Origin of the sequence: Kitasatospora sp. NPDC058162, assembly GCF_042884005.1 — a bacterium.
Classification (GTDB): domain Bacteria; phylum Actinomycetota; class Actinomycetes; order Streptomycetales; family Streptomycetaceae; genus Kitasatospora.
The window spans coordinates 343,267-456,705 of record NZ_JBHVUS010000004.1 but is presented as its reverse complement, the minus strand read 5'-3'; the positions used below and the strand labels follow the sequence as shown (position 1 = coordinate 456,705).

Annotated in this window: 95 protein-coding genes, 6 tRNA genes, 2 pseudogenes and 1 riboswitch (1 of these 104 only partly in view); of the genes and pseudogenes, 51 read left to right on the top strand and 52 right to left on the bottom strand. The window is 73.2% G+C overall.

Going from position 1 to position 113,439, the window contains the following annotated elements; translation table 11 throughout:
• Positions 1-304: 304 nt before the first annotated feature.
• Positions 305-1,846 (bottom strand): MFS transporter, encoded by a 1,542-nt coding sequence (locus tag ACFVXG_RS11190; RefSeq protein ID WP_387926398.1) that lies wholly within the window; start codon positions 1,844-1,846, stop codon positions 305-307.
• Positions 1,847-2,123: 277 nt separating this feature from the next.
• Here ACFVXG_RS11190 and ACFVXG_RS11185 point away from each other — a divergent pair, with 277 nt between their 5' ends.
• Positions 2,124-2,900, top strand: coding sequence for a TetR/AcrR family transcriptional regulator (locus tag ACFVXG_RS11185; protein WP_387926396.1), 777 nt, complete (start codon positions 2,124-2,126; stop codon positions 2,898-2,900).
• Between the two features lie 42 nt (positions 2,901-2,942).
• Here ACFVXG_RS11185 and ACFVXG_RS11180 read toward each other — a convergent pair whose 3' ends face one another.
• Together ACFVXG_RS11180 and ACFVXG_RS11175 are read right to left on the bottom strand one after the other, a co-directional pair.
• Positions 2,943-3,734 carry an isocitrate lyase/phosphoenolpyruvate mutase family protein gene (locus ACFVXG_RS11180; protein WP_387926395.1) on the bottom strand — a complete coding sequence of 264 codons (792 nt, stop codon included), beginning with the start codon at positions 3,732-3,734 and terminating at the stop codon, positions 2,943-2,945.
• Positions 3,731-5,101: a hypothetical protein gene (locus ACFVXG_RS11175; protein WP_387926394.1), complete on the bottom strand. Its 1,371-nt coding sequence runs from the start codon at positions 5,099-5,101 to the stop codon at positions 3,731-3,733. Before ACFVXG_RS11175 ends, ACFVXG_RS11180 begins: the two co-directional genes overlap by 4 nt.
• A 64-nt stretch (positions 5,102-5,165) precedes the next feature.
• On the opposite strand from ACFVXG_RS11175, the gene ACFVXG_RS11170 reads away from it, so the two are divergent.
• On the top strand, positions 5,166-5,948 hold the full coding sequence (locus ACFVXG_RS11170) for an ArsR/SmtB family transcription factor (protein ID WP_387926393.1): 783 nt from the start codon (positions 5,166-5,168) through the stop codon (positions 5,946-5,948).
• Positions 5,949-5,984: 36 nt separating this feature from the next.
• On the opposite strand, the gene ACFVXG_RS11165 is transcribed toward ACFVXG_RS11170, so the two are convergent.
• From ACFVXG_RS11165 to ACFVXG_RS11150, 4 genes are all read right to left on the bottom strand, one after another.
• A complete protein-coding gene (locus ACFVXG_RS11165; RefSeq protein ID WP_387926391.1) occupies positions 5,985-6,473 on the bottom strand; it encodes a DinB family protein in 489 nt (162 codons plus the stop codon).
• Positions 6,473-7,270, bottom strand: a complete 798-nt coding sequence (locus ACFVXG_RS11160) for a VOC family protein (RefSeq protein ID WP_387926389.1) — start codon at positions 7,268-7,270, stop codon at positions 6,473-6,475. The genes ACFVXG_RS11165 and ACFVXG_RS11160 overlap by 1 nt, the downstream gene beginning before the upstream one ends.
• Before the next feature lie 145 nt (positions 7,271-7,415).
• On the bottom strand, positions 7,416-9,830 hold the full coding sequence (locus ACFVXG_RS11155; RefSeq protein WP_387926387.1) for a germacradienol/geosmin synthase: 2,415 nt from the start codon (positions 9,828-9,830) through the stop codon (positions 7,416-7,418).
• Positions 9,831-10,003: 173 nt separating this feature from the next.
• Positions 10,004-10,351 (bottom strand): DoxX family protein, encoded by a 348-nt coding sequence (locus ACFVXG_RS11150; protein ID WP_387926386.1) that lies wholly within the window; start codon positions 10,349-10,351, stop codon positions 10,004-10,006.
• A 283-nt stretch (positions 10,352-10,634) separates the two neighbouring features.
• On the opposite strand from ACFVXG_RS11150, the gene ACFVXG_RS11145 reads away from it, so the two are divergent.
• On the top strand, positions 10,635-11,288 hold the full coding sequence (locus ACFVXG_RS11145) for an HhH-GPD-type base excision DNA repair protein (RefSeq protein WP_387926384.1): 654 nt from the start codon (positions 10,635-10,637) through the stop codon (positions 11,286-11,288).
• Between the two features lie 19 nt (positions 11,289-11,307).
• On the opposite strand, the gene ACFVXG_RS11140 is transcribed toward ACFVXG_RS11145, so the two are convergent.
• Both ACFVXG_RS11140 and ACFVXG_RS11135 read right to left on the bottom strand, forming a co-directional pair.
• Positions 11,308-11,529 (bottom strand): KTSC domain-containing protein, encoded by a 222-nt coding sequence (locus tag ACFVXG_RS11140; RefSeq protein WP_387926383.1) that lies wholly within the window; start codon positions 11,527-11,529, stop codon positions 11,308-11,310.
• A gap of 78 nt (positions 11,530-11,607) precedes the next feature.
• Positions 11,608-13,170, bottom strand: coding sequence for an MFS transporter (locus ACFVXG_RS11135; protein WP_387926509.1), 1,563 nt, complete (start codon positions 13,168-13,170; stop codon positions 11,608-11,610).
• Positions 13,171-13,264: 94 nt separating this feature from the next.
• On the opposite strand from ACFVXG_RS11135, the gene ACFVXG_RS11130 reads away from it, so the two are divergent.
• Entirely contained in the window at positions 13,265-14,230 is a 966-nt protein-coding gene (locus tag ACFVXG_RS11130) for a helix-turn-helix transcriptional regulator (RefSeq protein WP_387926382.1), read from the top strand.
• Positions 14,231-14,325: 95 nt separating this feature from the next.
• Here ACFVXG_RS11130 and ACFVXG_RS11125 read toward each other — a convergent pair whose 3' ends face one another.
• Positions 14,326-14,844: a YbhB/YbcL family Raf kinase inhibitor-like protein gene (locus ACFVXG_RS11125; protein WP_387926380.1), complete on the bottom strand. Its 519-nt coding sequence runs from the start codon at positions 14,842-14,844 to the stop codon at positions 14,326-14,328.
• A 92-nt stretch (positions 14,845-14,936) separates the two neighbouring features.
• Between ACFVXG_RS11125 and ACFVXG_RS11120 the strand changes: the two genes are divergently transcribed.
• Together ACFVXG_RS11120 and ACFVXG_RS11115 are read left to right on the top strand one after the other, a co-directional pair.
• On the top strand, positions 14,937-15,686 hold the full coding sequence (locus ACFVXG_RS11120; protein WP_387926378.1) for a rhomboid family intramembrane serine protease: 750 nt from the start codon (positions 14,937-14,939) through the stop codon (positions 15,684-15,686).
• Positions 15,687-15,772: 86 nt separating this feature from the next.
• Positions 15,773-16,939: a hypothetical protein gene (locus ACFVXG_RS11115; RefSeq protein ID WP_387926376.1), complete on the top strand. Its 1,167-nt coding sequence runs from the start codon at positions 15,773-15,775 to the stop codon at positions 16,937-16,939.
• A gap of 2 nt (positions 16,940-16,941) precedes the next feature.
• Here the strand turns inward: ACFVXG_RS11115 and ACFVXG_RS11110 are convergent, their stop codons facing one another.
• Positions 16,942-18,504, bottom strand: a complete 1,563-nt coding sequence (locus tag ACFVXG_RS11110) for a helicase HerA-like domain-containing protein (RefSeq protein ID WP_387926374.1) — start codon at positions 18,502-18,504, stop codon at positions 16,942-16,944.
• 181 nt (positions 18,505-18,685) lie between these two features.
• Between ACFVXG_RS11110 and ACFVXG_RS11105 the strand changes: the two genes are divergently transcribed.
• Entirely contained in the window at positions 18,686-18,982 is a 297-nt protein-coding gene (locus ACFVXG_RS11105) for a type II toxin-antitoxin system VapB family antitoxin (protein ID WP_030273186.1), read from the top strand.
• Positions 18,983-19,231: 249 nt separating this feature from the next.
• Positions 19,232-19,912: a LytR C-terminal domain-containing protein gene (locus ACFVXG_RS11100; RefSeq protein WP_387926508.1), complete on the top strand. Its 681-nt coding sequence runs from the start codon at positions 19,232-19,234 to the stop codon at positions 19,910-19,912.
• 72 nt (positions 19,913-19,984) lie between these two features.
• On the opposite strand, the gene upp is transcribed toward ACFVXG_RS11100, so the two are convergent.
• Positions 19,985-20,620: a uracil phosphoribosyltransferase gene (upp, locus tag ACFVXG_RS11095; protein ID WP_350506235.1), complete on the bottom strand. Its 636-nt coding sequence runs from the start codon at positions 20,618-20,620 to the stop codon at positions 19,985-19,987.
• 162 nt (positions 20,621-20,782) lie between these two features.
• Here upp and ACFVXG_RS11090 point away from each other — a divergent pair, with 162 nt between their 5' ends.
• The 8 genes from ACFVXG_RS11090 (at position 20,783) to ACFVXG_RS11055 (ending at position 25,836) form a co-directional block, all read left to right on the top strand.
• Positions 20,783-21,019 (top strand): hypothetical protein, encoded by a 237-nt coding sequence (locus tag ACFVXG_RS11090; RefSeq protein WP_350506234.1) that lies wholly within the window; start codon positions 20,783-20,785, stop codon positions 21,017-21,019.
• Between the two features lie 340 nt (positions 21,020-21,359).
• Positions 21,360-21,917, top strand: coding sequence for a tRNA adenosine deaminase-associated protein (locus tag ACFVXG_RS11085; RefSeq protein ID WP_350506233.1), 558 nt, complete (start codon positions 21,360-21,362; stop codon positions 21,915-21,917).
• Between the two features lie 50 nt (positions 21,918-21,967).
• The gene (gene tadA / locus ACFVXG_RS11080; RefSeq protein WP_387926372.1) at positions 21,968-22,495 is read left to right on the top strand and encodes a tRNA adenosine(34) deaminase TadA; all 528 of its coding nucleotides are present in this window, start codon (positions 21,968-21,970) and stop codon (positions 22,493-22,495) included.
• Between the two features lie 68 nt (positions 22,496-22,563).
• A tRNA-Ser gene (locus tag ACFVXG_RS11075) sits at positions 22,564-22,653 on the top strand.
• Between the two features lie 485 nt (positions 22,654-23,138).
• Positions 23,139-23,303 carry a hypothetical protein gene (locus ACFVXG_RS11070; RefSeq protein ID WP_188304848.1) on the top strand — a complete coding sequence of 55 codons (165 nt, stop codon included), beginning with the start codon at positions 23,139-23,141 and terminating at the stop codon, positions 23,301-23,303.
• Positions 23,304-23,315: 12 nt separating this feature from the next.
• On the top strand, positions 23,316-23,609 hold the full coding sequence (locus ACFVXG_RS11065; protein WP_387926370.1) for a Dabb family protein: 294 nt from the start codon (positions 23,316-23,318) through the stop codon (positions 23,607-23,609).
• Positions 23,610-23,942: 333 nt separating this feature from the next.
• Positions 23,943-24,725: an RNA polymerase sigma factor SigF gene (locus ACFVXG_RS11060; RefSeq protein ID WP_387926506.1), complete on the top strand. Its 783-nt coding sequence runs from the start codon at positions 23,943-23,945 to the stop codon at positions 24,723-24,725.
• Positions 24,726-24,870: 145 nt separating this feature from the next.
• The gene (locus tag ACFVXG_RS11055; RefSeq protein ID WP_387926368.1) at positions 24,871-25,836 is read left to right on the top strand and encodes an RNA polymerase sigma factor SigF; all 966 of its coding nucleotides are present in this window, start codon (positions 24,871-24,873) and stop codon (positions 25,834-25,836) included.
• Positions 25,837-25,851: 15 nt separating this feature from the next.
• On the opposite strand, the gene ACFVXG_RS11050 is transcribed toward ACFVXG_RS11055, so the two are convergent.
• Entirely contained in the window at positions 25,852-26,739 is an 888-nt protein-coding gene (locus ACFVXG_RS11050) for a tyrosine-protein phosphatase (protein ID WP_387926366.1), read from the bottom strand.
• A 415-nt stretch (positions 26,740-27,154) separates the two neighbouring features.
• Between ACFVXG_RS11050 and ACFVXG_RS11045 the strand changes: the two genes are divergently transcribed.
• From ACFVXG_RS11045 to ACFVXG_RS11010, 8 genes and pseudogenes are all read left to right on the top strand, one after another.
• Positions 27,155-29,527: a hypothetical protein gene (locus ACFVXG_RS11045; protein ID WP_387926364.1), complete on the top strand. Its 2,373-nt coding sequence runs from the start codon at positions 27,155-27,157 to the stop codon at positions 29,525-29,527.
• A 114-nt stretch (positions 29,528-29,641) separates the two neighbouring features.
• Positions 29,642-31,156, top strand: a complete 1,515-nt coding sequence (pelF, locus tag ACFVXG_RS11040; RefSeq protein WP_387926362.1) for a GT4 family glycosyltransferase PelF — start codon at positions 29,642-29,644, stop codon at positions 31,154-31,156.
• Positions 31,157-31,276: 120 nt separating this feature from the next.
• The gene (locus tag ACFVXG_RS11035) at positions 31,277-32,830 is read left to right on the top strand and encodes a hypothetical protein (protein WP_387926360.1); all 1,554 of its coding nucleotides are present in this window, start codon (positions 31,277-31,279) and stop codon (positions 32,828-32,830) included.
• An 81-nt stretch (positions 32,831-32,911) separates the two neighbouring features.
• Complete coding sequence (locus ACFVXG_RS11030) at positions 32,912-33,904, top strand: SDR family NAD(P)-dependent oxidoreductase (RefSeq protein ID WP_387926358.1); 993 nt, start codon at positions 32,912-32,914, stop codon at positions 33,902-33,904.
• A gap of 73 nt (positions 33,905-33,977) precedes the next feature.
• A pseudogene (locus tag ACFVXG_RS11025) lies at positions 33,978-34,679 on the top strand (NDP-sugar synthase); the annotation flags it as partial.
• A gap of 125 nt (positions 34,680-34,804) precedes the next feature.
• Positions 34,805-35,722, top strand: coding sequence for an NAD-dependent epimerase/dehydratase family protein (locus ACFVXG_RS11020; RefSeq protein WP_387926356.1), 918 nt, complete (start codon positions 34,805-34,807; stop codon positions 35,720-35,722).
• A complete protein-coding gene (locus ACFVXG_RS11015; protein WP_350506223.1) occupies positions 35,719-36,414 on the top strand; it encodes a spherulation-specific family 4 protein in 696 nt (231 codons plus the stop codon). Before ACFVXG_RS11020 ends, ACFVXG_RS11015 begins: the two co-directional genes overlap by 4 nt.
• A 22-nt stretch (positions 36,415-36,436) precedes the next feature.
• Entirely contained in the window at positions 36,437-37,435 is a 999-nt protein-coding gene (locus ACFVXG_RS11010) for an endo alpha-1,4 polygalactosaminidase (protein ID WP_387926354.1), read from the top strand.
• 54 nt (positions 37,436-37,489) lie between these two features.
• Here ACFVXG_RS11010 and ACFVXG_RS11005 read toward each other — a convergent pair whose 3' ends face one another.
• The gene (locus tag ACFVXG_RS11005) at positions 37,490-37,690 is read right to left on the bottom strand and encodes a hypothetical protein (RefSeq protein ID WP_350506221.1); all 201 of its coding nucleotides are present in this window, start codon (positions 37,688-37,690) and stop codon (positions 37,490-37,492) included.
• A gap of 153 nt (positions 37,691-37,843) precedes the next feature.
• Here ACFVXG_RS11005 and ACFVXG_RS11000 point away from each other — a divergent pair, with 153 nt between their 5' ends.
• The 4 genes from ACFVXG_RS11000 to ACFVXG_RS10985 all read left to right on the top strand — a co-directional run bounded on the left by ACFVXG_RS11000 (position 37,844) and on the right by ACFVXG_RS10985 (position 42,644).
• Positions 37,844-38,797 carry an aldo/keto reductase gene (locus ACFVXG_RS11000; protein WP_387926353.1) on the top strand — a complete coding sequence of 318 codons (954 nt, stop codon included), beginning with the start codon at positions 37,844-37,846 and terminating at the stop codon, positions 38,795-38,797.
• 175 nt (positions 38,798-38,972) lie between these two features.
• Positions 38,973-39,374 (top strand): type VII secretion target, encoded by a 402-nt coding sequence (locus ACFVXG_RS10995; protein ID WP_387926351.1) that lies wholly within the window; start codon positions 38,973-38,975, stop codon positions 39,372-39,374.
• A 13-nt stretch (positions 39,375-39,387) separates the two neighbouring features.
• Positions 39,388-41,598 (top strand): hypothetical protein, encoded by a 2,211-nt coding sequence (locus ACFVXG_RS10990; RefSeq protein ID WP_387926349.1) that lies wholly within the window; start codon positions 39,388-39,390, stop codon positions 41,596-41,598.
• Positions 41,599-41,663: 65 nt separating this feature from the next.
• Positions 41,664-42,644 (top strand): hypothetical protein, encoded by a 981-nt coding sequence (locus ACFVXG_RS10985; RefSeq protein ID WP_387926347.1) that lies wholly within the window; start codon positions 41,664-41,666, stop codon positions 42,642-42,644.
• Positions 42,645-42,713: 69 nt separating this feature from the next.
• Here the strand turns inward: ACFVXG_RS10985 and ACFVXG_RS10980 are convergent, their stop codons facing one another.
• From ACFVXG_RS10980 to ACFVXG_RS10970, 3 genes are all read right to left on the bottom strand, one after another.
• Positions 42,714-43,733: a C40 family peptidase gene (locus tag ACFVXG_RS10980; RefSeq protein ID WP_387926345.1), complete on the bottom strand. Its 1,020-nt coding sequence runs from the start codon at positions 43,731-43,733 to the stop codon at positions 42,714-42,716.
• Complete coding sequence (locus tag ACFVXG_RS10975) at positions 43,730-45,010, bottom strand: SPFH domain-containing protein (RefSeq protein ID WP_387926344.1); 1,281 nt, start codon at positions 45,008-45,010, stop codon at positions 43,730-43,732. Before ACFVXG_RS10975 ends, ACFVXG_RS10980 begins: the two co-directional genes overlap by 4 nt.
• Positions 45,011-45,205: 195 nt before the next feature.
• On the bottom strand, positions 45,206-48,175 hold the full coding sequence (locus ACFVXG_RS10970; RefSeq protein WP_387926342.1) for an Ig-like domain-containing protein: 2,970 nt from the start codon (positions 48,173-48,175) through the stop codon (positions 45,206-45,208).
• 346 nt (positions 48,176-48,521) lie between these two features.
• On the opposite strand from ACFVXG_RS10970, the gene ACFVXG_RS10965 reads away from it, so the two are divergent.
• Both ACFVXG_RS10965 and ACFVXG_RS10960 read left to right on the top strand, forming a co-directional pair.
• The gene (locus ACFVXG_RS10965; protein ID WP_387926504.1) at positions 48,522-48,932 is read left to right on the top strand and encodes a globin family protein; all 411 of its coding nucleotides are present in this window, start codon (positions 48,522-48,524) and stop codon (positions 48,930-48,932) included.
• A 177-nt stretch (positions 48,933-49,109) separates the two neighbouring features.
• A complete protein-coding gene (locus ACFVXG_RS10960) occupies positions 49,110-50,312 on the top strand; it encodes a globin domain-containing protein (RefSeq protein WP_387926341.1) in 1,203 nt (400 codons plus the stop codon).
• A gap of 101 nt (positions 50,313-50,413) precedes the next feature.
• Here the strand turns inward: ACFVXG_RS10960 and ACFVXG_RS10955 are convergent.
• The 3 genes from ACFVXG_RS10955 to ACFVXG_RS10945 all read right to left on the bottom strand — a co-directional run bounded on the left by ACFVXG_RS10955 (position 50,414) and on the right by ACFVXG_RS10945 (position 50,886).
• Positions 50,414-50,489: transfer RNA gene (locus tag ACFVXG_RS10955), tRNA-Arg, on the bottom strand.
• 31 nt (positions 50,490-50,520) lie between these two features.
• Positions 50,521-50,596: transfer RNA gene (locus tag ACFVXG_RS10950), tRNA-Arg, on the bottom strand.
• 196 nt (positions 50,597-50,792) lie between these two features.
• Positions 50,793-50,886, bottom strand: a tRNA-Ser gene (locus ACFVXG_RS10945).
• 178 nt (positions 50,887-51,064) lie between these two features.
• Here ACFVXG_RS10945 and ACFVXG_RS10940 point away from each other — a divergent pair.
• A complete protein-coding gene (locus ACFVXG_RS10940; protein WP_387926339.1) occupies positions 51,065-54,511 on the top strand; it encodes a PAS domain-containing protein in 3,447 nt (1,148 codons plus the stop codon).
• A 74-nt stretch (positions 54,512-54,585) separates the two neighbouring features.
• On the opposite strand, the gene ACFVXG_RS10935 is transcribed toward ACFVXG_RS10940, so the two are convergent.
• On the bottom strand, positions 54,586-56,247 hold the full coding sequence (locus ACFVXG_RS10935; protein ID WP_387926337.1) for a long-chain fatty acid--CoA ligase: 1,662 nt from the start codon (positions 56,245-56,247) through the stop codon (positions 54,586-54,588).
• A 183-nt stretch (positions 56,248-56,430) separates the two neighbouring features.
• Positions 56,431-57,303, bottom strand: a complete 873-nt coding sequence (locus ACFVXG_RS10930; protein ID WP_387926336.1) for a DUF1906 domain-containing protein — start codon at positions 57,301-57,303, stop codon at positions 56,431-56,433.
• A gap of 163 nt (positions 57,304-57,466) precedes the next feature.
• Here ACFVXG_RS10930 and ACFVXG_RS10925 point away from each other — a divergent pair, with 163 nt between their 5' ends.
• Positions 57,467-58,531 (top strand): DMT family transporter, encoded by a 1,065-nt coding sequence (locus ACFVXG_RS10925; protein WP_387926335.1) that lies wholly within the window; start codon positions 57,467-57,469, stop codon positions 58,529-58,531.
• A gap of 36 nt (positions 58,532-58,567) precedes the next feature.
• Here ACFVXG_RS10925 and ACFVXG_RS10920 read toward each other — a convergent pair whose 3' ends face one another.
• From ACFVXG_RS10920 to ACFVXG_RS10890, 7 genes are all read right to left on the bottom strand, one after another.
• Positions 58,568-59,338, bottom strand: coding sequence for a pyridoxal 5'-phosphate synthase (locus ACFVXG_RS10920; protein WP_387926333.1), 771 nt, complete (start codon positions 59,336-59,338; stop codon positions 58,568-58,570).
• Between the two features lie 441 nt (positions 59,339-59,779).
• On the bottom strand, positions 59,780-60,109 hold the full coding sequence (locus tag ACFVXG_RS10915; RefSeq protein WP_387926331.1) for a hypothetical protein: 330 nt from the start codon (positions 60,107-60,109) through the stop codon (positions 59,780-59,782).
• A 474-nt stretch (positions 60,110-60,583) separates the two neighbouring features.
• Positions 60,584-61,948, bottom strand: coding sequence for an FAD-binding oxidoreductase (locus tag ACFVXG_RS10910; protein WP_387926329.1), 1,365 nt, complete (start codon positions 61,946-61,948; stop codon positions 60,584-60,586).
• Between the two features lie 117 nt (positions 61,949-62,065).
• Positions 62,066-63,295, bottom strand: coding sequence for an MFS transporter (locus ACFVXG_RS10905; RefSeq protein WP_387926327.1), 1,230 nt, complete (start codon positions 63,293-63,295; stop codon positions 62,066-62,068).
• Positions 63,296-63,340: 45 nt separating this feature from the next.
• Positions 63,341-64,168, bottom strand: a complete 828-nt coding sequence (locus tag ACFVXG_RS10900) for a MerR family transcriptional regulator (RefSeq protein ID WP_387926326.1) — start codon at positions 64,166-64,168, stop codon at positions 63,341-63,343.
• 130 nt (positions 64,169-64,298) lie between these two features.
• Positions 64,299-64,386 (bottom strand) — tRNA-Ser (locus tag ACFVXG_RS10895).
• Positions 64,387-64,449: 63 nt separating this feature from the next.
• A complete protein-coding gene (locus tag ACFVXG_RS10890; protein WP_387926324.1) occupies positions 64,450-66,447 on the bottom strand; it encodes a S1C family serine protease in 1,998 nt (665 codons plus the stop codon).
• 208 nt (positions 66,448-66,655) lie between these two features.
• Positions 66,656-66,804, top strand: a riboswitch (TPP riboswitch).
• Between ACFVXG_RS10890 and ACFVXG_RS10885 the strand changes: the two genes are divergently transcribed.
• The 4 genes from ACFVXG_RS10885 (at position 66,797) to ACFVXG_RS10870 (ending at position 71,073) form a co-directional block, all read left to right on the top strand.
• Positions 66,797-68,215, top strand: a complete 1,419-nt coding sequence (locus tag ACFVXG_RS10885) for a purine-cytosine permease family protein (protein ID WP_387926322.1) — start codon at positions 66,797-66,799, stop codon at positions 68,213-68,215. Its footprint overlaps the riboswitch before it by 8 nt.
• 79 nt (positions 68,216-68,294) lie before the next feature.
• Positions 68,295-69,119: a glycerophosphodiester phosphodiesterase family protein gene (locus tag ACFVXG_RS10880; protein ID WP_387926320.1), complete on the top strand. Its 825-nt coding sequence runs from the start codon at positions 68,295-68,297 to the stop codon at positions 69,117-69,119.
• 241 nt (positions 69,120-69,360) lie between these two features.
• Positions 69,361-69,963, top strand: a complete 603-nt coding sequence (locus ACFVXG_RS10875; protein WP_387926318.1) for an ATP-binding protein — start codon at positions 69,361-69,363, stop codon at positions 69,961-69,963.
• Positions 69,964-70,089: 126 nt separating this feature from the next.
• A complete protein-coding gene (locus tag ACFVXG_RS10870) occupies positions 70,090-71,073 on the top strand; it encodes a DUF5926 family protein (protein WP_387926316.1) in 984 nt (327 codons plus the stop codon).
• Between the two features lie 217 nt (positions 71,074-71,290).
• Here the strand turns inward: ACFVXG_RS10870 and ACFVXG_RS10865 are convergent, their stop codons facing one another.
• Positions 71,291-71,971: a bifunctional DNA primase/polymerase gene (locus ACFVXG_RS10865; protein ID WP_387926315.1), complete on the bottom strand. Its 681-nt coding sequence runs from the start codon at positions 71,969-71,971 to the stop codon at positions 71,291-71,293.
• 622 nt (positions 71,972-72,593) lie between these two features.
• On the opposite strand from ACFVXG_RS10865, the gene ACFVXG_RS10860 reads away from it, so the two are divergent.
• From ACFVXG_RS10860 to ACFVXG_RS10850, 3 genes are all read left to right on the top strand, one after another.
• A complete protein-coding gene (locus ACFVXG_RS10860; protein ID WP_387926314.1) occupies positions 72,594-74,057 on the top strand; it encodes a PP2C family protein-serine/threonine phosphatase in 1,464 nt (487 codons plus the stop codon).
• A 125-nt stretch (positions 74,058-74,182) separates the two neighbouring features.
• Entirely contained in the window at positions 74,183-75,682 is a 1,500-nt protein-coding gene (locus tag ACFVXG_RS10855) for an aminopeptidase P family protein (protein WP_387926311.1), read from the top strand.
• 136 nt (positions 75,683-75,818) lie between these two features.
• Positions 75,819-76,910, top strand: coding sequence for a helix-turn-helix domain-containing protein (locus ACFVXG_RS10850; RefSeq protein ID WP_387926310.1), 1,092 nt, complete (start codon positions 75,819-75,821; stop codon positions 76,908-76,910).
• 56 nt (positions 76,911-76,966) lie between these two features.
• Here the strand turns inward: ACFVXG_RS10850 and ACFVXG_RS10845 are convergent, their stop codons facing one another.
• The 7 genes from ACFVXG_RS10845 to ACFVXG_RS10815 form a co-directional block, all read right to left on the bottom strand.
• Positions 76,967-77,743, bottom strand: a complete 777-nt coding sequence (locus ACFVXG_RS10845; RefSeq protein WP_387926308.1) for a MerR family transcriptional regulator — start codon at positions 77,741-77,743, stop codon at positions 76,967-76,969.
• Between the two features lie 82 nt (positions 77,744-77,825).
• Positions 77,826-78,965: a hypothetical protein gene (locus tag ACFVXG_RS10840; RefSeq protein ID WP_387926306.1), complete on the bottom strand. Its 1,140-nt coding sequence runs from the start codon at positions 78,963-78,965 to the stop codon at positions 77,826-77,828.
• Between the two features lie 304 nt (positions 78,966-79,269).
• Positions 79,270-80,400 carry an LPXTG cell wall anchor domain-containing protein gene (locus ACFVXG_RS10835; RefSeq protein ID WP_387926305.1) on the bottom strand — a complete coding sequence of 377 codons (1,131 nt, stop codon included), beginning with the start codon at positions 80,398-80,400 and terminating at the stop codon, positions 79,270-79,272.
• Between the two features lie 360 nt (positions 80,401-80,760).
• The gene (locus ACFVXG_RS10830) at positions 80,761-81,339 is read right to left on the bottom strand and encodes a flavodoxin family protein (protein WP_387926303.1); all 579 of its coding nucleotides are present in this window, start codon (positions 81,337-81,339) and stop codon (positions 80,761-80,763) included.
• Between the two features lie 112 nt (positions 81,340-81,451).
• Entirely contained in the window at positions 81,452-82,336 is an 885-nt protein-coding gene (locus ACFVXG_RS10825) for an NAD(P)-dependent oxidoreductase (RefSeq protein ID WP_387926301.1), read from the bottom strand.
• 143 nt (positions 82,337-82,479) lie between these two features.
• Complete coding sequence (locus ACFVXG_RS10820; protein WP_387926300.1) at positions 82,480-82,902, bottom strand: hypothetical protein; 423 nt, start codon at positions 82,900-82,902, stop codon at positions 82,480-82,482.
• 274 nt (positions 82,903-83,176) lie between these two features.
• On the bottom strand, positions 83,177-83,737 hold the full coding sequence (locus tag ACFVXG_RS10815; protein ID WP_387926298.1) for a heme-binding protein: 561 nt from the start codon (positions 83,735-83,737) through the stop codon (positions 83,177-83,179).
• A gap of 355 nt (positions 83,738-84,092) precedes the next feature.
• On the opposite strand from ACFVXG_RS10815, the gene ACFVXG_RS10810 reads away from it, so the two are divergent.
• Both ACFVXG_RS10810 and ACFVXG_RS10805 read left to right on the top strand, forming a co-directional pair.
• Positions 84,093-85,349: a sensor histidine kinase gene (locus ACFVXG_RS10810; protein WP_387926296.1), complete on the top strand. Its 1,257-nt coding sequence runs from the start codon at positions 84,093-84,095 to the stop codon at positions 85,347-85,349.
• Positions 85,346-86,083, top strand: coding sequence for a response regulator (locus ACFVXG_RS10805; protein ID WP_387926295.1), 738 nt, complete (start codon positions 85,346-85,348; stop codon positions 86,081-86,083). Before ACFVXG_RS10810 ends, ACFVXG_RS10805 begins: the two co-directional genes overlap by 4 nt.
• A gap of 467 nt (positions 86,084-86,550) precedes the next feature.
• Here ACFVXG_RS10805 and ACFVXG_RS10800 read toward each other — a convergent pair whose 3' ends face one another.
• Positions 86,551-87,132 carry a hypothetical protein gene (locus tag ACFVXG_RS10800; RefSeq protein WP_387926293.1) on the bottom strand — a complete coding sequence of 194 codons (582 nt, stop codon included), beginning with the start codon at positions 87,130-87,132 and terminating at the stop codon, positions 86,551-86,553.
• A gap of 222 nt (positions 87,133-87,354) precedes the next feature.
• Positions 87,355-87,428, bottom strand: a tRNA-Gly gene (locus tag ACFVXG_RS10795).
• Between the two features lie 278 nt (positions 87,429-87,706).
• On the opposite strand from ACFVXG_RS10795, the gene ACFVXG_RS10790 reads away from it, so the two are divergent.
• Positions 87,707-87,928, top strand: a complete 222-nt coding sequence (locus ACFVXG_RS10790) for a hypothetical protein (protein ID WP_188304334.1) — start codon at positions 87,707-87,709, stop codon at positions 87,926-87,928.
• 71 nt (positions 87,929-87,999) lie between these two features.
• Positions 88,000-88,575, top strand: coding sequence for a dCTP deaminase (gene dcd / locus ACFVXG_RS10785; RefSeq protein ID WP_350506624.1), 576 nt, complete (start codon positions 88,000-88,002; stop codon positions 88,573-88,575).
• A gap of 126 nt (positions 88,576-88,701) precedes the next feature.
• Here dcd and ACFVXG_RS10780 read toward each other — a convergent pair whose 3' ends face one another.
• The 4 genes and pseudogenes from ACFVXG_RS10780 to ACFVXG_RS10765 all read right to left on the bottom strand — a co-directional run bounded on the left by ACFVXG_RS10780 (position 88,702) and on the right by ACFVXG_RS10765 (position 94,593).
• On the bottom strand, positions 88,702-89,592 hold the full coding sequence (locus ACFVXG_RS10780) for a metal-dependent hydrolase (protein WP_387926291.1): 891 nt from the start codon (positions 89,590-89,592) through the stop codon (positions 88,702-88,704).
• Positions 89,593-89,724: 132 nt separating this feature from the next.
• Positions 89,725-90,624 (bottom strand): YIP1 family protein, encoded by a 900-nt coding sequence (locus ACFVXG_RS10775; RefSeq protein ID WP_387926289.1) that lies wholly within the window; start codon positions 90,622-90,624, stop codon positions 89,725-89,727.
• A 349-nt stretch (positions 90,625-90,973) separates the two neighbouring features.
• Positions 90,974-92,038, bottom strand: a pseudogene (locus ACFVXG_RS10770) (sugar phosphate nucleotidyltransferase); the annotation flags it as partial.
• 332 nt (positions 92,039-92,370) lie between these two features.
• A complete protein-coding gene (locus ACFVXG_RS10765; RefSeq protein WP_387926287.1) occupies positions 92,371-94,593 on the bottom strand; it encodes a (Fe-S)-binding protein in 2,223 nt (740 codons plus the stop codon).
• Between the two features lie 353 nt (positions 94,594-94,946).
• Between ACFVXG_RS10765 and dnaK the strand changes: the two genes are divergently transcribed.
• The 5 genes from dnaK to ACFVXG_RS10740 all read left to right on the top strand — a co-directional run bounded on the left by dnaK (position 94,947) and on the right by ACFVXG_RS10740 (position 100,533).
• The gene (dnaK, locus tag ACFVXG_RS10760) at positions 94,947-96,794 is read left to right on the top strand and encodes a molecular chaperone DnaK (RefSeq protein ID WP_350506620.1); all 1,848 of its coding nucleotides are present in this window, start codon (positions 94,947-94,949) and stop codon (positions 96,792-96,794) included.
• Positions 96,791-97,411: a nucleotide exchange factor GrpE gene (grpE, locus tag ACFVXG_RS10755; RefSeq protein ID WP_350506619.1), complete on the top strand. Its 621-nt coding sequence runs from the start codon at positions 96,791-96,793 to the stop codon at positions 97,409-97,411. The genes dnaK and grpE overlap by 4 nt, the downstream gene beginning before the upstream one ends.
• Before the next feature lie 235 nt (positions 97,412-97,646).
• Positions 97,647-98,804, top strand: a complete 1,158-nt coding sequence (dnaJ, locus tag ACFVXG_RS10750) for a molecular chaperone DnaJ (protein WP_387926284.1) — start codon at positions 97,647-97,649, stop codon at positions 98,802-98,804.
• A gap of 40 nt (positions 98,805-98,844) precedes the next feature.
• Positions 98,845-99,357, top strand: coding sequence for a heat shock protein transcriptional repressor HspR (locus ACFVXG_RS10745; protein ID WP_387926502.1), 513 nt, complete (start codon positions 98,845-98,847; stop codon positions 99,355-99,357).
• A 186-nt stretch (positions 99,358-99,543) separates the two neighbouring features.
• Positions 99,544-100,533, top strand: a complete 990-nt coding sequence (locus ACFVXG_RS10740) for a hypothetical protein (protein WP_387926282.1) — start codon at positions 99,544-99,546, stop codon at positions 100,531-100,533.
• 78 nt (positions 100,534-100,611) lie between these two features.
• Here ACFVXG_RS10740 and ACFVXG_RS10735 read toward each other — a convergent pair whose 3' ends face one another.
• Positions 100,612-100,770 carry a hypothetical protein gene (locus ACFVXG_RS10735; RefSeq protein ID WP_387926280.1) on the bottom strand — a complete coding sequence of 53 codons (159 nt, stop codon included), beginning with the start codon at positions 100,768-100,770 and terminating at the stop codon, positions 100,612-100,614.
• 335 nt (positions 100,771-101,105) lie between these two features.
• Between ACFVXG_RS10735 and ACFVXG_RS10730 the strand changes: the two genes are divergently transcribed.
• On the top strand, positions 101,106-101,723 hold the full coding sequence (locus tag ACFVXG_RS10730) for a hypothetical protein (RefSeq protein ID WP_387926278.1): 618 nt from the start codon (positions 101,106-101,108) through the stop codon (positions 101,721-101,723).
• Between the two features lie 7 nt (positions 101,724-101,730).
• Here ACFVXG_RS10730 and ACFVXG_RS10725 read toward each other — a convergent pair whose 3' ends face one another.
• The 8 genes from ACFVXG_RS10725 to ACFVXG_RS10690 form a co-directional block, all read right to left on the bottom strand.
• Positions 101,731-102,702, bottom strand: a complete 972-nt coding sequence (locus ACFVXG_RS10725) for a LuxR family transcriptional regulator (RefSeq protein ID WP_387926276.1) — start codon at positions 102,700-102,702, stop codon at positions 101,731-101,733.
• Positions 102,695-103,657 (bottom strand): LuxR C-terminal-related transcriptional regulator, encoded by a 963-nt coding sequence (locus ACFVXG_RS10720; RefSeq protein WP_387926274.1) that lies wholly within the window; start codon positions 103,655-103,657, stop codon positions 102,695-102,697. Before ACFVXG_RS10720 ends, ACFVXG_RS10725 begins: the two co-directional genes overlap by 8 nt.
• A 16-nt stretch (positions 103,658-103,673) precedes the next feature.
• Positions 103,674-104,612 (bottom strand): LuxR C-terminal-related transcriptional regulator, encoded by a 939-nt coding sequence (locus ACFVXG_RS10715; protein ID WP_387926272.1) that lies wholly within the window; start codon positions 104,610-104,612, stop codon positions 103,674-103,676.
• Positions 104,605-105,570 (bottom strand): LuxR C-terminal-related transcriptional regulator, encoded by a 966-nt coding sequence (locus ACFVXG_RS10710; protein WP_387926270.1) that lies wholly within the window; start codon positions 105,568-105,570, stop codon positions 104,605-104,607. Before ACFVXG_RS10710 ends, ACFVXG_RS10715 begins: the two co-directional genes overlap by 8 nt.
• Positions 105,567-106,541 (bottom strand): LuxR C-terminal-related transcriptional regulator, encoded by a 975-nt coding sequence (locus tag ACFVXG_RS10705; RefSeq protein ID WP_387926268.1) that lies wholly within the window; start codon positions 106,539-106,541, stop codon positions 105,567-105,569. Before ACFVXG_RS10705 ends, ACFVXG_RS10710 begins: the two co-directional genes overlap by 4 nt.
• Positions 106,534-107,496: a LuxR C-terminal-related transcriptional regulator gene (locus ACFVXG_RS10700; RefSeq protein ID WP_387926266.1), complete on the bottom strand. Its 963-nt coding sequence runs from the start codon at positions 107,494-107,496 to the stop codon at positions 106,534-106,536. Before ACFVXG_RS10700 ends, ACFVXG_RS10705 begins: the two co-directional genes overlap by 8 nt.
• A complete protein-coding gene (locus tag ACFVXG_RS10695) occupies positions 107,486-108,481 on the bottom strand; it encodes a LuxR family transcriptional regulator (protein ID WP_387926264.1) in 996 nt (331 codons plus the stop codon). Before ACFVXG_RS10695 ends, ACFVXG_RS10700 begins: the two co-directional genes overlap by 11 nt.
• Before the next feature lie 679 nt (positions 108,482-109,160).
• Positions 109,161-110,351, bottom strand: a complete 1,191-nt coding sequence (locus ACFVXG_RS10690) for a TDT family transporter (RefSeq protein ID WP_387926262.1) — start codon at positions 110,349-110,351, stop codon at positions 109,161-109,163.
• Positions 110,352-110,421: 70 nt separating this feature from the next.
• Between ACFVXG_RS10690 and ACFVXG_RS10685 the strand changes: the two genes are divergently transcribed.
• Entirely contained in the window at positions 110,422-111,354 is a 933-nt protein-coding gene (locus ACFVXG_RS10685) for a LysR family transcriptional regulator (protein WP_387926260.1), read from the top strand.
• 122 nt (positions 111,355-111,476) lie between these two features.
• A protein-coding gene (gene clpB, locus ACFVXG_RS10680; protein WP_387926258.1) for an ATP-dependent chaperone ClpB crosses the window boundary here: on the top strand, positions 111,477-113,439 show its 5' portion. The gene runs 659 nt beyond the window's last position; the window shows 1,963 of its 2,622 coding nt (coding positions 1-1,963); it begins with the start codon at positions 111,477-111,479; the stop codon falls past the right edge of the window.

Below are 113,439 nucleotides of genomic sequence, written 5' to 3'. Positions count from 1 at the left end.
GGGATCGGGTTGCCCGGGGCGGCGGCGACGGGCCACCCGAGCGGGGTCATTGCACCCTAGGGCGTGTCTGACAATTCCCGCCGGGCGCGCGACGCCGGGGCACGCACCTCGCCGCGTTGTCGTCAGTCGCCGATGCTCCGCATGGACTCCCTCCTCCGCCTTGCGATGCACGCACCCCAACGCCGCGCGCTGATCCGACGCGAATTGTCAGACACGCCCTAGCCCGCTCGCCGCTGCGCCCAGACGGCAACCGCCCGAGGCCCCGACCGGCGGACCGGTCGGGGCCTTCGGGGAGGGTGTGCGGTCAGGCCGCCACCCCGGCGGAGGCCGCCGGGGCCTCGACGCCCGGCTCCTGGGGTTCGACCCCGCCCGGCGCCTCCGCGCCCGCCGCCGGCTTGCCCCGCATCAGCACCAGGGTGAGCGCCGCCGCCACCAGGACCGCGATCCCGCCGACCGTGAAGGTGGTGGAGGTGGCGGTGTTGAAGGCCTCCCGGGCGGCCCGGGCCAGGGCGCCGTCGCCGCTGCCGGCGGAGAGGGCGAGCGCGTCGGTGACGGCGTGCCGGGCGGAGGCGGGGGCGTCGGCGGGCATGGCGCCGGTGTAGGTGCTGGAGAGCACGGTGCCGAGGATGGCCACGCCGAGGGCGGCGCCGGACTGCTGGATGGTGTCGTTGAGCGCGGAGCCGACCCCGGCGTGCTCCCCGGGGATGGCCCCCATCAGCGCGTTGGCGGCGGCCGGCATGCCGAGGCCGGAGCCGATGCCGAGGACCAGCATGGCGAGGGCGACCTTGGCGAAGCCGTCGCCGACCGAGAGGGTGGCCAGCAGGCCGAAGCCGCCAGCGATGATCACCATGCCGATCGAGGTCAGCACCCGGGCGGAGAGCTTCTTGCCGAGCGCCGCGCCGATCACGTTGAAGGCGAGCGAGGCGACGGCCAGCGGGATGAAGGCCAGGCCGGTGTCGGTGGGCGAGAACTCCAGCACGAACTGCAGGTACTGGGTGAGCACCAGCATCAGGCCGCCGGTGGCGAAGGTGAGCAGGACGAGGGAGAAGCTGGCGCCGGTGAAGACCCGGTTGCGGAACAGCTTGAGCGGGACCATCGGCGAGTCGGTGCGGACCTGGCGGACGCCGAAGCCGACCAGTGCGGCGATCGCGACGGCCAGCGAGCCGAGGGTGTTGACGTGGGCGAAGCCGTCCCGCGGCAGGACGATGATCGACCAGACCAGGGCGGTCATGCCGACCATCGAGAGCACCATGCCGGGCAGGTCGGGCTTGCGCCAGGGGCCCTTGGACTCGGGCATCAGCACGACCGCCGCGACGATGGCCACGGCCGCGACCGGCACGTTGAGCAGGAACACCGCGCCCCACCAGAAGTGCGCGATCAGCGCGCCGCCCAGCACCGGGCCGCCGACCAGGCCGATCATGGCCACCGCGCTCCAGGCGGCGATCGCCTTGGGCCGCTCCTCGTCGTCGAAGACGGTGATCAGGATGGAGAGCGTGCTGGGCATGACGAGGGCACCGCCGACGCCCATCAGCACACGGCCGGCGATCAGTTCACCGGGGCTGTGGGCGACTGCGGCGACCAGTGAGGCGGCGCCGAACAGCACCAGCCCGATGATCATCACTTTTCGTCGTCCGAACCGGTCGGACAGGCTGCCCGAGGTCAGCAGCAGGCCGGCGAAGACCAGGATGTACGAATCGATGATCCACTGGATGTCCTGCGCCCCGGCCTTGAGGTCCTCCGCGATCGGCGGGATGGACACCGTGAGCACCATGTTGTCGATCACCAGCACCAGGCTGCTGAGGCACAGCACGACCAGGATGAGCCAGCGACGCGGGTGACGATCCACCGCGATTCCCCCTTCGGTTCGGCACGTCGGCCGCAGCCCCGCGCACGTCCTCGCGTCGGCGGCAGCCGCGCGGAAGTCCCCGTGGCGCACACCGTCCGCCGTCCCCGACCGAACGGTGTGCGCTACGTCGAACACTGTACGGAGACCGAACACTGTGCGCAAGGCCGTACGGCGTGCGCCCGCCGAACGGTGTACGTGAGGCCGTACGGTGTTCGGCGCCGGGGCCTATGCTGGACGGACCGCACCCGACCAGGGGGCACGTGGAATGGAGAAGCCGATGACGGCCAAGTCGGAGGACAGCGCACCGGAGCACCGGAGCGAAGCGCAGCCCGGCATCACCTCGCCGTGGAACCGCCCGCAGAAGCGGCGGACCCAACCGGCCCTCAGCCGCGAGCAGATCGTCGCCGAGGCCTTCGCGCTGCTGGACTCCGACGGCATCGAGGCGCTGAGCATGCGCAAGCTCGGCGCCCGGCTCAACGCCGGTGCGACCTCCCTCTACACCCACGTCGCCAACAAGGAGGAGCTGCTCGCCCTGGTCGTCGACCAGGTCTTCGGCGAACTCCCGGTGCCCCGGGTCACCGGCGCCGAAGACCCGGAGGTCTGGCGCGCGACCGTCATCGAGAGCTGCGAGGCCATGCGCGCGACCATCACGCGCCACCCGTGGATGGTCTCGGTGATCGGCGACGTCGGGATGATCTACCTCGGCCCCAACTGGATGCGGCTCTCCGAGGCCCTGCTCGCCGTGGCGGAGACGGCCGGCTTCGGGTTGGCCGAGGCCAACGACATGATGAGCGTGGCCATGGGCTACACCATCGGCACCGCCTGCGTGGAGGCCGCCTGGCTGAGCGCCCTGACCAGGAGCGGCCAGAGCGAGCAGGAGTTCACGGCACAGATGATGCCCGCCGTCATCGACGCCACCAAGGACCATCCGCGACTGCACCGGCTGTACACCACCCACGTGCCGGACGAGGTCGACGAGGGCCGGGACAGCACCTTCCACCGCGGGCTCACCACGATCCTGGACGGCATCGAGGCGCGGCGGTCCAAGGCCTGAGCCCGGACCGCCACGCCCCGTCCGGGCTCAGGCCTTGGACCGTCAACTCCCGCTCAGCGCCTGGACCTCGGCGTAGCCGGGCAGCGGACCGACCGGCCCGCCCGAGGCCACGGCGGCGGCCGTCGACACCGCCGCCGCCAGCGCCGCCCGGTACAGCAGCCCGCCCGTGCTGACCCGGGCCACCCCGAGCGCGGCCAGCTCGGCGAGGCTCGGACCGGTCGGCGTCCAGAGGATGTTGAGCGGGACGGACAGCCGCCCGACCAGCTCGGCGATCGCCGCCGGCTCGCTCAGCCCGGGCACGAACACGCCGTCCGCGCCCGCCCGCCGGTAGGCGTCCAGCCGCCGTACGGTCTCCGGCTCCGGGCCGTCGTGGCCGCACCAGTAGGTGTCGGCACGGGCGTTCACGAACAGCTCCGGCACGGCGGCCTTCACCGCCGCGACCTTCGCCGCGTGGAGCTCGACCGGTGCCAGGGTGCCGTCCGGCCGGCCGTCCTCCAGGTTGATGCCGACCGCCCCGACCCCGGCCAACTCCACGGCCAGCTCGGCCACTTCGGCCGGATCGTCACTGAATCCGGACTCCACATCGACGCTCAGCAGGTAGCTGTCGCGACCCAGCCGGTGGGCCAGCCGGACGGTCTCCGCGCGGGTCGCGGCGGCACCGTCGGGCAGCCCGGCGGCAGCCGCCACGCCCAGGCTGGTGGTGCCGATCGCGGGGTGGCCGGCGGCGGCGAGGGCGGCCGCGGAGGCGTGGTCCCAGGCGTTCGGGAGCAGCAGCGGGCGGCCGGGGCGGTGGTGCAGGGCGGCGAACGCGGTCAGCGGGGCGGGGGTGGTCATCGGGTCTGCTCCTCGGTCGTGGTCGGGTGGTTGGTCGTGGTGGGGCCCTCGGTCGTGGTGTGGTTCTCGGTCGCGGTAGGGCTCTTGGCCGCGGTCGGCCCCACCGAGTCGGCGTAGTACGCGGCGGCCCCGGCGAGGTGGCAGACGATCTGCCGGAAGCTCCAGCCCGTCCCCGGCGAGTCGTCCAACTGCCGCTCCGACAGCGCGGCGACCCGCTGGGCCCAGATCCCGCCGAGCCGGGTGAGCCGGCTGCGCGCCTCGTCCAGGTCGGCGGCGGTGAACGGCGCCAGGTCGGCCGGGGTGGTGACGTTGGAGGCGTGCCAGTGGTCGGCGGCGGCCGGTTCGCCCGCCAGCCGGGCCTCCACCTCGGCCAGGTGGTCGAGCAGGTGGTCGGCGACCCGGCGCACCACCTTGTGCGGGGTGTAGGTCCGGCCGTCGGCGTTGACCACCGGCCGGCCGTCCCAGGCCGTCCAGGTGTCCGCCAGCGCGAGCACGTGCCCGACCGACGCCGGGATCAGGGCGGCCAGTTCGGCCCGGCCGAGGTGCTCCTCGGCGGGCGGCACCGAGGTGTCCGACGGGTCGGAGGAGCCGTACAGGATGCCCTCGGCGATCACCAGGGCGTGCGAACGCCCCGGGCAGAGCCGGGGCTCGGCGCCGAAGGCCAACGGCTCCCGCCCGGGCTCGCGGGCCGCGTCGAGGTCGAGCCGTACGTGCGCCCCGGCGGGCACGGCGACCCCGCCGACCACGGTCGCCCGGGCCGCGAACCGGCGCATGGTCCGGACCGGCGGATCCTCCCGCAGCACGGCGGCCAGGTCCGGCGCCCCGGCGCCGCGTCGGGCGTGCTCGACCAGGGTCGCGGTGGCCTCGCAGGCCTGCACCAGCAGGCCGATCCGGTTCGCCGCCGTCTCCGGGTCCGCGTCCCCCATCGCGGGCAGCAGCCGGGCCACCGCCGCGTCCGCCTCCGGGTCGTCCGGCGCGGGGTCGAAGTAGGCCCGGGCCACCGCCTTCACGTCCCGCGCGACGGCCTCCGGCCCGGCCAGGCCCAGCGCCGTCGCCAGCACCCGCACCACCCGCAGCCGTAGGTCCGGTTCGTAGCCGCCCGCGGCCAGGACCCGCAGCTCGCCCGGGTCCAGCCGTTCCAGGTCGGCCAGCACCAGCGCCCGGCGCCGGGCGTGCGGCCCGCCCGCGCTGAACCGGGCGACGGTGGCCCGCAGCCAGGCCGCGGTGCCGTACGGGCCGGGCGTCGCGGGCGGCGGGACCAGCGCGGGGTCGGCCAGGGCCGCGGTCACGTCCTCGTAGCGGGCGAAGACCACTTCGTGGGGCGTCGGTTCCTGAGACATCGGCTCGTGGGGCGTCGGATCGTCCATGCCGTCATCGTGGCCCCGAGTCGTTTCGGCCCCGGCCGAACCGTGCCGGGACGACCATGGAGGCATGCCCGATCACGAACGCCTCCCGGTGGACCACCGGGGCTCCCCGCTCGCCGCCCTCGCCGCGCTGCTCGCCGACCCCACCCGCGCCGCCTTCTGCTCCGCCCTGCTGGACGGCCGCGCCTGGACGGCGGGCGAGCTGGCCCGGGCGGCCGGAGTCGCGCCGTCCACGGCCAGCGAGCACCTGTCCCGGCTGATCGCGGGCGGGCTGCTGAGCGAGGACCGCCAGGGGCGGCACCGGTACGTCCGGCTGGCCTCACCCGCCGTCGCGACCCTGATCGAGGACCTCACCGTCTTCGCCGAAACCGGCCCGGAGGCCGCCGGGGCCACCGCCGGAGGGTCCTCCGCCGAACCCGCCCGCCGCCCCGGCCCGGCCCCCCGTACCCTCCGCGAGGCCACCCGGCAGAGCGCCGAGGCCCGCGCCCGCACCTGCTACGACCACCTGGCCGGCCGCCTCGGCGTGGCCGTCGCCGAGGCCCTGCTCGACCGCGGCCTGGTCAGCGACCGCGCCGGCCTCGCCGTCACCGAGCGCGGCCACGCCTGGCTGGCCGAGCAGCGGATCGAACTGCCGCCGCGGTCCGGCCGCCCGGGCGGGCGCCCGGTGGTGCGCAGCTGCCTGGACTGGACGGAGCGCCGCAGCCACCTCGGCGGCGCGCTGGGCGCGGCGCTCTGCCGCACCGCGCTGGACCGTGCGTGGGTCGAGCGGATCGGCTCCGGCCGGGCCCTGCGGGTCACCCCGGACGGCGGCCGGGCACTGCGCGAGCTGCTCGGCGTCGAGGTGTCCTGAGGGCCGAGGCCCGCCCCGCGCCGTCCCCGCCCTGTCTCACCCCATCGACTTCGCCCCGTCCAGCGCCTCCCGGATGATGTCCGCGTGCCCGGCGTGCTGCGAGGTCTCCGCGATCAGGTGCAGCAGCACCCGCCGGGCCGACCAGCTCGCCCCCGGCTCGAACCAGGGCGCCGGCGGCAGGGGGTGGCCGAGGTCGAGGTCGGGCACGCCCCGGACCAGCTCGTCCGTACCGCGCGCGACCGCCTCGTACGCGGCGAGCAGCCCGGCCAGGGTCTCGCCCTCCGCCATCCGGAACTGCTCCGCCCAGTCCCCGTCGTCGCCGCCGCGCATCGCCGCCGCGCCGCCGGTGATGAACCGCGCCCAGCGCGCCTCGACGGCCGTGACGTGCTTGATCAGGCCGCCCAGGCAGAGCTCGCTGGCGGTGGTGCGCCGGGCCGCCTGCTCGTCGGTGAGGTCCCGGACGGTGCGGCGCAGCAGGCCGCGGTGCTTGTCCAGGGTCTCGACGAGGTCCTCGCGCTCGCCCATCAGACGTCCACCGTCGGCGGCTGGTCACCCACCGTACGGCCCAGGTCGATCAGCCCGAAGGCCGCGCCCTGCTGGTCGCCGACCGCCGCGAACCGCCCGAACGGGCTGTCCATCGGGCCGAAGTACACCTTGCCGCCGCGGGCCGTCAGCCGCCCGATCGCGGCGTCGGTGTCGTCCACGGCGAAGTAGACGCTCACGTACGAGGGCGCCTCGGGCGGCAGGAAGTCGCCCTCCGCGCCCATCCGGCCCAGCACCGGCCGGCCGCCGACCAGGAACATCCGGTAGTCGAACTGCTCGGAGTCCATCTTCCGCACGCCGTACGGGAAGACCGCCGGGAAGAAGGCGTCGGCCTTCCCGGGCTCGCGCGTGACGAGTTCGGCCCAGGCGTACGCGCCGGGCGCGTCCTGCTTCTCGAAGCCCTCGTGGGTACCGCCCTGCCAGACGCCGAACACCACCCCGCCCGGGTCCTTGGCGATCACCATGGTGCCGAAGTCGCCGACCTGCATCGGCCCCATCACCACCTCGCCGCCGTTGGTCCGGATCCGCTCGGCGGTGGCGGCGGCGTCCGGCGAGGCCAGGTACAGGCACCAGGCGGACTGGACCTGCTCGCCGGGCATCGGCGGCACGATGGCGGCCACCGCCTTGCCGTCCGAGTACGCCTGGGTGTAGTTGCCGTACTCCGACGAGCTCTCGCCGAAGGTCCAGCCGAGGACGTCCCCGTAGAAGGCCTTGGCGCCCTCCAGGTCGGTGAACATCGCGTCGGCCCAGCAGGGTGTGCCCTCAGGTAGCGCAGCCATCTCTCAGCCCTCGTGTGCGACGGTGCGGGCGCGCGTCGGAAGGCGCGCGCGGCCCCCGACTCGCCAGCCTAGCCACGACGCGGCGCACCCGCGCGGGCTGGCCCGCGCGGGTGCGCCTGCGTCCAGAGGCGTCCGGAGGCGCCCGTCAGCTCGCCGGGGCCGCCGCGCCGAGCGGCGGACGCAGCGAGCTGGTGCCCAGGCCGGTCGGGCCGAGCGGCACCACCCCCGCCGCCGGGGCGGGCACCGGCGCGGGCCCCGCCGCCGGCACCACCCCGGCCGCCCGGGCCCGCACCGCGCCCGCGAGGTCCCGCTCGGCGCCGAAGTGCCGCTCCAGGTCCTCGGTCCGGTACCGGCGGCACTCCCGGTGCCAGTTCAGTACCCCGGCCAGCCAGTTCTCCAGCTCCCGCACGTACCCGTCGAGCAGCTCCCTGGCCTCCGCCGACAGCCCGAAGTCCTCGTACAGCACCGGGAGTTCCTTCTGCGCGACGTGCTGGAACTGGGCCAGCCGCGAGTGCATCAGGTCGTCGACGATCCGGACCGCCGACGGGTAGTCGCAGTCGAAGAAGTTCTGCACCACCAGGACGATGTTGTGCAGCTCGCCCTCGTACTCGATCTCCTTCTGGTACGAGAACAGGTCGTTGATCATGCAGCCGTAGTCCATCGCGGAGTTCTCCAGCGCCCGCATCGAGCCGTGCCGGTAGACCTCCTCCGGTACGGTCCGCCCGTGGCCGAGGCGGGCGAGCAGCGTGGTGAGTTCGGAGCCGAAGGTGGAGCGGCGCATCTCCAGGTAGTCCACCGGGTCCGGGACGCGGTTCTGGATCTGGTTGGCGAGCTCCCAGATCCAGCTCGCCGTCATCACCTCGATCGCCTCCCGCAGCCGACCCCGGTTCTCCACGGTCATCGGGCCGGCGGTGCGCTCCCAGATGTCGGCGAGGGAGCGCTCCAGCGCGTTGGCGGGTTCGGGCGCGGGGGTGCCGTCCACCGGCATGAACAGCGGCAGCCGCGCGGTGGCGGCCTTGGCGCCGGCCAGGTCGCGGGTGCGGCCGAAGAGCCTCGGGTAGTAGTCGTCGGCCCAGGTGCCCCAGGCCAACCAGGCCGAGGCGATGTCGAGTTGGTCGGCGGTGGCGTCCGGGTGGAGGCCGGCCGCGCAGAGCGCGAGGTCGTAGTCGCGCATCGACTCGGCGTCCCAGATGCCGGATCCGGGCACGTCGGGGTGGCCGGCCAGCAGCCCGACCCGCTCGGCCCACTCGACCACCCGCTCCCGCGCGCCGTCCAGGTGGGGGCTCAGCGTGAGGTCGAACGGCAGCCGGAACTCGGGCAGTTGGGACGGTCCGACGGCCCCGTACGGCACGTGCCCGTGCGACCGCGCCCGCCGCACGGCCGGCGCCGCCGTCGGCCCGGTGCCCGCCGGCGACCCGCCGGCCGCCGCCCCCTTGCGCAGGATGTCCAGCGCCGAGGTCCCGATCCCACCGATCGCGTACCGGTCCCACCAGTTGCCGGCCCCGGGAAGCCCCGGCAGCCCGCCCCCGCTGCCCGGCGGCACCTCACCGGCCGAACCGGCCGCCGCCCCACCGCCGTTCATGTACCGACTGGAGCGCATGTGCCACTCGTGCCCGCCGGACTGCCAGTCCTGCAGCCCCTTGACGTACGCCGTCACCCGGGCCTGGCCCACCGGGTCGAGCCCGGTCTCCGAGAACAGCACCGGCAGTTCGGTGAACACGGTGTTCTCGAACTGCTGCAGCCGCGAGGTGAGCAGGTCGTTCACGGCCTCGGCGGCGTCCTGGGTCGAGCACTCCAGGAAACGCTCCAACACCAGGATGCCGTTGCTCAGTTCGCCCTCGTCCTCGACCTCGCGCTGGTACGAGAAGATGTCGTTGCGCAGGTGCACGGCGTCCGAGAAGGCGTCCATCAGCACCCGCAGCGCCCGCGAACCCGACACCTCCTTCGGCACCTCGGCGCCCGCCGCGTACTCCACCAGCTGCGCGGACCAGGGCGCGCCGCCGACCTTGCGGCGCATCTCGATGTACTCGACCGGGTTGGCGATCCGGCCGGCGTCGATGTTGGCCAGCTCCCACAGCGACTCGTTCAGCAGGTTGCGGGTGCTCTCGGCGAACCGGATCCGCCAGTCCTCCCCCATCACCGGCACGGTCCGCCGCCACAGGTCGGCCAGCCCGGCCTCGACCGGGTTCTCCGGCTCGGGCGTCGGCGTGGCCGGGTCCGCGGGCATGAACAGCGGCAGCCGGTCGAGGTGCGCCTTGCCCGCCTCGCGGTCGTTGGTGCGCTTGTACATGTCGAGGAAGTGGTCGTCGAAGAAGAAGACCCACACGTACCAGTCGGTGACCAGCGACAGCGCCTCGGCGGAGGCGTCGGGGTGGGTGTAGGCGCAGAGCAGCCCGTAGTCATGGGCGTCCAGGTCGGCCTGGTCCCAGACCCCCGACCCCTCCAACATGCCCATCTCCCGGGCCCAGACCGAGGAATGGGCCCGTGCCTCCGCCAGATGGGGATTGAGCCGCGCCGGGTGCGGCACGTAGAAGGACGGCAGTTCGAACGGCTGGGTCACGGCGGGCTGGCCTCTCTTGACACGTCGTTGGGGATCAAGAATGACCCGCCGTCACATCGCCGCACCGCCACAACCGAAACAGTCATACGAGATGCCACTCCCCTGGCACAATGCCCGCCCACGCCCCGGGGGCGGGCCACCGGTCGGTGGTCCGCCCCCGGGGTGTGGGCCGGTCAGCCTGCGAGGCCCAGGACGAGGGAGGCGGCGACCGGGGCCATGTAGATCAGCGGGAAGGGGATGTGGGCGTAGGCGCGGGCGCGGGCGACGGTGATCACGGCGCCGAGGAAGTAGAGGATGACGCCGACGGCGGCCGCGTAGCCGATGGCCGGGACGGCGAGGCCGACCAGCAGGCCGAGGGCGCCGGCGGCCTTGGCGACGCCGAGCCAGGTCCACCAGGCGCGCGGGACGCCGTACTCGGCGAGGGGCCCCACGACGTACTCGGCCTTGGCGAAGACCGAGTACGCGGAGAAGCCGACCATGAGGGCGCCGAGGACGGTGACGACGATGTGGGCGACGGACATTGGAGTGCTCCCCATTCGGTGGCTGGTCGGTCCGATGCGATCGGATCCGGTCGGACACAGCACTGACCCGGCCCGTGCGACGGATGTGACCGCCACGGACAAAAATTTCTCCGCCGCCCCTCCGAGCGGCCCCCAACAACCGCTCCGCCAACGAACAAAGCAGAACTGGCAAGGGATGGAACACCAAGACTTCCCCAGCTACGGGCGTGTTGACGGCGTCCGCCCACGCCGCGTCATCCAGACTGGGCGCCGACCGACGTCAACTCCGAGGAGGCCCAACCTCATGAACGTCACCGTGCGGCTCGCGCAGCAGCCCGAGGCCGACGAACTGCTCGGACGCAGCGCGCTCGCGGCGCTCGTCGGCATGCTGCTGGACCAACAGGTGCCGATGGAATGGGCGTTCACCGGCCCGCTGACCATCGCCCGACGGCTCGGCGGGAACGACCTCGACGCCCACGAGATCGCCACCTACAGCCCGGAGGAGTTCGTCGCCCTGCTGTCCGCGAAACCGGCCGTCCACCGCTACCCGGCCGCGATGGCCAAACGGGTCCAGCAGCTGTGCCAGTTCCTCGTCGCGCAGTACGACGGCGACGCCGCCGCGCTGTGGAAGGACGCCCGCACCGGCAAGGAACTGCTCAGCCGCCTCAACGCGCTCCCCGGCTTCGGCAAGCAGAAGTCGCAGATCTTCCTGGCCCTGCTCGGCAAGCAGTACGGGGTGCGGCCCGAGGGCTGGCGCGAGGCGGCCGGCGCGTACGGCGAGGAGGGCGCCCACCGCTCGGTCGCCGACATCACCGGGCCCGAATCCCTCACCCTGGTGCGGGAGTTCAAGCAGGAGGTGAAGCGCGCCGCGAAGGAGGCCAAGGCCGCCGCCAAGCCCCGCACCACCACCCGGTCCACCGCCGCGGCCGCCACCGCGGGTGCCGGCGGGGCCCGTTGAGCCCAGCCGGGGGCGGCGGCTATCGGCGGTCCGGCACCGCCCGGTAGGCGTACCGCCCGCGCACCGACCGCACGAAGTACCGCCCGTGGCTCTCCGCCGCGAGCAGCTCCCGGTGCACCCGGGCCGGCACGTCCGCGTACCGGTAGACCCGCCCGCCGGTGAACTCCAGCTCCAGCACCCGCGCCCGCGGGTCGTACCCGACCGAGCGCAGCACCGAGGAGTCCACCGCCGTACGGTCCATGACCCTCCCAGTGTGCGGTGAGGGCCCCGGTCGCGCAGTGCGACCGGGGCCCTCAGCCGGGTTCCGGGAGCGGACCCGTCACACCAGGGCGGACTTCCGGTCCTCCGGAGCCCCGTCCGCCGCGTCCGCCGCGTCCCCCGCAGCCGCCGCGACCGCACCGTCCAGCACCGGGCCGTCGAGCAGCGGGCCGTCAGCGACCGCACCGGCCCCGCCCGCCGCCGCCCGCTTCCGCGGCAGCGCGAACATCAGCAGGAACACCGCCACCAGCACCCCCGTGACCCACCACATCGCGTGCACGAACGCCCCGCCGAAGGCCGTCCCCAGCGCGTCGGGCGCGACCACGTCGTCCATCGCCCCGAAGAAGGCGACCGACACCAGCCCGAGCCCGAGCGCGTTGCCGACCTGCTGCACGGTGTTGATCAGCCCGGAGGCCGATCCGGCGTGCCGGCGCGGCACCTCGGACAGCACCGCGTCGGTGATCGGCGCGACGATCAGCCCCATCCCGAGGCCCATCACGACCAGCGGCAGCGCCATCTGCCAGGGCGCGATGGCCGTCCCGTACCGGTTCGCCTCCCAGATGTAGGTGAGCACGCCCGCCGCCATCACCAGCGCGCCCGCCTGGAGCACCTTGCGCCCGAAGCGCGGCACCAGCTTCTGCACCGACAGCCCGGCCGCCGTGGAGACGGCGATCGAGAAGGGGATGCCGGTGGTACCGGCCTTGAGCGGGCTCCAGCCGAGCCCGACCTGCATGTAGAGGGTCCAGACCAGGAAGAAGATGCCCAGCGCGACGCCGAAGGCCAGCTGCACGCAGATCCCGGCCGCGAAGCTCTTCACCCGGAACAGCGAGAGCTCGACCAGCGGCGAGCCGTCCCGCCGGGTCTTGGCCTTCTCGTACACCACGAACAGCACGAACACCGGCAGACTGCCGGCCATCGACAGGTACCCCCAGAGCGGCCAGCCGGCCTCCCGGCCGTGGGTCAGCGGGTAGATCAGCATCAGCAGGCCGAGGCTGGCCAGCGCGACGCCGACCAGGTCGAGCTTGAGCGCGTGCTCGGCCTTGGACTCGTCGATGAACCGGCGACCGAGCAGCAGCCCGGCGATGCCGACGGGCAGGTTGATCAGGAAGATCGGCCGCCATTCGAGGCCGAGCAGGTTCCACTCGGTGAGCAGCGCACCGATCATCGGACCGGACACCGCGCCCAGGCCGACCACCGCGCCGAACATCCCGAACACCTTGCCGCGCTCCTCCGCCGGGAAGGTCGCGTGGATGATCGACAGCACCTGCGGCACCATGAGGGCCGCCGTCCCGCCCTGGAGGATCCGCATCCCGACCAGCATCTCCGGGCCGGTGGCCAGGCCGCACAGCGCGGAGGCCAGCGTGAAGCCGGTGATCCCGATCAGGAACAGCCGCTTGCGGCCGTGGATGTCGCCGAGCCGTCCGCCGGTGATCAGCCCGATGGCGAAGGCCAGCGCGTAGCCGCCGGTGACCCACTGGATCTCGCTGAACGAGGCGCCGGTGTCCTGCTGGATGCTGGGGATGGCGATGTTGACGATGGTGACGTCCACCAGGTCCATGAAGGAGGCGACCATCACGATCGCCAGCGCGATCCACCTCCGCCGGTCGGCTCCTGCCGTACTCATTCCGCTCTCCTCGCTCGTCCGCTGCTGCACGTCCGGAACGGTAGCGGCCATGTAGGTCAGGAGCTGTCCCAGTTGGTCGGGCATGCTGGACGGCATGACCGACACCCCGGCCCGGCTGCTCAACCTGCTGTCCCTGCTGCAGACCCCGCGCGAGTGGCCCGGCAGCGAACTCGCCGAGCGGCTCGGCGTCAGCCCCCGCACCATCCGCCGCGACATCGACCGGCTGCGCGAGCTCGGCTACCCGGTGCAGGCCAGCATGGGCGCGGTCGGCGGCTACCGACTGGTCGCGGGCACCGCGATGCCGCCGCTGCTGCTGGACGACGAGGAGGCGGTGGCCATCGCGGTCGGCCTGCGGGCGGCCGCCGGACACGCCGTGGTCGGCATCGAGGAGGCCTCGGTACGGGCCCTCGGCAAGCTGCTCCAGGTGCTGCCGGCCCGGCTGCGGCACCGGGTGGGCACCCTCAACACCGCCACCGTGCCGCTGCTCACCGGGGACGGCCCGACCGTCGACCCGGAGGTGCTGACCCTGCTGGCCGGCGCCGTCACCAACCACGAGCGGCTGCGCTTCGGCTACCGGGCCCGCGACGGCGCCGAGACCCGGCGCAACGTCGAACCCGAGCGGCTGGTCTCGACCGGCCGCCGCTGGTACCTGATCGGCTACGACCTGGACCGGGAGGACTGGCGGCTCTTCCGGGTCGACCGGATCGCCGAACCGTTCGCCACCGGCGCCCGCTTCACCCCGCGCCCGCTGCCCGCCGAGGACGCCGCCGTGTTCGTGGCGAACCGGCTGCGCCGCTCGCCGACCCGCTCCATGGTGGCCACCGTCCGCCGCCCCGCCGCCGAGGTGGACGGCTGGATGCCCTGGACGGGCGACTACGAGATCGAGCCGATCGACGACCACAGCTGCCGGCTGCGCGCCCGCGCCGACTCGCTCAAGTGGATGGCGGCCGGACTGCTCATGCTGGACTGCGACTTCGAAGTGCACGAGCCCCCGGAGCTGCGCGAACACCTGCGCACCCTCGCCGAACGGGCCGCCCGGGCAGCAGCCCAGGGCGGCTAGGGCCGGGCGGCTAGACCACGGTCCGGCGGTCGGCCCGGCATCCCGCCTCGGGCAACCGCCGGACCGCGACCGGACGACCGGTCGTCAACAGCCCGTCAGACCCCGAACTCGCCGGTCAGCAGCGCCCGGCCCAGGGTGTGGAAGGTGAGGTTGAAGCCGACCTGGGCCGGCGGGGTGTCGGCGGTGACGTCCAGCTTCTCCACGTCCAGCGCGTGCACCGCGAACACGTACCGGTGCGGGGCACCGGGCGGCGGGGCCGCGCCGTCGTACTTGTTGCCGGGGAAGTCGTTGCGCCCGTGGAAGGAGTCCGCGCCCGGCAGGTCCTCGTCCGAGGCGCCGGCGCCGCGCGGCAGTCCGGCGGTGTCGGCGGGCAGGTTGAGCGCGAGCCAGTGCCACCAGCCGGAGCCGGTCGGCGCGTCCGGGTCGTAGCAGGTGACGGCGATGCTCCGGGTGCCCTCCGGCAGGCCCGACCAGGCCAGCTGCGGCGAGAGGTTGCCGCCGGCGTAGATGAACTCCTCGGCCAGCGTGCCGCCTTCGGCGAAGTCCTGGCTGCTCAACGGGAAGGACGGCACCTGCGGCAGGAACTCGTACGGCAGTGGCGGACGAACACTCATGGGTGCACCTCTCACGGGTTCTCACGGTCGGGACGACACCGGTCACTGTAGTGGGGTGCACGTTCGATCCGGCGGCCCCTACAGTCGGTGCCATGGCCTCGGAACACCCCAGCAGCACGGCAAGCGACCTCGACCCCGTCCGCATGATCGCGGACGCCCGTCGGGCGCTGTTCACCATGGTCGGCGTACTCGCCGCGATCTGGCTGATCCAGCTGGTGAACTGGATGGACGACTACGACCTCGGTCGGAACTTCGGCGTGCGCCCGCAGGAGCTGGACCGCTTGCCGAACATCGTCACCGCGCCGTTCCTGCACTGGAACTGGGCCCATCTGGAGGCCAACTCGGGCCCGCTGTTCGTCTTCGGCTTCCTGGCGGCCTACCGGGGGGTGAAGAAGTTCCTCGGCCTCACCCTGCTGGTCACGCTGACCAGCGAGTTGACGGCTTGGGTCTTCGACCCCCCGAACACGATCGGCGCCGGCGCCAGCGGCGTGGTGTTCGGCTACTTCGGCTACGTGGTCCTGCGCGGGATCATCGACCGGAACCTGGTCGACACCCTGATCGGCGTCGTCCTCGGCGCCTCGTTCGCCTACATGGTCACCGGCGCCGTCCCCGGCGTCGCCCCGCACGGCATCAGCTGGGCCGCCCACCTGGGCGGACTGGTCGGCGGGCTGGCCGGCGCCTGGATCTTCCGCAACCGCTCCCCGCGCCCGGCCACCGTGCCGAAGGCCCGCACCGCCTCGGCCCCCAAGCCGACCACCAAGCCGACCCCCAAGCCGACCGCCACCGACCCGAACAGCCCCAACGCCGCCCTGCTCAAGGAGCTCGACGACCTGGGCCTCTAGCCCGACCGGCCCCGCCAGGTATAGACCATTGCCACCCCTGCGGCTAGCGTGAACGGCGCACCTGCCCCCAGCTCCGGAGCCGCACCGTGGAGTCGTCCGTCCTCGCCTTCGCCACCGACCTGCTCGACGAGGGCGCCGACCCCTTCTTCGGCAACCTCACCGAGCGGGCCGGCGTCGGCGGCGTCACCCTGGCCTCCGTCTACCACCAGGCCCGCGACGTCTTCCCGCACAACCCCGGCCGGGTGATCCGCTACCTGGAGCCGGGCGCCGCCTACTTCCGCCCCGACCCGGCCCGCTGGCGGGGCCGCCGGCTGGCGCCCGTGCCGTCCACCGCGATCGGCGACCGCGACCCCTTCGCCGAGGCCGCCGCCGAGACCGGCCGCCGCGGCCTGAAACTGCACGCCTGGACGGTCTTCTGCCACAACGACCGGCTCGGCTTCGCCCACCCCGACTGCGCCCCGGCGAACGCCTTCGGCGACCGCCACCTCACCGAGCTCTGCCCGGCCCACCCGGAGGTCCGCGAGTACGCGCTGACCCTGGTCGAGGAGCTCGCCCGCTACGGCGTGGACGCGATCCGCGCCGAGTCCCTGCACTTCCACGGCCTGCGCCACGGCTACCACCACGAGCGCTACTTCGAGGAGCTGGGCCCGACCGCCGAGGCCCTGCTCGGCGTCTGCTTCTGCCCGCACTGCCGCGCCGCCGCCACCCGCGCGGGCGTCCCGGCCGAGCAGGTCGCCGAGGCCGTGCGGACCGAACTGCGGCGCCGGCTGGCCGACCGGCACGCCGCCGCCGAGCCGGCCGATCTGAGCTCCCTGGCCGACGGCGCCTTCGCCGCCTACCTGGACGCCTCCGCCGCCACCGTCACCGCGCTCGCCGCCGACCTCACCGAGCAGGCCCGCCGGCACGGCCTGCGGCTGAGCTTCCTGGACGGCGCCGGCCCCGGCAAGGGCTGGCTGTCCGGCATCGACCTGCCCGCCCTCGCCGGGGCCACCGACCAGATCGAGACCCTCGGCTACGCCGCGACCGCGCGCGAAGTCCGGGACAAGGTCGCCGCGTTCGCCCTGCACGGCGTCCGCCCGGAGCGGATGGCGGTGATCCTGCGCCCGATGGACTCGGACTGCGACGGCCCGGAGAACCTCGCCGCCAAGCTCGCCGTGCTGCGCGAACTCGGCGTCCCCGAGGTCGAGTTCTACCACTACGGCCTGATGCGGCTGTCCTCGCTGGACCGGATCGGCGCGGCGCTCGGGGCCTGAACTCACCGCCGCCGCTTGGACGTCCCGAACAGGCTGCGCGAGATCTCCTGCCCGAGCTGCTTCCCGGCCGAGCGGGCGAAGGACTTCACGGTCGGGTTGTTGAGCAGCGAGCCCAGCAGCCCGCCCGCCCCCTGGGGTTCGGCCCGCCTACGCGCGGGCTCAGTCGGCTCGGAAGGCGCCGGCGGCTCGACCGGCTCCGCCTCCGGCCGGGGCGCCCGGGCCGCCAGCTTCTCGTACGCGGACTCCCGGTCGATCGCGTCCCGGTAGCGCGCCGTCAACGGCGAGGCGTCCACGGCCGCCTGCAGCGCCCCCGGTTCGATCGGCCCCATCAGCGACTGCGGCGCCCGCAGCCTGGTCGCCGCGACCGGCGTCGGCGCGCCCTTCTCGGAGAGCACGGTGATCACGGCCTCGCCGGTGCCCAGCGAGGTGAGCACCGCGGCGAGGTCGTAGGAGGAGCGGGGGAAGGTGGAGACGGTGGCCTTGAGCGCCTTGGCGTCGTCCGGGGTGAAGGCGCGCAGCGCGTGCTGCACCCGGTTGCCCAGCTGGGCGAGCACGTCGGCGGGGACGTCGCGCGGTGTCTGGGTCACGAAGAAGATGCCCACGCCCTTGGAGCGGATCAGCCGCACGGTCTGGGTGATCGCCTCCAGGAAGGCCTTGGAGGCGCCCCGGAACAGCAGGTGCGCCTCGTCGAAGAAGAACACCAGCTTGGGCCGGTCGAGGTCGCCGACCTCGGGCAGCTCCTGGTAGAGGTCGGCGAGCAGCCACATCAGGAAGGTGGAGAACAGCCGCGGCCGGTCCTGGACGGCGGGCAGTTCCAGCACCGAGACGACGCCCGCTCCGTCCGCGGTGGTGCGCAGCAGTTCGGCGGTGTCGAACTCGGGCTCGCCGAAGAACGCCGCGGCGCCCTCGTTCTCCAGCACGGTGAGCGCCCGCAGGATCACACCCGCGGTGGCCGCGGAGAGGCCGCCGATGGTGCGCAGCTCCTCCTTGCCCTCGGGGGAGGTGAGGTGGCCGATGACGGCGGTGAGGTCCTTGAGGTCGTAGAGCTCCAGGCCCTTGCGGTCGGCGTAGTGGAACACCAGGCTGAGCGAGGCCTCCTGGGTCTCGTTCAGGTCCAGCACCTTGGCCAGCAGCAGCGGCCCGAAGCTGGTGACGGTGGCCCGGATCGGGATGCCGGCGCCCTGGCCGCCGAGCGAGTAGAAGTCGACCGGGCAGCCCCGGGGCGTCCACTGCTGCCCGACCTCGGCGGCGCGGGTGGCGGTGCGCTCGCCGGGCGTGCCGGGCGCGGCGATGCCGGAGACGTCCCCCTTGATGTCGGCGAGGAACACCGGCACGCCCTGGGCGGAGAGCTGTTCGGCGATCAGCTGGAGGGTCTTGGTCTTCCCGGTGCCGGTGGCCCCGGCGACCAGCCCGTGCCGGTTGAGCACCGCGAGCGGGACGCGCACCTGGGCGTCGGGGTAGGCGGTGCCGTCCAGCAGCACCGCGCCGAGGTCGAGCGCGGGCCCGGTGAAGGCGTACCCGTCGGCGATCTCCCGGACGGCGGTCGGGGTGGGGGCGGAGTCCATCGGTGCACGCTCCTGGACGGGATCGGCGGTCGGAAGCCGGTCCTGAACCCGGCCGGAACCGGGCGATGTTCACGACATTTCCCATCAAACAGCCGCAATCGCCCTCGCGCAGCTCGCACCGGTGCGCGTGGCGGCGCCGCGGCTGCTGCGCCGCGCGCCGTCCGAACGGTAGGCTTTCCGTGTGATCTTCAAGCGCATCGGCAATGGGCGGCCGTACCCGGATCACGGCCGGACGAGCACCCGACAGTGGGCTGACGTCGCCCCACGCCCGGTGCGGCTCGACCAGCTGGTGACCACCAAGGGCCAGCTCGACCTGGAAACCCTGCTGGCCGAGGACTCCACCTTCTACGGGGACCTCTTCGCCCACGTGGTGAAGTGGCACGGCGACCTCTACCTGGAGGACGGGCTGCACCGGGCCGTACGGGCCGCGCTGCAGCAGCGCCAGGTGCTGCACGCCCGTGTCCTGGAAATGGACTGACGGCCGCACGGCGACGACTCCGGACCGCCCCCTCGCCACCGGCGGAGGGCGGTCCGCGCGTACCCGGGTACCTCCTTTCGGGTACCGGGGTACTCCAGATGATGATCGTTTAGTACCTTCGCAGCCGTCCGGCACTACGCTGCTGACTACGGCCGCGACCAGGGGATCCGCCCGCTCCCGGGGATCCCCGACCCGGCCCACCCGTCATCCCGACCCCGCCCCGGCACGAGGGGGAGACAAACCGTGAGCATGTTGACTCCCCAAGGCCTCAAGGGGAAGCAGTACCGCGTCACCGGCAATGCCTACCCGCGGCTGGGCCGGCCCCCGAAGAAGAGTCGCAAGGTGATCGCCGCGCTCGCGGCCCTGCTCGCCCTGGCCCTGATCGGCCTCGGCGGCGTGCAGTTGTACGACATCTTCCGCGGCAAGGACAAGAACGCCTCCGCCCAGGCCTGCGCCGCCCCGTCCGGGAAGCCGCTGGCCGCCCCGACGGCGGGCGCCACCCCGGGCGCCCCGGCGGCCTCCGGTGTGCCCGGCGCACCGGTCGACCCGCACGCCGTCCCCGCGCCCTCCGCCGTCACGGTGAACGTCTACAACGCCACCACCAAGGCGGGCCTGGCCGGACGGACCGCGGACGAGCTCAAGAAGCGCGGCTTCACCATCGGCAAGGTCGGCAACGCCCCCGCCGAGCTGGACAAGAAGGTGCCCGGCACCGCCCAGGTGATCGCCGGCCCGACCGGCGCCGCCGCCGGCACCCTGGTGGGCTCGCAGATCGCCGGGGCCGCCGTGACCGCCGACGCCCGCACCGACACCAGCGTGGACTTCGTGATCGGCGACAGCTACAACGCCCTGCTGGACGAGACCCAGGCGGCCGCGGCCCTCGCCCTGGCCATCAAGCCCTCCCCCACCCCGAGTGCCACCGGCAGCTGCTGACCCCGCGCGAGAAACCAGGAGAGCCCCCGGCAGACGCAGCGCCGGGGGCTCTCGGACGTTCGGAAGGGGTGCTCAGCCGGCCGTGCCGTACAGCCGGTCGCCCGCGTCGCCCAGGCCGGGGACGATGTAGCCGTTCTCGTTCAGCCGCTCGTCCAGCGCCGCGGTGACCACGGTGACCGGCAGGTCGGCCAGCTCGCGGCGCATCACCTCGACGCCCTCCGGCGCGGCCAGCAGCACCACGGCGGTGACGTCGGTGGCGCCGCGCTCGATCAGCATCTTGATCGCGGCGACCAGGGTGCCGCCGGTGGCCAGCATCGGGTCGAGCACGTAGACCTGGCGGCCGGAGAGGTCGTCCGGCATCCGGGTGGCGTACGTGGAGGCCTCCAGGGTCTCCTCGTTGCGCACCATGCCGAGGAAGCCGACCTCGGCGGTCGGCAGCAGGCGGGTCATCCCGTCCAGCATGCCGAGGCCGGCCCGCAGGATCGGCACGACCAGCGGACGCGGGTAGCTGAGCCGGGTGCCGAGGGTGACCGCCACGGGCGTGGTGATCTCCACCTCGTCGGTGCGGACGTCCCGGGTGGCCTCGTAGGCGAGGAGGGTCACCAGCTCGTCGGTCAGGCGACGGAAGGTCGGCGAGTCGGTGCGCTCGTCGCGCAGGGTGGAGAGCTTGTGGGCGACCAGGGGGTGGTCGACGACGTGGAGACGCATGTACCGAGGTTAGCCCGGTCCTGGACGCCTGTACGACACGCCGTGCCAGGGCGCCGACCGGCGGCGGTCACCATTCGGTGACACGCCGTGACACGTCGCGAATGTCCGGATGGAACCGGCTCCTGTGGTATCAACCCGGCAGTTCTGGGAATGTCACGTCTCATGACGAGCAACCCGAAGGCCGGGGACGGCTCGGCCGACGAGCCCGTCGACGGGGCGGCCCTTCGCGCCGGCCCGCCCCAGGACCCCCCGGAGACCGAGTCGGAGCGCCGCAAGCGGCGGGCCGTCTTCCTGCGCGAGCTCGCCGAGGCCCGAGAGCTGAGGGAGCGGGTCCAGCCCCGGCGGACCAAGGAACGGCGGATGCGCGAGGCGATGCGGATGCGGACCTTCCGGATCTGAGCCCGCCCCGCCCCCGACCCGTCCCCTTCCCGTCCCCTTCCCGCCCGCCACCCCCGCGAGCCGACCCCGCCCCGGCCCTTTCGCGGCCCCGCCCCGACCCCGTCGCGACCCGGACGGGCGTTCGGACCGAATTTCGACCGGCCTCGGACGGCCCCGGCCCGGCTCCGCCGTACGCCGCCCGGCCCTTCCGACACGACCTGCAAAGACGCGCTGCCGAACACCCCCCGCAAGGGCGGGCTTTCTGTCACGATTCCGATGGGACGGTCCGAACAAGCGGACCGCCTCTGGCGCGGGGGCGGCCAGATTTCCGCGTCGCCCGAGCGCGCCGAAGCCGAGACCGATGATCTTGGGAGTGTCCCTGGTGGCGTACTTCGCTGCAGTGCTTGCTCGCTCCGAGGACGGGTGGGATGTGAGCGAGACCGAGCTCGACGACGTCGAAACCCTGGCCGATCTGGCCGAACTGGCCCGCGACTCCGCACAGGACGACGACAGCGTCCTGATCTTCATCGAACAGGAGGACTCCTGGTTCGCCATCGTCCGGGTGGACGGTGAGGACGACCCGCGGATCTTCGTGTCGGACGGCGCCGCCGCCGCCCGCAGCTCCTACGGCTCCGTCCTCACCGACGAACTGGTCGACCAGGCCGGCGAGAGCGAGTTCGGCGACCTGGACCACCTGCTGGACGAGGAGGCGGAGGCCGAGGAGCAGGACGACGAGGACGCGGACGCCCACGGCGGCGTCCCGGTCGGCCCGCTGGGCGACGCCCACCTGCTCACCGAGTTCGGCCTGGCCGCCGACGAGCTGCTCGGCCTCAGCGGCGAGGGCGCGGTGCCGGGCGACGCCCTGGAGGAGATCGCCGAGGCCCTCGGCTGCGGCGAGGTCCTGGAGGCGGTCCGGTAGCGGCACCGGTCGCACCGGTGTCCACCACCGGATGCCCGACACTGGATGCCATGCAGCCCGCATCCACCCCGCTGACCGTCCCGTACGTCCCCCCACTGCCCGCCCCCGTCCGCCCCGACCCGGTCCGCGACCGCTGGGCGGCGCCGATGCGCCTCGCCATCGCCGAGGCCGCCCTGGCGCCGGCCACCGGGGACGTCCCGGTCGGGGCGCTCGTCCTGGGCCCGGACGGCGAGGTGATCGGGCGCGGCCACAACGAGCGCGAGGCGGTCGGCGACCCGACCGCACACGCCGAGGTGGTCGCGATCCGGCAGGCCGCGGAACGGATCGGAGAGTGGCGGCTCAGCGGCTGCACCCTGGTGGTGACCCTGGAGCCCTGCACCATGTGCGCCGGCGCCATCGTGCTGTCCCGGATCGACCGGGTGGTCTACGGCGCCCTCGACGAGAAGGCCGGCGCCGCCGGTTCGCTCTTCGACGTGATGCGCGACCGCCGGCTCAACCACCGGCCCGAGGTGATCTGGGGCGTGCTCGCCGAGGAGTGCGGCGCACAGCTGCGCGCCTTCTTCGACACCCACCGCTGAGCCGCCCGGCGACGGCCCTCCCGATACGGATTTCGTGACCGCGCCACCCGTCCGGTAGAGTTCCCCTCGGTAGCGTGTCCGAGCGGCCAAAGGAGCACGCCTCGAAAGCGTGTGTGGGGGCAACTCCACCGTGGGTTCGAATCCCACCGCTACCGCCATGAACGAAGGGCACCTACGCGATCGCGTAGGTGCCCTTCGTCGTTCGCGCGCACCGCCGGAGGCGGCGGGTCCGCCCCCTGACGCCGGAACGGCTCCCCCGGACGCGGAAAAGGCTCCGCACTCCGGGCCGATGACCACCATTGCCCGGCTCGTACGGAGCCTTGGAGGGGGAGCGGCTCGGGGGACTGACCGCTCCCCCGGCGGAGTCCCACAACCGGCGCCGCGAGGGGGGAAGCCGCGACCACCGGTCCCACAGCGGGGGCTCCGGATCCACGTGCCGGGGATTCCTGCCAGATCCTCGGCACGTCTTCCATCCTGCCGCCCGGGTCCGGACGGGGCACCCGGAGAAAGGCCCCACTCGCGGGGACCTTCGTCCCGCCGGGCGAACGCGTCGCACACTTGATAGGCCGTCCGGTGGATAAGCTGCCCTGAGGGCCGCTCGGGGACCGGATGACGGCGGCCCACCGCAGGGAGGAAGGTCACGATGGCGCAGGCGAAGAAGATCGGCATGGCCCTCCTGCTCATCTTCGTGCTCTACTCGATCATCACCTCACCGGCCCGGTCCGCCGAACTCGTCCAGCTGGGCTTCGAGGGCATCTCGAACGCGGCCAAGGCGGTCGGCACCTTCATGACCGGTCTGATCAAGTAAGGAGCGGCAATCGTGATCCGCCACCTGGTCCTGTTCAAGCTCAACGAGGACGTCGCCAAGGACGAGCAGCGCGTGCTCGCCGCCGCCAAGGCGTTCGACGAGCTGGGCTCGCTGATCCCCGAGCTGCGCGAGTGGGAGTGCGGCTGGAACACCACCGAGCGCGACATCGCGTACGACTACGCGATCAACAGCCTGGTCGAGGACCGCACCGCCCTCCAGGCGTACCTGACCCACCCCGCGCACCAGGCCGCGGCCGGCCAGTGGCGCGAGTTCGCGACCTGGGTGATCGCCGACATCGAGGTCTGACCCCCGCCGCCGTCCCCCGGACGGCCCGCGCCCGCCCCGTCCGGTCCCCGGACGGGGCGTCTTGCTCTGCCCGGGAACAATCCTTGCGGCGCCTCGCCGACCGGGCCCCCACCGCCTGAGCACCGCACCAACACACCTCCACCGGGTGCTTGCCCGACCTGCGCCCAGCTTGTGATGCTATGACCGGTTTTGCCGGACATGGCGAGGTGATCAACCAGCCGCGACACCCGATCCGCAGGGCCCGCCATTGTCGAACTTGGGAGGGGTGACGTGTCCGTGGACGAGGTGTTGGCTGCGATCATCAGCCCGGCCGGCGAACTCCGCCCGGACGGGCTGCGCGGCCCCGGCGGCCGCCCCGTCGTTGACGTCCGGACGCTCACCCGGGTGCTGTTCGAGCGGCTCAGCGAGCTGCCCCCGGGCGCCCCCGAACGGGAGCGGGTCCGGGCCGCCCTGATCGAGGTGAACATCCCCCTGGTCCGCTACGCGGCCACCCGCTTCCGCAGCCGCAGCGAGCCGATGGAGGACGTCGTCCAGGTCGGCACCATCGGCCTGATCAACGCGATCGACCGCTTCGACCCGACCCGGGGCGTCCAGTTCCCCACCTACGCGCTGCCGACGATCCTGGGCGAGATCAAGCGCTACTTCCGGGACAACGTCCGCACCATGCACGTCCCGCGCCGGCTCCAGGAGCTGTGGGTCCAGGTCAGCGGCGCCATGGAGGAGCTGACGGTGCTGCACGGGCGCGCTCCCAAGGTGCCCGAGATCGCGGCCAGCCTGCGGATCCCCGAGGAGGACGTCCGGGCCTGCCTGGACGCCGGGCGGGCCTACAACGCCGCCTCCCTGGAGGCCGCCCAGGAGCACGAGGGCGGCCTCGCCCTGCTGGACCGGCTCGGCTACGAGGACGCCGCGCTGGCCGAGGTCGAGCACCGCGACATGGTCCGCCACCTGCTGGTCCAACTCCCCGAACGGGAGCGGCGGATCGTGATGCTGCGGTTCTTCGCCAACCTCACCCAGTCGCAGATCAGCACCGAGCTGGGGATGTCCCAGATGCACGTCTCCCGGCTGCTGTCGCGGATCCTGACGAGGCTTCGGACCGGAAACTCCTGGGAAGAGTGAGATTGCAGCGCGTTACTCCGACGTGACATCTTGCGACGTTCGGGTTTGCCGTGGCCCGTGTTCCGGTATGCAGGGGGTTGGGCCCCCGCCGGGAACCTCCGTGCGACGGCCCCCGTTCAACTGTCAGTCACAAGGGGGTGGGTGCATGTCCGGAGAGCTGGGCACTGCGGAGATCCACGCTGGTCAGGCCGAGGGTACGACGGTCGCCGAGGACCGGATCCCGCTCCAGCGGGCCACGTCCCTCGAAAGGCCGGCCGCCGGAGCACCGGGCCCAGGAGCACCGGTCGCCGGATCGCCGGTCGCCGGATCGCCGGGCCCCGGGACGCTCGCCGCGGCACCGCCCGGCTCCGGGCTGGACACCCGGACGCTCTCCCGCTCGCTCTTCCTGCGGCTGGCCGCGCTGGAGCCCGGCAGCGAGGAGCACACGTACGTCCGCGACACCCTGATCGAGCTCAACCTGCCGCTGGTCCGGTACGCCTCCGCGCGCTTCCGCAGCCGCAACGAGCCGATGGAGGACATCGTCCAGGTCGGCACCATCGGCCTGATCAAGGCGATCGACCGCTTCGACCCGGAGCGCGGGGTGGAGTTCCCCACCTTCGCGATGCCCACCGTGGTCGGCGAGATCAAGCGCTTCTTCCGGGACACCAGTTGGTCGGTCCGGGTGCCGCGCCGGCTCCAGGAGCTCCGGCTGGCGCTCACCAAGGCCGGGGACGAACTGTCCCAGCGGCTGGACCGCTCCCCCACCGTCGCCGAACTGGCCGCCTGCCTCGGGGTCAGCGAGGAGGACGTGGTCGAGGGCCTCGCGGTGGGCAACGCCTACACCGCCAGCTCGCTGGACTCCAGCCCCGGTGAGGAGGACAGCGAGGGGCCGCTGGCCGAGCGGCTCGGCTACGAGGACCTCGCGCTGGAGGGCGTGGAGTACCGCGAGTCGCTCAAGCCGCTGCTGGCCAAGCTGCCGCCGCGCGAGCGCCGGATCATCATGCTGCGGTTCTTCGGCAACCTCACCCAGTCGCAGATCGGCGAGGAGATCGGGATCTCCCAGATGCACGTCTCCCGGCTGCTCACCCGGACACTGACCCAGCTCCGCGCGGGGCTGATCAGCGAGGGCTGACCTCCGCCGGCCCGGTCAACTGCCGTCGCCGTCCAGCAGGTTGGCGCGCAGTCCGGCCAGCACGCGCTCGTCCAGCCCGAGCCCCTCCCGCCAGAACGCGTCGAAGTCGGCCCAGCCGGCCTCGACCTCCGCGAAGGCCGCGTCCAGGTAGTCGCGGTCGGCCCGGAAGACCGGCAGGAGGAGCTCGGGCTCGCGCATCAGGCCGCGGCGGGCGAAGTCCGCCAGCACCGAGTCGACCACGGGCGCGGAGCGTTCGTTGGTGAGCAGGTAGTCGGCGAGCACGGTCCCGCGGTCCACACCCAGCGCGGTCAGCACGAGCGCCGCCGCCCAGCCGGTGCGGTCCTTGCCCGCCGAACAGTGGAACAGCAGCGGCACGCCGTCCGGGGCGGCCAGCAGCCGCAGCAGGGCGGCGAAGGTCTCGCGGGCCTGCGGGTCGGTGACGAACCAGCGGTAGAGGCCGGTCATCAGCGCGGCCGCCCGGCCGTCGCCGAGCAGGGCGCGCTGCTTGCGCGGGCTGCGGTCGGCGAAGGCGCTGCGCAGTGTCCCGTGGATGTCGAAGTCCGTTGCCAGCAGGGGGAGATGGTGCGCGGTCACGCCGTCCGGGAGGCGGTCGGCACCGGCCTCGCGGATCTCGTCGGCGCTGCGCAGGTCGACCACCGCGCGCAGGCCGAGCGCGCCCAGCGGGTCGAGGTCCTCGGCGGTGACGTGGTTCAGGCCATCGCTGCGCAGGGCCACACCACCACGCACCGCCCGTCCGCAGACCGTCCGGTACCCGCCCAGATCGCGGGCGTTGACCGCGCCGCGCAGGCCGAGACTGCGGCCGACCAGGACGGTTCCTTCCGACTCCGCGAGGGCATTCCGTGCGTCCCCGATTCGCTCGGATGCGATCTGACGATCGGCCACCGCGGCCTCCATTGCATATTCGGACTGTCACATGGCACAGCGGTGCCCGATATTGCATGAACCTGCCCGTTCCAGCGGCAGGATGTGCGAGAGTGTCATGCGCAACGACGACAGTGTAGGTGCCCCACAGAGCCGTGTGAGCCGCACAGTCGGTAACCAGCTGTAGCAGTCGGCTTCCGGTTTTTCATTTTCAATTCATTATTTGCGCGGGCGGTCCGGTTGCGGTCAGAATCAGCGCCTCCATGGCTTCGCCATGAACGTTGGTAACAGGTTCGCTGCACTCTTGCCCAATTGGTCCCTCGCACTACCGACCCTCGACCAGGATGGGCGCCGGGCAGCCTGCTGCCCGCGAACAGCTACACGGGCAGGCGAGCGACGAAGCAGCGCGGCGCCTGACCCAAGGGGAGGATCAGACATGGGTCGAGCGACCCGAAGAGTTGCCGCTTGCGCAGCGGCAGTTCTGCTGGCCAGCGGCCTGCAGACCACCCTGGCCCACGGCGCCACCACGCCGTCGCCCAGGATCGACCTCACCGTCCTGGTCATCGACGACGGCGGCCCGTCGGTCGCGGCGATCACCGCCGAGCTCAAGAGCCAGGGCACGCCGTACAAGGTCGTCACCCTCAATGACACCAGCCGCCCCGTCATCAACGCCGCTTTCCTGAGCGACACGGTGAACGGGGTGCCCCGGGGCAAGTACCAGGGCATCGTGCTGCCGAACGAAAACCCCTTCCCGAACAGCGCCGCCGAGATGGCGGCGATCGCCACCTACGAAGCGGCTTTCAACGTCCGGCAGATCGACGCGTACACCTGGGCCAGCCCGGCCGTGGGCCTGAACTACGCGGAGAATCCGGGATTCGTCGGGACCCTCGACGGATTCCAGGCCGCCACCACCGCGGCCGGAACTTCGGGCCCGTTCGGGTACCTCCGGGGCAGCGTCCCGTTCGAGGACAACGACCCGAAGGTCAGCGAGAGCTACGGCTACCTGGCGACCCCGCTCGCCAACCTGCCGTCCGGCGCCTCCTTCGTCCCGCTGGTCGACGCGGCGATACCCAACACGACCAGCCGCGGTTCGCTGGTCGGTGAGTACACCCACGACGGCCGCAAGGAACTGGTCGTCACCTTCGTCTACAACCAGTACCAGCAGCAGTACCGGCTGCTGGCCCGCGGCATGGTCGACTGGATCACCCAGGGCGTCCACCTCGGCTACGACCGCAACTACTTCGCCACCCACGTCGACGACGTGTTCCTGGCCGACGACCGCTGGGACACCACGCTCAAGTGCACCCCCGGCGACGTCACCTGCCCGCCCGGCACCCCGGGCAGCACCAACCCGATCCGGATGACCCCGGACGACGCCAACTACCTCAAGCAGTGGCAGACCGCCAACAACTTCACGCTGGACATGGTGTTCAACGGCGGCGGCAGCGAGGACTGGAAGGCCGACCACCAGACCACGGTGGACCCGACCGCCAACCAGATGATCGCCGACCAGGCCAACTACCGCTGGGTCAACCACACCTACACCCACCCGTACCTGGGCTGCGTGCAGAACGTCACCGTGGTCCCGTGGAAGTGCACCACGGACGCGTCGGGCAACACCGTCTGGACCGACCAGAACACCATCTCCACCCAGATCAAGCAGAACTTCGACTGGGCCGCCGCCAACGGCCTCAAGCCCGACCCGCAGGTGCTCGTCACCGGTGAGCACTCCGGTCTGCTCACCGCCCCGCAGGAGACCAGCGACAACCCGAACCTGGCGCCGGCGCTGGCCGCCAACGGCATCAGGTTCACCGGCAGCGACGCCTCCCGCGAGCCCGCCCAGCGGGCCGTCGGTCCGTCCACGCTGACCGTGCCGCGGTACCCGATGAACGTCTTCTACAACGCCGGTTCGGCGAAGGAGGAGGCCGACGAGTACAACTGGATCTACACCAGCAAGGCCAACGGCGGCAGCGGCGTCTGCGAGAACAACCCCAACTCCACCTGCCTGCCCCAGCCGCTGGACACCACCACCGGCTACCAGTCGTACATCGTGCCGCTGGAGGCCCGGATCGACCTCGGCCACGTGCTGAGCAACGACCCGCGCCCGCACTTCGTGCACCAGTCGAACCTCTCCGAGGACCGCATCCTGTACCCGGTGCTGGAGAAGATCCTCGGCACCTACCGCTCGCTGCACGCCGACAACACCCCGATCGTGAACCTCGGCGAGCGCGAGATCGGCCAGGAGTTCCAGAAGCGCGCGGCCTGGAACAAGGCGGTCGCCGCCGGCCAGGTCACCGCCTACAAGATCGGCAACACCGTCACGGTCAGCGCGCCCGCCGGTGTTCAGGTCCAGGCCACCATGCCGACCGGAACTGCTCAGAAGATGGCCATCGGTACGGCCGCCTTCGGTTCGGCCTACGCCGGTACGCTCTCGGGCTGGGTGTCCCCGGGCGCCCTGCAGAGCAGCGTCACCCTGCAGCTCCCGTCCGGCAGCGCGCCGGCCGCCCCGGCCGCCGTCACGCCGAACGTCGCGGCCAAGTCCGTCCCGGCGCCGGCGCCGGCGGACAAGAAGGTCGTGCCGCAGGGCGTCGCCACGCCCGTCCCGGCGGGCCCGAGCGACGTCACCCGCAAGCCCGCCCAGTCGCTCGTCCCCGGCAGCGGCACCCCGGTGCCCGGCAAGGACGTCGTCCCGGGCGCCAGCACCCAGGGCAACGGCGCCCCGGCCGGCAACGGCCAGAACGGTTCCGGCAAGGCCCCTGGGGGGACGGCCTCGCACGGCACCACCACCGGACGCTCCGGCAACCGGTAACCCTTTGCACCCCGTGGCGGGGTCGGGCCGATCGCCCGGCCCGGCCCCGCCACGGCTCCCGCTCCGGCCACCCAGGCCGGACAAACGACGCAAGAACAGGAGGGGGGACAGGAGATGCGCGTCACCCTGCTCACCGAGGGGACGTACCCGCACCAGCACGGCGGCGTGAGCGTCTGGTGCGACCAGCTCGTCCAGGGCATGCCGGACGTCGACTTCGACGTCATCGCCGTCACCGGAACCGGCCAGGAACCGCTGGCCTGGGAGCTGCCCGCCAACGTACGGTCCGTCACCACCGCACCCCTGTGGGGCCCGGCCTCGGAGGCCCGGGCGCCGCGCGGCAAGGAGATGCGCCGCTTCCTCAACGCGTACGAGCGCTTCCTGCACTCCATCCTCGACCCGGTCTACACCACCCACTTCGGCACCGAGCTGTACGGCTTCGCCGACCTCGCCCGGCGCGGGCTGCTCAGCCCGGCGCTGCGCAGCGAGCGCGCCCTGCGCACCCTCCAGCACGTCTGGACCCGTGACTACCTGCCCACCGCGGTCTCCCGGCCCACCCTGCACGACGCGCTGAACGCCACCGACCTCCTGGAGCACGCGCTGCGGCCGCTCTCGGTCGAGCCGCCCACCGACGGCGTCGCCCACGCGGCCAGCGGCGGGCTCGCCACCCTGCCCGGGCTGATCGCCGCCCAGCAGTACGGCGTACCGTTTCTGCTCACCGAGCACGGCATCTACCTGCGCGAGCGCTACCTCGGCTACCGCACCGGCCCGTACCGCTGGCCGGTCAAGGCCCTGCTGCTCGGCTTCTACCGGATGCTCGCCGAGGAGAGCTACCGGCAGGCCGCACTGGTCACCCCCGGCAACCGGTACAACCGGCGCTGGGAGGAGCGCGGCGGCACCCCCTCCACCCACATCCGCACCGTCTACAACGGCGTGGACCCGGCCGCCTTCCCGCCCGCCGGGCCCGAGCCCGAGACGCCGACCCTCAGCTGGGCCGGCCGGGTCGACCCGATCAAGGACCTGGAGACGCTGATCCGGGCCTTCGCCATCGTCCACCAGGAGATCCCCGAGGCGCGGCTGCGGCTCTTCGGGGGCACCCCCAAGGGCGGCGAGGCCTACCGGGACGGCTGCATAGCCCTGGCCGCCGAGCTCGGCATCGCCGACTCGGTGGCCTTCGAGGGCCGCGTCGCCGACATCACCGACGCGTACGCGGCCGGCAACGTGGTGATGCTCTCCAGCATCAGCGAGGGCTTCCCGTTCACCCTGATCGAAGCCATGTCCTGCGGCCGGGCGACCGTCTCCACCGACGTCGGCGGCGTGCGCGAGGCGGTCGGCGACACCGGACTGGTCGTCCCGCCGCGCGAACCCGAACCGATGGCGGCCGCCGCGATCGAGCTGCTGCGCGACCCCGCGCGGCGCGCCCGGCTCGGCGAGGGCGCCCGGCTGCGGGTCATCGAGCAGTTCACGCTCCGCCAGAACATCGACGGCTTCCGGGGCATCTACACCGAGCTCCTGGGCACCTCCCGCTGGATGCCCGGCGGGATGGTCGCCGTCACCGACGGCGTCCCCAGCCCGGACTGGGACCAGCAACTGGCCGCCGCCCGGCCCGAGCCCAGCGAGGTCGGCGCGTGAACCACCCGACCATCAGCACGCGTACGGCCGGGGAGGTGGGCGCATGAGCGAGCGAAGCGAGCGAATCATCAGCAGGTGCGCGTGCCGCGAAGCGGCCGCCGAGCGCAGCGAGGTGGGCGCATGAGCGGTCCCATCCGGCTCCTCCCCGACGAGGGCGGCGCCGACCGGACGATGCAGCTGCGCTCCCTGCCGCTGAAGCGCCGCCGCCCCGCCCCGCCCGCCGAACCCGACCCCGCCCAGCAGCTCGGCCTCTCCGAGGACCCGCTGGACGAACTGGCCGAGCGCCTGCGCGACGTCTGCGCCGACGCCGTCCACCCGTACGAGATCGCGGCCTTCCTGGAGTCCGACGGCCTCTCCGACGAGCAGGCCGCGCTGCTGTACGGCCGCCCCGACGCGTTCACCGTCGCCGAGGAGCTGTTCGAGAAGGTCGAGCGCCGCTACCCCGGCCCGAGCTCCGAGTTCGCCAACCCCTGGCGGGCCGACCCCTGGCGCTGCGTGGTGCGCGGCCTGGTGTTCGCCCTGCCCGGGCTCGGCTACCTGCTCGGCGCCAACCTGTTCGCGACCACCCGGATGCGCTTCGGGCTGCCCTCGGGCATGCTCGCGCTGTCCATCGCCACGCTGGTCAGCTGGGGCTTCAACCAGGCGCTGGCGCACCGCTCGTACCGCTGGCTGAGCCGGCTGCGCCGCCGGGAGGCCGCGGTCTGCCTGGCCGTCGGCGCACCGGTCGGCGCGCTGCTCGCCGCCGCCTCCGCGTACGTGGTCGGCGGGCCGCTCGGCGCCCTGTGGTTCGCCGCGGGCCAGTCCTGCTACCTGGCGGCCGCCACCGCGCTGCTGGTACTCGGGCGGGAGAAGTTCCTGCTGCTGGCGCTCGCCCCGGCCTCGGTCGGCGCGGGCGTGGTGCTGGCCGTCGACGTGCCGGAGCTGGTCCGTACCGTGGTGCTGCTCGCCTCGGTGGCGCTGGCGGTCGGCCTGGCCGTCCGGGAGCTGCTGGTCGCGGCCCGCGGCGGCGAACGGGACGGCGTGGAGCTGAGGCTGCCCGTCCGCCAGGAGGTCCCGCACCTGCTGTTCGGGCTGGCCTGCGGCGCGCTGACGCTGATCGCCGGCCTCGGCGAGACCATCCACCAGGCCGTGCAGGCCTCCGGCCACGCGGTGCACGCCGCCGCCCGGGGCGCGCACGCCGTGCACGAGATGAAGACCACCCCGACCGGCCCGGCCATGATCGCGCTGACGCTCAGCCTCGGCCTCGCCGAGTGGCTGCTGTTCCGCTACCGGGCGATGGCCGTGGCCGCGCTGCGCACCAGCCACACCACCGGGCAGTTCACCCGCCGCACCGGCGGGATCCTGCTCGGCTGCCTGTTCATCTACCTCACCACCGTGGCCGCGCTGGACGCCGCCGCGACCGTGCTGTGGCCGGGCGCCCCGTCGCTCGGCGTGCCGCAGCTCGGCGCGATGCTGCTCCTGGGCGGCTCGCTCTGGCTGGCGCTGCTGCTGAACGCCTTCGGGTTCAGCTGGAGCACCGCCCTCATCTGTCTGGCCGCCGCGGTCGCCGAGAGCGTCGGGCTGCTGACCGGTGCGGACCCGATCGTCCTGCAGTTGATCGGCTGCGGGGCGGCCGCCCTCGTCCTCACCGCAACCGCCGGGCCCGCGCTCGGCCGCACCACCCAACACCGCTGAGAATCCGCCTCTCCAGAGGCACCACCGGCCTGGCGCGCTCAGACGTCCGGCCGCTCCCGAAAACGAGAAAGCGAAGAACGCATGAGCAGCGTCGCGGTTACCGGAGCCGAGGGCTTCATCGGCTCCCACCTCGTCGAGACCCTGGTCGCCGACGGGCACCACGTCCGCGCGATGGTCCAGTACAACTCCTTCTCCTCCTTCGGCTGGCTGGAGACCCTGGCGCCGGAGGTGCTGGACTCGGTCGAGATCATCCTCGGCGACGTCCGGGACCCGGGCTCGGTCAACGGCCTGGTCAAGGGCACCGAGGCGGTCTACCACCTGGCCGCCCTGATCGCGATCCCGTACTCCTACCGCGCCCCCCACTCGTACGTGGACACCAACGTCACGGGCACCCTGAACGTCCTGGAGGCCGTGCGCCACCTGGAGATCCCGCGCCTGGTGCACACCTCCACCAGCGAGACCTACGGCACCGCGCAGACCGTGCCGATCACCGAGGACCACCCGATCAACACCCAGTCCCCGTACGCCGCCTCCAAGGCCGGCGGGGACCGGCTGGCCGACAGCTACCACGCCAGCTTCGAGACCCCGGTCGTCACCCTGCGCCCGTTCAACACCTTCGGCCCGCGCCAGTCGATGCGCGCCGTCATCCCGACCGTGATCGCCCAGGTCGCGGCCGGCCAGACCGAGATCACCCTCGGCGACCTGCGCCCGACCCGCGACTTCACGTTCGTCAAGGACACCGCCAACGCCTTCCGCACGGTGGGCACCGCGGCCGCCGAGACCGTGGTCGGCCGGACCTTCAACGCCGGCACCGGCGGCGAGATCTCGGTCGGCGACCTGGTCACCCTGGTCGGCAAGCTGATGGGCGTGGACCTGGTGGTGAAGGAGGACGAGCAGCGCATCCGTCCGACCAACTCCGAGGTCATGCGCCTGGTCGCGGACGCCACCCGGCTGCGCACGGCCACCGGCTGGGCGCCGCAGTTCACGCTGGAGCAGGGCCTGGAGCAGACCATCGAGTTCTTCCGCGACCCGGCCAACCTGGCCCGCTACAAGACCGACATCTACAACGTCTGACCGCCGTAACGACCATGCTCGTCCTGGTTACCAAGGTTCGTGGCCTGCACAATCTTTCCGTGGGGGAAACACCATGCACGCAGTGATCCTGGCCGGCGGTAAGGGCGTTCGACTCCGCCCCTACACCACCGCGCTTCCCAAGCCGCTCGTCCCGATCGGCGACCAGCACGCGATCCTGGAGATCGTGATGCGCCAGCTCGCCGCCTCGGGCTTCAAGACCGTCACCCTCGCCATCGGCCACCTCGGCCACATCATCCGCGCCTACGTCGGCAACGGCTCGCAGTGGGGCCTGCGGGTCGGCTACGCCGTCGAGGACAGCCCGCTCGGCACCATGGGCCCGCTGCTCACCATGCAGGACCGCCTGCCCGAGCACTTCCTGGTGATGAACGGCGACATCCTCACCGACCTGGACTTCGCCGGGGTGCTCAAGCACCACGAGACGTCCGGCGCCCCGCTGACCATCGCCACCTACGCCCGTCAGGTGAAGATCGACTTCGGTGTGCTGACCGCCGAGTCCGGCACCATCACCGGCTTCCAGGAGAAGCCCAGCATCGACTACCGGGTCTCGATGGGCGTGTACGGCGTCTCCCGCGCGGCGCTCGCCAAGTACACCCCCGGCCTGCCGCTGGGCTTCGACGAGCTGGTGCTCGACCTGCTGGCCGCCGACACCCCGCCGGCCGCGTACGACTTCGGCGGCTACTGGCTGGACATCGGCCGCCCGGACGACTACGACCGGGCGAACGCCGAGTTCTCCACGATCCGCCCGGTCCTGATGCCCTTCGAGTCGGCCGGCACCGTGCCGGGCGTCGCCGAGCTGCCGCTCCCGGCCGCCCGCACCGCCCCGGACGAAGCGGCCGAGGAGCCCGTCACCGCGGGCGTCGAGACCGACGGACGGGCCGCGTGAGAATCCTGCTGCTCGGCGGCGACGGCTTCCTGGGCCGTCACGCCACCGCCGTCCTGCGGTCACTGCCCGGGGCCACCGTGCTGACCGCGGGCCGGCGGCCCGCCCACGACCTCCGGCTGGACCTGGGCACCGCCCAGGCCGGCCCGCTCGGCGAGGAACTGGCCGCGCTGGCCCCCGACGTGGTGGTCAACTTCGCCGGCGCGGTGGCCGGCAGCGCGGTCAAGCTCGCCGAGGTGAACGCCCGCGGACCGGCGGTGCTCTGCGAGGCGCTCGCCCTGGGCGCCCCGAAGACCCGCCTGGTGCACATCGGTTCGGCCGGCGAGTACGGCGTCTGCGCGGAGGGCGAGTCGCTCTCCGAGCAGGCCGACGCCCGTCCGGTCGGCGTGTACGGCGCGACCAAGCTGGCCGGCTCCCTCGCGGTGGCCGGCTCGCCGCTGGACGCGGTGGTGCTGCGGGTGTTCAACCCGGTCGGACCGGGCGCCCCGGCGGGCTCGCTGCCCGGCCGGCTGGCGGCCGAACTGCGCCGGGCGGCGCCCGAGGGCGCCGACGCCGTGGTCACGGTCGGGGACCTCTCCGCCTACCGGGACTTCGTGGACGCCCGGGACATCGCCGGGGCGGTCGGCCTGGCCGTCACCGCCGAGGGCCCGCTCCCCCGGGTGCTCAACCTCGCCTCCGGCCGGGCCCAGCGGGTCCGGGCGATCGCCGACGGCCTGGTCGCGGCGTCCGGCTTCACCGGCCGGATCGACGAGAGCGGGGCGGGCTCCGAGCGCTCGGCCGCGGTCTCCTGGCAGCAGGCCGACGTGTCGGCCGCCGCCCGGGAGCTCGGCTGGCAGCCGGAGACCGACCTCTCCGACACCCTGCGCGACCTGTGGCTCAGCACCGCCGAGCCCGCGCCGACCCCGGTGGTCGCATGACCGCCGGGACCACCCCCGACGGCCGCCTGCTGGTGCCGCTGTACGTCCACCCCGCGGTGGACCCGGCGGCCTGGCGGGCGGTCGCCGCCGCCGGCCCCGCCCGGATCGCCGCCGTGGTGCTCAACCTCGCGGACGGTCCCGGCGAGGTCCCGGACAACGTCTTCGCCGAGGCCGCCGACGAACTCCGCGCGGCCGGCCTGCCGTTGCTCGGCTACGCCGACACCGACTACGGCCGTCGGCCCCACGCGGCCGTGGTCGCCGACATCCTGACGTACCGTCAGCGGCATGCCGTCACCGGCGTCTACCTCGACCAGGTCACCACCCACCCGGGCGCGCTGGCGCACTACCGGCGCCTCGCGACGGCGGCCCGGGCGGCCGGCTGCGGCACCGTGGTGTTCGGCCACGGCGAGCACCCGGACCCGGCCTACGCCGAGGTCGGCCTGGCCGACCTGCTGGTCACCTTCGAGGGCGACTGGGACGCGTACCGGGCCATGACCCTGCCCCTGTGGACCGCCCGCCACGCGGCGTCCCGCTTCTGCCACCTGGTCTACGACGTCCCCGCCGAGGCCGCCGAGGACGCCTCCGCACTGATCGCCGCCCGGCGAGCCGGCGTCGGCTGCGCCGTACCGGGCGCCGGGGAGAACCCCTGGCGCACCCTGCCCCACGGCCTGACCGCCGCTGAACTGACCTGACCCGATCCGGAGTTCGACTACCGTGAACCGCCGCACCCGGCTGCTGCCGGCCGCCATAGCCTTCGCCACCGTCACCGCCCTGCTGGTCAGCTCCTGCAGCAGTTCGAGCTCGGACGACGACCACGACTCGGCCGACGGCACCCAGAGCGACTCGCCCACGGCCACCGCGCCGAGCACCCCCGGCACCGCCACGCCCAGCACCCCCGGCACGCCCAGCGCCCCCGGCACCACCTCGGCCCCGGGCACCCCGGGCGCCACCACCGCCCCGGGCACCCCGCCGGGCACCACCCCGCCCGGCACCACCCCGCCGCAGGCCGGCGCCCGCTGGCAGCCCACCCCCGGCCTGACCTGGCAGTGGCAGCTCGGCGGCGGCCCCGTGGACCAGTCGGTGGACGTGCCGGTCTACGACATCGACGGCTTCGAGAACGACGCCTCAGTGGTCGCTGCTCTGCACGCCAAGGGCCGCAAGGTGATCTGCTACATCAACGCCGGCTCCTGGGAGGACTTCCGCCCCGATTCCGCCACCTTCGCCAAGACCCTGCAGGGCTCGGACACCGGCTGGAAGGGCGAGAAGTGGTTCGACATCCGCAAACTCGACCAGCTGAAGCCGCTGATGGCCGCCCGCTTCGACATGTGCAGGAGCAAGGGCTTCGACGCCATCGAGCCGGACACCATCGAGGCCTACAACCAGAACAGCGGCTTCCCGCTGACCCCGGCCGACCAGCTCGCCTACAACCGGATGCTGGCCCAGCTCGCGCACGAACGCGGCCTGGCCATCGGCCTCAAGAACGACCTGGACCAGATCCCCGCGCTGCTGCCGGACTTCGACTTCGCGGTCAACGAGGAGTGCTCGCAGTTCGACGAGTGCGACCGGGTCTCGCCCTTCATCAAGGCGGGCAAGGCGGTCTTCCACGTCGAGTACAAGCTCGACACGGACCAGTTCTGCGCCAAGACCAAGGCCCTGGGCTTCAGTTCGATGCAGAAGAAGCTCGACCTCAACGCCTGGCGCAAGCCCTGCTGAAGCCGGTGCTTCCCGTCGCGCGGGTGACCCTCACCGGGGCCACCCGCGCGAGGGTCACTTGACCGCCAGCCAGACGACGGCGCCCAGGACGACCAGGGCGACGACGGCGACCAGCGCGATCACGCCGGTGCGACTGCCGCTTTTGCTGCTGCCGTAGGTGGAGACGGAGCCCGGTGCCTGGGGCGCCGGGGTCTCGTCGACGAACGCCCGGAACATCTGGGTGCTACCGGCGGGGTCGTAGTCGTTGTCAGCCATGGCACGGACTCTAACGAATCCGCCCACCTCAGGCACACCCCGGACCCACCCCGGGCGCGGGTACCACCCGCGCGTGCGACGGTGGTACGACCGGATCGTGAATTCCGTGTGACCGACGGAATGTGCTGCCGCGCAAGCGGGTTGACTGCGGGCATGACCGGAAACCAGAGCCGGGTCCGCCTCGGCACCTCCGACCTGTTCGTCCACCCGCTCTCCCTCGGCGGCAACGTCTTCGGCTGGACGGCCGACGAGCAGCAGTCCTTCGCCGTGCTGGACGCCTACACCGCCGCCGGCGGCAACTTCGTCGACACCGCCGACGTCTACTCCGCCTGGGCCCCCGGCAACGCCGGCGGCGAGTCCGAGACGGTCATCGGCAACTGGCTGCGCAGCCGGGGCAACCGCGACTCCGTCGTGATCGCCACCAAGGTCGGCATGCACCCCGAGGCGGGCGGCCTGGGCGCGGCCAACATCAAGGCCTCCGTCGAGGGCTCGCTGCGCCGCCTGGGCGTGGACCACATCGACCTCTACTACACCCACCGGGACGACGACACCCCGGTCGAGGAGTTCGTGACGGCGCTGGACGATCTGGTCCGCGCGGGCAAGGTCCGGGCGGTCGCCGCCTCCAACATCTCCGCCGAGCGGCTCGCCGAGGCGCTGGCCTTCGCCGAGCGCGAGGGCCTGGCCAAGTACGTCGCGGTCCAGCCGCACTACAACCTGGTGTCCCGGGACACCTTCGAGGGCCCGCTGGCCGACGTGGTCGCCGAGCACGGCCTCGCCACCGTGCCCTACTACGCGCTCGCCTCCGGCTTCCTCACCGGCAAGTACCGCCCGGACGGCCCGGGCGTCGACAGCGCCCGCGCCGAGGGCGCCGCCCGCTACCTAGCCGAACCGCGCGGCCCCAAGGTCCTGGAGGCCCTCGACGCGGTCGCCGCCGACCACGGCGTCGAACCCGCCACCGTCGCCCTCGCCTGGCTCGCCGCCCGCCCCACGGTCGCCGCCCCCATCGCCAGCGCCCGCACCGTCGACCAGCTCCCCCCGCTCCTCGCCGCCTCCACCCTCACCCTCACCCCCGCCCAAACCACCCTCCTCACCACCGCCTCCGCCTGACCCACGCACCCCGCAGGCCGCCAACCCGCCCCCACCGGGCCCTCGTTGGCGGCCTGCGGCATTCCCCCGCCCCCACCGGACCGGGAACTATCGGCCGCCCCGGGCAGTCATGGTCAATGAATCACCAAGAACTGACCAAGACTTCACCGCTCACGACTCCACCACGGGGGACGATTTGGCCGGCAATCCTGCCTGGGACGGTCTCTTCAACGATGACGACCGGAAGAAGTACGCGAGCCTCCAGCTGAACTCCGCCGGCGGCACCGGCACCGGCACCGGCGGGACGGTGACCGTCAGCCCGGCCGACCTGCGCGCACGAGCCGGCACCGTCGACGAGATCCAGGGCACCTTCCGCGGCGTCGACCACTCCGCACAGGAGAAGACCACCACCGCATACGGCTCACTGACCAGCTGGCAGACCGGCCCGGAGCTCCGCGCCCGCTCCATACGCTGGGACAACCAGGTGGCCACTCTCGGAAACACCCTCTTCGACATCGCCAAGCGGCTGCGCACGACCGCAGACCGCTACACGGCGACCGAGAACGCCAACAAGCAGAACCTGCCCGGCGGGAAATGAGGGAGCCCGGACCATGCTGACCTACGAAACCGTCCGGACCGCCAAGATCGAGCCGCTCCACGCGGCCGCCGAGGACTGGAAGACCCTGCAGGCCCGCTACCAAGGCCTGAAGGACCGGCTGACCACTGAGGTCGTCAACAAGCTGGCCACCGGCTGGGAGGGTGAGGCCGCCGCCGAGGCCCGCTCGCTGATCAAGAAGGCCGCCGAACAGATCGACGCCGCCGGCAAGGAGTCCACCGATCTCGGCGGGCTGCTCGAAGACGCCGCCAAGCAGTTCGCCGCGGCACAGAACCAACTCAGGAAGCTCGCTGACGAGGAGGCCCCCGCAGCCCACCTCAAGGTCGACGCCACCGGAGTGGTCACCGACATCCACCCGTTGCTCCATGACAAGGCCGCGCAGGCCGACCCGGACTACCAGACGGTCTTCCTGCCACAGCGGAAGCGGGCGGTGGAGGACATGGTCCACGCCATCGAGGCCGTCCTCAAGCAGGCCGCCGAGGCGGACGAGGCCGCCTCCTGGGCACTGCGCTCGGACCCGAACGGCGCGAACGACAACTCGTTCAACCCCAACGGCTACCAAACCCTCAGCGCCGCCGCCGAGGCCCGCAAGGACCTGTCCGAGGCGCTCGCCCTGGCCGGCAAGGGCGGCGACCTCTCGGTCGACGAACTGACGAAGCTCAACGCCCTGCTGGAGAAGCGCAGGAACGACCCGGCCTTCGCCGAGCAGTTCGCCACCACGCTCGGCCCGCGCGGGACCCTGGAGTTCTGGCGGGACGTCAACGACCCCGCGAGATTCGGCGCGTACAGCAAGGAACGCAACGAGGCCGTGAAGAAGCTCCAGGCCTCGCTGGGCGCGACCGTCGGCACCGCCACCCAGAGCCACAGCAAGGCCATGCAGGACTGGGAGAACGGGATGCTCGAACTCGGCCCCCGGGTTCTGAACCGTCCGGGCGGCGGCCCGATGCCACTGGGCTACCAGCTGATGAGCAGCCTGATGCGCTCGGGCGAGTACGACAGCGACTTCCTCAACGCCTACGGCGAGAAGCTCCTCAAGTACGAGCGCGATGCCAAGACGGACCCCCAGGTCATCTGGGCGCCCGACTCGACCCAGCCGAGCTGGGACCACCTCGGCGAGGGCCGCGGCGGCGACGCGGTGGCCGGCTTCCTGGAGTCGCTGAGCCACAACCCGCAGGCCTCCACGCGCTTCCTGGACCCAGGGGATCCCCGGCTCAACGACCACCTCAAGTACCTGCTGGACGAGCGGGGCTGGCCCGGTGAACGAGGCCCCGACGGCCGGACCGCCCAGGGCCACCACTCGCTCGGCCTGGCCATCGAGGCCGCCGCCACCGGCGACCGTGCCGGGCAGGAGGACGCCGTGAAGCACCACACCGATGGCCAGGCCCGGGTCATGCGCGACACCGTCAACATGTTGGACGGCGGCATCGGCCACGAGAAGCTCCCGGCCGGCATGCAGCGCCCGATCGCCGGTGCCCTGGCCGACTACGCCTCGGACACCCACGACATCCTCTCCGGCACCAACCGGGCCTCCAAGGACCACGCGGGCAAGGACGCCAGCGGTGTCTGGACCGACCCGGCGACCGGGGAGACCAGGATGGCCACCGACAAGGGCGCGTTGATCCGGGTCCTTCGCGGCATCGCCGACGACCCCGAGTCCCACCACATCGTCCAGCAGGCCGAGATGGTGCACGTCGCGCAGCAGCTCGCCGAGCTCCCCCCGAACGTGGGCGAGAAGGAGTGGAAGGGCCTCATGGCCAACTCCGCGGTCGCCCTCGGCACCTTCGACGCCGTCCAGGCCGACGCGATCCTCGACCAACGCGACGACGACACCAAGGTCGCGGCCTGGAAGGCCAAGGGCCTGTACCAGGGCATCGGCACCCCGATGAAGCTGGTGCCGGTCCCCGGAGTGGGCGACCTGGCACAGACCCTGGTCGGCTCCGGGATCATGGGGTGGCAGATGCACGCAAGCGAGGAGATCAACGCGGCCGCGGCCGGCCGGATCGAGCAGAACACCCTCACCGGCGCCAACGGCCGCAGCGGCCACGAGGGCATCAGCGCCATGGTCGAGAAGTGGCAGCAGGAGCGCAACCACCTGAACCCCGACTCCCTCTCCGTCGACTGGGACGAGCAGCAGATGCGGACGATCTACAACACCGGTCGCTCCGACGCAGCCACCGCGCTCGGCCGTGGGGGCGAGAACAAGTGACGCCCGGGACTACGGGGTCGGGCGGAACGCGTCGGCGGTGGCGGGTTCCGGTCGCCGTCGGGGGCGTGGTGCTCCTCGCCGCCTCCGCCGTGTTCTACCTCGGTGGCGGGTACGACCGCTGGCAGGACGGCCGCAGCCTGGCCGGCCTGTGCCACGGCAGCCTGGACACCGCCGAAGTCGACGCCTTCCTCGGGGTGGACCGGCTGCGCGGCAGGGACGCCGACGCGCCGGAGGGTCTGGCGGCCTGCTCCGCGGTCAACGCGGACCGGGCCGGTGCCGGCTTCCTGGAGGTCCGCGTCGGCCGCGGCCCGGAGGCCGTCGGCCGGGCGCTGCACGCGTTGCAGCGGGAGCGGCCGGACATCGCCACCAGCATGGCCATGCCCTTCGGCCACGGTCGTCGGGGTGTCCTGGACCTGCAGGGCCGGGGCGGCGTGCTCGCCGTGCTCGCACCGGACTGCGTCGGCGGGAGCGGGGACCTGGTCGTCACGGTGACGGGCGTCCCGGTCAAGGCCGGCGTCGAGGACCCGGTCCAGCGGGCCCGGTTCGCCCGGATCGCCGCGCGCGCCGCGGACGGCGCCGCCCGGGTCTGGGGCTGCTCCCCCGGCTCCGGGCCGGAGGTCACCGACGTCCCGGCGGACTCCCGGTACGTCAAGGTCCCGGACGGCCGGGCCGGCGGCACCTGCGCCGGGCTGTCGGGCACCACCGGCGAATCGCCCGCGGATCCGGCCGCCCCGGTCGAGGACTGCTTCCTGTTCGCCGGCGATGACACCCCGCGCTTCCGCCTGGGGGCGTACTACCCGCCGTTCGCCGCCGTCCTCCCCGGGGTCGCGGGCTACCGCGTCACCGGTCCGGCCGGCAGCCGGGACGGCCTGGCCTGGGCCACCGCCGCCTGTCCGGGCGGCGCCACCGCCCTCTACACCGTGGACACCGTCGACGACGGCCACCGGATCGCCGCCCCCGCCCCGGCCCTCGAGCAGGACGCCCTGCGCACCTTCGCCACCCGGTCGGCGCGCAGCCACGGCTGCTCCGCACCGCAGCTGCCCTGAACGCGCCCCGGCCCCGGCGGGAGTGCTCCCGCCGGGGCCGGACCGTCGGCCGGAGGACCGGCCGGAGCGCTACGGCCGACCGAAGTGGGTCGGGTAGTAGCCCGGGTTGAGGGTGGATATCCGGACGGTCTTGCCCGGGCGGGGTGCCTCGACGAACTTGCCGCCGCCCAGGTAGATGCCCACGTGGTGGATCCCCGAGGCACGGCCGCTGTCCGACCAGAACACCAGGTCGCCGCGGCGCAGTTGCCCCGCGCTGATCGGCGTGGTCGCCGCGTACTGGTCGTCGGCCACCCGGGGCAGGCCTATCCCGCTTCGCCGGTAGGCCTGCTGGACCAGCCCGGAGCAGTCGTAGCCGGACGGGCCGTTGCCGCCCCAGACGTACGGCTTGCCCAGTTGGGCGAGCGCGTAGTCGATGGCCGCCTCGGTGCTCCCGGGGGTCGGGGTGGAGTCCGCGGACGGGCGGCTGCCCGACCCACCGGAGCCCTGGTCCGAACCGCCGCCGGACTGGCCGGTGCGGCTGAGGTAGACGTCGTAGTGGCTGGTCCAGCGCCACTCACCGCTGCCGTTCTTGAACCAGTACTTCGAGCCGTCCCAGCCCTGGCGCAGCCCCCAGGAGGAGGCCGAGCCGTTCGAGACGGCGTTGGACCCGGAGGACCCGGAGGACCCGGAGGACCCGGAGGACCCGGAAGAGCCGGAGCCGGAGCCGGACCGGCCGGTACGACTGGCGTACACGTCGTAGTGGCTGGTCCAGCGCCACTCACCGCTGCCGTTCTTGAACCAGTACTTCGACCCGTCCCAGCCCTGCTTGCCCGCCGCGGCGTGCGCGGAGCCGGCACCCGCCGTCAGGCCGACCACGCCGGCGCCCGCCAGCACGGTGGTGGCCAGGCAGGTACTTCGCACGGCCCGGTGTATTCGGCTGCCACCGCCGGCCGCCGCGGCGCGGGCGGTGCGCGGCCGGGCGGCGCAGTTCGGGCAGCCGCAGCCGGTGATCGCGGGGATGCTGCCCAGGCGCTCCTCGAAGCCGATCAGACCGGGGTCGGCGTCGAGGCCGGTACCGGGTTCGGCGTACGCGCCGGTGGCTATCCTCATGCGGGTCGTCCTTCCTTCCGCCCGGCCCGGGCGGCCGGGGGCGGTACCGAGGCGGCCACTCCGGCCGGGGCGACGAAGGCGACCAGCAGCTGTTCCATCAGCGCGCTGCGGGCGGCCTCGTCCAGTTCGTGCGCGGTCGCGCGCTCGAGTCGGCGGACGGCCAGCGCCGCCGCCTCCACCGCATCGTCGACCAGCACGGTCCGCAGGCCCGCGTCCAGGTCGGCCAGCCGGCGGCGGCGCATCGACTCGGCCACCTCGGGCGCGTAGTCCAGCGCCAGCGGCTGCACCGAGTAGACCTCCAGGCCGGCCGGGGCGGCCTCGGCGGCCAGGGCGCGGGTCATCTCGTCGGCGAACCACTGCCCGTCGCGCAGTGCCGGACCGGGCGCCGCGTTGCTGTCGCACGGCAGGGTGGAGGCGGTGCGGGTGAGCACGGCCTGGACCTGCTCGCGCAGGTAGCTCTCGTGGTCCTCGATCGCCAGCAGCGCCCGCGCGGTGTCCTTGACCCGCCAGACGATCAGCAGCCGGACGACGATCGGGGTGCCGGTGCGGTCGACGACCTTGACCGGCTCGCTGCGCCAGTGCCGCAGCCGCACGTCGACCCGGCGGCGGCGCAGCAGCGGGTTCACCCAGACCAGCCCGGTTCTGCGCACCGTGCCCCGGTAGCGGCCCCAGCGGCTCAGCACCCGGGTCTCGCCGCCCGCGTTGGCCAGCAGGCCGGCCAGCGCGAACACCACCAGCAGCCCGGCCGCACCGACCAGGGCGACGGCCTGGGCGTCGATCCCGGACCGGCCGCCGGCCTGCACGGCGGGGCTGCGCAGCTCGGGCAGCGCGTCCAGGTGGGGGATGACGCCGGTGCGCAGCAGCACGTAGCCCACGCCGGCCAGGCCGAGCAGCACCACCAGCAGCGCGACCCAGCCGGGCAGGGAGGTGGCGGTGTGCTCGCGCAGCGCCTGGTCCGCCCGCGGGGGGCGGCGCGAGGTGGCGGCGGGGGCACCGGCCCGGCCGAGCTCGGGGAGTTCGACGGTCTCCGGGGCGGCCGTCTCCAGCGGGTCCCGCAGGTCGGCGGGGTCGGCGGGGGACGGGCCGGGGACGACGACCAGCGGGGCGGTCGTCGGACCGCTGTCCACCGGACCGGCCGGACCGACCGGACCGGCGGCCTTGACGGTCGAGACCTTGGCGAGCGGGCTGGCGCCGGTGGCGGAACGTTCCGGCAAGGCCGGGGGGAACGACTTGGGCAGGTTGTCGGGTCGCTGCGAAGAATCGCGGGTGACGTCCATGCACGGATCCTCTGGGTCTGGTGTGTCGCGCAACGGGCGGCCCGGATCTGACGGGCAGTGCCAGAGTCAGGCTAAGTTCATACGTCATCAAATGCGACATTTGAGCTGAGGTGTGTCGACATTTACTGACGAATCGTCCGAAGCTGACCTGACGCGCAGGCACATGGGCGGATGGTCGGGACGGTTCGGCGCAGGTCAGCGCCGTCGGGCACCGGATCCACGGGCGAACACCCGACGGGTGATCAGCCCGATTCCGGCGAGCACCAGCAGGACCCCGGCCAGCACGCCGTGCCAGCAGGGCTCGCGGGGCCGACTGGCCGCCGCCTCCTCCGCCGGGGGTGCGGGCAGCGGCCGGGCAGCGGCACGGCCCGCCCGGGATCCGTCCTGCTCAGCGGCCGACCGGGGCTCAGCGACGGTTCCGGGCGACCCCGCGGGGGTCGCGGAGGCACCGGCGGTCGACGCGACGCCCGGGGACGGGGCGGCGCTGCCGGACGGCGGGGCGGAGAGGGTGGAGACGGCGGGAACGAACGGCACCGTCGGACGGGCCGAGCCCGCATAGGCCGTGGGGGCGGTGGCGGCGGTGGGTGTGGTGGAGACGGCAGGGGACGCCGGGACGGACGGAACCGGTGGCACCGCCACCGAGGGCGCCGCCGAGGTCGGGACCACCGGCGGCACGACCGGGGGTACGACGATCGGCAGCAGCCCCGGCGGGACCGGCCGGAGCACCGGCACCTCGGTCGGGCTCGGCGACCCGACCGCCGAGGGCGACACCGTGGGCGCAGCCGAGGGCGACACCGAGAGCGGGGCCGACACCGTAGGCGCAGCCGACGGCGACACCGCGAGCGAAGGCGCAGCCGAAGCCGAGGGCGACACCGTGGGCGACGCTGATGCCGAAGCCGAAGCACTCGCCCCACCGGCCACCGGAGTCGCCGCCGAAGGACTCGCCGCCACCGAAGCACTGGGCGCCGAAGGACTCACCACCGAAGGACTCGCCGACGCCGAAGCACTGGGCACCGAAGGACTCGCCGCCACCCGCACCCGTACCGGGTCCCCCGAAGTCCCGTTTCCCGCCCGGTCGGTCGCCGTGACGGTCAGCCACTGCTCCCCGTCCGCCAAGTCCCGGTTGGCGGTGCAGCTCCAGCTCCCGTCCAGTGCCGCGGTGGCCCCGCAGAGCACCGTGCGGTCGCCGGTGCCCGCCGCCGGCGCGGCCGTGACCAGCACGTTGGTGCCCGCTTCGGCCCGTCCGGTGAGCTTCGGGCGGCTGACCCGCAGGACTTCGCCGGGGGCGGGCGCGGTGAGCACCGGCTTGGCCGGCGGCACGGTGTCCACGACCAGCACGACCGGCTGCCCGGCCGTCCGGTTCCCGGCCGCGTCCACGGCGACGGGGGTGAGCTGGTGGCTGCCGTCGGCCAGGTTCTCGACCGGCAGGCAGGACCACTCGCCCTCCGCCCGGACCGCGCTGCTGCACAGGTCGGCGGAGGTGGACCGGTCGGCGACGGAGACGGTGCTGCCGGCCTCGCCGGTGCCGGTGAGCTGCAGCCCCGGGTCATTGGTGTAGGCGGGGAGGGTGAGCACGGGCGCGGCCGGCGGGGTGGTCTTCACGGTGACCTTGACGGGCTCGCCGCGCAGCACCAGGCCGCCGGTGGTGGTCTCCACCGGGGTGAGGGCGTGCCCTCCGGCGGCGAGCGCGCTGCCGGGGCGGCAGGACCAGCCCCCGCCGCGCTCGACCTTGGCCTTGCAGAGCGTGTTGTCGCCGTCCCGGATCTCCACCGAGGCGCCGGCGACGGCGCCTTCGCCGCTGATCCGGGGGCGGGCGTCGGCCAGGACGGTGCCGTCGACCGGTTCGGCGATCTCGGGCCGGGCGGCGCCGACGGTCAGCTTGATCCGCTGGTCGGAGACCTGCCCGGAGTCGGCGAAGCCGCCGGAGGGGACGAGTTGGCTGTTGTCGCGGCCGATCCGCAGCCGGGCCCAGGTCTCGCCGGAGGCGGCGCCGGGCGGCACGGTCCACTCCAGGGTCGCGGTGCCGGCGCCGGCCGGGATCTCGGCCTGCACCCGGTCGGCGGGGTCGAACCGGCCGCTGTGGTCGAAGTCGATCCAGCCGGCCAGGGTGGCGGGTTGGTCGCCCACCGCGACCGGGACGGTGACCCGGTAGTAGCGGCCGATGGCGGCCCCGTCGGGGAAGCCGAGCGAGGGGTCGGCGCCCTGGTACTCGCCGCGGCCGGGCTGGAGTTTGGGCGGCGGCGGGCTGCCGGGGGTTCCGGCGGGCAGGCTCGCGAAGGGGTTGCCGCGCCGGACGGCGTCGTGGTCGAGCTCGACGAGCGGCCCGGCGGACGGGCTCGCGACGGGGCGGCCTGCGTCGCGGCGGCCCGGGGTGAGGGCGTCGGCGCCCAGGAAGAGGTCGGAGACCACGTGCGAGGCGTTGCCGTAGGCCTGCGGCGCGGTGCCGAGGTCCTCGTCCACGGTGACGGTGTAGGCCTGGCGCAGGGCGGGCGCGGCGGTGGTGCTCCCGGCCCGGGAGGTGGAGCGCTGTTCGATCCGGAAGACCGCGGTGCGGACCGTCCCGGCGAGTTCCAGGGTGCCTTCGGCGGCGGAGCCGGCGGCGGCGTCGGAGGAGCCGTCGTTCCCGGCGGGGGCCAGGGAGTTGCCGTCGACCGTCCAGCCGGACCAGTCGGTGCGCCCGACCAGGGTGGGGGCGGCGGGCGAGCCGCCGGTGAGGGTCAGCCGGGCCGCGGTGCTGGTGGTGCCGGAATTCCCGGTGGCCGCCGCGGCGAGTCCGCTGAGGTGCAGTCGGGGATTGCGGACCGGCCGGGAGAATCCCAGCCGGAGAGTTCCGACGGTCCGCCAGGAACCGTCCGTCTGCGGACGGTCGGGGGTGAGGAGGAAGGTCTGGGCGGCGTCTCCGGGGCGCATTCCGTCCGCGTAGACGGTGGAACGCCCCCCTCCGGAGCGGTCGGCCAATCGGCCCGCCTCGGCGCCGACCGCCGTGCCCGGTGCGGCCGTGAGGTCGAACTGGACGGAGAGCCCGGAGGGCAGCACCGCCCGGCGCTCGCCCGACCACGCGTCAGGTGCCTGTCGGGCCACCGAGAGCGGGGCGTTCCAGCTGGTCAGCGCCCCGACCGTGAGAACGGCCAGGACGGCAGCTGTGCGGGGAAACTGTCGGCTCATCCGGCTCTCCTTCACGGTCGGCTGCCGGGGTGGCGGGCAGTCTGGGCACAAGATCCGACAAAACGGAATCACGATCCCTGACCGGTCATACTGCGACACCTTCGCTTTTGACCGCGTCCCACCCGTTTGGCGGCCATCCGGGCGGCAGGACGGGTTGTACCCGAATCGGCCGCATTTCATCCATTAGGCGGTAATGGATCCCGGCCCGAACGGCCGAACCCACCCGAATGGCGGAGAGAGGGGAATTCCCGTTGAGCAGACGGACACCAGCGTCCGGTACCTGACCATTCATCGGGGAACTCTGTTCGAATTACCCACCCGCTCAGTAGAGTCGGGCACCGTGACTATGGACCCCGTACTCGTCAAGCGTAGTTTCGCGGCGGTGGAGCCCCACGGCCCGGTCGTCGCCGAATACTTCTACCGGCACCTGTTCGAGCACGATCCCGGCGTCCGCGGCCTCTTCACCGAGCACCTGGACGAGCAGCAGGACCGGCTGTTCGCCGCCCTCGGCGCGCTCGTCACCCACCTGGAGGACACCGACACCGTGGTCGGCCTGCTCCGCGACCTCGGCGCGCGGCACGCCGGGTACGGCGCGCTGGTGGAGCACTTCCCGGCGGTCGGCGCGAGCCTGCTCGCCACCCTGGCCCACTACGCCGGCGACGAGTGGACCCCGGAGGCCGAGGCCGCCTGGACCGCCGTCTACGGGGTGGTCAGCGACACCATGGGCGCGGCCCTCACCGAAGCCCGGTCGGCCTAGGCCCTCTCTTTCGGATCTTTGCCGGGTCCGCGGCGTTGGGGCACGCACCTCGCCGCGTTGTCGTCGGTCGCCGATGCTCCGCATGGACTCCCTCCTCCGCCTTGCGATGCACGCACCCCAACGCCGCGGCCTGATCCGACAAGATCCAAAAGAGAGGACCTAACCGGGAGTGCTGGGGTGGCCTTCGACCCCGCGGTCATCCGGGCCAGCTTCGCCGTCGTCGAACGCCGGGCCGATCACCTGACCACCTTCTTCTACGCCCACCTGTTCAACCACCACCCGGCCCTGCGCCCGCTCTTCCCCGCCCAGCTGCACGAGCAGCGGGACCGGCTGTTCGCCGCGCTCACCCGAATCGTGCTGCGGCTGGACGAGCCTGAGCGGCTCACCGAGTACCTGCGGGCGCTCGGGCGCGACCACCGGAAGTTCCAGGCCGCGCCCGAGCACTACCCGGCCGTCGGGGCCAGCCTGATCGCCGCGCTGCGGCAGTGCTCCGGCCACTCCTGGACGCCGGAGGCCGAGCAGGCCTGGACCGAGGCCTACACCGTGATCGCCCGGATCATGTCCGGGGCCGCCGAGGAGCTCCGGGAGCACCACCCCGCCTGGTGGGAGGCCGAGGTCGCCGGCCGCCGCCGGGCCGCGGCCGACCTGGTCGTGCTCACCCTGGCCCCGATGCGCCCGTACCCCTTCACGGCCGGCCAGTACCTCACCCTCAGCAGCCCCCGGACGCCCCGGGTCTGGCGGCCGTACTCGCTCGCCAACGCCCCGCGCCCGGACGGCAGCCTGGAGCTGCACGTGCGGCGGGTGCCCGGCGGGCTGCTGAGCCCCGTCCTGGTGGAGGACGTGATGCCCGGCGAGCTGCTGCGGCTCGGACCGCCGCTGGGCGAGGCCGTGCTCACCCCCGGCTCGGACCGGCCGCTGCTGCTGGTCGCCGCGGGCAGCGGCTGGGGGCAGACCAAGGCACTGCTGGAGCAGCTCACCGCCGCGCAGCCGGAACGGGAGGCCACCGTGCTGCTCGCGGCTCGCACGACGGCCGGGCAGTACGACCTGGACGCGGTGCGGCGGATGCTCACCCGCAATCCCCGGCTGCAGGTGCTGACCGCCGCCCCCGACCGGTCCGCCGGCACCGGCGGGACCACCGCGCTGCTGCGGCGGACGCTGCTCGGGCACGGCGACTTCACCGGCTGGGAGGTCCACCTCTCCGGACCGCCGGAGCTGGTCGACGAGCTCGCCGAGCTGCTGCTGACCCTGGGGGCCGCCCCGGAGCTGGTCCGTCACGACCCGGCGCCGGTGACCTTCAACCGGGCCCGGCCGCTCACCAGCTCGGAGTGGTTCCTGGACCGGCGGGACGTGCCCTGGATCAACCGGACCGACCTGGGGTGACGGGCGTCACGCACGAGCGACGGCACGGCCGACTGCCCGGCCCGGCCCGGTCCAGTCCGGAAAACGGAGAAGCCCCCGGCCGGTGGCCGGGGGCTTCTCGCTGGTGCGCTCAGCAGGATTCGAACCTGCAACCTCTTGATCCGTAGTCAAGTGCTCTATCCGTTGAGCTATGAGCGCAAGGAACGGGCGAACCCGATCTTGCGGAGTTTGGTGCGCTCAGCAGGATTCGAACCTGCAACCTCTTGATCCGTAGTCAAGTGCTCTATCCGTTGAGCTATGAGCGCTCGCCCTGGTGAACAGTGCCTCCGGGGCGTTGCGTGGACAACATTACATGACCTGCCACGTAGGGCGAAATCGATTGATCCGGCCCCGGTCCGCCCGCTCCGGGCCGCCCGGCGACGATGCCCCCGACATGCCCCCGACATGCCCCCGGACATGCGAAGAGCCCCGCCGACGTGATCGTCGACGGGGCTCTCCGGCTGGCGGAGGCTGAGGGATTTGAACCCTCGATCAGGAATAACCCCGAAACCGCATTAGCAGTGCGGCGCCATAGACCGGACTAGGCGAAGCCTCCCCACATGGAGCACGCCCGCGCGTTGCGGACCCGTTCCGTGTGTCAGTGATGATGCCACAACCGTGGGGCTCGGCACCAACCACCGCCAACGTTACTAGGCGGGTCGTCCCCGCCGCAAAGAAGAATGAGATACTGCCGACTCCGGAGGAGCTGCCCTGAGCCGAGGAGACCTGTCGACGTGAGCAGCAGGCCGATCCGAGGCGCTGCTCGCCTCGACGCCATACTCGACGCCCTGCCCGACGCGTTGTTGCTGGTGAACAGCAACGGCACCGTGGTGGACGCCAACAGCGCAGCGGTCCAGGCGCTACAGGCGCCCGGCACCTCGCTGGTCGGCATGGGCGTGCTCGGCCTGCTACCCGAGTTCGACCCCAGTCGGATCCCCGGCTCGATGCGCCCGGCCACCCGCGACGGCGACGCCCTCGACCGCCCGGTCCGGATGACCGCCCACCGCACCGACGGCTCGACCTTCCCGGTCGAGGTCTCCGGCAACGACTTCGCCACCGACGGCGGCGACGGCTACGGGCGCTCCCCGTACGAGCCGTACCGCGACGGCCCCCGCGCCTCCTCGTCCTCCGACCTGCTCCTGCTGCTGGTCCGCGACCTCTCCGGGCGGCTCGGCGTCGAGGCCGAGCTGCGCCGCCAGCACAAGCAGACCGAGATGATCCTGCGGGCCGCCGCCGAGGGCGTGCTCGGGGTGGACCTCGACGGCCGCTGCGTGCTGGTCAACCCCGCCGCCGCGCACATCCTGGAGTACCGGGCGAGCGAGCTGGGCGGGCGCGAGCTGCACCCGCTGATCCAGCACTCCCGGGCCGACGGCACTCCGCTGGCGCTGGAGGAGTCCGCCCTGCTGGACACCCTGACCTCCGGGCGCAAGCACCGGGTGCGCGGCACCGTGCTGTGGCGCAAGGACGGCCGCCCGGTCACCGTCGACCTCACCACCGCCCCGGTCCGGGACGGCGACGAGCTGGTCGGCGCCGTGATGACCTTCACCGACCGCAGCCGCGAACTCGCCCTGATCGCCCGCAACGAGCACCTCACCGCCGTCCTGGAGACCGAGCTCGGCGGCGCGCTGAGCGCGCTGAACCAGCGGCTGGACCGCCTCGCCGCCGACCCGGCCGGGCAGCTCTGGCCCGAGGCCAACTGGACCCTGCGCCGGCTCGCCGACGAGTGCCGCCGGTTCGGCAAGCTGATCGACGGCGTGCTGGAGCACCAGCGCTCCGAGGCCGGTGAGGGCGGACCGGCCGAGGGCCGGGACGGCAAGGAGAGCAAGGACGGCAAGGACGGCAAGGACGGCAAGAGCGGGCGCAAGGCCGCGCAGCAGGTCCCGGTCGGCCTGGACAAGGTGGTCCGCCGGGCCGTCGAGGAGGCCGGCGAGCTGGTCGGCCCGGGCCGGGTGCGCTTCTCGGTGCACGCCGCCGCGGTCGAGGTGATCGCCGACGAGCGGCGACTCGCCCAGGCGCTGGCCCACCTGGTCGCCGACGTCAGCGGCACCGGCCTCGCGCTGGACGCCCCCACCGCCCCCTCCCCCGGCCTGGCCGTCCCCGGACTGTCCGTGCCCGGGCTGGGCGGCCCGCCCGCCCCGCCGGCGCCCGCCGAGCCGCCGACCGTCGTCCTGGCCGCCGCCCAGCGCGGCGAGGTCGCCCGGGTCGAGATCCGCGGCCCCGGCGTCGGCGGCAGCCCCGTCCACCTGCCGATAGCCCGCGCGGTGGTCGAGCGCCACGGTGGCGTGCTCCAGCCGCACGAGCTGCCCGGCAAGGCCGGGACCACGTACGTGGTGGAGCTTCCGCTGGACCCGGCCGCCGCGAAGGCCGCCGCCGAACGCGCCTCCGCCGAGGGCCGCTCGGACCGGCCCAAGGAGGGCGACAGCGCCGTCCTGCCCGAGCTGCCGGGCATCCCGCAGCTGCCCAGCAGCGGCGATGCCGCCGAGTCCACCCGACCCGCGGCCTCCGGCGCCCCGACCAGCTCCGGCCGGCCGGGCGACGCGCCGGAGGGCCGGGAGACCGCCGAACCGGAGCAGGCGCCCGCCGAGGAGGCCCCGGCCGAGCGCCGCGGCCGCCGGGGCCGGCCCGCCGCCGAGGCCCCCGTGCCCGAGCCCACCGACCCCGCCACCCCCGCCGACCAGTGGCCGAACGCCCCCGCCCGGGTCGAACGGGCCGTCCCCGAACAGTGGAACGGCACCGGCAACGACCCCGCGTACGGGCGCCGGGGCCCGGCCGCCCCGGAGGCGGCGCAGAGCGACCCGTGGGGCAAGGACGACGGCCGCTCCGGCCCCGCCTACGCGGTACCCGTCGAGGGTGCCCGCCCCCAGCAGAACCGGCCCGGCGGCCGTGAGCCGCTGGCGCTCGGCCCCGCACCCGCCGACGCCGCCGACCCGCAGCCGAACGGCGCCCCCGCCGAGGACGGCGGCGAGGCCAAGCCGCGCAGACGCCGCGCCCTGCCCTCCGCCGAGGACTCCTCGGGCGGCTTCGCGCTGCCCGGTGTGGGCGACACCCCGGTCTACCCCGGCCTGGAACACGCCCTGCCCGCCGGTCCGACGCCCGCCCCGGCCGAGCCCGCCACCGCACCGACCGGCCGCCGCCGTCGGCTCTCGGTACCGCCCGGTCCCGGCTCGGACGCCCCGGCCGGAGCGCCCGCCCCGCAGCCCGGCACCGCGCTGGAGCCCGCCCGGCCCGCGCTGCCCGCCGCCGAGGAGCCGAGCGCCCCGCGCCCGGTCGGCAGCGGCCTGGCCGAGCTCGCGCCGCCGCGGCCGATCGTCGCCCCGGTCGGCGCGGTGCCCGCCGCCGCGCCGCAGCCGCCCGCCCCGGCCGCGCCGCGCGCGCTGGCCGAACTGCCCGCCGCCCGGAGCGACCGCCCCGACGCCGAGCAGCCGCAGGCCGCGTCCGGCGAACTGGCCAACACCCGTCGGCTGCTGGTCTGGCCCGAGCCCGACCCGGCCACCGGCCAGGCACTCCAGTCGCGCGGCTACCTCCCGGTGATCGTCCGCTCCCGCGAGGAGCTGGACGCCCAGGCGAACGCCTTCCCGGCGGCGCTCTTCGTCGACCCGCTGACCGGCCCGATCACCCGCACCGCGCTGCAGTCGCTGCGCACCGCGGCGCTCAACAGCAGGGTCCCGGTGCTGGTCACCGCCGGCCTCGGCCAGGCCACCCGGGACGCCGCGTACGGCGCCGACCCGGCCGTGCTGCTGCGCGCCCTGGCCCCGCGCGACGGCGAGCACCACGCCCCGCGGGTGCTGCTGGTCGAAGGCGACCCGGACATCGCCGCCGCCATGATCAGCAGCCTGGAGCGGCGCGGCATGCACGTCGAGCACGCGGTGGACGAGAACGACGCCGTCGCCCGGGCCAGCAGCGTGCAGCCCAACCTGGTGGTGATGGACCTGTTCCAGATCCGCCGCCGCCGGATCGGCCTGCTGGACTGGCTGCGCGCCAACGACCGGCTGCACCGCACCCCGCTCGTGGTCTACACCTCGGTGGACCTGGACCCGCGCGAGCTGCCCCGGCTGCGCACCGGCGAGACGGTGCTCTTCCTCGCCGAGCGCTCGACCACCGAGGACGTCCAGTCCCGGATCGTCGACCTGCTCGGGCGGATCGGCGCGATGGGCGAGGCGGGCGTCGCCGCCGCGGGCTGAGGCCGGACACGCCGGAGGGCCGGCCCCGTCCGTACGGGGCCGGCCCTCCGCGCCGTCCGCTACTCCTTGCCCGGCTACTCCTTGCCCAGCGTGGTGACGTCCAGCCCGCCGGCCGCGTAGTCGGCCCGGATCACCTTCTTGTCGAACTTGCCGACCGAGGTCTTCGGGACGGACTCGACGATCGCCCAGCGCTCCGGCAGCTGCCAGGAGGCGATCCGCTCGGCCAGGAAGGCCCGCAGCTCCTTCAGCCCGACGGCCGCGCCCGGGCGCAGCACCACGGTGGCCAGCGGGCGCTCGCCCCACTTCTCGTCCGGCACCGCGACCACGGCGGCCTCGGCCACCTCGGGGTGGCCCATCAGGGCGTTCTCCAGCTCGACGGAGGAGATCCACTCGCCGCCCGACTTGATGACGTCCTTGGCCCGGTCGGTGAGGGTCAGGTAGCCGTCGGCGGTGATGGTGCCGACGTCGCCGGTGCGCAGCCAGCCGTCCTCGGAGAACTTGTCCTCCGGGCGGACCGGGTCCTGCCCGGCGCCGCCGTAGTAGGCGGCGGCGATCCACGGGCCGCGGACCTCCAGCTCGCCGGCCGCGACGCCGTCGTGCGGCATCCGCTCGCCGCCCGGGCCGATCAGCCGGGCCTCGACCGAGGCCGGGAAGAGGCCCTGGGTGATCCGGTACGGCCACTCCTCCTCGGGGGTGAGGCCGCCGGGCGGCTGGGCGAAGGAGCCGAGCGGGGAGGTCTCGGTCATGCCCCAGGCGTGCAGCACCCGGATGCCGTGGCGCTCGTCGAAGGCCTTCATCAGCGAGGGCGGGCAGGCGCTGCCGCCGATGACGACCATCCGCAGGCTGGAGGTGTCGTAGTCGCCCGCGTCCAGCTCGTCCAGCAGGCCGCTCCAGATGGTCGGGACGGCGGCGCTGACGGTGGGACGGACGGCGGCGATCATCTCGGCCATCGGCTTGGGCTGGAGGAAACGATCCGGCATGAGCAGGTTGGCGCCGGACATGAAGGCGGCGTGCGGGATGCCCCAGGCGTTCACGTGGAACATCGGGACCACCGGCAGGGCGGTGTCGCGCGGGGTGAAGGCGAAGTTGTCCCCGGTGTTGACCTGCATGCAGTGCAGGTAGATCGACCGGTGGCTGTAGAGCACGCCCTTCGGGTCGCCGGTGGTGCCGGAGGTGTAGCAGAGCACCGCGGCCTGCCGCTCGTCGATGTCGTGCTGCCACGGGTAGTCGGCGGGCCGGCCGGCGATCAGCTCCTCGTAGTCGTGCACGCCGCCCGCGAAGCCGGCCAGCAGCGAACGGTCGCCCGGGCCGGCCACCACGATGTGCTTCAGGGTGGGCGCGAGCTCCGGCAGCACGGCGGCGAGCAGCGGCAGCACGCTGCCGTTGACGATGATCACGCGGTCGGCGGCGTGGTCGATGATGAAGGACAGCTGCTGGGCGGGCAGCCGCAGGTTCAGGGTGTGCAGCACCGCGCCCATCGCCGGGACGGCGAGGTACGCCTCCAAGTGGAAGTCGTTGTTCCACATCAGCGTCGCGACCCGGTCGTCCCCGGTCACCCCGAGCTCGTCGCGCAGTGCGTGGGCGAGCCGCGCGGCGCGCTCGCCCACCTCGGCGTAGGTCCGGACGACCGGACCGGCCGCGTCCCAGGTGGTGACGGTGGATCGGGCGTGGATCGTGGACCCGTGCTCGAGGATCCGGGCGACGGTGAGCGGTACGTCCTGCATCGTGCTGAACACGGGTCCTCCTCGACCTGGCGGCACTGGCTGCTCCGCGGCTCCACCTACCGGGCGGTAATGCGCGCGGACGTGCCCGATTGTGCCGTTCCGTCCGCCCGCTGTCAGTATCCCGACCCCGTTGCACGGATCACGGGTCCGGCCCGGGTCCGGCCCGGATCCGGTTTCGCTGCTCCCCGGGGCCGCTCAGCCGGCGGTCGGGCCGTCGACCCGGTCGCGGTCGACGGTGAGGGTCTCGCCGGCGTAGGTCTCCTGGACGTTGCCGCGGTACTGGTGGACGCGCTGGTGGGCGGACCAGAGGTCCGGGCCGAGCGGGCCGGAGTCGGCGGTGTCCGGGTGGTCGTCCCAGCGGGCGTACCAGAGCGCGTCGGGCAGCGGGGAGCTGCCGGCCCGGGCGGCGGCGGCCAGGTCGGCGACGCCGGAGTCGAGGCTGGAGTAGAAGCCGGAGCGGTAGCCCGCCGCGTGCAGGCCCTGGGTCCAGCCGAGGGCGAAGTCGACGACGGCCTGGCCGCAGGCGGCGTCCTGCCTCGGGTAGGCCTCGATGTCCAGGTAGACCGGGCTGCCCTTGCCGAGGCCGAGCGCACGCATCGCGTGCACGGCCTCGGCGGCCTCGTCCCGGCCCTGCCGGGCGGCCTCGGCCGGGTCGATCCGCCTGGGTTTGCGGCTCGGGTCGGCGCACGGCGCCTGGAGGCCGACGTGCACCGGCAGGAACCGCCAGCCCATCGCCCGCGCCCGGTGGATCCAGTCCGCGGTGAGCCGGGGCTGGGCGCAGCCGCGCTGGGACCCGCTGACGTAGATGCCGACCGCCCCGTACGGGGAGGCGGCCCGCCAGGCCCGCAGGGTGTCGGTCGAGGGGGCGGTGCAGACGTCGAAGGCGGCGCCGCTCCAGTTGTCGCGGATCCGGGGCGGGCCGATCCGGTCGGGGAGCCGGAGGGCCCGGATGCGCGGGACGCCGACGGCTGCCGCGGCGGAGGCCTCGGCGCTCACGCCCGTCCCGTCGGTGGCCAGCAGGAGCACGAGGGAGGCGGCGAGGAGGGCCGCGGGGCGGAGATAGCGCACCCCGCCTTGATACTGACGGACCATCGGACGAACGCGCCAACCACGCCGCGGGGCCCGTTCGAGTCCACCCTTTCGGGCGCACCCGTCCGCATCCGTCCTGGTTTCCGTGAACGGGATGTAACGAGCTTGCCGGTTGGTCACTCCTTACGGCAAACTCGTCAGCATGCCCAGCTCCCACACCGGCGAAACCACTGCCCCCACCTCGGCCGCCGCCGTCGCCGAGGCCCTTGCCATGCCGCCCGCCCCCAAGGGCGAGCCCGCCGGCGAACGGGGCAGCTGGCGACGAGGCGGGGAGCCCGGATCCACGGCGCCCCCGGGGGCCCGCCCCGGCCGGTCCACCGGCCGGATCGGCAAGGCCCTGCGGCGCCCGGAGCGGATCCCGGCGCCGCTTCTCTGTCTGGTCGCGATGTTCCTGGTGCAGACCGGCATCGCCCTGTCCAAGCCGCTGTTCGGCCCGCTCGGGGTCAGCGGCACCACCTTCCTGCGGCTGGGCTTCGCCGCGGTGATCCTGCTCGCCGTCACCCGGCCCCGGCTGCGCGACAAGCGCCCGCGCGACCTCGCCGCGGCCGCGCTGCTCGGCATGGCCTCCGCCGGGATGACCTTCCTGTTCGCCGGGGCGATCGACCGGCTGCCGATGGGCACCGCCGCGACCATCGAGTTCCTCGGCCCGCTCGCGGTCGCCCTGGTCTTCGCCCGGCGCGCCAGCCACCTGCTCTGGGCGCTGCTCGCGGCGGCCGGGGTCGTCCTGCTGACCCTGCTCGGCGAAGGGGACGGCGGCGGCTCGCTCGACCCGGTCGGGCTGCTCTACGCCTTCGGCGCGGCCGGCTGCTACGCGCTGTACATCCTGTTCACCGACAAGGTCGGCGCCGCCTTCCAGGGCTTCCAGGGCCTGGCGGTGTCGATGACGGTCGGCGCCCTGTTCCTCGCGCCGTTCGGGCTCGGCGAGGCCTGGGACGGGCTGACCGCTCCCGGCGCCTCCCCGCTCGCACTGCTCGCCGCGGCGGCCGGGGTGGCGCTGCTACTGCCGGTGCTCCCGTACGCGCTGGAGATGACGGCGCTGCGGCGGATGCCCCAGCGGGTGTTCAGCGTGCTGGTCAGCCTGGAGCCGGCGGTCAGCGCGCTGGTCGGGCTGGTGGTGCTCGGCCAGCTGTTGGGCGCGGCGCAGCTGGCCGGGATCGGCTGTGTGGTCGCGGCCAGCGTGGGGGCCACGCTGACCGGACGGCGCTGACCGGGCGGCCGGTGCCGCCCGGGCGCTGAGCGGTCGCTACGGCCAGAGCAGGGTGCGGGACCACTCCGGGGTGCGGACCGGGCCGGTGCGGGTGTAGCGCAGCCGGACGTGCCGGCGCTGGGCGTCGCCCTGCCAGAACTCCACCTCGTGCGCCCACAGGGTGTAGACCGCGTGGCCGGGTGCGACGGCGTCCGGGGTGGCCTCCAGCCGGCGCCGGGCGACCGCCACCGCCTCGTCGTACTCGGTCAGCCCGCCCAGCGGCTCGCTCTGCCGGCCGACCAGCGCGCCGACCCGGGCGGCGGGCGAGCGGGTGGCGAACTCGGCGGCGGCGACCAGGTCGGCGGCCCGCTCGACGGTGCCGCGGACCCGCACCTGACGGCCCAGCTGCGGCCAGTAGACGCTCAGCGCGGCGGCCGGGTGGTGGCCGAGCTGACGGCCCTTGGGGCTGTCGGCGGCCGCGGAGAAGTTCCAGCCGGTGCCGGCCGCGTCCACGTCGCGCAGCACCAGCACCCGGGCGTCCGGCATGCCGTCGGCGTCGACCGTGGAGAGGGTGAAGGCCTGCGGGTCCAGCACCCCGGCGTCCAGGGCGGTGGCGAGCCAGTCCACGAACAGCGGGCCGGGCTCGGCGGGGGCGGCCTCGGGGTCGAAGGAGGGCAGCGGGCGGGCCATCGGCGGGCGGCCGAGCAGCAGTTCGGGGACGGACCTCGGTTCGGGCCGGCGCTCGTCCGGCGGTACCGGGCACGGCTGCGGCTCCGGTGCGGGCCTGGCTCCGTCCGGGCCGGTCAGGCCCTCGTCCTCCGCCGCCATCGCGCGCCCTTCCTTCCGATTGCCGCGGTCGTCGCCCCGACCGGGCCGTCCGTTCCGGGCCCGGCCACGTGGAGCGCTGTCGGAGCGCAACCGTACCGCCGTGGACCGACGGCTCAGGGCGCGGGCCCTCGCTGGAAGGGTCCCGGCCGCTCGCAGGGGCGGGGCGCGCGCTGGGCGGGACGCGCACGGGCCGGGCGCGCGGGCGGGTCCGCAGGATCCCCGGGCCCGGACGCACTCATGGGCGGTGCCGATGGCGGCACCGCCCACGAGGCCGGTTTCGCGGCGACCCTTTCCGCTGGCCGGTCCATGCGTTCGTCCGATCTCCCCGGTCCACCCGGGACGGAAGCCCGCCCGGTGACCGTTCCGAACCCCGCCGCGGATGCTCAGCTCTCCCGCGGCCGTCCACCTCCGGCGCCCCCGCCGGCGGTGGTGCCCGGGGCGTCAGCTGAAGATCGGGGCGAAGATGACGTTGACGTTCTTGTTGCCCTGACCGGCCAGGACGTTGCCCGCGTTGTCCTTCACCGCAACGGTGTTGTTCTGGTTCGAGGCCCCGGAACCGGTGGCCGTCTGCTGGTTGGACACGTAGTTGCCGTCGACTCCGCCGAACACGTTGCCGGTACCGGTGTTGGACACCACGCCGGCGTTGGAACCGGCCGCGGCACCCGCGCCGTTGTCGGCGGCGGCGACTCCGGCACCGGCCAGCAGCAGACCCGCCGCCAGCGGGGCGGCAAGCAGGATCCCGGACACCCGGCGGGTGTTGAAGCGAGCCATGTAAGCCTCCAAGAAGCTGTTAATCGTGCATCGGTCGAGCAGGGTTGCGGGGGTTCGCCGGCCAGACGAACACCTGCGGGCTGCGACGCCGGGAGAAAGACTTCCGCAACAAATCGACAAAGCACTAGTCGACGGGGCAGTTTTCGCCCGTTCGCGTGATATCCACCGAGGCCGCGCATAACGGGCCCCGGATCGGACAGTGCGCCGACACACCGCTACTGAGCTGGCACTTCGCCCGATCGGCGGCCTTTCGGCGGGCGCCGGACGACGGCGCATCGGTGCCGCACGAACCTCCGGGCGCACCGCCCCGGCGCAGGGCACAGCGGAACGCGCCCCCGAAAAGTTCGACCACCCTTCCATGTCGACTTTCGAGCCATTCACAGACCATCGGAAAGTCGTACTGAAAATGCGGGCCGACCAGGGGTGCGGATGAGGAAGAGATATCCGCCCTGAAAATCAGACCGTCTTGCCCGGTCAGACCATCTTGCCCGGATTGAGGATGCCCAGCGGGTCGAAGACCGCCTTCACCTGCCGCTGCAGCTCCAACCCGACCGGCCCCAGCTCACGGGCCAGCCAGTCCCGCTTGAGCAGCCCCACCCCGTGCTCCCCGGTGATCGTGCCGCCCAGCTCCAGCCCGAGCGCCATGATCTCGTCGAAGGAGCGCTGGGCGCGCGCCGTCTGCTCCGGGTCCGCGGCGTCGAAGATCACGATCGGGTGGGTGTTGCCGTCCCCGGCGTGGCTGACCACCCCGATGGTCAGCGCGTGCCGCTCGGCGATCTCCGCGACGCCGTTGAGCATCTCGGCCAGCCGGGAGCGCGGCACCGCCACGTCGTCGATCATCGTGGTGCCCAGCCGGTCCAGCGCGGGCAGCGCCAGCCGCCGGGCCGCCAGCAGCAGGTCCGACTCCGCCTGGTCCTCGGCCGGGACCACCTCGGTCGCCCCGGCCGCCCGGCACAGCTCCGCGACCCGGGCCAGCCCGGCCTCCCGGTCCGGCCCGTCGAAGGCCACCAGCAGCAGCGCCCGGGTCGACTCCGGCAGCCCCATCTGCCCCAGCTCGTTGACGGCCCGGACGGAGACCTCGTCCATCAGCTCCATCAGCGACGGCGTCAGCCCGCACTCCATCACCGCGCAGACCGCCGCCCCGGCCGTGTCCGCACTGGGGAACTCCGCCGCCAGCGCCAACTGCGGCACGGGCGCGGGCCGCAGCGCCAGCACCGCCCGGACCACCACCCCGAGGGTGCCCTCCGAGCCGACCAACAGCCGGGTCAGGTCGTACCCGGCCACCCCCTTGGCCGTGCGGCGGCCGGTGGACAGCAGCCGCCCGTCCGCCAGCACCACGTCCAGCCCGAGCACGTACTCACTGGTGACCCCGTACTTCACGCAGCACAGCCCGCCCGCGCCGGTGCCGATGTTGCCGCCGATCGTGCAGGACTCCCAGCTGGACGGGTCCGGCGGGTAGCAGAGCCCCAACTCCTCGACCGCACGGGAGAGTTCGGCGTTCACCACGCCGGGCTCGACGACCGCGACCCGGTTCACCGGGTCGATCTCCAGGATCCGGTTCAGCTTCACCAGCGACAGCACGATGCACCCGTCGACGGCGTTCGCCGCCCCCGACAGCCCCGTCCTGGCCCCCTGCGGCACCACCGGCACCCGCAGCTCGGTCGCGGTGCGCAGCACGTGCTGCACCTGCTCGACCGTCTCCGGGAAGACCACCACGGCGGGCGTGCCGGCGGCGCAGAAGCCCGCCATGTCATGGCTGTAGGCGGCGGCCACGTCCGGATCCACCACCACCGCCGCCGCCGGGAGGCCCCGCGCCAGTCGGTCCGTCAGATCACTCATCGCCGCCTCCACTCGCCGCCGCACCCCCGCCACCTCCGCACTCTGCCCGGCAGGCCGGAGGCGGGCAAGTGGGCCTCGGGCCCGGACGGGCGCGGCGGCTCAACGAGGGCCACCAGGTCAGGCCCGGCGCAACGCCGGCGTGGCCAGGGCCGCCACTCCGGCCGCCCCGGTGGCGAGGGCGCAGAGGAGCGCGGGCGGGGCGGCGCCCGTCGCGTCCGCCAGCAGCCCGAGCAACCCCGTCGACAGCACCAGCGCGAGGCTCTGCACCAGCGTCAGCAGTGCCTGCACCCGGGAGAGGTGGGAGGCCGGGGCCCCACCGAGCACCAGCGGACCGAGGTGGCAGGCGAACAGCCCCGAGCCGACGCCCACCACCGTGCCGCCGGCCACCGCCACCGCCGGGCCGGCGGACAGCGCCAGCAGCACGATGCCCGCCGAGGCCGTACAGAGCCCGGCGGCGGCGCCGATCCCCGGCCGGGGCAGCCCGCCGCGCCAGGCGACCGTGGCCGCCACCGCGAGCACCCCCGCCGCCTGACCGGCGGTCACCAGCCCGGCCGTGCCCGCCGCCCAGCCGTGCGCCCGGGCGAGCAGCGGGCCCAGCAGCGACACCACCGGCAGCAGCGCCCCGGCGGCGGCCCCGGTGAGCAGCAGCGCGGCCCGCAGCAGCGGATCGCCCAGGGCCAGCCGGACGCCCGACCACGCCTCCCGCACCAGGCCCGCCTGCCGGGCGACAGCAGGAGCGGGGACGGGCCGCTCCCCCGGCCGGACCCGCAGCAGCACCAGCAGCACGGCCCCGAAGCTCGCCGCGTCCACCGCCGCCGCACCCGCGAGCCCGCCCCCGGCGACCAGCAGGCCGCCCAGCGGCGCCCCGAGCAGCACCGCGCACTGCCCGCCGGCCTGTCGCAGCGCGAGGGCCCGGGGCAGCCGGTCCGCGGGCACCAGCCGGCACGGCATCGAGCCGCTCGCCGGGAGGTAGAACGCGTCGACCGTCCCGGTCACCCCGGCCGCCCCGACCAGCAGCCACAGCGGCACGCCCCGGTCGCCGGCCACCGCGAGCGCCAGCCCGGCGGTCACCACCAGCATCAGCGCGTCCCCGACGAGCATCACCCGGCGGGCGCCGAACCGGTCGGCCACCGCCCCGCCCAGCAGGACCAGCACCGTACGGGGCACGGTGACCGCCGTCAGCACCAGCCCGGCCGCCCCGCCGCCGTACCCGGAGGCGGCCCAGCCGAGGGCGAAGGACAACGCGGCGTCACCCAGCAGCCCGGCCTGGGCCCCGGCCAGCCAGAGCAGGTACGGCCGGGGCAGCGCGGTGCGCCGGGCCGCGCCGGCGGGAACGGCAGTGGTCATGCCGGCGACGCTAGGACCCTCGACCAGGTCGAGGGCAAGCGTCGGCTACCTGCGGACCACCGGCTCCTGGAGCTCGACGACCCAGCCGGACACGTCGTCCGGGGTCTCCAGGTAGCGCTCGCGGGCGTAGCCGGTCGAGCGGTAGCCGTTCTCCTCGATGAAGCGGGCCAGCGCCTGGAAGCTGCCCACCGCCCCGTCCAACGGGCCGCGGTGGACGACGGTCGCCGCCTCCTCGATCGGCGGCAGGTCGACCACCTCGAAGTCCTCCCGGTCGTCCCGCACGGCGGGCGCGATCTGGAGGGCCGCCCGGATGACCACCGAGCCGTCGCCCTCCGGCGCGTCCTCGTACCGGGCGACGGACGGGCCGACCACCTCGATCCCTGCCTCCGCCACCCGCCGGCACAGCTCCTCGAACAGCGGGCCGATCACCGGGGTGATGTCCTCCGGCGCGTAACTCGCGGCCACACCGCTCAGTTGGGCCGCCCGGACGGACGGCACGGGCTTGACCACGACGTCGTGCTCGGACATGGTCCCCTCACTCTCGATCGTCCGGAGCCTCGCCTCGACCCGGGCCAGCCGCCGCTCGTCCGCCGCGATCGCCTCGGCGAGCTGGGCCCGCCGCAGCCGCAGCATCCCGCGCAGCTCGGCCGGGTCCGGCTGCTCGTCCAGAACGGCCCGGACCTGTTGCAGCGTGAAGCCGAGCTCCTTGAGCGCGATCACCCGGTTCAGCCGGGCGAGTTGGCCCGCCTCGTACGAGCGGTACCCGGTGACCGGGTCCACCCGGGCGGGCCTGAGCAGGCCGATGGCGTCGTAGTGGCGCAGCATCCGCACCGACACCCGGCCGTGGCCGGCGAAGTCTCCGATGTTCAACATGGTGCCCCCACTCCACCGCCTCCCACGGTGTCAGGGTCAACCCCCGCCCGCCGGTCCGCCCCGGAAAACACCGAGGGCGGGTGCCGAACGATGTCGGCACCCGCCCTGAGCAGGTGGTTTCTCCTACCAGCGGAGAGCGTGGGATTCGAACCCACGGTGACGGGTCACGCCACGACAGTTTTCAAGACTGTTCCCTTAGGCCGCTCGGGCAGCTCTCCAGGCGGAGGTCAGCCTAACGGGTCCGGCGGGGTTCGGTGCACACGATTACGCGCGCCCGGAGGTCACTGATCGCCGTCCCGCTGGCCGAGCGTGACCTTGGTGGTCATGGTCTGGCCGTTGCGGGTGTATTCGACGTCGACGGTCTCGCCCGGCTTGTGCGTCCAGATCCGGCTGACCAGGGCGGGGCCGTTCTCGATCGGCGCGCCGCCGAGCTTGGTGATCACGTCGCCCGGCTTGAGGCCGGCCTTGTCGGCGGCGCCGCCGGGGGTGACGGCGGGCTGGCCCTGGACGTCGCGGGTCTGGATCTGCGCGCCGTCGCCCTTGTAGTCGTCGTTGCGCAGCACGTCGAGCTTGGCGTAGACCGGCTTGCCGGTCTTGATCAGGGTGTCCGCGACCCACCGGGCCTGGTTGATCGGGATGGCGAAGCCCAGGCCGATGCTGCCGGCCCGGCCGTTGGCGGAGGCGTTGGACTGGATCGCCGAGTTGATGCCCATCACCGCGCCGCTGGAGTCGAGCAGCGGGCCGCCGGAGTTGCCGGGGTTGATCGAGGCGTCGGTCTGCAGGGCGTTCATGTACGAGGCCTGCGAGCCGGTCTCGTCGCCGGAGGCGACCGGACGGTCCTTGGCGCTGACGATGCCGCTGGTGACGGTGGACTCCAGGCCGTACGGCGCACCGATCGCGATGGTGGTGTCGCCGACGTTGACCTTGTCGGAGTCGGCCAGCGGCAGCGGTGCCAGCTTGCTCTTCGGCGGGTTGTCGATCTTGACCACGGCCACGTCGTAGCCCGCGGCGTTGCCCAGCACGGAGGCGCCGTAGGACGTGCCGTCGGCGAACTTGACGGTCAGTTTGCCGCCGTTGAGGGCCGGCGCGACCACGTGGTTGTTGGTGAGGATGTGGCCCTCGGTGTCGAAGACGAAGCCGGTACCGGTGCCCGACTCGCTGCTGTTCTGCGCCTTGATGGTGACGACGCTGGGCAGCGCGGTCTTGGCGATGGCGGCGATCGACCCGGGGATCGGCTCGTTCTTCTGGGTGTTGCTGGCCTGGACGGTGGTGCTGCGGTGGTCGTCCGCCGAGTTGCTGCTGTTGTTGTGGTCGGTGGCGACCACGCCGACCGCACCGCCCGCGATGCCGGCGACCAGCGCGACGGCCGCGAGCAGGGCGACCAGGCCGCCGCGCTTCTTGCGCGGGCCGCCGGGGCCGCCCGGACCACCGGGGTACTCGCCCGGGTAGCCGAGCGGACCGCCCGGGCCGCCGGGGTAGCCCGCGCCGCCGGAGGCGGCGTCGTGGCCGGCGCCCCAGCCGCCGAGCGGCTGACCGGCGCCGAAGGGGTGGTGGGCGTGCGCGGCGGGCGCGCCGTACGGCTCTGCGGCCGGAGCGCCGTACGGCTCCTGCGCGTTGGCGGCCGGGACGCCGTAGCCCTCGTGGGCGCCGGCGGCGGGCACGCCGTGGGTCGGGGTCGCGTACGGGTTGGTGCCCGGGGTGCCCGGCGGCAGCGCGGGCGCGGCCGGGGCGGGGGCGTGCGCGGCGGCCGGGGCCGGAGCCTCGACCGGAGCCGGCGCGGGCGCGGCGGGCGGCGCGGGCGGCAGCACCGGCGGCGGGGCGTCGATGTAGCCGGTGACCGGGTCGACGGCCGGCTCCTCGACGGCGGGGGCGGCCGGGGCCTCCGGCGCGGGGACCTTGGTGAAGGCGACGGTGGGCTTGTGCCCGCCCTCGACCGGGGCGGCCTCGGCCACGGCGGGCTCGACGACAGCGGGCTCGACGGCGGCGGGCTCGGCCACGGCGGGCTCGACGGCCGGCTCCGGGACCCGGCTGAACGCCATGGTCGGCTGGTGCCCGCTGTCGGCCGGAGCGCCGTCGACCGGGGCGGCGGCCGGAGCCGCGGACCCGTCGGCGGGCTCAGCCACGGGCTCAGCCTTGGGCTCGGGCACCCGGCTGAAGGCCATGGTCGGCTTGTGGCCGCCCTGAGCGGTGCCGTCGGACGCGGCACCCGCCGCCTCCGGAGCCCCCGCGGGCTGCTCCCCCTGCGGCCCGGTGGGCCCAACCTCGCGCTCGGTGCTCACGGACGACCTCCATAGCTGACAGAACCAAGGACCATAGTTTTTCGCACCGGCGATTCGATTGCCGTAAGGACCCCTCTGAATAACTCATAAGAATCCTTAGCCGCCGCCGACGACCGGGGCTCCCCACCCCCGCCCGGCGTCCCGCGATGCGGACCGCGCACCCCGTGGCCTTTGGCGTTCGTACCCGTGCCGGTTAGCCTGTCGCTCCAAACTGACACGCGGGAGCTTGGACCGACCAGGCTGAGAGTGCGCATGTCGACCGTACGCCAGGCCAGTGACCGGCGGACCGTCGAGGGGGCGCTGACCGCCGGAACCTGTCCGGGTAATGCCGGCGTAGGGAGTATCGGCCATGCCGCCTGCTTCGCCATCCTCTTCTTCGGGCGCGCCCGCGTCCAAGGATTTCCCCGACCACCCCGCCGGTTCGGCCGCGGCCACCGCGCTGGTCGACCACCGCGTCGAGGCGCCGCTGGTCCTCGACACCGAGCCGCCGCGCACCCTGCGCTTCCGGGACCACTTCGCGCTCTGGATGAACCTCGGCGTCAGCCTGATCGGCTTCTCCACCGCCGCGACCGTGCTCGGCGCCAAGGGCAGCGAGCTGTCGCTGGCCGCCGCGGTGACGGCGATCGTGGCCGGCACCGCGGTCGGCACCGCGATGCTCGGCGTGGCCGCGCTGATCGGCGCCCGCACCGGCGCCCCGGCGATGGCCAACCTGCGCGGCCTGTTCGGCACCCGGCTGTCCTACCTGCCGACCGTGCTGAACATCGTCCAGTGCGTCGGCTGGGGCGTGTTCGAGCTGCTGACCATCGCGGCGGGCGCGCAGACCGTCGCCCACACCGGCGGCTACCGCTGGCTGTTCGTGCTGCTCGCGGGCGCGCTGACCACCGTCCTGACGATCTGGCCGCTGGGCTCGATCGCCGTGCTGCGCCGCTTCGTCGCCGCGGCGGTCGGGGTCGCGATGGTGTACTTCACCGTCCAGCTGGGCCGGCAGGGCGTGCCGGACCCGGGCGCAGGCAACTGGCACGGCTTCCTGGGCGCCACCGACGCGATGATCGCGGTGTCGATCTCCTTCGTCCCGATGGCCGCCGACTACACCCGGCACTCGCGCACCCCGCGCTCCTCCTTCTGGGGCAGCTTCTCCGGCTACACCGTCGCCCAGGTCTGGTGCTACGTGCTCGGCCTGATGGCGCTGCTGCAGTCCGACGGCGACCCGAGCCGGATCTTCGACTCCTTCCTCGGCGTCTGGGCCGGCTGGCTGTTCCTGCTGGTGCTGGTGCTGCGCGAGACCGACCAGTCCTTCGCCAACGTCTACTCGACCGCGATGTCGCTGCAGAACCTGCTGCCGCGGGTGGACCGCCGGGTGCTGAGCGGCGGGATCGGCGTGCTGACCACCGTGCTGGCGCTGCGGATCGACCGCTTCACCGACACCTACAGCAACTTCCTCGGCCTGATCGGCTCGGTCTTCGTGCCGCTGCTGGCGGTGCTGGCGGTGGACTACTTCTTCGGCGCCGGCCGGCACGGCTGGGACCTCTCCGAGCGGGCGCCGTCCCGCTGGCTGATGCTGCTGCCGTGGGTGCTGGGCTTCGCCGTCTACCAGTTCATCGCGCCGACCGCGGTGGCCGACTGGTGGGTCAACTTCTGGACCTCGGCGCAGGAAGCCCTGCACTTCACCCCGCAGGAGTGGACCTCGGCCTCGCTGTTCGCCTTCCTGGTGCCGGCGCTGGTCACCTGGGCCCTCACCCCGCTGACCCGCCGCACCGCCCGGGCCTGAGCGACCGGAGGCGGAGCCGGCCCCGCAGGTTGGCACCGGCTTCGCCCCCGGTTCACCCCCGCCCCCTATCGTTGGGGCCGTGACCAGCCCAGACCTGCCCTCGGCGGCGGCGCGCACCGCGCCCTCCGTCCAGGTGATCGCCCACCGCGGTTCCTCCCACGCCCTGCCCGAGCACACCCTCGCGGCGTACCGGCGCGCGCTCGACGAGGGCGCGGACGCCGTCGAGTGCGACGTCCGGGTGACGGCCGACGGCCACCTGGTCTGCGTGCACGACCGCCGGATCGGCCGGGTCTCGAACGGCCGGGGCACCGTCTCCGCGATGACCCTGGCCGAGCTGGAGGCGTACGACTTTGGCGCCTGGAAGACCGGCCGGCCCAGCACCGACCCCGAGCTGCGCGGCGTGCTGCGGCTGGACCGGCTGCTGGAGCTGGTGGTGGACTGCGGCCGCCCGGTGGACCTGGCGATCGAGACCAAGCACCCGGTGCGCTTCCGCGGCCGGGTCGAGGCCGAGCTGCTGCGCACCCTGGAGCGGTACAAGATCGGCGCCACCCGGGAGGGCGACCGCCCGTCCGCCCGGATCATGAGCTTCTCCTCGATCGCGCTGAACCGGGTGACCGCCGCCGCGCCCGAGTACGGGCGGGTGTTCCTGATCGAACGGATGCTGCCGCTGCTCGGCCGGCTCCGCCCCGGGCAGCCGCTGCCGGGCGGGGCGCGGATCGCCGGTCCGGGCATCGAGCTGATCAAGGCCAAGCCGCAGCTGGTCCCCCGGCTGCGCGAGCTGGGCCACGAGGTGCACGTGTGGACGGTGGACGAGCCGGCCGACGTCGAGCTCTGCCTGGAGCTCGGGGTCTCCGCGATCATCACCAACAAGCCCGCCGAGGTCCTGGCCCAGCTCGGCCGCTGAGCCGGGGCCGGCGGTCCGGCCGTACCCGGGGAACCTGATCACCGTCGTCGGCAGTCAAACCTTCCGCGCACGTTATTGCCGGAATTCTTGCGTTCGGGCGACGGAGGGTGAGCACGGAATGACCTCTTGTCGACCCTGAGTCGCATCGCTCGAAATGGGCTCGCAGGATCCTCCGACGGTCGTTTCCGACGCATTACCAAGGGGCATCTCTCCCTCGGCATACGCTGAAGGAGGTCCGGGGGTGGCGTTGATGGTGGCGCGTGAAGTGCCGACTTCATCGACCATGGCAGTGCCGCACGGCCCAGCGAGTGTCGGGGTCGCACGGCGCCGACTGCGTCGAGATCTGGGTGACCGGCAGATACCGGAACCGGTCATCGATGATGCTGTTCTGATCCTTTCCGAACTGTTGAGCAACGCCTGTCGATACGCCCGTCCGCTCGGCCCGCTGCCCGCCCTGGGCCGCGGTGCCCGGGCCGAGGTGGTGGACCAGGTGCTGGTCGGCGTCCCCTCCCGGACGCACCCGGCGCCGGGCGGCCGGGAGTCCGAGGACGGCGCGACCGAGGACGGTGCGACCGAGCCGGACGGCGGCGTGCTGGTCCGCTGGCAGATGCACGCCGACGGCGTGCTCACCCTGGAGGTCACCGACGGCGGCGCGGCCACCCGGCCGCTGCCCGCCAGCCCCTCGCTGACCTCGCGCGGAGGCCGCGGCCTGGCCATCGTCGACCAGCTGGCCAGCGACTGGGGCGTCCGCGACGCGCCCGGCGAGGTCACGGTCTGGGCGGCGCTGCCCGCCCGCGCCCGGCACGCCCGGCGCACCGGGGGCGACACCGCCCGCAGCGCGTAGGCGTACCGGCGGACGCCCGACGGGCTCCCGGGCGTACGGCGCCCGCCCCGGCGCGTTGCCGCGTGCCCGGGGAACGTCAGTAGGCTTCCCGGTGAAAAGGACCACCGTCCCCGGGAGAGCCGCAGCATGGGCAAGAAGGCCGCCAAGAAGGCGCCGCAGCGCCAGTCCACCACCGCCGTCACGGGCGAGATCCCCGTGGTCGGGGCCCGCGAGGACTGCCCCTGCGGCTCGGGCCGCCGCTACAAGGCGTGCCACGGCCGGGAGGCCTCGCACGCGGTGCAGGAGCTGGTCCACCGCCCGTTCGAGGGCCTGCCGGGCGAGGCCGACTGGGTCGCGCTGCGCGAGCTGGTGCCCGCCGCCACGGTGCCGCTGACGCTGGCCGCCGGGGTGACCGCGACCGCCGGGGGTGACGTCCCGTCGGTGACCCTGGCGACCGTGCTGCCGCTGGCCTGGCCGGCCCTGCGCCGCCCCGACGGCTCGATCCTGCTCGGCCTGCAGACCCAGTCCTCCTCCGGCGACCTCAGCCGCGACCTCGCGGACGCCCTGGAGCTGGCCCTGGCCACCGAGCCGGGCAGCCCCGTCCCGGCCCGCCGGACCGTCCCGGGCGGCCGCCGCCTCCAGGACCTGCTGGACGCCGACGCCGCGTTCGCGCCCGTCGTGCACACCGGCTTCGAGTTCTGGCTGGAGGACGCCGAGACGGCCACCGGCGAGGTCGCCGCCTCGCTGGAGCGCGCCAACGCCTCGGCCATCCCGACCGAGAAGCTCGCGAGCGTCGACGCCGCCTACTGGTGCGGCACCCCGGACAAGAACCACCTGCGCTGGGTGATGACCGTCCCCGAGGAGCAGCTGCTGGACGCGCTGGCCCGGCTGAACGCCGCCGGCGAGGCCTCGCTCGGCCCGGACACCCGCCTGGTGGGCTCCTTCCGCGCGCACGGCCTGACCGTGCCGGTGTGGGACCTCCCGCTCGCGATGACCGCCGCCGACTGCGAGAAGCCAGCCGCCGAGTTCGGCGAGCGGCTCGCCGCCGTCCTCGCGGACGCGACTCCGCTGACCGCCGAGGAGCGGCGCGCCCGGGCGAACCTGGTGAACCGTCAGGTCACCTTGAACTAAAGCGCGCAGGATCCGGGTGATACGCGTCACATTGTCGCGGTGAAGCCGCAATTTCCGGGCCTGGAGGGCGTCTTGGAAATTGGCGCGGGCGCGGATCCTTGTTACTGTCTAAAGAGTCCGGCCGCTGGTGCATCCCCCGTCGCCAGCGGCCGGATCTTTTGTTTTTCCGGAACGCCCCGCACCACCGGGCCCGGAGTCCGGCCCACCCGGCGATCCGTCAGTACGTCGAGCGCCCGCTGTCCAGCCGGACCGTCGCCTCCACCAACTCCCCCAGCAGCGGCCCGACCTGCGGCAACCGCACCCCGCCGGCCGCGGCCGGTCGCGGCGCCAGCACCCAGCGCACCGGCCCGGCCCCGCCGCCGGGCGGCAGCGGCAGGAAGCCACCCGGTCCGTGGTAGCGCAACGAGCCTGGCACCCAAGGGAGTTGGGCGAGCATCTCGCCCAACGCGTCGAGCGAGTACGGGGCCACCAGCAGGGCGTAGCGGCCCGGCATCGCGAGTACCGGGCCGAGCGGCAGCCGCAGCGCGGCGAGGTAGACCAGCGCCCGGGCGCCGGCCGCCGCGGGCAGGCTGACCGCCGAGACCGCGCCGCCGGTGGCGGCCAGCACCGGCGCGTCCGGGGTCTGCCGCTCCCACCACCAGCGCACCATCCGGGCGTCCGTGGTGGCGGCCAGCAACGACGGGTCGTGCGGGTGGGCGCCGGGCGCCGGGCACTCCGGCTCCCCGCAGGAACAGCGGCCGCCGCGCAGCACGGTGCCGGGCACCACGGGCCAGCGGTGTTCGACGGCGGCCGTCAGCGCCGCGGCCAGCCGGGCGGACGGCTCCGGCGACTCCGGTGACTCCTGCGGTTCGTGCGACTCCTGCGACCGGCTCCTCGGGCTCTTCGGGTTCTCACGCATGGCGCTCGTTCCTTTCCCTGACCGCTCGGTTCGCTCCGCCCCACCGACATCCGTCGGGATCCGCCGCACGGGCCCGCGGCGGCACGGCCTGCCCCGGACGGCGCGGAACGGGGGCGGGCGGCATGGCGGACGGCGCGGCTACGACGTGGAGCACGGTGTGGAGCACGACATGAGAAGGGCCGCGCACTGGAACAGCCCCTGGAACGAGAATCCCGTATGCGACCGGATGGACGCCGCCCGGGCGCGCTTGGTTCCACCGTACGAGTGAGAGACTTCCGGCCAGCCCGGATCGCGGGCGGCGCGGACATACGATCCGGACGGCCACCCGGTCCGTCCTCTCCGTTCTGCCCGTTCCCGGCTCGCTCCATGCCTCCGGCCCCGACCGGCGCGCCGCGTTCGGCGCACGCCGTCCGACCGGGTCGCTCGCATGTCGAACTGGCCACCGCGTCGTCCTGGATCTGGACATGCCCCGAATGGGCTGTGTAGAAGTGGTGGCATTGCTGTCGATCAATGACGAGTAGTAGCGAATCGAGGCGAAACGCGTCCTTTGGCCGTGCTCGCTCCACATTGGCCGTATCTGGGGGTTTCGCATGGCACGTAGCACCGCGTCAGGAGTGGCGGCATGACCAAGTCCCACGCGTCGGCGTCCCAGCCGCCGGCGACGCCCGTAGAGCCGGGTGAGACCGGCTGTGCGGGCGGGCTCACCGTCCTCGACCCGCCGCCGGGCCTGCCCGGCCCCACCGACGCGCCGGACGGCGGCCCCGACGGCACCGCCGACGACCCCGCGGTGCCGTCCGCCACGGTGCAGGACCGTTTGGCCGGACGCCTGTCCGATATCACCAGCCTGCACGAGCACACCGAACGGCTCGCCCGTGCCCGCGGCACCGCCGCCACCCTGGACGCCGTCCTCGCCTCCGGCGCCGCCCTGCTCGGCGCCAGCCGCGGCGTGCTGGTCACCCTGCTGCCGGGCGGCGGCCCCGGCCAGCCGGTCGGCCTCGGCCTGGACCGGGCCAGCCTCGGCGCCCTGGAGACCGTCCCGACCGAACAGAGCCTGCTCGCCCGGCTGTTGAGCGAGCACGACCGGCCCGAACAGCTGCACTCCCCCGACCTCGCCGACGACCCGGCCGTCGGCGGGCGACTGCGCGAACTCGCCGTCCACCTCGGCCTCGGCGGCGCCTACGGCCTCCCGCTCGCCACCGTCGAGGACGGCCCGCTCGCCGCCGCCGTCTGGTTCTACGACCGGCCCGCCGGGCCCACCGACTGCCAACGCGAACTGGCCCGCCACTACTGCGAGATCGCCGCCCCGCTGCTCGCCAAGCAGCTGGAGGCGGAACGGATCCTGCGCACCACCGAGGCCCTGCGCCGCGGCCTGCTGCCGGACCGCCTCCCGCAGACCCCCGGCCTGCGGCTGGCCGCCCGGCTCGTCCCGGCCGGCCTGGACCGCTCCAGCGGCAGCGACTGGTACGACGCCATCCCGCTGCCGGACGGCACCGTCGGCCTCACCGTCGGCTCGGTCTCCGGCGACGGCCCCGGCGCGGGCCCCGGCTCCGCCCCGGGCGCGGCCGCCGCGATGGGCCGGGTCCGGGCCGCGCTGCGGGCGTACGCGGTGCTGGAGGGCGAGGACCCGGTCTCCGTCCTCGGCGACCTGGAACTGCTGCTCAAGACCACCGAGCCGACCCGCACCGCGACCGCCGTCTACGCCTGGATCGAACCCGAGGACCGCCGGATCACCCTGGCCGGGGCCGGGCACTGCCCGCCGGTCCTGGTCGGCCGGCACGGCGCCGAGTTCGTGGAGACCTCGCTCTCCGCGCCGCTCGGCATGCTGGCCTGCTGGGAGGCCCCCGGGGTCGAGCTCACCGCCGAGCGCGGCGACACCCTGCTGCTCTACACCGAGGGCCTGGCCCGCCGCTGCGGCCCGACCCTGCACGCCGGGCAGGCCAACCTGCGCCGGGCCGCCGCCGACGCCCCGCGCGACGTGCGGATCGACCCCGAGCGGCTCTGCGCCCACCTGCTGGCCGTCTGCCCCGACCCGGACGCCGCCCCGGCCACCGACGACCTGATGCTGCTGGCGGCGCGCTTCGACTAGGTGTACGAACCCCGGACCGACGGGCGGCCGGGCGTCCGTACCATGGACGCACGGCCGCCCGCGCGTGTCGCGACCCGACACCTCCCCCCGAGGGCGGCGGTACCACCCCCAAGGAGGCGTTGCACGTGACCGAGGACCGGACCCCCGCAGTGGCCGAGAACCCCGAGGCCGAGGGCGGCGAGGAGCCGCAGGAGTTCAAGGGCCGCAAGAACGGTCTCTACGGCGAGATCTCGGACGAGCTGTCCGCCTCGATGAAGACCGGCTGGGCCGACACCGAGCTGCACGGCCTCGCCCCGATCGCCCAGGCCCCGTACGCCGCCGCCCGCCGCGCCGCGCTGTCCGCCGCCCACCCCGGTGTCCGGCTGGTCGTCCCGGCCGGCAACCTGCGGGTGCGCGCCAACGACACCGATTACAACTTCCGCGCCGCCAGCGAGTACGTGCACCTCACCGGTGACCAGACCGAGGACGCCGTGCTGGTCGCCGAGCCGACCGGCGACGCGGGCCACGAGTTCACGCTCTACCTGCTGCCCCGCTCCGACCGCGAGAACGGCGAGTTCTGGCTGGACGGCTACGGCGAGCTGTGGGTCGGCCGCCGGCACAGCCTGACCGAGCAGGAGCAGCTGCTCGGCCTGCCGGCCCGCGACGTCCGCAAGGCCGCCGAGGAGCTGGCCGAGCGCGCCAAGGACTCCGCCGTGCCGACCCGGATCGTCCGCGGCTACGACGCCGGCCTGGAGGCCGCGCTCGCCGAGGTGCTGGACGCCGACGAGGACGCCGGGCTCAAGGAGTTCCTGAGCGGCCTGCGCCTGGTCAAGGACGAGTGGGAGGTCGGCGAGCTGCGCGCCGCCTGCGACGCCACCGTCAACGGCTTCACCGACGTGGTGCGCGAGCTCGGCCGGGCCGTCGCCACCTCGGAGCGCTGGATCGAGGGCACCTTCTGGCGCCGCGCCCGGGTCGAGGGCAACGACGTCGGCTACGGCACCATCGCCGCGGCCGGCCCGCACGCCACCACCCTGCACTGGGTCCGCAACGACGGCGACGTCCGCCCCGGCGAGCTGCTGCTGCTGGACGCCGGCGTGGAGACCCACACCCTCTACACCGCCGACGTCACCCGCACCCTGCCGATCAACGGCACCTTCACCGGGCTGCAGCGGAAGATCTACGACGCGGTGTACGACGCCCAGGAGGCCGGCATCGCCGCGGTCAAGCCGGGCGCCCGCTTCCGCGACTTCCACGACGCCTCGCAGCGCGTCCTCGCCGAGCGGCTGCTCGCCTGGGGCCTGCTGGACGCCTCGGTGTACGACGTCGAGAAGGTCCTGGAGCTCGGCCTCCAGCGCCGCTGGACCCTGCACGGCACCGGCCACATGCTCGGCCTGGACGTCCACGACTGCGCCCACTCGCGCCGCGAGGAGCACGTCGACGCCCTGCTGGTGCCCGGCATGGTGCTCACCGTCGAGCCCGGCCTGTACTTCCAGCAGGACGACCTGACCGTGCCCGAGGAGTACCGCGGCATCGGCGTCCGGATCGAGGACGACATCCTGGTCACCGCCGACGGCAACGAGAACCTCTCGGCCGGCCTGCCGCGCCGCGCCGACGAGGTCGAGGCCTGGATGGCCTCGCTGGCCTGAGCCACTGAGCCACCGTCCGGCGGCCCGGTCACCCCGCTGCGGGGAGGCCGGGCCGCCGGCTTTTCGAAGGAAGTTCCGGGCCGGGCCGGACGGCTACACTCACCGGGATTCCGCCACCCGTGAGCAGGGGGTTCGCATGGCCGAGCAGACCGCCGAGCAGGTCGCCGGGCAGATCGCCGAGCAGGCCGCCGACGACATCGCCGTCCGGCCGCGTCCGGTGGCCGTCACCATCGGCCGCCGCCCGGAACCCGTGCACGACCTCGCGGTGTACGCCTTCGAGGGCATGGCACCGTTCGAACTCGGCGTGGTGGTCGAGGTGTTCGGACTGGCCCGGCCCGAGCTGAGCGGGCTGCTGGCCGCGCCCTGGTACGGGCTGAAGGTCTGCGCGGACCGGCCGGGCACCGCCCTGGACGCGGTGGGCGGCTTCGCGCTGACCGCCCGGCACGGCCTGGACGACCTCGCGGCGGCCGACACCGTCATCGTCCCCGGCGTGCGCAACGCCTTCGGCGGCGACGTCTCCCCCGGCCTGGTCGAGGCGCTGCGGACGGCGCACGAGCGCGGCGCCCGGATCGTCTCGATCTGCTCGGGCGCCTTCGCGCTGGCCGCCGCCGGGCTGCTGGACGACAAGGAGGCGACCACCCACTGGCGGTACGCCGACCTGCTCCAGCAGCGGTACCCGCGGGTGCGGGTCAACCCGGACGTGCTGTACGTCGACAACGGCGACGTGTTGACCAGCGCGGGCAGCGCCGCCGGGATCGACCTGTGCCTGCACCTGGTCCGCCGGGACCACGGCGCCAAGGTGGCCAACAGCGTGGCCCGCCGCTTCGTGGTGGCGCCGCACCGGGACGGCGGGCAGGCGCAGTTCATCGAGGCCGCGGTCCGCCCGGTCGAGGAGGACGAGGACGGGATCGCCCGCAGCATGCAGTGGGCGCTGGACCACCTGGCCGACCCACTGACCGTCTCGGTGCTGGCCCGGGCCGCCCGGATGTCGGACCGCTCGTACCTGCGGCACTTCACCGCCCGCAACGGCACCAGCCCGATGCGCTGGGTCGTCACCCAGCGCATCGCGGCCAGTCTGGCGCTGCTGGAGTCGCCGGAGGGGTCGGTGGAGGAGATCGCCGCGGCGGTCGGCTTCGAGAGCGCCGCGACCTTCCGCCACCACTTCGGCCGGGTGATGCGCACCTCCCCGACCGCCTACCGGCGCTCCTTCGGGCGCGGGGTGGCGTAACGCGCTGCTGGTCGCGTAGCGCGCTGCTCCTCGCGCCCTTCGCCCGTAGGGGCCGCTCAGGCCTTCTCGTGCCGGTCGGCGTTGGCGACGATGGCGTCGTGCAGCCACTGCGCCAGGCCCGGGGCGAGTTCCTCGTAGGTGGTGGTCCAGCGCTGGTCCTCGATGTAGAGGCAGGCCAGGCCGCGGTGGATGGTGAACGTGCAGTCGTAGAAGTTCCGGCTGATGTGCTGCCGGTGCTCCTCGGCGAGGTCCATGGCCGTGGTGCCGTCGGCGGGCTCGCCGGCGGTGACGGCCGCGGCCAGGCGGGTGTTGAGCCCGGTCATCTCCTCCTGGATCCGCTGCCAGTCGGCCTTGCCGTAGGCGCCGGTGCGGCGCTGGGACTCGGCCCAGGCCTCGGTGTTGCCCCAGCGCTGTTCGGCCTCCTGCTCCCACCCCTCCTGGTAGCCCTCGCCGAAGATCTCGAACTTCTCCTCCGGGGTCAGCTGAATGCCCATCCTGCGTGCCTCCATGGCGTGTTCGACGGCTGTGGCGAGTTCCTGGAGGTGGTTGATCCGGTCGGTCAGCAGCTGGTGCTGACGCCGGAGGTGCTCGGTCGGGCTGACCGAGTCGTCGTCCAGGATCGCCGCGATCTCCTCCAGGGCGAATCCGAGCTCGCGGTAGAACAGGATCTGCTGCAGCCGGTCGAGGTCGGCGTCCACGTACCGGCGGTAGCCGGCCCGGGTGCGGCCCGCGGGGGACAGCAGTCCGATCTCGTCGTAGTGGTGCAGGGTGCGGACGGTCACCTTGGCGATCTTCGCCACGGCACCGACCGCGTAGCCCTCGTCCCCGTTCATCCGGAGCTCCTCCCTGGTGGTGACCACCACCCTCCGCTCTCACGTCGCGTGAGGGTCAAGCCCGTGCCGGAGGGAGAGGCCTTCAGGCGTTGACCAGCTCCCGCTCGCGCCGCCGGGCCGTCCGGCGGCGCCCCTCCCCGCCGCCCTGCGCCGGTGGGCGCGGCCGGCGGGCCTGCTGGGTGGGCCAGAGCAGCACGTACGCGGCGGAGACCACCACGAAGGCGAGCCGGACGAAGCCGCGGGCCGCGTCCGACGGCAGGTACAGCGTGCCGCCGTACAGCGCGGCCAGCGCGATCCAGCTCCACCACGGGACCAGCCGCTTCTGCCCGACGGCGTCCCAGAGCAGGGTGCCGAGCAGGATCGAGGCCGTGTAGTACGTGTAGACGCTCGGGTCGAGCAGGATCCGGGCGTCCGCGCCGAGCAGCACCACGGCCGGCCAGCGGCCGCGCCAGACGGCCACGCAGCCGAGGCCGATGCCGAGCGCGAACTGGGTCGGACGGTCCCACCAGGGGGTGGCCGGGTCGGTCACCCCGAACCAGCGCAGCGCGGAGGCGGGCTGGTTCGGGATGGTGAACTTGGCCGCCGCCATGGTGTCCAGGTTGCCCAGGTAGAACGGCAGCCAGGCGACCGCGACCAGCAGGCAGAACCAGAGCACGGTGCGCAGCCAGGCGGGCCGGGGCAGGGCCAGGATCAGCGGGGCGAAGGCGAGCGCCCAGGGTTTGGAGTCCACTGCCAGGGCCAGGAAGAGCGCGACCTGGAAGGGCTTGCCGCGGGCCAGGGCGTGCGCGGCGAGGGTGGTGAAGAACAGCGCGAGGACGTCGTCCAGGTGCGCGAAGCGGACCGACACCTCGACCCACATCGGGATGAAGGCCAGCCCGGCGATCAGCAGCCGCTGCTGGAGCCGGCGGTGGTTGGTGCCGGTGCCCAGGTAGTACAGGGCGGCGGTGCGGCCGACCAGCACCAGCATCACCAGGCCGAGCCCGGCGCTCGCCGCCTCGGCGATCAGCTGGCCGATGTGCGGCGAGAACGGGGCGGTGAGCCGGGCGGCGGCCAGGCTGACCGGGCCGATCTGCAGCTCGGGGTGGTGGGCGTAGAGCGAAAGGCCGCCGTCGGGCTGGCTGCTGAAGAGCAGCTGTTCGCCCTGGCGCAGGTAGTGCCAGGAGAAGCCTCCGCTGGGCTCCACCAGGAAGAACCAGAGCACCGTCCACGCCGTGAGCAGCACGTGGTGCCTGCGGAGCGGTAGACCCGCGATCCGACCGGTCGTGGCTTCGTAGTCGGTGGTGGCCCGTGCCGTGCGATCTCCCCGCACCTGTACCTCTCCCCGCCGTTCCGCCCCCTCCGGCCGGACATCCTATGTGACGGAGGAGAACCGCCCGTGCCGCCCGGTGCGCCGTCCGCGGGGGACGGCGCCGCCGGGCGGCGGGGGGGCTCCTCAGGAGGAGCCCCCAGGGGTCCGCCCCTGGTCAGGCCCGGGGCGGACCCTGGTCAGGCCTGGGGCCCTGGGGCGGGCCCTGGTCAGGCCCTGGTCAGGCCTGCTGGCCCGACTTGCGGCGACGCAGCACCACGAGGGTGCCGACACCGGCGACCAGGACGGCGCCGCCAGCGGCCGCGATCGCGGTGGTGTCGTCACCGCCACCGGTGGTGGCGAGGTTCTTGCTCGCCTTGTCGGCGGCCGCCTTGGCCTTGGTGACGCCGGCCGGGGTGATCTTCGGCGGGGTGACCTTGGGGACGGACACCGGGATGTCGATCGGCTGCTGGGCGTCGCTCCCGCCGTCGGTGGCACCGCCGGACGGGGCCGGGGCACCGGTCGACGCGGACGGCGAGGCGGAGACGGACGGCGAGGCCGTGCCGGTGGCCGGGGTGGTCGGCGCCGGGGTGGTCGGCTCGGTGGTGGGGGTGGTGGTCGGCGTGGCCGAGGCGCTGGACGACGGGGTGCCGGTACCGCTCGGGGTCGGCTTGCCCGACGGGGTGGGCTTGCCGGTGTGGGTCGGGGTGGGCTTGCCCGTCGGGGTCGCCTTCTTGATGGTGAAGCCGGCGCCGCGGATGCCGTCGCAGCTGAAGTCGCCGTTGCCGACCGGCAGGTGGGTGTTGTCGTCGAGGGCGCCGCCGAACACCACCGGGACCAGGCCGGCCCGGCCGAGCGGGGCGTCCTCGGTGAAGGAGAGCCGCACCTTGATCGTGAGGCTCTCGCCGCGGTTCAGCAGGAGCAGGGAGTCGTCGGTGGCGTTGCCGTTCGACCCGACGCCGCCGAGCAGCATCAGGACGGAGTCGTCGTCGTGCTCGCCGCCGCCCGGGGCGACCACACCGGTCTGCCAGGCCTCGCCGGGCAGCTGGTACTCGAGCTTGAGGTTCGCGGCCTCCAGCGAGCCCTGCTTGTTCTTGAGCTTCACGAACGGGTAGAAGACACCGTCGTGCTTGGAGGAGTTGTCGATCTTGTAGGTGAACTCACGGGGAGCACCGCCGGCGATGAAGGTGCTCGGAACGCCGTGCACCGAGAGGTCGAGGGCGTACTTCGACTTCTGGTCCGCCTGCGCCGTAGCGGAGGCGGACGGGGTGCCGGTGGAGCCGACGGCCATGGCGCCCTGGGCGCCGGTGAGCACCAGCGAGGACGTGAGCGCGGCGACGCCGGCCAGGGCAAGACTGCGACGTATGGACAAGGAGACCTCACGGAAGTGTCCGGGCGAGGCCCGGGCGCGAGGGGGCGGCCGCAGACGCCGCTACTCCCCCGCGAAGCTGAAAGTCCGACGGAGAGTACCGAACGATTCGGCCACTCCGGAAGGCAGGTGCCCGATTGTGGCGCAGCGTAGGGACGGGGGCGTCCGAATCGCCCAACTCCATCCGGCGGTAGGGCTTTTGCGCCTACCAAAGGATGACCGCGAAGTGACGGGTACACGCCTGGGAGGACGGTAGCGCACGGGCGCGGGCGGCTTGAATCCGTCGGTCCGTGATCCGTCGGTCCGTGGCCCATCGGTCCGTGCGGAGGCGGCCCGGGGTGCCCCGGGCCGCCTCCGGTCGGATCAGCCCGCGAAGAAGGACTTGGCCGCGATCAGCGCCCGCTCGTCCCGCAGGACGTCGCCCGGCCTGGTCCCGTTGCCGATCAGCGCGCCGCCCCAGCGCATCCCCATGTACCCGGCGGTCAGCTTGAGGGTGCCGATCAGCGGCTCGGTGTGCTCCTCGGTGCCGGCCGCCACGGTGACGTCCCACAGCGTGCTCCCGCGCATCCCGTCGCGGAAGTCCACCCCGGGCACCCGGAACCAGGCCGACCAGTAGTCGAGGTAGAGCTTGGCGCTGGTCGGCATCGAGTACCAGTACAGCGGCGCGACGAAGACCAGGTCGGTGGCCGCCAGGGTGGCCTCCAGCAGGGTCCGCTCGTGGCCGACCGGCTCCGGGTAGCCGCCGTCACCGGTGTGCCGCAGGTCCTGGAAGGGCGGCAGCGGGTGGTCGTCGAGCCGCAGCCAGCGCTGCTCCGCGCCCTCGGGCAGGCTCGACTCGGCGGCCAGCCGGGCGAGTTGTGCGGTGTTGCCGTCGACACGCGAGCTCGCGTCGAGGAACAGGAAACGGCGCGGCGCCTCGGCGCCGGACGGCTGGTCGGTCATCGGTACTCCCCCGGTCAGGTGTTGCGGACACCCGAGCGAGCACCAACGGCCCGCCGGGTATTCCGCACCCCGGCTCCGACCGGGGTTTCCCGCCTCGGTGCTCAGCCGGTGCTCAGTCCGCCAGCCCGGCCCGACGGCGGGCGACCTCGGCGACGGCGGCCCAGTCCTTCTCCCCGTCACCGTGCGCCAGCGCGTCCAGGAAGGCGTCCCGCAGGATGCCGCCGAAGGGCAGCGGGACGTTGCGCGCGGCCCCGGCCTCCAGGGCCAGGCCGACGTCCTTGAGACCGAGCGGCAGCCGGAACCCGGCCGGCTCGTAGCGGCGTTCGGCCACCATCGAGCCGTAGCCGGAGTAGACCGGCCCGGGGAAGAGCGTGCTGCTGAACATCTCGACCAGGTCGGCGGGCCGGACGCCGTGCGCCTCGGCCAGGCTGCACGCCTCCGCCATCGACTCGATCGCGCAGGCCAGCAGGAAGTTGGTGCTGATCTTGGCGGTGTTGGCCTGCCCGGGCCGGTCGCCGAAGTGCCAGACGCGGTCGCCCATCGCGGCGAACAGCGGCTCGGCCCGGTCCAGCAGCTCGGGTGCGCCCGCGGCCAGGATGTTGAGCTTCCCCGCCGCCGCGACCGGCGGCCGGCCGAGGACGGGCGCGGCGACGTAGCCGATGCCGTGCTCGGCGTGCAGCTCCTCGGCCCGCTCGGCCAGTGCGAGCGAGACGGTCGCCATGTTGACGTGCAGGGTCGCCTTCGCGCCCGCCAGCAGCCCGGGGTCGAGCAGCAGCCCCTCCACCGCCTGGTCGTTGGCCAGCATGGAGACCACCGTGTCGGCGGCGAACACCTCGGCGAGCGAACCGGCCGCCTCGGCGCCCTGGGCCACCACGGCGGCCACCGGCCCGGACGAGCGGTTCCAGACCCGTACGGTGTGCCCGGCGCGCAGCAGGCTGCCCGCCATGCCCTGTCCCATCGCGCCCAGCCCCACGAAACCGACCGTCGCCCCGCTCATCCGCGCACTCCCGTCCGCCGCAGTCACCCGTATGGTGGTTCGTCCGGGACCGACTGTACGTCAGGGGCTCGCGCGGACCCGGGGTCCCGGGCCGGTCGGGTAGGTGGCTCGGGACGGGCTGCTACCCGACCCGGGACAGGCGGCTACGCGACCCGGGCCGGGCGGCGGAGGCGGCCCGCGGCGGCCCCGCGCTCCAGCTCGGCGACCACGCGGTGGCGCAGCAGCTCGTACTGGGCCTGGAGCCGACCGGGGCGGGCCGGGCGGGCGACCGCACGCCCGGGGCCGACCAACTCGCCCGGGCCGAACTGCTCGCGGGTGAGGTCGATCTCGAAGCCGGTGGCGAAGCGGTTCCACCAGTGGAGGTCCGTCCGGACCCCGTCGACGTGGACCTCGCCCATCATCAGCTCACCGCCGAGCAGGTCGTGCACCACCATGGCCGTCACACCGCACTGGCCGCGGGCGGGATTGTCGGGACGCCAGCGGGTCAAGTCCTCGGGCGCACAGGTGTCGACACCCCAGGAGGAGCGGATCGCACGTTCGATGTCGTTGAGGGTCCACGCCGTCATACCGGGAAGCCTGCCACGCGGCACTGACAACGACACCGGCTTTTCAAAGGGTCACCGCCTGTTCTGCGACGACCCTCCCCTTGTTCACCCGAACGAGGACACCGTGCGACGTCCGCCGGGAACACCGCGGGCGCCGGGAGCGGGAGTTCGACCGGGAGACCGACCGGGGGCCGTCCGTTCGTGCACCCGTACGGACGCATCCGGCCGGTCGGCCGCGGGAACGTCCGCCGAGGACGTCAGCGGCACGTTCGTGCACCCGACCGGCCGGGGTGGGTCACTTCGCCAGTGCGGCGACGCCGGCCTGCGCGAACTGCTCGTCCAGGTCGCCGCTGGGCGCGCCCGCGACACCGATGGCGGCGACCGGAGCGCCCTTGGACTGCACCGGGGCGCCGCCCGCCAGGAACAGCGTGCCCGGGATGTCCTTCAGGTTCGGGGCCTGGGCCAGGCGCTTGGCCAGCTCCGAGGTCGGGGCGTTCCAGGAGACCGCCGTGAAGGCCTTGCGCTCGGCCGACTCCGTGGCCTGCGGGCCGGCGCCGTCGCCCTTGATCAGGACGCGGGTGACGCCGTCCCGGTCGACCACGGCGACCGAGACGTGCTGACCGGCCTTGTTCGCCGCGTCCAGGGCGGCCTGGGCGGCGCGGGTGGCGGCGTCGGCGGTCAGACCGGTGCTCTGGGCGAGGTTCTTGTTCTGGGTGTCGACCTTGACCGCGGCCGGGGAGGCCGGGGTCTCGGTGGTCTCGGCGCTGGCCGAGACGGCGCCGACACCGGCGGCGGCGAGTGCGGCGGCGGCGACGGTGCCGGTCAGCACCCGGGTGCGCACGGAGGTCTTCTTCATGGTCCAGCTCCTCAACGGGATGGCGGGGTTCGCGGGCTCTGCGGAAGGCCGCAGCGGGCTGCGTAGCCGGGCTGCGGGGCCCGGCTGCGTGGCCGGGCGGCGGGGGGACCGCCCGGCTCTGCTCCGATCCTCCGGCCGGACCGGGGCGCGCGGCATCGACGGTCCGGCGCGACCGTCCGGGCATGATGGGGGACGCCGCCGTCAACCGATCGGCTGATGCGGGACCGGGCCGGACGGGTCAGCATCGAGGGATCGGCGCAGGTCGGTGCGTCGGCCGTCGGGCCGTCGGGACCGTCGGGCCGCCCGGACCGTCGGGCCGAGCGCCGTCCCGAGCCCGTAGCGCCAGGAGCCACCCGTGCAGCAGCCCCGCCCGTCCGCCGGCCGGCCCTCCGGCAGGCGCGAGGCCGGGCCCTCCGGCGGGCGTGACGCCGGTGACCCGGACGCCGGGCGGCTGGCGCTGCTGCTGGACTCCGCCTTCCTGCTGCTGCTCGCCGCCGCGCTCAGCCGCTTCCTCACCCACCACCCCGACAGCCCCTGGGTCCCCTGGGTGATCGGGCTGAGCGCCGCCCTGGCCGTCGCCCAGCCGGCCGCCTCCTGGTCCGACCACCGCCGCCCGGCCCCGCCCGGCCGTCCGCGCCGGTGGCCGTCGGCGCTGGTGGTCGCGCTCTGGGTGGTGCTGGTGCTGCTCGCGCCGAGCTTCGCGTGGTGCGCCGTCCCGCTGATCTACACCGCGCTGCGGGCGCTGCCCGCGAAGGCGGCGATCCCGCTGGTGGCGGCCCTGACGCTGCTGGTGGTGATCGCCGAGATCCGGCTGCCCGGCACCGCGGACGCCACCCTCGTCCTGCTGCCGCCCACGGTGGCCGCGCTGGCCACCGGGGTGTTCCTGTTCATGACCCGGCAGGCCGCCCGGCAGCGGGCGCTGATCGCCGACCTGGTCCGGACCCGGCGCGAACTCGCCGCCACCGAACGGCGGGAGGGCACGCTCGCCGAGCGCGAGCGGCTGGCGATGGAGATCCACGACACCCTGGCGCAGGGCCTGTCCAGCCAGCAGATGCTGCTGCAGGCCGCCGACCGCACCTGGGAGGCCGATCCGGCGACCGCCCGCAGCCACGTCCGCACCGCCGCCGAGGTGGCCGCCCGCAACCTCGCCGAGGCCCGCCGCTTCGTCCACGACCTCGCCCCGGCCGAACTCGCCGACGGCGGCACCCTCGACCGGGCGCTGCGGGCACTCGCCGAACGGGAGTCCGCCGAGAGCGGGCTGCCGGTCCGCTTCCACCTGGACGGCGCGCCCGTTCCGCTGCCGACCGCCGTGCAGTCCGCGCTGCTGCGGATCGCCCAGGGCGCGCTGGCCAACGTACGGGAGCACGCCGGGGCCTCGGCGGCCGCGATCACCCTGTCCTTCCTGGGCGACCAGGCCGTGCTGGACATCGCCGACGACGGGCGGGGCTTCGACCCCTCGCCGGAAGACCTCCGCCCGGCCGGCGGAGCACGCGGGTACGGCCTGCCGGCCATGCGCGCCCGGCTGCGGCAGCTGGGTGGCACGCTGACCGTGGAGAGCACCCCCGGCGAGGGCACCGTCGTCTCCGCCGCGATCCCCCTGGAGCACCGATGAACGCAGCCCGCACCCCGTCGAGCAGCGCACGGAGCGGCCCGTCGGGCGGCCCGTCGGACCGTACGGCGGGCGGGACGGCGGGCAGTGCGGCGGACGGTACCGCGGGCTCCTCCGCCGTCCGGCTGCTGGTCTGCGACGACCACGCGGTGGTCCGGGCCGGCCTGCTGGCGCTGCTCGCCAGCGCGGGCGACATCGAGGTGGTCGGCGAGGCGAGCACCGGGGAGGAGGCCGTCGCGCTGGCCGCCGCACTGGCCCCGCAGGTCGTGCTGATGGACCTCCAACTCGGCGACGGCATCGACGGTGTGGAGGCCACCCGGAGGATCACCACCGCCCCGGGCGGACCGCACGTCCTCGTCCTCACCACGTACGACACCGACGCCGACATCACCCGGGCCATCGCCGCGGGCGCCACCGGCTACCTGCTGAAGGCCGAGCGGCCGGAGGAACTGTTCGCCGCCGTCCACGCGGCCGCCCGCGGCCGGACGGTGCTCTCCCCGCCGGTCGCCTCCCGGGTGATGGCGCAGATGCGGGCGCCGGCGCCGCAGCTCACCGAGCGCGAGCAGGACATCCTCGAACAGCTGGCGCAGGGGCTGGGCAACCGGGACATCGCGCGGGCGCTGTTCATCAGCGAGGCGACGGTGAAGACCCATCTCGGGCGGATCTACGACAAGTTGGGCGTGGACACCCGGGCGGGCGCGGTGGCGGTGGCCAAGGAACGCCGGCTGCTGCGCTGAGGGCTCCCCGCCGAGGGCCCCGACTTCCGGACCTCCACTGCGCTGGGCACTCGCGCGGTGTCACTCCGTGCTGTCATGATGCATGGAATGTCGGGTTCCAGACCGCGCTCTCCTCGCGGCCCGGGCGCGCGGAACGGTCGCACACCACCCCGCCGACGGCACAACTGCCTGGTGGGACGCCCATCACACCGACCCGACCACATCGCCACGATTGTGGATTTTTCGTGGATCCCACTATTGACAAACCAACCACGCGGTTTGTTAGCGTGAGAGCACGACGTCCCCGGGGGTGGGGACTCGCCGGGGTCTTGTGCGGACGCTCTCGCCGGAGGGTGTTGCCAGGGGGGAACGGCGGGGCTGCCGGGGTGTCGGGGGGAGCGGCAGCGCCGAAGCCGCGCGACGTGGCGGCGTGGAGCGGGTCCGGGGGGACTCGCTCCACGCCTCCCCCGTAACCCGCCCCCACCCGGTCACACCAGCGCGCTCCAGTACGCGCAGTGCACATGGGGCAGCGGCGCCGGGTCGGGCTCACCCGCCCTCGGCAGCGTGGGCACCCGCTCCGAACAGGCCACCCCGAGCAGGCTCGCGGTCAGCCGGATCTCCCCGAACTCACCGAAGCACAGCACCAGTTGCGAACCGTCCCGAGCGGTCGCGGCCACTCCCGGCCGGTCCCGCCCGGCGTTCAGCGAGGTGATCGTCCACCCGCGCCGCCGCCACTGCCGCTCCACCGTGCCCGCCAACTCCCCCCGCCGGCCCGGCGATACGACGGTCAGCAGGTCCCGCCCCCGGGTCACGTACCAGAGCACCTCGGGCCCCCGCCGCCCCGGCCCCGCCAGCCGCACCCCCGCCCGCGGCACCGCCTCCCGCCACACCGGCACCGGCCGGAGACCCTCCACGGTCTCCCGCAACAACCTCTCGCACCGTTCCCCGGCGTCGAGTTGATCGACCGTCACATCCGGAGCCAACACCGGCCACCAGTCCGGCACGGCCACCGCACCACCGCGGAAACCGTCCGGGCACCCCAGGTTCAGCTCGGCACCACCTGACTGCACTGGGCCCTCCGTACTCCCCCCGGCATTCACCCCGGGCAGGCATTCCGTCACTCCTTGGACGGCACCCGGGCACGGACAGTTCCCCCGCCCGGCCCGCCCCACCGAACTACACCACCCCGCACACTCCCCCACCACCCCGCCCCGCCCACCCCCGCGCGGCCCCACCCCGAACGCCCGCAGAACAGCGAAAGCCGCAGGTCAGATGACCTGCGGCTTTCGGTATGGAGCGGGCGACGAGAATCGAACTCGCGCTCTAAGCTTGGGAAGCTCATGTTCTACCATTAAACTACGCCCGCCTGATGAGCCGTCAGAGACTGCTCATTCCAGTGTCACTGTACCCCATCCGAGACAGTGGTTGCACGGCCGGGGCGGGGTCGTGGCGGAGCCGGGTGGAGGTGGGCGGGGGGCGTACTGTGTGGGCCGCGTGCGAGTGCTCCGGTGGGTGTGGGGTCGGGGCGGCGAGCCATGGTGTGGAATGTCCGGAACATCCCCTAATGTGACGCTGTCCCGGGGCCTGGCCGCCGGGGCGCGATGAGTACGGGTGAGTACTGGGTTAGGGATGGGAAGGGGATCGATGGAGCAGCGCGCCGTCGTTCGTTGTGCCGAGGGGCACCTGTTCAGCACCACCACGTTCCCGATGCAGAACCTCGGCCCCGGGCGGCTCGGGCCCGGGCGGTTGATCCGTTGTCCGCAGTGCGGACGGCTCCGGAGCTCGGTGCTGGCCGACGTGCGGGAGTTGTCGACGGCCCAACTGGCTCAGGCGATGCGGTTGGAGGCCGCTGAGTTCCTGGCCTGACGGCCGGCGGAAGGACACCGGGGCCCCGGACGGATTCGTCCGGGGCCCCGTCGTGCACGTAACCTCGAAGCGTGCTGCTCTCTGACAAGGACATCCGGACCGAAATCGACCTGGGCCGGGTCGCCCTCGACCCGTTCGACCCGGCGATGATCCAGCCGTCGAGCATCGACGTGCGCCTCGACCGCTTCTTCCGCGTGTTCGAGAACCACAAGTACCCGCACATCGACCCCTCCGAGGAGCAGCCGGACCTGACCCGGCTGGTCGAACCGGACGGCGACGAGGCGTTCATCCTGCACCCGGGCGAGTTCGTGCTGGCCTCGACGTACGAGGTCATCACGCTGCCCGACGACGTGGCCTCCCGGCTGGAGGGCAAGTCGAGCCTGGGCCGGCTGGGCCTGCTCACCCACTCCACGGCGGGCTTCATCGACCCCGGCTTCAGCGGTCACGTGACCCTGGAGCTGTCGAACGTCGCGACGCTGCCGATCAAGCTCTACCCGGGGATGAAGATCGGGCAGCTGTGCCTGTTCCGGCTCTCCTCGCCGTCGGAGCACCCGTACGGCTCCGCGCGCTACGGCTCGCGCTACCAGGGCCAGCGCGGCCCGACGCCGTCCCGCTCGTACCTGAACTTCCACCGCAGCGAGGTCTGACCGGAGCGAGGTCTACCGCAGCGCGGCAGGGCGCACGCACGACGGGCGGCCACCCCCTTGACCAGGGGGTGGCCGCCCGCGGCGTTTCCGGACGGCGTCAGGCCCGCGCCCGGGCCGCCCCGGGCGTCAGGCCCGCTTGGGGCTGGTGACGGCGACCAGCTCGGCGCCGTCCTCGGACAGCCGCAGCTCGGTGCGCAGCTCGGCGAGCTCGCCGAGGTGGTGCAGGTGGGTGCCGCCGCAGAAGATCCGCGCGCCGCCCTCGGGCAGCTCGCAGTGCCACTGGCGGCGGGCGGTCAGCTCGGGGCCGGGGACCTCGATGCGGACCGGGGCGTCGGCCGCGACCCAGGCGGCGAGCCGGGCGTTGACGTCCTCGGTGAGGGCGGGCAGGGCGTCGGCGAGGGCGGGGAACTCCTCGGTGGCGTCGACCGTGAAGCCCTTCTTCTTCAGCGACTTGCCGAGCCGGTAGGTGTCCGTGCTGGCCTGGGTGTCCATGACCGAGCTCGCCATGGCGAGGCTGTCGAAGTCGGGGTTGCCGAAGGCGTCCGAGCGGCCCGGGTCCTTGCGCCAGCGCGGGGCGAGCGCGGCGTTGAGGGCGAGGGCGAGCAGGTGGCAGCCGCTGTGCGAGGCGCTCAGCGCGGCCCGGCGCTCGGTGTCGACGGCGAGCACGGCGGTGCGGCCGGTGAGGTCGCCGGGGTCGGTGGCGAGGACGTGCAGGACCAGCCAGGACCACTCCTCGTCCCCGCGCTTGACCGGGATCTCGGCGCCGACCAGCGGTGCGCCGCCGTCCGGGCCGACCGCGCCGGTGAGGCAGTCCACCACGGCCAGCTCGGTGCCGTCGACGGTGAGGGTGCCGTGGTCGGCCGGCTGGTCGGGCCAGGTGTGGTCGAGCGGGTGGAACGGGCTGGCCTCGGTCACCACCGCGTACCGGCCGTCGGCCAGCGGGTGCACCGCCAGCACCGGGGACTCTCCGGTCACCGCCCCGGCCGGGAAGCTGACGTGGGTGGTGGGGAGGGTCATGGCTGGCTCCGCTGGTGGTGGACGAACGAGGGTGGGCGGGCCCGGGCCTTCCGGCCGGACCCGCCCACCATTCTGCCTGTCGGCCCGCCGCCGGGGGCCGGGACCTTGATCAGGACGCCGCGGTCGGCCCGGTCACCCCAGCGTCGGCAGCTTGATCAGCACCAGCAGCGCGACCAGCTGCACCGCCGCGGCGCCCGCCGCCTTGCCCCAGGGCAGGTCGTGCACCCGCCGGACCATGCTGGTCAGCAGGTACGCGCAGAGCCCCCAGGTCGCCCAGCCGACCACCTGCACCACCGGGCTGCCCGAGGGCAGCACCAGGTCGAGCAGCAGCCGGGGCGCGTCGGTCAGCCAGCCGATCAGCACGGCCAGGCCGACCGTCGACTTCCACGGGCCGTCGCCGCCGAGCTGGCGGGCCAGCGCGTAGGTGACCGCGCCGAAGACGGCGCCGGCCACGGTGAAGCCGACGGCGGCGGCGAACAGGCCGGTCAGCGCCACCGAGAAGGTGGAGTTGACGATGTCGTCGTGGGTCAGCCCGATGCCGAGCACCGCGAGCACGCCGTACAGCAGCGAGACGGTGAGGGCGGGCAGCCAGACCTGGTGGTCGCGGGTGCGGTCGAAGGTCGCGGTCGGGCTGCGGAAGATCCCGACGAACAGCTCGCGCCACTGCGGCCGGGGCCCGCTGACGTGCGGGGCGGACTGGCCGCCGGCGCGGTAGACGGTGACGTTGTCCTGCCCGTACGGGGGCTGCTGGTCCTGGCCGTAGGACGGCGGCGGCTGCTGCCCGTAGCCGCCGTCGTCGTACGCGCCGCCGTAGTACGGCGGCTGCTGCTGCCCGTGCGGGGCGGCGCCGCGGTACGGGTCGCCGGCCGGGAAGGCCCGGGTGTTGCCGGGCGCGTCGGCCGCGTACGGGTCCGCCGGGTACGGGCCGGCCGGGTACGGGTCGTACCCGTCGCCGACCGTGCCGCCCGGACCCCCCGGCCCGCCGGCCGCTGCCGTCGGGTGCGCGGCCGTGAAGTACTCCGGACCGTCCACGGGCCCGTCCGCCCGCCCGTACCCCCCGGGCGCCCCCGCCGGCGGCGGCGGAGGGGGCGACCATCCGCCGTGCGGACGGTCGGCGCCCTGACCGCTGTCGTATCGATTACCAGCCACGCTCCGAAGGTACCCGTCCGGCCCAGTGCGCGTCGGCCCCGGACGAAGCCGGGGCCGGTTTGCAGCGAGCCTGAGACGAACGGGTCCGAAAGTCCTCCGTGAGGCGGTACCCGGGGCCGTCCAGGCCCCCTCCGGGGAGCCGGAGCCGCTACCGCTGGGCGGTGACCGACGGCCCGTGCACCGAGGCGGCCGCGGCCGTGCCGGCCGGGCAGCCGCCCGGGCCGGCCGTGGTGCGGACGGCGCCGACCGGCAGCAGGGTGCCGCAGGCGATCCGGATGCCGTTGGGCAGCTCGTTGTCGGACTCGACGATCGCGCCGTCGCCGATCACCGCGCCGTCCAGCGCCGAGCGGTCGCCGACGGTGGCGTAGGCGCCCACGATCGAGTCCTTGACCAGGGTGTCCGGCCCGATCACGGCGCCGGGCAGGATCACGCTGCCCTCGACGATCGCGCCGGCCTCGACCACCGCGTCCGCGGAGACCACGGTGCCGCCGCTGAGCACCGCGCCGGGGTGGACGGTGGCGCCGGGCAGCAGCAGGGCGTCGCCGGTGGGGCCGGGGACGGCCGGGGAGTCGACCTTGCCGAGCACCAGGTCGGCCGAGCCGCGGACGAAGGCCGCCGGAGTGCCGAGGTCCAGCCAGTACGAGGTGTCGACGACGCCGCGCAGCAGCGCGCCGGTGGCCAGCAGCTCGGGGAAGGTCTCGCGCTCGACGGAGACCTCGCGGCCAGCCGGGATGCGGTCGATGACGGACCGGGTGAAGACGTAGCAGCCGGCGTTGATCTGGTCGGTGACGATCTGCTCCGGCGTCTCCGGCTTCTCCAGGAACTCCAGCACCCGCCCGTTCTCGTCGGTCGGGACGAGGCCGAAGGCCCGCGGGTCCTCCACCCGGGTGAGGTGCAGGGTGACATCGGCCCCGGCGGCCACGTGGCCGTCGCGCAGGGCGGCGATGTCGAGCCCGGAGAGGATGTCGCCGTTGAAGACCAGCACCGGCTCGTCCGGGCCGCAGGTCAGCCCGGAGGCGGCGTTGCGGATGGCCCCGCCGGTGCCCAGCGGCTCGCGCTCGGTCAGGTAGACCAGCTCGATCCCGTACGGGGTGCCGTCCTGGAAGTGGTCCTCGAACACCTCGGCCAGGTAGGAGGTGGCCAGCACCACCCGGGTGACCCCGGCGGCGGCCGCCCGGGCCAGCTGGTGCGCGATGAACGGGACGCCTGCCACGGGCAGCATCGGCTTGGGGGTGTGGGTGGTCAGCGGACGCAGTCGCGTGCCCTTACCACCGACGAGCATGATCGCCTCGGTCATGGTCTGCGCTGTTCCCCTTGTGGTCTCTGCGGCCCGGCCCGGCGGGCCGATACCTCCGTCGGTGGTCTGAACCCGTCCTGAACGGGTCGACCGGCTCGCAGCCGGTCCGGCGCCTACTGTATTTCCTTCCGACCGAATGCCCGTCCGGCAGCCGTGCGATTGACGTCACTCGCCGTCCGCCCGCCGTACCGCCGACCGTCGCCCGGGGCACCGAAAAGCCCGGCCCGGCGGGCGCGTTGGCGGCGTCCACCGGGCCGGGCGGTTGTTGCAGAACTGTCGAACAGCGAACGGTGACCGCGGTTACGCGGCCCGCCGTCGAACAGTGACCGCGGTTACGCGTCCACCGTCGCGGGCTCCTCGGCCTCGGCCGGCGGGGTCGCCTTCACCGAGTCGAGGAGCAGCTGGGCCACGTCGACCACCTTCAGGTGCTCCTTGGCCGCGCCCTCGTTCTTCTTGCCGTTGACCGAGTCGGAGAGCATCACCAGGCAGAACGGGCAGGCGGTGGAGACGATGTCCGGGTTGAGCGACAGCGCCTCGTCCACGCGCTCGGTGTTGATCCGCTTGCCGATGCGCTCCTCCATCCACATCCGAGCACCGCCGGCGCCGCAGCAGAAGCCGCGCTCCTTGTGGCGGTGCATCTCCTGCTGGCGCAGACCGGGGACCTTGTCCATGATCTCGCGCGGCGGGCTGTAGACCTTGTTGTGGCGGCCCAGGTAGCAGGGGTCGTGGTAGGTGATCAGGCCCTCGACCGGGTTGACCGGGACGAGCTTGCCCTCGTCGATCAGGTGCTGCAGCAGCTGGGTGTGGTGGATCACCTCGAAGTGCCCGCCGAGCTGCGGGTACTCGTTGGCGATGGTGTTGAAGCAGTGCGGGCAGGTGGCCACGATCCGCTTGGTCGGGGCGTCCTCCAGCGCGGCGTTCAGCGTCTCCACGTTCTGCGCGCCGAGCATCTGGAAGAGGAACTCGTTGCCCAGGCGGCGCGGGGAGTCACCGGTGCAGGTCTCCTCCTTGCCGAGGATGGCGAACTTCACGCCCGCGGTGTGCAGCAGCTCGGCGAAGGCCTTGGTGGTCTTCTTGGCGCGGTCCTCCAGGGCACCGGCGCAACCGACCCAGTAGAGGTACTCGACCTCGGCGGGGTCGATGTCCTCACCGATCACCGGCACCTCGATGCCGGTCTCCTTCTTGAGCTCCTTGACCCAGTCGAGGCGGGCCTTGGTGGCCATGCCCCACGGGTTGCCCTTGTTCTCCAGGTTCTTGAGCATCGTCCCGGCCTCGGTCGGGAAGTTGCTCTCGATCATCACCTGGTAGCGGCGCATGTCGACGATGTGGTCGATGTGCTCGATGTCCACCGGGCACTGCTCGACGCAGGCGCCGCAGGTGGTGCAGGACCACAGCACGTCCGGGTCGATGACGCCGTTCTCCTCGGCGGTGCCGATCAGCGGGCGCTCGGCCTCGGCCAGGGCCGCCGCCGGGACGTCCTTGAGCTGCTCGGCGGTGGCCTGCTCGGTGCCCTCCATGTCCTTGCCGCCACCGGCCAGCAGGTACGGCGCCTTGCCGTAGACGTGCTCGCGCAGGCTCATGATCAGCAGCTTGGGCGACAGCGGCTTGCCGGTGTTCCAGGCGGGGCACTGCGACTGGCAGCGGCCGCACTCGGTGCAGGTGGAGAAGTCGAGGATGCCCTTCCAGGAGAAGTGCTCGACCTGGGAGACGCCGAAGACGGCGTCGTCGGCCGGGTCCTCGAAGTCGATCGGCTGGCCCTTGCTGGTCATCGGACGGAGGGCGCCGAGCGCGGTGCCGCCGTCCTCCTCGCGCTTGAAGTAGATGTTGAAGAAGCCGAGGAAGCGGTGCCAGGCCACGCCCATCGAGGGGTTGAGGCCGATGGTGATCGCCCACGCGAACGAGATGCAGATCTTCAGCATCGCGAACAGGTAGACCAGGTTCTCCAGGGTGCCGTGCGACAGCCCGCTCAGCGCGGAGGTGATCGGGTACGAGACCAGGTGCTCCGGACCGTACGAGTCGACCCCGGCCAGGGCGCCCTCCAGGGCGCGCAGCATCAGGATGCACAGGCCGATGCCGAGGATCGTGTACTCGACGTAGAAGGCCTGCCAGGCGATGGAGCCGGCGAACCGGGACTTGCGGCCCGACCGGGACGGCAGGCTCATCAGGCGGATCACCATCAGGGTGACGATGCCCAGGGTGGTCAGGGTGCCGACCAGCTCGACGAAGAGCTGCCAGATCATCCAGTCGCCGATGATCGGCAGTTCCCACTCGGGGTCGAAGAGCTGGCCCATCGCGTTGACGATGGTCAGCACGAGGCTGAAGAAGCCGACCGCGACGAACCAGTGGGCGATGCCCACGATCCCCCAGCGGTTCATCCGGGTGTGGCCGAAGAACTCGGTCGCCAGGGTCTTGACGCGCTGGGCGGGCTTCCCGAAGCGGGTGGAGTCCTGGGCGCCGGTCAGCACCACCCTGAAGATGTGCCACGCCGCACGGAGGGCGAGCGCGGTGCCGATCACGAACGTGACCAGCGAGATGACGATCGCTGCTAGTTGCATCGCTCTCCGTCTCCTGCGGCTTGCGGTTGAGCAGTGTCTGCGGTTCTGCGGTTCTGCTTGTTTTTCTGGAGCGATTGTACTGGTCGGTAACTTGCCGGGCCGACGGCCCGGACATTACAGGTCGCCAACAGTCCTCCAGAAGGTTCCCAAGCTATGGCGGCAGTCACGTGACCGCACGCGCGCCGCCCCGGGGCCGCCCCGCGGCCACCCCGCCCGCGGCCGTCGGGACGTACCCGACCCTCGAACCGGCCTCAGCAAAGTTGAGTGCCGAGCACTCATACCTGTTGACGCCCTCCGTCGAGTCGTGCATCCTTGAGCCTGTAAAGCTCAACTCTTCCGTGGAGGTATTTACGATGGCACGCGCGGTCGGCATCGACCTCGGTACGACGAACTCGGTCGTCAGCGTTCTGGAGGGTGGCGAGCCCACCGTCATCACGAACGCCGAGGGCGCTCGGACCACGCCGTCCGTCGTCGCCTTCGCCAAGAACGGCGAGGTCCTGGTCGGCGAGGTGGCCAAGCGTCAGGCGGTCACCAACGTCGACCGCACCATCCGCTCGGTGAAGCGCCACATGGGCACCGGGTGGAAGATCAACATCGACGGCAAGGACTTCAACCCGCAGCAGATCTCGGCCTTCGTGCTGCAGAAGCTGAAGCGGGACGCCGAGGCCTACCTGGGCGAGACCGTCACCGACGCCGTCATCACCGTCCCGGCGTACTTCAACGACTCGGAGCGCCAGGCCACCAAGGAGGCCGGTGAGATCGCGGGCCTCAACGTCCTGCGCATCGTCAACGAGCCCACCGCGGCCGCCCTGGCCTACGGCCTGGACAAGGACGACCAGACCATCCTGGTCTTCGACCTCGGCGGCGGCACCTTCGACGTCTCCCTGCTGGAGATCGGCGACGGGGTCGTCGAGGTGAAGGCCACCAACGGTGACAACCACCTCGGCGGCGACGACTGGGACCAGCGCGTCGTCGACCACCTGGTCAAGGTCTTCCAGTCCGGCCACGGCGTCGACCTGTCCAAGGACAAGATGGCCCTGCAGCGTCTGCGCGAGGCCGCCGAGAAGGCCAAGATCGAGCTGTCCTCGTCCTCCGAGACCTCGATCAACCTGCCCTACATCACGGCCTCCGCCGAGGGCCCGCTGCACCTGGACGAGAAGCTCACCCGGGCCCAGTTCCAGCAGCTGACGGCCGACCTGCTCGAGCGCTGCAAGGTCCCGTTCCACAACGTGATCAAGGACGCCGGCATCTCGCTCTCCGAGATCGACCACGTCGTCCTGGTCGGTGGCTCGACCCGCATGCCCGCCGTCGCCGAGCTCGTCAAGGAGCTGACCGGCGGCCAGGACGCCAACAAGGGCGTCAACCCGGACGAGGTCGTCGCCATCGGCGCCGCGCTCCAGGCCGGTGTCCTCAAGGGCGAGGTCAAGGACGTCCTGCTGCTCGACGTCACCCCGCTGTCCCTCGGCATCGAGACCAAGGGCGGCATCATGACCAAGCTGATCGAGCGCAACACCACGATCCCGACCAAGCGCTCCGAGATCTTCACCACGGCCGAGGACAACCAGCCGTCCGTGCAGATCCAGGTCTACCAGGGCGAGCGCGAGATCGCCGCGTACAACAAGAAGCTCGGGATGTTCGAGCTGACCGGCCTCCCGCCGGCGCCGCGCGGCCTGCCGCAGATCGAGGTCACCTTCGACATCGACGCCAACGGCATCATGCACGTCGGCGCGAAGGACCTCGGCACCGGCAAGGAGCAGAAGATGACCGTCACCGGCGGCTCCTCGCTGCCGAAGGACGAGGTCGACCGCATGCGCCGCGAGGCCGAGCAGTACGCCGAGGACGACCACAAGCGCCGCGAGGCCGTCGAGACCCGCAACTCCGCCGAGCAGCTCGTCTACTCGACCGAGAAGTTCATCGCCGACAACTCCGACAAGCTGCCGGCCGACGTCAAGACCGAGGTCGAGACCGCCATCGGCGAGCTCAAGGAAGCCCTCAAGGGCGAGGACATCGCGAAGATCCGTGAGGCCTCCGAGAAGGTCTCCACCACCGCCCAGAAGCTCGGCCAGGCGCTCTACGCCAACGCCGACGCCGCCGGTGCCGGTGCCGCCGCGGCCGGCGAGTCCACCCACGCCAAGGAGGACGACGTCGTCGACGCCGAGATCGTCGACGACGAGAAGCCCAAGGGCGGTGCGTCGGCATGACGGACAAGCCGCAGGGCGGCAAGCCCGGCGACGACTCCGCCGCCGAGGAGGCCGTGATCAAGGCCGCCGAGGAAGCCGCGTCGGCGGGCGCGGGCGAGGGCTCCGACGAGCTCGCCTCGGCCAAGCGTGAGCTGGCCGAGCGCACCGCGGACCTGCAGCGGCTGCAGGCCGAGTACCAGAACTACCGCAAGCGGGTCGAGCGCGACCGGCTGACCGTCCGCGAGATCGCGGTCTCCAACATCCTGGAGTCCCTGATCCCCGTCCTGGACGACATCGGCCGCGCCCGCGAGCACGGCGAGGTGACGGGCGGCTTCAAGTCCGTCTCCGACTCCCTGGAGACGGTCGTCGCCAAGCTGGGCCTGCAGCAGTTCGGCAAGGAGGGCGAGCCCTTCGACCCGACGCAGCACGAGGCGCTGATGCACAGCTACTCCTCGGACGTCACCGAGGACACCTGCGTGCAGATCCTCCAGCCCGGCTACCGGATCGGCGAGCGGATCATCCGCCCGGCGATGGTCGCCGTGGCCGAGCCCCAGCCCGGCACCCAGACGACGCCCGGCCCGGACGCCGAGGCGAAGTCCGCCGACACGGACAAGTCCGACGGTGGCTCGGACAGCTGACAACCTGTGACAGCTGACTACCAGTGCGCTGCGGAGTCGTACGCCGGCCAGTACGGCGGCCGACTCCGCAGCGCGTTGTCAACGGCACCTCTTTCCCCGGCTCCTGCCGCGCCTGTTGACAGCACAGTGACGATGGACATCGGGAGGTGGCGGAAGCCGTGAGCGAGCGCAGCGGGCGAACCATCGAGGGGCGCGTGTACCGCTCAGCGGCTGCCGAGCGAAGCGAGGTGGGCGCATGAGTGGCAAGGACTACGTGGAGAAGGACTACTACAAGGTCCTCGGCGTGCCCAAGGACGCCACCGCCACCGAGATCAAGAAGACCTACCGCAAGCTGGCGCGCGAGTTCCACCCGGACGCCAACAAGGGCGACGCCAAGGCCGAGGAGCGCTTCAAGGACATCTCCGAGGCGTACGACGTCCTCTCCGACGAGAAGCGCCGCAAGGAGTACGACGAGGCCCGCAGCCTCTTCGCCAACGGCGGCTTCCGCACCGGCGGCCCCGGCACCGGCAGCTACGGGTTCGACTTCGGCGACCTCTTCAGCGGCAACCAGGGCGGCGCCGGTGGCGGCGGCGGACTCGGCGACGTCTTCGGCGGCCTCTTCAACCGCGGCGGCGCCCGGCAGGCCCAGCCCCGACGCGGCGCCGACGTCGAGACCGAAGTGACGCTCTCCTTCGAGGAAGCCGTCGACGGCGCGACCGTCCCGCTCCGGATGACCAGCCAGGCCCCCTGCCGCCTCTGCAACGGCACCGGCGCCAAGGCCGGCACCACCCCCCGGGTCTGCCCGACCTGCGTCGGCGCCGGCACCGTCAGCCGCGGCCAGGGCGCCTTCGCGCTCTCCGAGCCCTGCAAGGACTGCCGCGGCCGGGGCATGATCGTCGACGACCCGTGCACCGACTGCCACGGCAGCGGCCGGGCCAGCTCCGCCCGCACCATGCAGGTCCGCATCCCGGCCGGCGTCCAGGCCGACCAGCGGATCCGGCTCAAGGGCAAGGGCGCCCAGGGCGAACGCGGCGGCCAGCCCGGCGACCTCTACGTCACCGTGCACGTCGACCCCCACCCGGTGTTCGGGCGCAAGGGCGACAACCTCACCGTCACCGTCCCGGTCACCTTCCCCGAGGCCGCCCTCGGCGCCACCATCGAGGTGCCCACGCTCAACGGCCCCGCCGTGAAGCTCAAGCTCCCCCCGGGCAGCGCCAACGGTCTCACCATGCGCGCCCGCGGCAAGGGCGCCACCCGCAAGGACGGCACCCGAGGCGACCTCCTCGTCACCGTCGAGGTCGTGGTCCCCCAGCACGTCGACGGCGACGCGCTGGACGCCCTGGAGCAGTACCGCGAGGCCACCGCCTCCGACGACCCGCGAGCCGCTCTCTTCCGGGCGGCGAAGGGAGCGTGACGACCAGATGTCCCCGAACCCGATGAACCCGACGAACCCGATGGACTCCGCCGGCCCGATCGGCCCGGGCCTCGGCGAAGGCCTGCCCGGCAACCCCGCCGGCGGCCGCCCGCGCCGCGCCGCCGGCCCGCCGCAGTACGTCCTCACCGAGGACACCCCGGTGTACGTCATCTCGGTCGCCGCCGAACTCTCCGGCCTCCACCCGCAGACCCTGCGCCAGTACGACCGCCTCGGCCTGGTCTGCCCCGACCGCACCGCCGGCCGCGGCCGCCGCTACTCCGCCCGCGACATCCAGCAACTGCGCGAGGTCCAGCGGCTCTCCCAGGACGAGGGCATCAACCTGGCCGGCATCAAGCGGATCATCGAACTGGAGAACCAGGTCACCGCCCTCCAGGCCCGCATCACCGAACTGGTCGACTCCCTCGAGGGCGCCGCCACCGCCCTCCAGCAGCGCGAGGCCGCCGTCCACGCCTCCTACCGCCGCGACCTCGTGCCCTACCAGCCCCCGACCCCGCAATCCAGCGCCCTCGTCGTCTGGCGCCCCAAGCGCTGACCCGGGGCCCTGGCCGCACCACCAGCCGCCGGCTCCCTCCTGTTCGGGGGGTGCCGGCGGCTGGGCGTTGGTGAGAGAGTGCGTCACACTCCCTCTCCAGAGGACTCAAAGGATCTGGCATGCTGAAACGCGATTCAGCGCCAGCGCTGGTGGGACAGCTATCACGGTAACGGTAAGGAGTCGCTGATGAGTGAACGAGAGCAGCCCCTCGCCGCTGGCCTGACTGTCCTCTCGGCAGAGGCAAGAGCGCTATATCTGAGCGTCATCCGAGGGGACGGGAATCTTCCCACTGGATCAAATGCCGATCAGGCTGATTCCGCACGAGAAGAGCTCGTGCGGTTTGGCCTTCTCGTACCCGACAGCGATGATCCGACCACTTTCATAGCCGCCGACCCCACCCAGCTCTCGATAAGTCTCAGCCATTCCTGGCAACGTCAAGCACTGGAACTCCTGTCACGCGCGGTCGCGTTCCCCTCTGAACTGCAAGAGTTGGCGCGGGAATTCCACACCCCGAAACAACCCAGAGGGTCGATCGAGCATGTGCAAGGCAAAGCTCTTATTCGCCAGCGAGTGCAGCAGTTGAGAGATTCCGGCATGGAGGAGGCTCTGGCGCTTCAGCCTGGCGGCCCCCGCCTGCCGGAAATCCTGGCCGGACAGATCGAAGGGGATCTGGAAACACTCCGGGGCGGCACGCAGATGCGGACCATCTACCATGCCAGCACCCGCTACCACCAGCCCACCAGGGATTATGTGGCTACCCTCGCCCGAGCCGGTGGCCAGTACCGGACCCTCGACGAGCCCTACACTCGACTTCTGGTAATGGACCGGCGCGTAGCCGTGATCCCCATCGTCGATGACATGAGCCTTGCGGCCTTCATATACGACCCTGCAGTCGTCGACTATCTCGTTGAGGAAGTATTCGAGCGCTGCTGGAGCCGGGCCCTGGAATTCGAGGGTGCCCGCACAGTTCCACAGCAGGTGGTATCCCGTTTGCGCCAGACGATCATTGACCAGATGCTTGAAGGCACCAATCATCGGGTGATCGCACGGCGTCTGGGAATCAGCGAGCGGACATTGGCGCGACACATAGCGGAGATGCGAGACGACTACAAGGTCGACTCGCTATTCCAACTCGGGTACGTTCTCGGCCGAAACGCGGAGGAGTCTGCCGACTGACTCATGCATTTGAGTTCGGTTCGGTCGGCAGATCTTCAAGAAGTCATGCCGCGCAGCTGGGTGCTCGCATGGCCGCGCTCACTGCCAGGAGAGATCATCCGCAATGCTCACGACAGCCTTAGCGGCAGTCACGTCGTGCGAGTTGGCAACATTCACGAGAGACCCAAGGCCGAGCACCGCAGTGGCAACAGCCACAGAAAGCGCAACTTTACGGACAAAACGGCGCATGTCAGTCACGCCTCCAGTCTCTCTCATGAGAATCGCCACCAGAACCGCGAAGCAGGATAACGGTTCACATAGTGCCGCACGAGAGGGAGGCTGTCACCTGCCCGTGTCTGCAGAGTGTGCGTCATCTCCCTGCCAGGCATACAGATGACACCGGCCAACCCTGGACGCCACACCACCGCGCGATGGACGATCAGTTCGCTCCCGATGGTCCGGCAGGACGCCACATCTTGCCAATGTACCGTCAAATGCCAGGTCGTTCACCAGCAGCACCACTCCACAGAGCAGCCCACATCCAACGCATAGCCGACATTCTCTCCCCCGGTCGGCCTTCCCCCGGAGTCGACATGACCGAGCCCTACCTGCGTCAGCACGACAGCCAGGCCCCTGAGGGTCGGCGTGCACGTGTGTTCCTGGCCGCGCCGCTGATGCGGCTGACCGGTCCCGCGGACAGCGTGGTGACGCTCGCCAGCCGGACGCGGCTGACGACGCTCCGCACCACCCTGCTCCGCAGCGGTGCCGCTGTGTACAGCGCGCACCACAGCGACGCCTGGACCGTCGCCGGTCGGGCGCCCGAGCCCCGGGTCCCCTCCGACTTCCGGGCGCTGCAGTCCGCGGACCTGGTGTTCGCCTACGTCGGCGCCCCGCTCTCGGCCGGTGTCAGCCTCGAACTCGGTTGGGCGTCGGCGCTGCGGAAGCCGATCGTCCTGCTCGTCGACGAGGCCATCACCCACAACCCGCTGATCGCCACCATCGAGCAGGTCGCCCCCGTCCTGCCGCTGGTCTTCGACGACACCTGGTCCCAGGAGGCCCTCCACCACACCGTGGAGACCGCCCTCGACTGGGCCGGCATGGCGCTCTCCCTCCGCGAGGGCTTCTGGACCGCCCCCGGCGACCGCTTCAACGTCCCCCGACAGCAGACCGCCACCCCCGGCTACTGGCCGACCGGCGCCGCCACCGGCTGAGCAGAGCTCACCCACCGGACTCCCCCGTCCGGGCTCCCCGCATCTGCCAGCCGAGCTGGAACAGGGTCTCGGCGTCGTACACCTCACGCAGCCGGGCGATGTGACCGGCCACGGTCCGCTCGCTCAGGCCCATCCGGGTAGCGATCGCCCGCTGCGTGAGACCCCGGGCGAGCAGGCGACCCACCTGCTCGTGGGCGACCGGCATGGCGGAACCGTCCGCAAGTGCCACCCAGTCCACCACCTCTGCTTGTTGCCACTGCTGGTCGAAGACGTCCGCAAGGTGCGCCACCACCGCCGGGTCCTCGACAACTGCGGCCACCTTGTTATCGGATGCTGCCGGGATCAGCGCCACCGTGCGATCGAAGATCATGATCCGGTTGAACGGCGAGTTCAGGACGCGGATCCGGGTGCCTGCCTTCGTGTTGTCCGCTGCGAACTCGACGTGCTCCGGATCCATGCGGGCCTGTGGCCCGTAGAGCGTCCGAATCGATCCGCCGCAGTCGATGTAACGGCGTGTCTGTGCCAACGAGTCCGCTCGGTGCGCCGGCGGGTGGATCCTGTCCGGCTGGGCAGCGAGCGCTTCGTGCGGGTAGTCCCGAACACATTGGGCGATCACGTGCCGGATCTGGTCGAACCCCACCGCCCGCCGCGTCCCACCGACCACCTCCGCGCGGCGGGGCGCGGTGTCGTAGGCCTGGGTCAGGTCCTCCAGCAGGTCCGGGACAGCGGCGGCGCGGGCCAGAAGGCGGGCGCTCTCCTCCCGCAGGTCCGCACCGATGCGCTCGCCGACGGCGCGCGGGTTCATCGCGCTGTAGGACCCGTCTGCCGTACGGAGGACGAGCAGGCCGAGGTCGGCCAGTTGCTTGACGGCCGCCTCGTCCTCGGGGCGGATCTCGCCGACGCGGATTCGGCCGCCCTCGGCCAGGATCGCGCGGTAGAGCTCGCGCGCAGCACCGTCGGGCAGGTCGGCATCAGGCACCGCGGGCTCCCCTCATCTGCCAGCCCAGCTGGAACAACGTCTCCGCGTCATGGAGTTCGCGCAGGCGGGCGATGTGGCCGGCCACGGTGCGCTCGCTCAGGCCGAGGCGGGTGGCGATGGCGCGCTGGGTGAGACCTTGGGCGAGCATGTGGCCGATCTGGTCGTGCACCGGGGTCTCGGCAGCGCCGTTGGCGAGGGCCGACCAGTTGACGCCTGCCGCCTGCTGCCAGTGCAGCTCGAACTCCCGGACCAGGAAGTCGACCACGGCCTGGTCCTCGACGAAGGCGGCGCAGTTGTAGTCCTGGCCGACGGGGATCACTGCGACGGCTCGGCCGAAGATGAAGAGCCGGGTGAACGGAACCGGAAGGACCCGGATGGCGACACCGAGTTCGGTCGCCTGTGCCGCGAAGGCGACCGTCGGTGGATCGGAGAGGGCGGACGCCTCGTAGACGGTCCTCATGGTGCCGCCGCTATCGATGTGCCGACGGGCGGATTCGAGGGCCTCCGCCAGGTGTTCTGCAGGCCGGGCACCTCCCGGTTGTCGGGACAGGGTCTCGCTCGGGTAATCGGCATGGATCTGTGCGACCTGGTGACGAATCTGCTCCAGGCCGACGACGTACTGGACGGCGGGCGCACGTTCGGGCTTCCGGCGGGGCGCGAGGTCGTAGGCCTGGGTGAGATCGTCCAGCAGCTCGGGGATGCGCGCCGCCCGGGTGATCAGGCGAGCGCCTTCCTCCCTGAGTTCGCTGCCGATCCGCTCTCCGACGGCCCGGGGGTTGACCGCGGTGTAGGCGCCGTCCGCGATGTGCAGGAAGAGCAGACCGAAATCGGCGAGTTGCCTGACAGTGGTCTCGTCCTCGGGGCGGATTTCGCTGAGGCGGATCCGGCCGCCCTCGGCCAGGATCGTCCGGTACAGCTCGCGGGCGGCGGCATCGGGGAGGTCAGGCTCAGGCATCGCGGGCTCCCCGCATCTACCAGCCGAGCTGGAACAGCGTCTCCGCGTCGTAAAGCTCGCGAAGGCGGGCGATGTGGCCGGCCACGGTACGTTCGCTCAGGCCGAGGCGGCTCGCGATCGAGCGCTGGGTGAGGCCCTGGGCGAGGAGGCGGCCGACCTGCTCGTGCGCGGCGGAGTCGGTGGAACCGTCCACTAGGGCGGACCAGTTGACGCCTTCGGCCTGTCGCCAGTGCGTCTCGAAGTCCTGGACCAGGAAGTCGACCACGGCCGGGTCCTCGATGAAGGCTGCGCTGCTGTCGTCCGGAGCGGCGGAGATCACGGCGACGGTGCGGTCGAGGATCATCAGCTGCCGGAACGGAACGGGCAGGACCCGGATGTGACAGCCGACCTCTGTCAGTCGCGCGGCGATCCGGACCGTCGGGCCGTCGAGTCGGGCCGCGACCTCGTAGATCGTGCGCATCGTGCCGCCCGCCTCCGCGTAGCGGCGGGCGTGCGCCACGATGTCGTCCGCGGCCTCCGCCGGCCGGGCTCCGCCCGGGCGCAGGGACAGCGCTTCGCGGCCCAGCTCTTCGACGAGTTGGGAGACCCGGTGCCGGATGTTCGCGTGCCCCTGGACGATCCGGGTGGCCCCGGTGCCGTCGTGCCGTCGAGGGGCACCGTCGTAGGCGGTGGCCAGGTCGTCGAGGAGATCGGGGACTTCCTCCGCCTGGACCAGCAGGCGAGTACCGGCCGCCCGCAGGTCGGCCGCGATCCGAGCGGTGACCGTGCGCGGATTGACCGCGCTGAGCACACCATCCGAGATGTACGGTTTCAGCAGGCCCGTCTCCAGCAGGGTCTGAACGGTGTCGGCGTCCTCCCTCGGGATGTCGGCGATCCGGAGCCGTCCGCCGTCCTCCAGGATCGCGCGGTAGAGGTCGCGCGCGGCGTCGGGCAGGTCGAGGGCGGGCTCAGGCATCGCGGGCTCCCCGCATCTGCCAGCCGAGCTGGAACAGCGTCTCCGCGTCGTAGAGCTCGCGCAGGCGGGCAATGTGGCCGGCCACGGTGCGCTCACTCAGACCGAGGCGGCTCGCGATCGAGCGCTGGGTGAGGCCCTGGGCGAGCAGGCGGCCGACCTGCTCGTGGACGGCGGAGTCGGTGGAACCGGCGGCCAGGGCGGACCAGTTGATGCCTTCGGAGAGCTGCCAGAAGCGCTCGAAGACCTCGGCCAGGAAGGCGACCGTGGCCGGGTCCTCGACGAACGCGGCGGCGTTGTGGTCGGCCGAGGCCGGGATGATGGCTACCGTGCGGTCGAAGATCATCATCTTGGTGAGCGCGAACGGCGCGACCCGGATGTGGCAGCCGGAGTCGGTCAGCCGGGCGGCCAACTGAACGGTCGGGGCATCGAATCGGGCGGAGGACTCGTAGATGGTGCGCACGGATCCGCCGACCGCCACGAATCCGCCGGCATGCGCCACGATGTCGTCGACGGCGTCCGCCGGGCGCGCTCCGCCCGGCTGGAGGGACAGTGCCTCGTGGCGCAGCTCCTGCGAGAGTTGGGTGATCTGGTGCCGGATGTTCTCGGCACCCTCGATGATCCTAGTGGCCCCGGTCTGGTCGTGCCGTCGCGGGGCAGTGTCGTAGGCATCGGTCAAGTCACCTAGAAGGTCTGGGAGTTGATCAGCCTGCAGCAGCAGTCGGGTACCGGCTGCGCGCAGGTCGGCGCCGATCCGGGCGGTGACCGAGCGCGGATTGATCGCACTGAGCGAGCCGGTGGAGATGTACGGCTTCAACAGGCCCAGGTCCAGCAGGGATTGGACGGTCTCAGCTTGCCCATCTGGGATGTCCGCGATCCTGATCCGGCCGCCGTCGCGCAGGATGGCGCGGTAGAGGGCACGGGCGTCGTCGTCCGGGAGGGCGATGCCGTGGTCGGTCATGACCGCTCACCCCGCATCTGCCAGCCGAGCTGGAAGAGGGTCTCCGCGTCGTACAACTCGCGCAAGCGGGCGATGTGGCCGGCGACCGTGCGCTCGCTCAGGCCGAGGCGGCTCGCGATCGAGCGTTGGGTGAGGCCCTGGGCGAGCAGGCGGGCGATCTGGTCGGGGGCGTCGGATTCTGTTGAACCCTCAGCCAAGGCAGCCCAGTTGACGCCGTCGGATTGATGCCACAGCTGCTCGAAGGCTTCGACGATGAAGGCCACCATCGCCGGGTCGTCGACGACGGCGGCACTGTTGAGGTCAGGGGCTGCGGGGATGACGGCGACGGTCCGGTCGAAGACCAGGAAGCGCTTGAACGGGCGGTCGAGCGCCCGGATCGCGCAGCCGAGCCCAGTGGCTGCCGCCGCATAGGCCACGGCCCCGGGGTCGGTACGGGCGCCGAGCTCGAACAGGCACCGGATGGCACCGCCGCGTTCGAGGTAGCGGCGGGTGCGGACGAGGGATTCGGCGAATTGACCGGCATCACGCATGGCGCCGGGTTGGGCGCTCAGGGTTTCGCTGGCGAACTCCTGGGTCAGTTGTTCCACTTCGTGCCGGATCTCGGCCTTGCCGGTGATGACCCGGGCCCGGCCGAGGCCCGGCTCCCGCCGGGGTGCGGTGTCGTAGGCATGGGTGAGGTCCCGCAGTTGATCGGGGACCTGGTCCGCCTCGGTCAGCAGTCGGGCGCCGACCCTGCGGATGTCGGCGCCGATGCGTTCGGCGACCGCCCGGGGATCGACCGCGCTGTACGAGTTGTCGACCAACTGCGGGACCACCAGCCCGAGTTCCACCAGCCGCCCGAGCGTCTCCCGGTCGCTCGGGCCGACCTCGGCGGCGCGGATGCGGCCGCCCTCGCGGAGGATGGTGAGGTAGAGGGCACGGGCATCGTCGTCCGGGAGGGCGGAGGCGAGGAAGGTACTGGGGTCAGCCATGGCGTTCTCCGCGGAGGTGCCAGCCGAGGTGGAAGAGGGTCCGGGCGCCGTAGCGGTCGCGGAGGCGGGCGATGTGGGCGGCGACGGTGCGTTCGCTGAGGCCGAGGCGGGTGGCGACGGCGCGTTGGGTGAGGCCGCGGGCGAGCAGCCGGCCGATGCGGACGGTGGTGGGGTGGGGGGCGCCGAGGTTGCGGTCGGCGGGGGTGGCGCGGGCCCAGTCGCGTTCGAACTGGGCGACCAGGTAGGCGAGGGTGGTGGGGTCGGTGACGACGGCGGCGCGGCTGCGGTCCTCGGCGGCGGGGATGACGGCCACCGAGCGGTCGAAGACCAGGACCCGCTCGTACGGTTCGGCGAGCACCCGGACCTCGGCGCCCTCGCCGCTGCGGAGGGCGACTTGGCGCAGTGTGGCGGGGTCGTCGAGGGCGCCGGGCTGGTGGAGGGTGCGCATCGAGCAGCCGCGCCGGAGCAGGGCGAGATCCTGGGCGAGGGTGGTCCGGAGGGCCTCGGTGGCGTGGTGGCCGGGTCGGGCGGCGAGGAACTCCTGTTTGCACCCGGCGAGGAGTTCGGAGAGGCACTGGCGGACGGCCGCGGTACTGGCGCCGACTCCGTCGAGCCGTGCCGCGTCGACGGAACCGGAACCGCCCGGCTCGGCCCCGGGCGGCCGGTGGAGCGCCTCGTAGGCGCGGGAGAGCGGCTGGAGGGTGCCCGGCAGCCGTTCGGCGTGGACCAGCAACCGGGTGGCCCGGAGGCGGAGTTCGGCGCCGAGGCGGTCGCCGAGGGCGCGCGGGTTGGCGACGGTGTAGCCGGTGGCGGTGGGGGTGAGGAGCCCGCGGGCGACGAGGGCGGCGACGGTGGGGCGGTCGGCGGGGGCGAGTTCCTCGGGGCGCAGCCGGCCGCCGGCGCGGACGACGGCGAGGTAGAGGGCGTGCTCGGCCGAACCGGGTTCATCGGTCATCGCGGGCGCCTCTCATCAGCCAGCCGAGCTGGAAGAGGGTCTGGGCGCCGTACCGGTCGCGGAGGCGGGAGATGTGGCCGGCGACGGTGCGTTCGCTGAGGCCGAGACGGGTGGCGACGGCGCGTTGGGTGAGGCCGCGGGCGAGCAGCCGACCGACCCGGTCGGGGATGGTGCGGGCGGGGCCGTGGCCGAGGGCGGCGGCGGCTTCGGCGGTGTCGGCGCGGGCCCAGTCGCGTTCGAAGCCGCCGATCAGGAAGGCGAGGGTGGCCGGGTCGCTGATGAACGCGGCGGTGCTGTTGTCGTCGTTGGCGGAGATGACGGCGACGCTGCGGTCGAAGACGATCAGGCGCTGGAAGGGCTCGTCGAGGACCCGGATCTGCGAGCCGTGCCGGGTGACCTTCTCGGCGTAGGCGAGGGCGGGCGGCTCGACGAGGGCGACGGGCTGGTAGATGGTGCGCAGCGAGCAGCCGCGCTGGAGGAGTTGGACGTCCTGGTCGAGGGCGACCTGGAGGGTGTCGGCGGGTCGGTGGCCGGGTTGGGCGGTGAGGACCTCGGAGCGGCAGTCGGAGACCAGTTGGGAGATCCGCTGGCGGATGTGCACGTGCCCCTCGACGTAGACCGCACCGCCGGAGCCGCCGGACGGGCGGGGCATCGCGTCGTAGGCGCGGGTGAGGCCGTCGAGGGCGCCGGGGAGGTTCTCGGCGCGGACCAGCAGTCGGGTGGCCTCGCTGCGGAGTTCGGCGCCGAGCCGGTCGCTGACGGAGCGCGGGCTGACGGCGGTGTAGCAGCGGTCCATCCGGTTGACCATGACGAGGCCGATGTCGAGGAGCTGCCGGAGCGCGGTCCGGTCGACGTCGGTGATGTCGGCGAACGGGATGCGGCCGCCTTCGGCGATGATCGCCAGGTAGAGCTGTCGGGCGGCCTCGTCGGGTTCTCCGCCCTCGGGTACCGCATGGTGCGGCGCGACCGCCGGTTCCGCCGTCACGTCGTACTCTCCCTGCCGGACGCCTCTCCCCTGTTGCCTTCCCCGCCCGTACGCGCGGGCCGCGGGGTGCGCGGTCCGCGGATACCGGTGGCCGGGCGTCTCACGCTACCGGTCGGACGGCGGGCCCCCGGGTCCGGGTGCCGTCGCACACGGGGTCCCGGGGGCCGCCATCGGCACGCCAATGCCTAGGCGCTTCCGTCGAGGCGGAGCAGCAACGCCTCGCCGGCTCCGGCCCGGGCTCCATCACCACACATGGATCCCGGCCGGGGCTCTTCCCCCCCGTTCCACAGGTGCGGGACGTGCACCCGTGGTCAGTATTGAAGAGCAAGTCGCCACCATCGGGCTGCGGTGCCCGGCGACCTGGCGTACCTCCACCCTCACAGCGTGACGGCCGGTGGACAAGTGCCGCCCGAGTGCAGGTTCGCGCAATTGCAGTTATCTGCATCCCGCAGCGGGTGCGGGGCGGTGGGCGGCGGGCGGGATTCCGGTAAAGCCCGAGGCCAGCGGGGGGTGCCGGTGGCGGGCGGCGGTTGGCAGTCCACCGTCATCGTGCAGCTGCGCGTTCCTGCAACGGCGGCGTGCTGCTGAGCTGCGCAGAGCCGCCAGGCAGACCCGCCAGGCGGACTGCCCGGCGGGTCTGCGCAGCTCAGCGCGCCACGGCGGGCGGCGGCGCCCCGGCTCAGCGCGCCAGCAGTCGGCCGCGCAGCAGCCCGGTGGCCGTACCGGTCGCGGCGAGCACCCAGGCGGTGCCCAGCAGCAGGTAGAGCCCCACGGCGAGTCCGGTGAAGCCGCCGAAGCCGGTGTGCCGGGCGAGCGCGGAGGCGCCGGTGACGCAGGTGCCGACCGGGAAGGTGAACGCCCACCAGGTCATCGCGAACGGCATCCCGGCCCGCCGGGCGCGCAGGTTGGCGGCGAGCGCGACGGCCAGCCAGAGCATCGCGACGCCCATCACCGCGACGCCGTACAGCTCGGCCAGCGGCAGCAGGACGGGGGCCAGTGCGGGCAGCACCGGGCGGGTCTGGTCGGCGAGCTGGTGGATCGCGGTGACCGACTGGCCGAGCGGGCCGAGCACCAGGAACAGCGCGGGGGTGAGCACCAGGGTGGGCAGCTTGCTGTGGAACAGGCCGGTGAACACCACGGGCAGCAGCACCAGGGTGGCCAGTAGGCCGATCCCGAACAGGGCCCAGCAGCCGTACAGCATGGCCTGCTGCGGGGTTCCGGCGGGCAGGTGGGGGACGAGGGCGGGGCCGCAGGCGGAGGCGACCAGCGGGGCGACCACGGGCAGCAGCCAGGTCGGGTTGGCCTCCAGGGCGGACACCCGGTGCCGGGTGATCATCAGGTACGGGATGCCGGCCGCGACGGTCAGCGCGTAGAGCGTGCCGACGCCCCACAGCACGGCGTCCAGGGCGACGGCCGGGCCGGTGCCGATGACCCGGGAGCCGAGCAGCAGGGTGCCGAGCCCGACCGCCAGCAGCGCCATCGGCGGGCAGCCGTAGAAGACGGCGGTGGCCGGGTTGTCCAGCAGCTGGGTGCGGGCCGCCTCGCGGTGCCGGGTGAGGTGCACCAGCCGGGCGCCGGCCAGCAGCAGCAGGGCGGCCGCGCCGAGCGCCCACATCACCTCGCCGAAGCCGATCAGCCCGGGCAGGTGGACCGGCAGGGCGGCGGCGCCGTTGGCCACGATCGCGGTGCCCATCACGGCGGCGTACCAGTTGGGGCCGAGCTGGGCGAGGTCGAGGCGCGAGAGGTGCGAGAGGTGCGAGAGGCTGGAGGGGCGGGAGAGATCGGAGGGGCGGGACGGCCGGGGCTGCTCGGAGGAGCGGGCAGGAGCGGCGGAGCTGGTGAGCGGGCGGACATCGGCCGAGGTGGACATGGTTCCACCGTCGCCGAACGGCCCGGCCGCCGGTAGCGCCGCGGGTTCTATGAGGGCATAGCCTGAACCTATGCCCCTCTCTCCGCACGTCCCCGAACTGGGTGCCCTGGAACTGCTGCTCGCGGTGGCCCGCCTGGGCAGCGTCGGCCGGGCCGCGGCCGAGCTGGGCGTGAGCCAGCCGACCGCGAGCGCCCGGATCAAGGGCATGGAACGGCAGATCGGCGTCCCGCTGCTGGAGCGCTCGCCCCGGGGCAGCCGGCCGACCGAGGCGGGCCGGCTGGTGGTCGAGTGGGCCCGCCAGGTGGTGGAGGCGGCGCAGGCGCTGGACGCCGGGATCGACGCGCTGCGCGAGCGGCGGGACGCCAAGCTGCGGGTGGTGGCCAGCCTGACCGTCGCCGAGTACCTGATGCCGGGCTGGCTGATGGCGCTGGCCGAGGCCAGTCCGGGGACGGCGGTGACGCTGCGGACGGCGAACTCGGCGGAGGTCGCCGGGCACGTGCTGGCCGGGGACGCCGACCTCGGCTTCGTCGAGGGCCCGACCACCCCGCCGGGGCTGGCCGGCGCGGTGGTGGCGGCGGACCGGCTGGTGGTCGTGGTGGCGCCCGGCCACCGCTGGGCGCGCCGCCGCACCCCGCTGACCGGGGCGGAGCTGGCGGGCACCCCGCTGGTGCTGCGCGAGCCGGGCTCGGGCACCCGGGAGGTGCTGGAGATGGCGCTGACGCCGTACGGGGGCGCGGCCCAGCCCCGGATGGAGCTGGCCTCGTCCACCGCGTTGAAGGCGGCGGCGATGACCGGGGCCGGGCCGGTCTGCCTGAGCGAGCTGGCGGTGGTGGAGGAGCTGGCCACCCGGCGGCTGGTCGAGGTGCCGCTGGCGGAGGAGCTGGACCTGCGGCGGCCGCTGCGGGCGGTGTGGCCGGCCGGGCAGCGGCCGGGCGGGCCGGCCCGGGAGCTGCTGGGGCTGACCCGGCGGAGCGTCCGCCAGCACCTGAAACGAAAAGCCTGAACCCGCGCGGAGGCCGATGGCCCCGGGAAAAGCCTTCAGGAGAAAGTTGAGCGGAATACACTCAACTTAGTGCATGCTGTACCTGGCAGCAGTGAACGACGACGAGGGAGGATCCCCCAGCAGTGGACGCGAGCAAGTTCACCACCAAGACGCAGGACGCCCTGGCCACCGCCATCCGGCAGGCGGGCGCGGCAGGAAACCCGGACGTCAGGCCGGTGCACATCCTGATCGCCCTGCTGGAGCAGCCCGAGGGCATCGCCCGGCCCCTGCTGGAGGCGGTCGGGGCGAACGCCGCCCGGGTCGACGCCGAGGCGCGCCGCCAGCTGACGGCGCTGCCCAGCGCGACGGGCTCGACGGTCTCCGCACCGCAGCTGGCCCGGGACACCCTGGCCGTGCTCACCGAGGCCGGCCGGCGCGCGGACGACCTGGACGACCAGTACGTCTCCACCGAGCACCTGCTGGTCGGCCTGGCCGCCGAGGGCGGGGCGGTCGCCGAGCTGCTGGCGCAGCAGGGCGCGACGCCCAAGGCACTGCTCGCCGCCTTCAAGGACGTCCGGGGCAGCGGCCGGGTGACGTCGCCGGATCCGGAGGGCACGTACAAGGCCCTGGAGAAGTACGGCACCGACCTCACCCAGGCCGCCCGGGACGGCAAGCTCGACCCGGTGATCGGCCGGGACCACGAGATCCGCCGGGTGGTCCAGGTGCTCTCCCGCCGGACGAAGAACAACCCGGTGCTGATCGGCGAGCCCGGCGTCGGCAAGACGGCCGTGGTCGAGGGCCTGGCCCAGCGCATCGTGGCCGGTGACGTGCCGGAGTCGTTGCGTGGCAAGCGGCTGGTCTCGCTGGACCTCAGCGCGATGGTGGCCGGCGCCAAGTTCCGCGGCGAGTTCGAGGAGCGGCTGAAGGCCGTCCTGCACGACATCAAGTCCTCCGACGGCCAGGTCGTCACGTTCATCGACGAGCTGCACACCATGGTCGGCGCGGGCGCCGGCGGCGACTCCGCGATGGACGCGGGCAACATGCTCAAGCCGATGCTGGCCCGCGGCGAGCTGCGGATGGTCGGCGCCACCACGCTGGACGAGTACCGCGAGCGGATCGAGAAGGACCCTGCACTGGAGCGCCGCTTCCAGCAGGTGCTGGTCGGCGAGCCCAGCGTGGAGGACTCGATCGCCATCCTGCGCGGCCTCAAGGGCCGGTACGAGGCGCACCACAAGGTGCAGATCTCGGACGCCGCCCTGGTCGCCGCGGCCACCCTGTCCAACCGCTACATCACCTCCCGCTTCCTGCCCGACAAGGCGATCGACCTGGTCGACGAGGCGGCCTCCCGGCTGCGGATGGAGATCGACTCCTCCCCGGTCGAGATCGACGAACTCCAGCGCGCCGTCGACCGCTTGCGGATGGAGGAGCTCGCGCTGGAGAAGGAGTCGGATCCGGCCTCGATCGACCGGCTGGCCCGGCTGCGGCGCGATCTCGCCGACAAGAACGAGCAGTTGAGCGTGCTGACGGCGCGCTGGGAGCAGGAGAAGAAGAGCCTCAACCGGGTCGGCGAGCTCAAGGAGCGGCTGGACGACCTGCACGGAGCGCTCGAACGGGCCCAGCGCGACGGGGACTTCGAGCGGGCCTCCAAGCTGATGTACGCCGAGATCCCGGCCGCCGAGACGGAGCTCACCGAGGCCCAGGAGCGCGCCGCCACCGCGAACGACGAGGCCGGCTCCGCCTCCCCCTCGATGGTCAAGGAGGAGGTCGGCCCGGACGACGTGGCCGACGTGGTCGCCTCCTGGACGGGCATCCCGGCCGGCCGGCTGCTGGAGGGCGAGAGCGCCAAACTCCTGCGCATGGAGGAGGAGTTGGGCAGGCGCCTGATCGGCCAGGCGGAGGCCGTGCAGGCCGTCTCGGACGCGGTGCGCCGCACCCGCTCGGGCATCGCCGACCCGGACCGCCCGACCGGCTCCTTCCTGTTCCTCGGCCCGACGGGCGTCGGCAAGACCGAACTCGCCAAGGCCCTGGCCGACTTCCTGTTCGACGACGAGCGGGCCATGGTCCGGATCGACATGAGCGAGTACGGCGAGAAGCACTCGGTCTCCC

Bases quoted from the DNA above. Each gene is read 5' to 3' on its own strand.
- ACFVXG_RS11185 (WP_387926396.1), top strand. From the start codon at position 2,124: ATGACGGCCAAGTCGGAGGACAGCGCACCGGAGCACCGGAGCGAAGCG.
- ACFVXG_RS11180 (WP_387926395.1), bottom strand. From the start codon at position 3,734: ATGACCACCCCCGCCCCGCTGACCGCGTTCGCCGCCCTGCACCACCGC.
- ACFVXG_RS11175 (WP_387926394.1), bottom strand. From the start codon at position 5,101: ATGGACGATCCGACGCCCCACGAGCCGATGTCTCAGGAACCGACGCCC.
- ACFVXG_RS11170 (WP_387926393.1), top strand. From the start codon at position 5,166: ATGCCCGATCACGAACGCCTCCCGGTGGACCACCGGGGCTCCCCGCTC.
- ACFVXG_RS11165 (WP_387926391.1), bottom strand. From the start codon at position 6,473: ATGGGCGAGCGCGAGGACCTCGTCGAGACCCTGGACAAGCACCGCGGC.
- ACFVXG_RS11160 (WP_387926389.1), bottom strand. From the start codon at position 7,270: ATGGCTGCGCTACCTGAGGGCACACCCTGCTGGGCCGACGCGATGTTC.
- ACFVXG_RS11150 (WP_387926386.1), bottom strand. From the start codon at position 10,351: ATGTCCGTCGCCCACATCGTCGTCACCGTCCTCGGCGCCCTCATGGTC.
- ACFVXG_RS11145 (WP_387926384.1), top strand. From the start codon at position 10,635: ATGAACGTCACCGTGCGGCTCGCGCAGCAGCCCGAGGCCGACGAACTG.
- ACFVXG_RS11140 (WP_387926383.1), bottom strand. From the start codon at position 11,529: ATGGACCGTACGGCGGTGGACTCCTCGGTGCTGCGCTCGGTCGGGTAC.
- ACFVXG_RS11135 (WP_387926509.1), bottom strand. From the start codon at position 13,170: ATGAGTACGGCAGGAGCCGACCGGCGGAGGTGGATCGCGCTGGCGATC.
- ACFVXG_RS11130 (WP_387926382.1), top strand. From the start codon at position 13,265: ATGACCGACACCCCGGCCCGGCTGCTCAACCTGCTGTCCCTGCTGCAG.
- ACFVXG_RS11125 (WP_387926380.1), bottom strand. From the start codon at position 14,844: ATGAGTGTTCGTCCGCCACTGCCGTACGAGTTCCTGCCGCAGGTGCCG.
- ACFVXG_RS11120 (WP_387926378.1), top strand. From the start codon at position 14,937: ATGGCCTCGGAACACCCCAGCAGCACGGCAAGCGACCTCGACCCCGTC.
- ACFVXG_RS11110 (WP_387926374.1), bottom strand. From the start codon at position 18,504: ATGGACTCCGCCCCCACCCCGACCGCCGTCCGGGAGATCGCCGACGGG.
- ACFVXG_RS11100 (WP_387926508.1), top strand. From the start codon at position 19,232: ATGTTGACTCCCCAAGGCCTCAAGGGGAAGCAGTACCGCGTCACCGGC.
- upp (WP_350506235.1), bottom strand. From the start codon at position 20,620: ATGCGTCTCCACGTCGTCGACCACCCCCTGGTCGCCCACAAGCTCTCC.
- ACFVXG_RS11090 (WP_350506234.1), top strand. From the start codon at position 20,783: ATGACGAGCAACCCGAAGGCCGGGGACGGCTCGGCCGACGAGCCCGTC.
- ACFVXG_RS11085 (WP_350506233.1), top strand. From the start codon at position 21,360: ATGATCTTGGGAGTGTCCCTGGTGGCGTACTTCGCTGCAGTGCTTGCT.
- tadA (WP_387926372.1), top strand. From the start codon at position 21,968: ATGCAGCCCGCATCCACCCCGCTGACCGTCCCGTACGTCCCCCCACTG.
- ACFVXG_RS11070 (WP_188304848.1), top strand. From the start codon at position 23,139: ATGGCGCAGGCGAAGAAGATCGGCATGGCCCTCCTGCTCATCTTCGTG.
- ACFVXG_RS11055 (WP_387926368.1), top strand. From the start codon at position 24,871: ATGTCCGGAGAGCTGGGCACTGCGGAGATCCACGCTGGTCAGGCCGAG.
- ACFVXG_RS11045 (WP_387926364.1), top strand. From the start codon at position 27,155: ATGGGTCGAGCGACCCGAAGAGTTGCCGCTTGCGCAGCGGCAGTTCTG.
- pelF (WP_387926362.1), top strand. From the start codon at position 29,642: ATGCGCGTCACCCTGCTCACCGAGGGGACGTACCCGCACCAGCACGGC.
- ACFVXG_RS11035 (WP_387926360.1), top strand. From the start codon at position 31,277: ATGAGCGGTCCCATCCGGCTCCTCCCCGACGAGGGCGGCGCCGACCGG.
- ACFVXG_RS11030 (WP_387926358.1), top strand. From the start codon at position 32,912: ATGAGCAGCGTCGCGGTTACCGGAGCCGAGGGCTTCATCGGCTCCCAC.
- ACFVXG_RS11015 (WP_350506223.1), top strand. From the start codon at position 35,719: ATGACCGCCGGGACCACCCCCGACGGCCGCCTGCTGGTGCCGCTGTAC.
- ACFVXG_RS11005 (WP_350506221.1), bottom strand. From the start codon at position 37,690: ATGGCTGACAACGACTACGACCCCGCCGGTAGCACCCAGATGTTCCGG.
- ACFVXG_RS11000 (WP_387926353.1), top strand. From the start codon at position 37,844: ATGACCGGAAACCAGAGCCGGGTCCGCCTCGGCACCTCCGACCTGTTC.
- ACFVXG_RS10990 (WP_387926349.1), top strand. From the start codon at position 39,388: ATGCTGACCTACGAAACCGTCCGGACCGCCAAGATCGAGCCGCTCCAC.
- ACFVXG_RS10980 (WP_387926345.1), bottom strand. From the start codon at position 43,733: ATGAGGATAGCCACCGGCGCGTACGCCGAACCCGGTACCGGCCTCGAC.
- ACFVXG_RS10975 (WP_387926344.1), bottom strand. From the start codon at position 45,010: ATGGACGTCACCCGCGATTCTTCGCAGCGACCCGACAACCTGCCCAAG.
- ACFVXG_RS10970 (WP_387926342.1), bottom strand. From the start codon at position 48,175: ATGAGCCGACAGTTTCCCCGCACAGCTGCCGTCCTGGCCGTTCTCACG.
- ACFVXG_RS10965 (WP_387926504.1), top strand. From the start codon at position 48,522: ATGGACCCCGTACTCGTCAAGCGTAGTTTCGCGGCGGTGGAGCCCCAC.
- ACFVXG_RS10925 (WP_387926335.1), top strand. From the start codon at position 57,467: ATGCCCAGCTCCCACACCGGCGAAACCACTGCCCCCACCTCGGCCGCC.
- ACFVXG_RS10920 (WP_387926333.1), bottom strand. From the start codon at position 59,338: ATGGCGGCGGAGGACGAGGGCCTGACCGGCCCGGACGGAGCCAGGCCC.
- ACFVXG_RS10915 (WP_387926331.1), bottom strand. From the start codon at position 60,109: ATGGCTCGCTTCAACACCCGCCGGGTGTCCGGGATCCTGCTTGCCGCC.
- ACFVXG_RS10910 (WP_387926329.1), bottom strand. From the start codon at position 61,948: ATGAGTGATCTGACGGACCGACTGGCGCGGGGCCTCCCGGCGGCGGCG.
- ACFVXG_RS10905 (WP_387926327.1), bottom strand. From the start codon at position 63,295: ATGACCACTGCCGTTCCCGCCGGCGCGGCCCGGCGCACCGCGCTGCCC.
- ACFVXG_RS10900 (WP_387926326.1), bottom strand. From the start codon at position 64,168: ATGTTGAACATCGGAGACTTCGCCGGCCACGGCCGGGTGTCGGTGCGG.
- ACFVXG_RS10885 (WP_387926322.1), top strand. From the start codon at position 66,797: ATGCCGCCTGCTTCGCCATCCTCTTCTTCGGGCGCGCCCGCGTCCAAG.
- ACFVXG_RS10870 (WP_387926316.1), top strand. From the start codon at position 70,090: ATGGGCAAGAAGGCCGCCAAGAAGGCGCCGCAGCGCCAGTCCACCACC.
- ACFVXG_RS10865 (WP_387926315.1), bottom strand. From the start codon at position 71,971: ATGCGTGAGAACCCGAAGAGCCCGAGGAGCCGGTCGCAGGAGTCGCAC.
- ACFVXG_RS10860 (WP_387926314.1), top strand. From the start codon at position 72,594: ATGACCAAGTCCCACGCGTCGGCGTCCCAGCCGCCGGCGACGCCCGTA.
- ACFVXG_RS10850 (WP_387926310.1), top strand. From the start codon at position 75,819: ATGGCCGAGCAGACCGCCGAGCAGGTCGCCGGGCAGATCGCCGAGCAG.
- ACFVXG_RS10845 (WP_387926308.1), bottom strand. From the start codon at position 77,743: ATGAACGGGGACGAGGGCTACGCGGTCGGTGCCGTGGCGAAGATCGCC.
- ACFVXG_RS10830 (WP_387926303.1), bottom strand. From the start codon at position 81,339: ATGACCGACCAGCCGTCCGGCGCCGAGGCGCCGCGCCGTTTCCTGTTC.
- ACFVXG_RS10825 (WP_387926301.1), bottom strand. From the start codon at position 82,336: ATGAGCGGGGCGACGGTCGGTTTCGTGGGGCTGGGCGCGATGGGACAG.
- ACFVXG_RS10820 (WP_387926300.1), bottom strand. From the start codon at position 82,902: ATGACGGCGTGGACCCTCAACGACATCGAACGTGCGATCCGCTCCTCC.
- ACFVXG_RS10815 (WP_387926298.1), bottom strand. From the start codon at position 83,737: ATGAAGAAGACCTCCGTGCGCACCCGGGTGCTGACCGGCACCGTCGCC.
- ACFVXG_RS10805 (WP_387926295.1), top strand. From the start codon at position 85,346: ATGAACGCAGCCCGCACCCCGTCGAGCAGCGCACGGAGCGGCCCGTCG.
- ACFVXG_RS10790 (WP_188304334.1), top strand. From the start codon at position 87,707: ATGGAGCAGCGCGCCGTCGTTCGTTGTGCCGAGGGGCACCTGTTCAGC.
- ACFVXG_RS10780 (WP_387926291.1), bottom strand. From the start codon at position 89,592: ATGACCCTCCCCACCACCCACGTCAGCTTCCCGGCCGGGGCGGTGACC.
- ACFVXG_RS10765 (WP_387926287.1), bottom strand. From the start codon at position 94,593: ATGCAACTAGCAGCGATCGTCATCTCGCTGGTCACGTTCGTGATCGGC.
- dnaK (WP_350506620.1), top strand. From the start codon at position 94,947: ATGGCACGCGCGGTCGGCATCGACCTCGGTACGACGAACTCGGTCGTC.
- grpE (WP_350506619.1), top strand. From the start codon at position 96,791: ATGACGGACAAGCCGCAGGGCGGCAAGCCCGGCGACGACTCCGCCGCC.
- dnaJ (WP_387926284.1), top strand. From the start codon at position 97,647: ATGAGTGGCAAGGACTACGTGGAGAAGGACTACTACAAGGTCCTCGGC.
- ACFVXG_RS10745 (WP_387926502.1), top strand. From the start codon at position 98,845: ATGGACTCCGCCGGCCCGATCGGCCCGGGCCTCGGCGAAGGCCTGCCC.
- ACFVXG_RS10740 (WP_387926282.1), top strand. From the start codon at position 99,544: ATGAGTGAACGAGAGCAGCCCCTCGCCGCTGGCCTGACTGTCCTCTCG.
- ACFVXG_RS10730 (WP_387926278.1), top strand. From the start codon at position 101,106: ATGACCGAGCCCTACCTGCGTCAGCACGACAGCCAGGCCCCTGAGGGT.
- ACFVXG_RS10720 (WP_387926274.1), bottom strand. From the start codon at position 103,657: ATGCCTGAGCCTGACCTCCCCGATGCCGCCGCCCGCGAGCTGTACCGG.
- ACFVXG_RS10715 (WP_387926272.1), bottom strand. From the start codon at position 104,612: ATGCCTGAGCCCGCCCTCGACCTGCCCGACGCCGCGCGCGACCTCTAC.
- ACFVXG_RS10710 (WP_387926270.1), bottom strand. From the start codon at position 105,570: ATGACCGACCACGGCATCGCCCTCCCGGACGACGACGCCCGTGCCCTC.
- ACFVXG_RS10705 (WP_387926268.1), bottom strand. From the start codon at position 106,541: ATGGCTGACCCCAGTACCTTCCTCGCCTCCGCCCTCCCGGACGACGAT.
- ACFVXG_RS10700 (WP_387926266.1), bottom strand. From the start codon at position 107,496: ATGACCGATGAACCCGGTTCGGCCGAGCACGCCCTCTACCTCGCCGTC.
- ACFVXG_RS10690 (WP_387926262.1), bottom strand. From the start codon at position 110,351: ATGTCCACCTCGGCCGATGTCCGCCCGCTCACCAGCTCCGCCGCTCCT.
- ACFVXG_RS10685 (WP_387926260.1), top strand. From the start codon at position 110,422: ATGCCCCTCTCTCCGCACGTCCCCGAACTGGGTGCCCTGGAACTGCTG.